The sequence below is a fragment of the Aquabacter spiritensis genome, from assembly GCF_004346185.1.
In the GTDB taxonomy this organism is placed as follows: Bacteria; Pseudomonadota; Alphaproteobacteria; order Rhizobiales; family Xanthobacteraceae; genus Aquabacter; species Aquabacter spiritensis.
This window is the reverse complement of record NZ_SMAI01000002.1, coordinates 285,263-399,797: the sequence shown is the minus strand read 5'-3', so window position 1 is coordinate 399,797 and position 114,535 is coordinate 285,263. Positions and strand designations below refer to the sequence as shown.

Genomic DNA, 114,535 nt, shown 5'->3' with positions numbered 1-114,535 from the left:
ATCGCGCGCCCGTCGGATTTCACGACCCGCCGCGCCTCCGCCAGCCCGCGCGGCAGGTCGCGCCAGTGATGCGCGCTGTAGCGCGACGCGACACGGTCGAATTCGGCGGCGCCGAACGGCAGCGCCTCGGCGGTGCCCTGGCGGGGCACGATGTTGGCGAGGCCGCGCTGCGCGGCGGTCGCCGCCACCGCCGCGAGCATTTCGGGCGCGAGATCATAGGCCACGACCTCGGCCACCAGGGGGGCCGCGGCGAAGCTGACATGGCCCCCGCCGCAGCCGAGATCGAGCAGCCGGTCGCCGGCGCGGCCCTCCAGGCGGCGGCGCAAATCCTCGAGATCCTCGCCCGCGGCATGCACCGTGCTCGCGACATAAGCGGCGGCCTGCGGGCCGAACTGGCGCGCCACGAGGTCCTGGATGGTGGTGGCGCGGACCGCGTTTTCGGTCATGGACGTCTCCGGGGTTCGAAGGCAGGAGGGCGGCCTTGCGGCGCGCGCGTCAGGCCGCTTCCTTGTCGGCGTCGGGATGGTGGAAGGCGAGGACCAGCGCCACCGAGGAAAAGGCCAGGGCCGCCATCAGCAGGAAGCCGTCGGCGAACGAGCCCCGCAGCCCCAGCACCCAGCCGGTGAGGACCGGGGCGAGGAAGCCGGCGATGGCGAAGGCGAAATCCATGATGCCGAGGGCGGTCGCGGCCCGGGCCGGCGCGATGTCGACATTCACCGCATAATAGGCCGCATTCGCGCCCATCGAGGCCGCCACGGCGACCGTGATTCCGCTGAACGCGATCCAGAGCTGATCGCTGAAGGCGAGCGGAATGACCGCGAGCGCGGCGATCAACTGGGTGCCGGCGATGAGATAGGACCGCGAGACGCGCAGCCGCCCGGTGGTCCGCGTGAGATGGTCCGACCAGCGCCCGAGAGCCCACAGCGTCACGGCGGCCGCGAGCCAGGGCACCATCGTGAAGGCGCCGACGGTCGCGAGGTCGAGCTTGTAGACCTGCTCCAGATAGCTCGGCAGCCAGGTCATGAAGAAAAACAGGAAATAGCCGAACACGAAGAAGGCCCAGTAATTCACCAGGAGCGTCCGGTTGGTCAGCAGCCGCCGCACCACCGCCCCCTCCGGGAGCTTCAGCAGCGCGTGGCTTTCGGGGGTCGCGCCGGCGCGGCGGATCTGCGCGAGTTCCGCGGCGTTGACATGGCGCGACTCCGCCGGGTCGTCGCGGAACAGAAAATACCAGAGCGGCACCCAGGCGACGGAGAGGAGGAACAGGATCAGGAAGGTGATGCGCCAGTCGAACACGCCGAGCAATTGGGTGACGACCGGCCCGCCGATGGCGAGCGCGACCGGCACGGCGACCAGGGCATTGGCGAGGGCGGTGGCGCGCTCCTCCGGCGCCAGCCACCGGCTGACCGCGCCGGTCAAGGCGGGAAAGTTCGGTCCTTCCGACACGCCGAGCAGGACCCGCGCCGCATACAGCGCGAAAAACCCGGTCGCCGCGGCGGTCAGGCCGATCGAGAGGCTCCACAGCATGGCCGCCAAAGTGAGAACCAGCCGGGCGCCGTAGCGGTCGACCGCGAAGCCGCCCAGAAGCGTGGTGACCGCATAGCCGAGACCGAACGCCCCGAGCACGCTTCCCGCATCGAGCTTCGACAGGCCGAGATCGCGCTCCATCATCGGGATGGCATAGGAGATCGCGGCGCGGTCGACATAATTGACGACCGTGACGGCGAACAGGAGAAAGATCACAACCCAGCGGAATCGCGTCGCGCGCATCGGCCCCTCCACGGTGCGGCCAGCCTAGAGCCTGATCCGGGCATGGGGAACCGGCGGATCCGGAAATCCGCCTCTAAATCCTTGACGGCATGTGTTTTCCCGATCGGCGGCCGCGGCGGCGGGACCGCGGCGAGCCAAAAGGTCCGCCCCCGTCGGGCGAACCCGGATGCCGGCGGGGCAAATGTTCGCAATATGTTCTTGCCGCACCGGCGGCACTTGGGTACGCTTCCTGATCGAAGCCGGGAGGCTCGCGTGATCCAGAGGGTGGCGACGGTCGCATTCGAGGGCGTGGACGCCCGGCCGGTGGACGTCCAGGTGCATGTCGCGCCCGGGCTTCCCGCCTTCACCATCGTCGGTTTGCCCGACAAGGCGGTGACCGAGGCGAAGGAGCGCGTGCGGGCGGCGCTGATCGCCTCGGGCCTCGCTTTGCCGGCGCGCCGCATCACCGTCAATCTCGCCCCCGCCGATCTGCCGAAGGAAGGTTCGCACTATGATCTGCCCATCGCGCTCGGCCTGATGGCGGCGATCGGAGCAATCCCCTCCGACTGCCTCGCAGGCTATACCGTGGTCGGCGAACTCGGGCTCGACGGCGCGACCGCAGCGGTCGCCGGCGTTCTGCCGGCCGCGATCGGCGCCAATGCGCGCGGCCACGGGCTGATCTGCCCGGCCGCCTGCGGCGCCGAGGCGGCCTGGGCCAGCCCCGACATGGAGATCCTCGCCCCGGCCTCGCTGATCCAGCTCGCGAACCATGTCACCGGCCGCCAGGTGCTCGCGCGCCCCGACCCGCGCATGCGCAAAGGCCCCGACCTGCTGCCCGATCTGCGCGACGTGAAGGGCCAGGAGACCGCGAAGCGCGCGCTCGAAGTGGCGGCGGCGGGCGGGCACAATCTGCTCTATGTCGGCCCGCCCGGCGCCGGCAAATCGATGCTGGCCCAGCGTCTGCCCTCCATTCTCCCGCCGCTCTCGCCGGCCGAGATGCTGGACGTCTCGATGGTCGCCTCGGTCGCCGGCGCAATCCAGGACGGGGCGCTGGTCGACCGGCGCCCGTTCCGCGCGCCCCACCATTCCGCCTCCATGGCGGCCATGGTCGGCGGCGGGATGAAGGCGCGGCCGGGCGAGGTTTCGCTCGCCCATCACGGCGTGCTGTTTCTCGACGAACTGCCGGAATTTTCGCCGCAGGTGCTCGATTCGCTGCGCCAGCCGCTGGAGAGCGGCGAGGTGCTGATCGCCCGCGCCAACCACCGCGTGACCTATCCCGCCCGGTTCCAGCTGGTCGCGGCGATGAATCCGTGCCGCTGCGGCAAAGCCGGCGATCCCGGCTTCACCTGCAAGCGCGGCCCGCGCTGCGCCGAGGATTATCAGGGCCGGCTGTCCGGCCCGTTTTTGGACCGGATCGACATCCATCTCGAAGTGCCGGCCGTCACCGCCGCCGACCTCGTTTTGCCCGCGCCGGCCGAAGGCTCGCGGGACGTCGCCGCGCGGGTGGCGGCGGCGCGGCAGGTTCAGGCCGAGCGCTTCGCCGCTTTGGACCGGCCGGACCTGCGCACCAATGCCGAGGCGACGGGGCCTCTGCTCGACATCATTGCGAGCCCCGACGCCGCCGGCCTCGCGCTGCTGCGCGACGCGTCGGACGCGATGCGTCTGTCGGCCCGCGGCTATCACCGCATCCTGCGGGTCGCCCGCACGCTCGCCGATCTCGACGGGGCGGAGGGCATCGGCCGCCGCCACCTCGCCGAGGCCCTGGCCTATCGCGCCCTGACCGACCGACCCCGCCTCGCGGCGTGACGACCGACCCGCGGCCACCGATAGGAACCGCACAGACCCGCGGCGGCGCGGGTGCGCCGCCGGAATGCCCCCTGCCCTCGGGGCGCGTGATGCTCCGCCCTGAGCGGCGCCTCAGATGGCCTCAGCGGACCGTGGTGATGGCGATACCTTCATAATAACGGATCTCGCACAGGTCCCCGAGCGCCACATGCTGGAGATCGGCGAGCACCTTCGGATCGGTCGCCCGCACCGTCCGCACCAGCCCGTCTATGCCCTCGAAGCTGATCGTCCCGCCGGCCTTGTTGATATCCACCAGGATGCTGGTGATGGTGATCTCGCGAAAGCCGAAATCCTGCGGCCAGCCGGGCAGGCCGGCATTGAGCGCGACTTCGGTCGAGACCTGGCCCGGCGTCCCCTGATGCGCCTTGCCGAGATAGGTCACCAGCCCGGGCAGGACCCGGATCACCAGACTGCGGCTGTTGGCGAGGCGCATCACGTCGCCCATCATGGGCGGCACGAGGACCGACCAGCGCTTGCCCCAGCTGCCCTGGAGCACGACCCGCCGCGTCGCGGGGTCGGCGGAGACGAACTGCGCGTCGAAGGTCAGCACCGTCATGGGGCCGACGCCCGGCACGTCGATCGTGCTCACCGCGTTCGGCACCGGCCGGGGCTGCGCCCAGGCAGAATCGAAGCCGGCAAATGACGCGGCCGCCGCCAGCGCCAATCCGGCGCCGCCCACCAAAATCGTTCGTCGCGAAATCATCGTCCGATATCCCCCATTGTCCCGCCAAGACCGCGCCTCGGGCCTTGCACATTGAGCCGGCTGACCGGCGGCGCCGGCCTCCAACCCCTTGAACTTGCTCGCCCGTGCCTCCCGGTCGCGCTCCGATTTTCGAGACGGAACCGCGACGGCACGATGAACGCTACCCTTCCACACTTCCAGTTACGGCATTCTTTCATTGTCACAAGAGCGTCCGAAACTTATGGTGATGCTGTCCTTCACGCAGAAGGACGGCGCAGCAAGCGTCGTCGGCGCGGCACAGTTCGTCATGGCAGCGCGCGGCCTCACTGGCACCACGCGCCCGCCGGCGACGGCCCGAGGGAGGGGGTCGTTGCAATGAAACGCCACAACTTGCCCGACCCCGATCCGATCCGTCCCGGGTTCAACCTTCCGGCGCTGGTGGGTCGCAGCATCGATGTCGCCAAGGAAAGCTTCGCCAGATTTCCCGGGCCGTTCGCGCCGCGCTTCCCGGCGCCTTCGAGCGGGCTCGATCTCCCCTTCGCCGTGAGCGGGATCCAGGCGCTTCAAGGGCCGCAGAAACTGGTCTCGGACCTGCGCGCCTATTCCGGGATCCGCCATCGCGAAGCCGTTCCGTTCGGCGAGCCGACGCTGCTCGGCCGGCTCGGACCGCTGGAAGTCCGGCTCGCCCAAACCGCGCGCGACGTGCGCCGCGCCCAGCGCCTGCGCTTCAATGTCTTCTACGAAGAGATGTCGGCCATTCCCGAAGGCCCGGCGCGGCTCGCGCGGCGCGACGTCGACGCCTTCGATACGATCTGCGACCACCTGCTCGTGCTGGATCACGATGCCGGCAAAATGGTTCTCGGGCGCCGCAAGCCGAAGGTCGTCGGCACCTACCGGCTGCTGCGCCAGGACGTGGCGCAGCGGCACGGTGGCTTCTACACCCAGAGCGAGTTCGACATCGCGCCGATCATCGCCGCCCATCCGGACCTGCGGTTCCTGGAACTGGGCCGCTCCTGCGTGCTGAAGCCCTACCGCAACAAGCGCACGGTCGAGCTGCTGTGGCACGGCATCTGGACCTATATCCTGCGCAATCGCATCGATGCGATGTTCGGCTGCGCGAGCCTCGAGGGCACCGACCCTGCCGCGCTCGATCTGCCGCTGTCCTTCCTGCACCACCATGCCCGCGCGCCGGAAGAATGGCGCGCCCGGGCGCTGCCGAAGCGCTATGTGCCGATGGACCGCATGCCGGCGGACAAGATCAATGTGAAGGCCGCCATGCATGCGCTGCCGCCGCTGATCAAAGGCTATCTCCGGCTCGGCGGCTATGTCGGCGACGGCGCGGTCGTCGATCACCAGTTCGGCACCACGGACGTCATGATCATCCTGCCGCGCGCCGCCATCTCGCCGCGTTATGTCGAGCATTTCGGCCCGAGCGCGAACCGCCACGCCATCTGACGGCGGCGCGCGCCGGCCGCGGCATTGCCAGCGCGGGTCGGCTGCGCCATTGAAGAGCATGCGCGCGCTCGCCTCCGGCCCCGCCGGACCCCGGTCATGATCGAGATCACGCCCCGCCTCGCCATCGCGGAGGACGAGATCGCCGTCACGTTCGTGCGCGCCTCCGGACCGGGCGGACAGAATGTCAACAAGGTCTCGACCGCGGTTCAATTGCGCTTCGACGCCCGCAATTCCCCGAACCTGCCGGATGGCGTCAAGGCCCGTTTGGTGCGCGTCGCCGGCAGCCGGATGACGCAGGACGGGGTGATCGTCATCCATGCCCAGCGCCATCGCAGCCAGGATCGCAATCGCGAGGATGCCGTCGAGCGGCTGGTCGCGCTGATTCGCGAGGCCGCCTATGTCGCGCCGCCGCGTCGCAAGACCCGTCCGACGCTCGCCTCCAAGGAACGCCGTCTCGCGTCGAAGGAAAAGCGCGGCGCGGTCAAGCGCCTGCGCCAGGGCCGGCCGCCGGGCGATTGAGAACGCGGCGGGTCAGGCGGAGGCCGCGCCTTCGATCAGCCGGTCGGCGGCCGCGCGCGCCTCGGCCGTGATGCTCGCCCCGGCCAGCATGCGGGCGATCTCCTCGCGCCGGTCGGCAGCCCCGAGCCGCGCGACATGGGTCGCGACCGATGGGGTGGCCGCCGCGGCCTCCGAGCGGGCCTTCGCGATCAGCAGATGGCTCGCCGCGCGCGCCGCGACCTGCGGCGCATGGGTCACCGCGAGAACCTGCACGCGGGCGGACAGGCGGGCGAGGCGCTGGCCGATCGCATCGGCGACCGCGCCGCCGACCCCGGTGTCGATCTCGTCGAAGATCAGCGTGGGGGCCGAGCCGCGGTCGGCGAGCACGACCTTCAAGGCGAGCAGGAAGCGCGCCAGTTCGCCGCCGGAGGCGACCTTCAGGAGCGGGCCGGCCCGTGTTCCGGGATTGGTGCGCGCCCAGAAGGCGGCACGGTCGAACCCGTCCGGTCCGGCCGCGCCGGGGTCGCGGTCGATCGCGACCTGAAACTGCGCCTGTTCGAGCTTGAGCGGCGGCAATTCAGCATTCACGGCGGCCTCGAGCCGGCGGGCGGCCGCCGCGCGCGCCTGGGACAGGGTTTCGGCCGCGCGGCGATAGGCGGCTTCGGCGGCGCCCGCCTGGACCTCGAGTTCGGCAAGCCGGGTCGCGCCGCGCTCGAGGCTGGCGAGGCTGGCGGCGAACTGGGTCACGAGCTGCGGCAGATCGTCGATCGTGGCGCCGTATTTGCGCGCGGCGGCGCGCAGCGCGAACAGCCGCTCCTCGATGCGCTCCAGCTCGTGCGGGTCGAAATCCGCGGCGGCGCGGGCGGCTTCCAGATGGGCGCGCGCGACTTCGAGCTGGTCCAAGGCGAGATCGATGGCTTCCACCGCGGGGCGCACGAGCCCCTGCGCCTCCCCGGCCCGCCGCTCCAGCCGGCGCACCGCGGCGGCGAGCGTGGGAACCGGCGATCCGCTCCCCCCCACCGCGTCCAGCGCCTCGGCGAGGTCCCCGGCGATCTTCTCCGAGCGCATCATCACGGTCCGCCGCTCGGCGAGAGCGGCTTCTTCGCCGACTTCCGGGGCAAGCGCCTCGAGTTCAGCGACCGCGTGGCGGATATAATCGGCGTCCTTCGCCGCGGCCTCCAGCCGCGCCGCCTCGGCAGCCGCCTCGGCACGCGCCGCACGCAATGTCCGCCACAGCTCGCCTACGGTCTGGGCGGATGCCGCCAGCCCGCCGAACGCATCCAGCAGAGCACGATGGGTCGCGGGGTTCACAAGCGCGCGGTCGTCATGCTGGCCATGCAGCTCGACCAGGCAGGCCGCCAGCGCGCGCAGCATCTGCACACTGACCGGCTGATCGTTGACCGAGGCGCGGGTCCGCCCGTCGGCCATCTGCACGCGGCGGATGATCAGTTCGCCCTCGTCGGCGATGTCCGCTTCCGCGAGAAGGGTGCGCGCGGGATGGCCGGGCGACAGGTCGAAGGCCGCCGTCACCTGCCCCTTCTCAGCCCCGTGCCGCACCAGCGCGCCGTCGCCGCGCCCGCCGAGGGCCAGCGAGAGCGCGTCGAGCAGGATCGATTTGCCGGCTCCGGTCTCGCCGGTGAGGACGGTCAGCCCCTCGCCGAGCACGAGGTCGAGCTTCTCGATCAGAACGATGTCCCGGATCGAGAGGGAGGACAGCATGGCGCGTCAGCCGATCCCCAGCTTCTTGAACGCCTGGCTGATCCAGGACCCCTTGTTTTCCTTCGGCTCCCCGCCACCCTGCTGGACCAGCCGGTAAGCGTCCTTGTACCAGGAACTGTCGGGGAAATTGTAGCCGAGCACGGCGGCTGCGGTCTGGGCTTCCGAAATGATGCCGAGCGCCATATAGGCCTCGGTGAGGCGGAACAGCGCCTCCTCGACCTGGCGGGTGGTCTGGTATTGCGTGACCACCACCTTGAAGCGGTTGATCGCGCCCGTATAGTTCCGGTTCTCCAGATAATAGCGCCCGATCATCATCTCCTTGCCGGCGAGCTGGTCGCGGGCGACCTCGACCTTCTTACGCGCTGCAGCGGCATATTCGGTGCCGGGATATTTGCGGATCACCTCGTCGAGCGCGTCGAGCGCCTGGCGGGTGGCGCGCTGATCGCGGGTCACGTCGGGGATGTTGTCATAATAAGCGGAGGCCACGAGATAGCTCGCATAGGGCGCATCCTGCGAGCCCGGATGGAGCGCCATATAGCGTTTTCCGGCCGCGATCGCCTCGTCGTAGCGACCCGCCTGATAATAGACATAGGTGTCCATCAGCAGCGCCTTGCGCGCCCATTCCGAATAGGGATGGGTGCGGTCGAGATCCTCGAAGCGCTTGGCGGCGGCGGTAAGGTCGCCCCGGTTCATGAGGGTGAGGCCCTCATTATAGATCTTCTCCGCCGGCTCGTCGGGCGGGAGGATCTCGTCCTTGGTGGCGCATCCGGCGAGGCTCACCGCGAGAAGAAGGGCGCCGAAGGCCCCGAACAGACGGACGCGGCCGAAAGCGGCGTCAGAGAAAAGGCGCATCACGTGAAGATCCATCCCAAGCCGCCGTCACCCGCCACCCAAACCCACCCGGACTTCTCCCGACCCGTCTTGCAGGCCGGACACCCGCCGGACCGGCCAAAGGCGTCTGCTTTTCGACGAAATCGCGCCGCGTTTCCATCGAAAAGCGAAGTCGCCTCCCGCCGCGACGGGCGAGAGCGAGCCACCAAACGCCTTTGACCTCGGAGCCCATCTCGATCCGATCGTCGCGGGATCAGCAAAACAGTCTCTCTTCCAGGATTTGAAGACCGAAGTGCCGATCGGATCGGACGACCCCATCGGATCCGGCTCTAGCGGCGCTTTCCGTCCGCATTGTGGCGTGCACAAATGAAGAGAAGGCAAACGGCCCGCAAGCGTCGGCGGGCGGTGCCGCCTCTGGCGCCGACGGGCAAAAATGGTGCATCTGGAGGCGTCCGCTGCCGCGGCGACGCGACCGGCCCGGTTCCCCCCGCCTGGAGAAACCCGTCTTGCCTCACCTCGAACTCGGCCTCGACACCTTTGGCGACGTCACCCGCGGAGCGGACGGCGCGCTCCTGCCTCTGGCGCAGGTGATCCGCGACGTCGTCGCCCAAGCGGTGCTCGCCGACACCTGCGGCGTGGACTTCATCGGGCTCGGGGAGCATCACCGGCCCGATTTCGCGATTTCCGCGCCGGACGTCGTGCTGGCGGCGATCGCCGCCGGGACGCAGCGGATTCGCCTGGGATCGGCGGTCACCGTCCTGTCCTCGGACGATCCGATCCGCGTGTTCCAGCGCTTCTCCACCCTCGACGCCCTCTCTCACGGCCGCGCCGAAGTGATTCTCGGCCGCGGCTCGTTCACCGAAAGCTTTCCCCTGTTCGGCCTGCCGCTGTCGCAATACGAAACGCTGTTCTCCGAGAAGCTCGATCTGTTCGCGGCTCTTCTCGCCCCCGGGCCGGTGCGCTGGACCGGGACCATCCGCCCGCCGCTCGACGCCCAAGGCGTCTATCCCGAGATCGAGCGCGGCACCTTGAAGACCTGGATCGGCGTCGGCGGGACGCCGGACTCGGTGGTCCGCGCGGCGCGCTACGGCCTGCCGCTGATGCTCGCCATTATCGGCGGCGACCCCCGGCGGTTCCGGCCGCATGCCGACCTCTACCGCCGCGCGCTGGCGCAGTTCGGCAAGCCGGCGCTGCCGATCGGCGTCCATTCGCCAGGCTATGTGGCCGAGACGGATGACGCGGCGCGCGAGGAGATGTTCGGGGATTACAAGGCGATGCGGGATCGGATCGGGGCCGAGCGCGGCTGGCCGCCGATGGCGCGCGACGAATTCGACCGCGAGGTCGAGCACGGCTCGCTGTATGTCGGCGGTCCGGAAACCGTGGCCCGCAAGATCGCCGCGACCGCCACGGCGCTCGGCATCGACCGCTTCGACCTCAAATACAGCGCGGGCCCGCTCCCGCACGACCGCCTGATGCGCTGCATCGAGCTTTACGGCACCAAGGTCATTCCCATGGTCCGCGACCTGATCGGGTGAAGGTCAGCCGCGCGGACGCTTCGGGCGCACACGCACCGGCACCGGCTTCGGCTGGGGCGCGAGGAGGCGGGTGATCGCCACGAGCGCGAGCGCCGCGGGCACGATCAGGACGGCAGACATCAGCAAAGCGGACATGGTCTCTCTCCTCCTTGGAAGATAGGAAGCAGACGAAGATTTTGCCAGCCCCGCCCGCGCCGGCACCCGAATCGGACCGGCGGTCCACTGCACCAGCGGAACCTCGCCTGAGCCTTGCAGGCGCGGCGCCATAGCCGGCCGCCGCGCGCCGAGGCACTCGGCCCCGCGCCGTCATCCTCTGTGAACACGTCCCTTTGATCGCCTCTTTCGCCCGGTGATAGGCGCGTATCAACCCTCTTCGGAGCGATGTCGCGCCGGGCCGCCGGCGATTGCCTGCCGGACCGGCCGGGCGGATGCCCGGCCGACCCCACCGGTCAAGCCTGGCTCGCCGCCTTGCGGCCCAGAGCGGCCTGCGCCGCCGCGAGGCGGGCGATGGGAACCCGGAACGGCGAACAGGACACGTAGTCGAGCCCGATCTCGTCGCAGAACGCGACCGAGGCGGGATCGCCGCCATGCTCGCCGCAAATGCCGAGCTTGATGTCCGGCCGCGACTTGCGGCCCCGCTCCACGCCGATCTTCACCAGTTCGCCCACCCCGTCCACATCGATCGAGACGAAGGGATCCACCTCGATGATGCCCTTCTGAACATAGGGGCCGAGGAAGGTCCCGGCATCGTCGCGCGAGACGCCGTAGCAGGTCTGAGTCAGGTCATTGGTGCCGAAGGAGAAGAATTCCGCGGTCTCGGCGATCTCCTCGGCGCGCAAAGCGGCGCGCGGCAGTTCGATCATCGTGCCGACCTGGAAGGTGAGCTTGGCGCCGGTCTCCGCCTCTACCGCCTTCGCGGTCTTCTGGATCACCGCATTGACGATGTCGAACTCCGCCTTTGTGGCGATGAGGGGCACCATTACTTCCGGAACCACCGGCTCACCCGTCGACTTGGCCGCGATCACCGCGGCCTCGAAGATGGCGCGTGCCTGCATCTCGGCGATCTCGGGGAAGGCGATCGCGATGCGGCAGCCGCGGAAGCCGAGCATCGGATTGACCTCGTGCAAGTCCTTGCGGCGCCGCTCGATTCGCTCGATGTCGACGCCGAGGCTCTTGGCCACTTCCGCCATCTCGGCATCGGTGTGCGGCAGGAATTCATGCAGCGGCGGATCGAGCAGGCGGATCGTGCAGGGCAGCCCCTTCATGATCTCGAACAGTTCGACGAAGTCCGCCCGTTGCATCGGCAGGAGCTTGGCGAGCGCCGCGCGTCGTCCGGCTTCGTCGTCGGCGAGGATCATCTCGCGCACGGCGAGGATGCGTCCGGCATCGAAGAACATATGCTCGGTGCGCGACAAGCCGATCCCTTCGGCGCCGAACGAGCGGGCCATGCGGGCATCGAGCGGGGTCTCGGCATTCGCGCGGATCTTGAGCCGGCGCACCTTATCCGCCCAGCCCATGAGCGTGGCGAATTCGCCGGACAGTTCCGGCTGCTGCATCGGCACTTCGCCGGCCAGAACCTGACCGGTCGAGCCGTCGATGGTGAGCACGTCGCCCTTCTGGAAGGTGACGCCGGAGACGGTAAGTGTCTGCGCCGCATAATCGATCCGCAGCGAACCCGCGCCGGAGACGCAGGGCTTGCCCATCCCGCGCGCCACCACGGCGGCATGCGAGGTCATGCCGCCCCGCGAGGTCAGGATGCCCTCCGCCGCATGCATGCCGTGAATGTCTTCCGGCGAGGTCTCGATCCGCACCAGGATCACCTTGCGGCCCTGCTGCTTCATCGCCTCCGCCTCGTCGGCGGAGAATACGATTGCCCCCGCGGCGGCTCCCGGGGAGGCCGGCAGGCCGCTCGCGACCACCTTTCGCTCCGCCTTGGGATCGATCGCGGGATGCAGCAACTGGTCGAGCGCGGCGGGATCGACCCGGACGACCGCCTCTTCCTGCGTGATACGCCCCTCGTTTGCGAGCTCGACCGCAATCCGCAGCGCCGCTTTCGCGGTGCGCTTGCCGGAGCGGGTCTGAAGCATCCAGAGCTTGCCCTTCTCGACGGTGAATTCGAGATCCTGCATGTCCCGATAATGGTCCTCGAGAACCTTCGAGATCCGCTCGAACTCCTTGAAGGCCTCCGGAAGCGCGCGCTCCATCGACGGCTTGTCGGACCCCGCCGCGATGCGTGCCGCCTCGGTCAGGTCCTGGGGCGTGCGGATGCCCGCGACGACATCCTCGCCCTGAGCATTGACCAGGAATTCACCATAGAGCGCGTGTTCGCCGGTCGAGGGGTTGCGGGTGAACGCCACGCCGGTCGCCGACGTATCGCCCATATTGCCGAACACCATGGACTGCACATTGACCGCCGTGCCCCAGCTCTCCGGAATGGTGTGCAGCCGGCGGTAGGTGATGGCGCGCTGGTTCATCCAGGAGCCGAACACCGCACCGATCGCGCCCCAAAGCTGTTCGTGCGGATCCTGCGGGAAGGGTTTGCCAAGCTTCTCGGCGACCATGGCCTTGTATTGAACCACCAGCTCCGCCCAGTCGTCCGCCGAGAGGTCGGTATCGAGGTTGAGGCCGCCGCGCAGTTTGAAGCCTTCGAGCAGTTCCTCGAAATGGTGATGATCGACGCCCAGAACGACGCCGGAATACATGGTGATGAAGCGGCGGTAGCTGTCGAACGCGAAGCGGCGGTCGGCGAGCGCGGCCACGGCTTCGACGGTCGCATCATTCAGGCCGAGATTGAGGACGGTGTCCATCATTCCCGGCATGGAGGCGCGGGCGCCGGAGCGGACCGAAACCAGAAGCGGGTTTCCGGGATCGCCGAACGTTTTGCCGGTCAAGGCGCCGATCTTCGCGAGCGCAATCTCGACCTCGCCCTTCAGTTCGGCCGGATAGGTCTCTCCATGGGCATAATAATAGGTGCAGACCTCGGTCGTGATCGTGAAGCCGGGAGGAACCGGAAGGCCGAGATTGGCCATCTCGGCAAGGTTCGCTCCCTTGCCGCCCAACAGGTTCCGCATATCGGCTTTCCCTTCGGCCGTGCCGTCGCCGAAGGAGTAGACCCATTTCGTCATCTTTGGAGATCCCTTGGGGTGTTCACGCGCGCGTCAGGTCGCGGTTGCTTTAGACCCAGCAGGCCGCGTCTTCAACTGCACCGTTCGGCGCAGCGCTCAATGCGGGATGAGGCCGAGAATGCCGATCAGGATCAGATAGACCGCAACCAGAATGTTGAGCAGGCGCGGAAAGATCAGGATCAGGATGCCCGCCACCAATGCGAGGATGGGGGACAAGAGGACGATATCGACATTCATGGGTCTCTCCCGGCAACGGGCACGGCAACGGCTACGCCTAAAAGGATCGGGAGCAAAGCGAAGTTCCCGACTCCGCCGGGACATTCGCACGTCCGCCCGGCGAAACGGTCATTTCTCGTCTATTCACGCCGCTGTGACCATCTCCGCGTTGCCGGAGCGGGGTCTTCGCGGTCATGCTGCCTTTGCGAAAGCCGAGGGATGACCGCAATGGGCTGGAAAGGTCTCGTCGCCACCGTTTGGAGCCTGTTCGCGCTGGCGGCCGGAACCTTCCCCGCGCACGCCGAACCCGAGAAATGTCCCCGCATGGTGGCGCAGTCGCCGATGCCGAAGCTGTGGCGCGCGGCCTTTCGTCCCGTAGCGGCCGAAGCGGCGGAAGTGCGGCTGACCTTTATCGGCCACAGCACGTTTTTGATCGAGAGCCCGAAGGGCGTCACCATCGCCACCGACTATAACGATTACGTCCGCCCCCGGACCGTGCCAATGGTCGCCACCATGAACCGCGCGCACGACACGCACTACACCAACAATCCAGACCCCGGCATCGCTCACGTGTTGCGCGGATGGAACCCGGACGGTGGGCAGGCGCAGCACGAGGTGACGCTCGATGATGTCTGGATCCGCAACGTGCCGACCAATATCCGCTACGGCTCGACGACGTTGTACGACGGAAACTCGATGTTCGTCTTCGAGGTGGCCGGCCTGTGCATCGCCCATCTCGGTCATCTGCACCACCTCCTGACGGCGGATCATCTCGAGGCGCTCGGCCGGATCGACGTCGTTCTCGCGCCGGTCGACGGCTCGTACACGCTCGACATCGAGGGCATGGTGGAGACCCTGAAGGCGATCAATGCGCCGCTGATCATCCCCATGCACTATTTCAGCGAATGGGGCCTCGATCGGTTTCTGTCGCGGCTCGGGCGGGACTACGAGATCACCCGTTCGGCGAGCGCGACCGTCCTTCTGTCGCGCGAGAAGCTGCCCGGCAAGCCCACCGTTCTGGTCCTGCCGGGCCGCTGAACCTCCTACCGCGCCGGCTCCAAGGCGAGCTGCGCGTAGGCGTCGAATGCGCCTTGCGCATCCGCGTCGTCGCGCGCCGCGATGAATTGGTCGGGCCGGACCAGGACCCAGCCTGCGCCATGCAGGCCGTATCGGGCCGCAGCCGCGGGTTCCGCACCGAGATCCACCACGTCGAGGGCGTCGGCAAAGCGCGCGGCCGCCATGCGCATCCGGTCATGCGCGCCAGGCGGCCCGAAAAGCAGAAGCGTGTGCCGCGCGGCGGAAAAATGCCCCCAAAGGGACCGGCCGTCCAGCGTGAGGTCGAGGGCCCGCGCCCCCGCGCGCGGCGTCGCCGAACCTGAGATCCGACGCACCGCCTCCACGAGTGGGCCTTCGGAATAGCGGATCTCGGTTTCGGACAATTCCACCTGGAGCTTCTGCCGGATCGCCGGAAGCCGCGAGGCGACCGAGATCAGAGCATCACGAACGAGCCGGGTCGCCGTGCCGCGCGTCACCATGCCGAATTTCAGCTTCTGCGCCGCTCCCGCCACGACTTCGCGTGCCACAGGGCGCCGCTCGGCCTCATAGCTGTCGAGCAGCATTTCGGCATCGCCGCGGCCGGCGAGCACGGCGCCGATCTTCCAGCCGAGATTTGCGGCATCCTGGATTCCGGTGTTCATCCCCTGCCCGCCGGCGGGGCTATGAATGTGAGCCGCGTCGCCGGCGAGAAACACCCGACCCTTGCGATAGCCGGCGGCGAGCCGCTCGTTGACCCGGAATGTCGACAGCCATGTCGCGTCGCTCACTTTGATGCCCGGAGGCCCAGACGCCTCGAGATGGGCCTGGATTTCCTCGATCGTGGGTGGTTCCTCGCCCGCCGGCTCGTCCCGCATCGCGAAGGTGCGCCAAATGCCGGGCACGACGGGAAACAGCGCGACGCTGCCCGCGCTGCTCCACCAGATATAGATCGAGGTGGAATCGAGCGGGCCGTCGATCCGGGTGTCGGAGAGAATGAAGGTCTGCGGCTCCGTATAGCCCTCGAAAGCGATGCCGGTCTTGTGGCGGACGATGCTGCGCGCGCCGTCGCAGCCGACCAGGAAGAGCGTGTCGATCGTCTCCTCTCGCCCGTCCGGATGGCGCAGGGTGGATCGGACGGTGTCGCCGATTTCGACATAATCGACCAATTCCACCCCCCGCTCGACCGCATGCCCGCCTTGGGCGAGATGGGCGGCGAGGATCTCCTCGGTCTTGGACTGGGGGACGATCAGGGTGAAGGCAAACGCGCTGTCGACGCCCTCCGCGATCGACATCGCCGCGAGTTCATGGCTCCCGTCCCCCACCCGGATATTGGTCAGCCGGATGCCGCCGGCGATGAAATCGTCCGCCACGCCGAGGGCGGAGAAGGCTTCCAGCGAGCCGCTCCAGACTGCCAGCGCCTTCGAGACGCGGGCGGGCTCCTGCAATTTGTCGATGATCCGAAAGGACACGCCCTGCTTCTGCAGGGAATTGGCAAGCGTAAGGCCGGTGGGGCCAGCCCCCACGACCAGAACCGACGGCGCCGACTGGTTCATTCGTTTCCCCCTCATCGACCCCAGACGCAGGACATCGGACCGGCATCTGCGGCCATTGCCCTCCCGCGAAGGCATTATGCGCCAAGCTCAAGTGCGACGCAGCCGGAAAGCAGCGCGCTGGCCGGGCCGTCAGGGTGAGGTGGGCAACTCGGCGCGGCGCGGCAAATCAGGGAAGGTTCGCGCCATGAGTGCCGGCAGCCGCGCGGCCTGGAGCGCGCCGCGCGCAGTCAGAAACGCCAGCAGCGCCAACCAGAGCCCCGCATTGCCGAGCGGCCGCAGCCCCCACCAGGCGAGGAAATAGACCGCGAGCGCCGCCAGCATCAGATTGCGCATGTCGCGCGACCAGAGCGCACCGATATAGATGCCGTCGAAGGCATAGGCGAACACACCGACCACCGGGAGCAGGGCCGCGAGCGCGAGGAAGGCGCGGGCGGCGGTGCGGACCTCCGAACTCGTCGTCATCAGGTCGATCGCGAGGGGACCGAGGGTGAGGTAGGCGAGGCTGGCGACGAGGGCGAAGCCGAACCCCCAGAGCAAGGAAAGCCGCAGGCCGCGGAGGAAGGCGCCCCGATTGCGGGCGCCCACCGCCTGCCCGCAAATCTGCTCGGCCGCGGTTGCGAACCCGTCGAGGAAGAAGGCCGCGAGCATCACCATATTGTTCAGCAGCGCATTCGCGGCGAGGGTCACGTCACCGGCCCGCGCGCCCTGCGCGGCGAAGAAGCTGAAGGCGAGCATGAGCGCCGCCGTGCGGATCATGATGTCGCGGTTGAGCACGAAGCTCGCACCCAACGCTTGGCGATCGAGCAAGACCGCCCGCGAGACGCGCGGGGAGAAACCGCTCATTCTGGCGCAGACCAGCAGACCGGCCACGGCCCCGGCAATCTCCGCCACCAGTGTCCCTGCAGCCGAACCGGCGACGCCCCAGTCGAGGCCGAGCACCAACGCAACGGTCAAGCCCATGTTCAGCAGGCTGATGACGATCTGAAGGGCAAGAGCATGGCCGGTGCGGCCGATGCCCGTCAGCCAGCCCGCGACGACGTAATTGGCGAGCGTGAACGGCGCAGCCCAGATCCGCACATCGAAATAATCCTGCACGGCGGCGTCCACGGCGGGGCTCGCACCGGCAAGCGCCAAAGCCGCGGCTCTGATTGGAAGCTGGCAAACGACCAAGGCGGCGCCGCAGGCCGCCGCCACCAGGAGCGCACGGGAGAGAACCGCCCGCTGCTCAACACCGTCGCCACGCCCGAGTGCCTGGGCCGAAAGGCCGACCGTCGCCATGCGCAGGAAGCCGAAGCCCCAGAACAGAAAATCGAAAACCACGGCGCCGAGCGCGACCCCGCCGAGCAAGGCCGCGTCGCCGAGCCGGCCGATGACCGCCGTGTCGACAATCCCGAGCAGCGGCGTCGTGAGGTGCGCCACCGTCATCGGCAGCGCGATCGCCAATACCCGGCGGTGGCTTACCGCCACTGGCCGGACCGGCCCCCCCGGCCGCATCTCAGCGCAGGCCGCGCGCGAGGCGGAGGATGAGCCAGAGCGGGATCACGACAATCGCCCCGAGCAGGAAATAGCGCCACACGCTCTCGACCGCGCCAAAGCCGAGGGCATAAAGGCTGCGCACCATCTCGGTCACGCTCTGCAGCAAGTTGCGGGGATCAAGCCCCAAGGCGGCGAGAATGACGCCGACGATGACCGAGAGCACGACGAGGCGCACCAAGACCATGGCGGGCGATCCGCCGAGGAAGCGGGCGAACTGGTTGTCGCGGTCGGTCATCGAAATTCTCGCATCTGCGTGCCGCCTGTAGCACGGGGCGCCGCACAGGGGGAGAGCGCTGCCGCGCGCTGCCCCCTCGGGTGCCGATCGGCCGCGTCAGCTACCCATCAGCCGCCCGGCTGGCGAACCACGCGCAGATACGGCTTGATCGTGGTCCAGCCCTCGGGAAACTTCTCCTTCGCCGCCTCGTCGGAAACCGACGGGACGATGATGACATCCTCGCCCTGCTTCCAGTCGGCCGGCGTCGCAACCGCATGGGTAGACGTCAGCTGGAGCGAATCGATCACCCGCAGGATTTCCTGAAAATTGCGTCCGGTGGAGGCGGGATAGGTCAAAGTGAGCTTCAGCTTCTTGTCCGGCCCGATGACGAACACCGAGCGCACTGTGGCAGTGTCGCTCGCATTGGGATGGATCAGGTCGTAAAGGTCCGAAACCGTCCGCCGGTCGTCCGCGATCAGCGGGAAGTTCAGCTCCGCGCCGGTGGCGAGCCGGATGTCGTCGACCCAGGCCGGATGATTGTCGAGCGTGTCCACCGACAGGCCGATGACCTTCACATTGCGCTTGTCGAATTCGCCCTTCAGATGGGCGACCTGCCCGAGCTCCGTGGTGCAGACCGGCGTGAAGTTCTTCGGATGCGAGAACAGGACGCCCCATGATTCTCCAAGCCATTCGTGAAACCGAACCGGCCCCTGGGTGGTCTCGGCGGTGAAATCGGGCACCTGATCCCCGAGCCTAAGCGTCATGACACCCTCCTATACACACTTCACGAATGTTATATTCAACATATACATTTTATTTGCGGTAAATCAAGCCAATCGGGTGACGCAGCCGCAGTTCGAGGCGCTATAACCTGCTTGGCGCGGCTGCGATATGCGTTCCTTCCCGGGAGGTCACAGGGCAGGCCCGCATCCAGGTTCAGGCGTCCGCTTCAAAGGCCGCCGGCAGATGCCGGACCATGCCGCGACCCGAGACCAGGACCACGTCGAAACGCGCATTGAGCGCTGCGAGATCGGGGCGCGCCGCGAGCCAAGCCGAGGCGGCCGCGGCGATCCGGCGCTGCTGGCGGGGAAGCAGCGCATAAGCGGCGCCGTCCAGATCGGCCCGTGCCTTGACCTCGCAGAACACCAGAAGATCACCTTGCCGGACCACGAGATCGATTTCCCCCGCTTCGGTGCGGGCACGACGCGAGAGAATGGAGAAACCCAGCGCCTCGAGATGCGCGCCTGCCCGCGCCTCGGCGGCCAGTCCGCGGGAGAAGGCCGCCCGGCGCCCTTGCGGGCCGGTCCTGTCAGGCATCACCGTCCGCCCGCGTCAGAGCGAGGGCCCGCGCATAGACGTCCCGCTTCTGGCGCCCGGTGAGCGCGCTTACCGCCGCCACCGCATCTTTCAGAGAATGGTCCGCCAGCGCCCGCAGGAGCGCCCCGTCGACATCCTCGTCCTGCGCCTCGGGCTCGGCAGGAGGGCCGATCACCAGCACGATCTCGCCCTTCGGCGGGCCGGCAGCCTCATAGTGGGCCGCCAGCGCATCGAGACTGCCGCGTCGCACCTCCTCGAATGCCTTTGTCAGTTCCCTGCACACCGCGGCCGGCCGGGGGCCGAGACCCTTGGCGAGATCGGCGAGGCTCTCGGCGAGACGGGGCCCGGTCTCATACAGCACCAGGGTCGCGGGAAACGGCCGCAATTCGGCGATGCGACCCTGGCGCTGCCCACTTTTGGGCGGCAGGAACCCGTCGAACAGGAAGCGGTCGGTCGGCAGCCCCGCCGCCACGAGCGCGGCGAGAAGCGCGGAGGCACCCGGCAGGGGATGAATGCGATGCCCGGCTTCGGCTGCGGCGACGACCAGCTTGAAGCCGGGATCCGAGACCAGCGGCGTCCCGGCATCCGACACCAAGGCCACCGCTTCGCCCGCCGCGAGCCGCGCGAGCAGGCGCGGGCGCATCCCGGCTCCGTTATGGTCGTGATAGGCGAGCATCGGGGTCTCGATGCCGTAGCGGCCGGTCAGCCGCCCGGTGATCCGGGTATCCTCGCAGGCGATGACGTCGGCCCCCGCCAGGGTCTCGAGCGCCCGCACCGTAATGTCCGACAGATTGCCGATCGGCGTCGCGACCACGTGAAGGCCCGCCGCCGCCTTGGGCGCGGCGAGCCGGGTGCCCGCGAGGAGATAGCAGCGCTGGCGCGCGTCCTTGGAATCCATGACGGCAGCTTACTCCTTGCCGTGCCGGGGAGAAACCGGCGCGCACCCTCGCCAAACGCGGTGCGAGCCGCTATGCCTGGAAACCAGCGAGGAAGATAGGCGAGGAGAAGCGGTTGGACGACGGCGCGCCCGCTCCGGCAGCGAAACCACCACGTTTTTCGAATCCGACGCGTCGCGACCTCCTGGTCGGCGCCGCCCGGCTTGCCGCGATTGGCAGCGGTGCGGTCCTGGCCGCCTGCGCGGGCGATATCGGTGGACGCGAGCCGCCGCCTCAATCGGCCGGCGCGCCGGTTGCGCAGCCTTTGACCACCGGACCGGTGGTCGCCCTCATCCTCCCGCTCGGCGCGCAGGGAAATGCCGGCGCGGTCGGACAATCGCTGCGCAACGCCGCCGAACTCGCCCTTGCGGAGACCGGCCAGGCGCCGGTGACTTTGGTGGTGAAGGATGACGGCGGGACCTCGCAGGGCGCGCGGGCCGCCGCCGAGGCCGCGATCAATGAAGGCGCCCAGATCATACTCGGACCGCTCTTTTCCCATTCCGTCGGCTCGGTCGCCCAAGTGGCGAAGCCGCGGGGCATCCCGGTCATCGCGTTTTCGACCGACACCAATGTCGCGTCTTCGGGTGTCTATCTGCTGAGCTTCCTGCCGCAGAGCGACGTGTCGCGCATCGTCAGCTACTCGGTCGCGCAGGGGCGGCGCTCCTATATCGCCCTGATCCCGGAAAACGCCTACGGTTCGGTTGCCGAAGCGGCGCTGCAACAGGCCGCCGGAGCCTCCGGCGCGCGCATCATGGGGATCGAACGCTTCACCCAGGACCGCGCGCGGCTGCAGACAGCGATCCAGCGCGTAGCGGCCTTTGCCGGCCAGGCCGACGGCGTTTTCATTCCCGATTCCGCCGACCATGTTCCGACCGTCGTGCAACAGCTCGCGGCGGCCGGCGTCGACCTCAAGCGGGTGCGCCCCCTTGGGACAGGCCTGTGGGACGATGCCCGCCTGTTCGGAGACCCACAGATGGAGGGCGCCCAGTTCGCGGGCCCCGATGCCGCGGGGTGGCGGAGCTTCTCCCAGCGTTATCGCGCACGCTACAATGTCGATCCGGTCCGCACCGCGACCCTCGCCTACGATGCCGTCTCGCTGGTCGCGACCATCGTCCGTACCCAAGGCGCCCAGGGCCTGACCGACGCGGCGCTGACCAACCCATCCGGCTTCAACGGGATCGACGGGGTGTTCCGGTTCCGCCCGGACGGAACGAATGAACGCGGCCTCGCAGTGATGGAAATCCGCGGCGGAGCGGCCCAAGTGGTCAGTCCGGCACCGCGCAGTTTCTCCAGCGGGCAATATTGACGGGTGCCGCGACGGTACGGGTGGCTTGACGGGAAGATCGGGGATAGGGTCCGGCCCGCAGCCACGTTTCAAGGAGGGACGAAGGGTCCATGCGACTGATTGCTTCTTTGGCGGGCCTTGTCCTCGCCGCGTCCGGTGTCGCGGCTTTCGCGCAGACACCCCCTGCAGCTCCCACCGGCGCTCAGCCGGCCATGACGCAGGCCGGCACGCCGCAGCGGCCCGAAATCCACATTTCTCGACCGATCGAGATGGTGCTGATCGAACAGGCCGCCGGCATGAGCTTCGACGGCAAGACTTTGACCCTTACGGGCGTTCCGCCTGTGGCGTCCTTCCGGGTCGATCGCCCGGAGCGGATCGGTGGCACCATGACGACCGAGCAGTTCGTCAAGATTTGGAACGCCACGGTCCGGATGTTCAAGAACGACCCGCCGAACGCCGCACTGACCATTCTCGGGCCGCAGCCGACGCAGGTGATCGTGGAATTGGGCAGCGTCACCCAGAACGGCACCACCCTGGTCTTCAATGCCGGGCTGCTGGACGGCGACATCCCCTCGAGCGGCGGACCGGTCAATCTCGTGACCGCGCCCACCGTCTATCGCCCGCTGGAAGGCGCCGGCACGTTCCTGAAGTGCTGGTGGAGCCCCTATTGGGTGGAGCGGGTCTGCCGCGCCGGTTGGTGATTCCGGCCCCGCGAACCTTCCCCCTCGCAATCCCGCCCCGCCGGTGCCATTTTGTTCTCGCATGAGAATCACCGGCGAGGCGAGACACACGATTGGCTAGATCCCTGGAACAGCGCCCACATGGCGGCCATGACGCGCCCGGTGCGCCGGCCCCGAGGCCGGGCGGCATTGCCGCGCGCGCAATGGCGGGCGGTGCGCCGGCTCGGCCTTATCTCTCCGGCCTCAACCCCGAGCAGCGCGACGCGGTCGAGAGCCTGGAAGGCCCGCTGCTCGTCCTGGCCGGCGCCGGAACCGGAAAAACCCGCGTCCTGACCACCCGGATCGCCCATATCCTGTCGACCGGCCGCGCCTATCCCTCCCAGATCCTCGCCGTCACCTTCACGAACAAGGCGGCGCGCGAGATGAAGGAGCGGATCCATTCCATGGTGGGCGACGCCGTGGAGGGGATGCCGTGGCTCGGCACCTTCCATTCGATCGGCGTGCGCATTCTCCGTCGGCACTGTGAGTTGGTGGGCTTGAAGAGCGGCTTCACCATTCTCGATACCGACGATCAGATCCGCCTGCTCAAACAATTGCTGGCGGCGGAAAATATCGACGAGAAGCGGTGGCCGGCGCGGCTTCTCGCCGCCACCATCGACGGCTGGAAGAATCGCGGCCTGTCACCCGATTTGGTCCAGCCGGGAGAGGGCGCCACCTTCGCCAATGGGCGCGGGCAAATGCTCTATGCCGCCTATCAGGCCCGCCTGAAGGCGCTCAATGCGGTGGATTTCGGCGACCTTCTGCTCGAAGGCATCCGCCTGTTCCGCGAAGCGCCCGACGTGCTCGCGGACTATCATCGTCGGTTCAAGTACCTGTTGGTGGACGAATATCAGGACACCAACGTCGCCCAGTATCTCTGGCTGCGCCTCCTTGCCCAGGGGTCCCGCAATGTCTGCTGCGTCGGCGACGACGATCAGTCCATCTATGGCTGGCGCGGTGCGGAAGTGGACAACATCCTGCGCTTCGAGAGCGATTTTCCCGGCGCAAAGGTGATCCGCCTGGAGCGCAACTACCGTTCCACGGGGCATATTTTGGCTGCGGCCTCCCATCTCATCGCCCACAATGCGGGCCGCCTCGGCAAGACTCTGTTCTCAGAGGGGGTGGAGGGCGAGAAGGTCCGCGTCACCGGCGCCTGGGATTCCGGCGAGGAGGCCCGGGCGGTCGGCGAGGAGATCGAGACGCTCCAGCGCGCGGGTCACGCCTTGTCCCAGATCGCAATTCTGGTGCGGGCCTCGTTCCAGATGCGCGAATTCGAGGATCGTTTCGTCACATTGGGCATGCCCTACCGGGTCATTGGCGGGCCGCGCTTCTACGAGCGGGCGGAAATCCGCGATGCACTGGCCTATCTGCGGTGCGTCCAGTCGGCGTCCGACGATCTCGCCTTCGAGCGGATCGTCAATGTCCCGAAGCGCGGCATCGGCGATGCCACGCTGAAGCAGATCCACGATCTCGCACGGGCGGCCGCCCTGCCGCTGCAGGAGGCGGCCCGGACCCTCACGGAGAGCGAAGAGCTGAAGCCGAAGGTCCGTGCCACTTTGCGCGGCCTCGTCCAGTCGTTCGATCGGTGGCGCGTTCAGGCGCGGCAGGTGCCGCACACCGAGCTGGCCGAGGTCGTGCTGGACGAAAGCGGCTACACCGAGATGTGGCAGAAGGACCGCTCTGCGGAGGCGACCGGACGGCTCGAGAACCTCAAGGAACTGGTGCGCTCCATGGAGCCGTTCGAGAACCTCCAGGGATTTCTCGAACATATCTCGCTCGTCATGGATGCCGACAAGGGCGCGGGTGAGGATGCGGTGCAGGTGATGACGCTGCATTCCGCCAAGGGCCTGGAATTCGATACGGTCTATCTCCCGGGGTGGGAGGAAGGCCTGTTCCCGCATCAGCGCGCGCTCGACGAGCAAGGCAAAGCGGGCCTCGAAGAAGAGCGTCGGCTCGCTTATGTCGGCTTGACCCGCGCCCGGCTGAGCGCACGGGTCTATTTCGCCTCCAACCGGCGCATCCACGGCCTGTGGAATTCGACCCTGCCCAGCCGCTTTCTCGACGAACTCCCCGATCCCCACGTCCAAGTGGAGGAATCGAAGGGCGGCTTCGGCTGGGGCGGCTCCTCCTACGGCGCCCGGACTTCCGGTGAAAGCCGGTTCGACCGAACCACGCCGTTTGCCTCGACCTATGACACGCCCGGATGGCAGCGCGCCCAGGCGGCGCGGACAGGATCGGGCAATTCTTCGTCGGGCGGTTTTTCCGAGCGTGGTCGGCCCTTCGGGCGGGGCGCCGGCGGAGCGCCCGTCATCGAAGGCACGTTGCTTGCCGCGTCCACGGGACCAAAGAGCGCTTTCGCGATGGGCGAACGGGTGTTCCATCTGAAGTTCGGCTACGGCCAAGTCACCGACATCGACGGCAACAAACTGACCGTGCTGTTCGACAAGGCCGGCGAGAAGCGGGTTCTGGAAAGCTTCCTCGAAAAGGTGTGAACAGGTTCGGACCCGGCGGCCGGTCGCTTTCGAAGCGGGCGGCCCGCATTTGAGCGGAGCGCTCCGAGGGAGAGGGGTCGCCTCTTGGCGGATGGCCGCCGTTCCATTTTCCGCTTTCGCTTTCCTTCGCGGCAGGACCGGTTTATCAAGGAGTCGGAAGGTGGGTAGCAGAGTGCGCCCGGCTTGCGCTGAACACCTTTTCCTCTTGGCTCTTGTACTTCCTGATGCCGGTAGAGAATCTTGCACTTCTAATTGCTGAGATGGCCGTTTATTTCGGCCTGATGCTCGCCTTGTTCCGGGCGCGGTCCCTGATCGGCATCGGTGGTCTGTTCTGTGCGCTCGGGGTGCTGCATTTCGCCACCGTCTATTTGGCGACGTCTTTCTTCTTTCTGCTCCCCTTCAACCTGGGTGCGTCCCCGGGATCGCTGGTGCTCTATGCCGGCTTCATGAGCATGCTGCTGCTGATCTATATCCGCGACGGCCTGTTCTCGGCCCGCCAGCCGGTCTACGGCCTCCTCCTCGGCAGCTTCCTTCTGACCATCGTTGCGGCGCTGCTCGGTTTCGAGCATGTCCGCATGCCGTTCAACCGGCCTGCGGACATCTCCTTTCTCAACCAGATGACGGCGCTCATGCTGTGGGGCACGCTGCTGCTCTTCGTCGAGTGCGCCTTCGTATTCCGCCTGTTCGAGTGGCTGATGGAGCGAACCGGCCGCAGGCTGTGGCTTTCCCTGTGGATCACGCTCGCTGCAGCGTGCACCTTCGATCAGGTCTTCTTTTTTCCGGCGCTTTATTTCGGCTTCGGTGTTCCGTTCGCGGCAGGCATCGGCAGCTTGGCGGGCAAGATCGTCGCGACGGCCTTCTATGCCGGGCTGATCGTGCTTTATCTGCGCTATGTGGAAGGCATTCCGACCCGGCGCGGGCGCGGCGCGATGCGGATCGCCGACACCCGCCGGCGCCACGATCCGGAAACCGGCGTGTTCCACCGGGCACGCTTCGATCTGTTGGCGCAGGACCTCGTGAGCATCAGCACCGTCACCGGCCGCCCTCTCTCCTTGATGCTGGTGGATGTCGATCTGTCTTCAGCCGTGGCGCATGCCGGTCAAAGCGCTGCAAGAGCCGTCCTTCGACTGGTGGCGCAAGCGACGAGCGAAGGGCTGCGGGTGGGCGATTATGTCGTGCGTTATGATGGCGATTGCTTCGCCGTGCTGGCACCGGGCCTGCCGCACCATGCGGCCATTCAGGTCGCGGCTGCCGTACATCAGCGCATCGACTCCATCATCGGCCTGCCGAACGGGGTCGGCCCGCCGGATATCGCGATCGGGGTTGCAACGACGTCGCTTGACGGGGAAACCCTATCCGCGCTTCTGTCTGCCGCCGACCGCAGGGTTGCTGCGGCAAAGACCCTCGGCAGCGGCCGGACCGTCGGCGCCTTCGCGGCCTGACGCCCTCTGGTCGACGGGTCAGTCACCGCCCACACCGGAATCCCCATGCTCGAAGGCCTGCTGCCCACCGACGCCACGCATTTCATGCGCGTTCACGCCCCGGAAAGAGATGCACGGCGCATCGCCGATCTGATCGCGGAGAGCTTCGATCCAGCGGAAGTCGCCGTCGCCAATTTCGAGCAGCCCGATGGCGACTGGGCGGTCGAGGCCTATGCAGGGAGTGCCTTCGATCCAGAACTCCTGCGCGACCTCGTGGTCGCCGCCGCCGGCGAGGCCTATGCGGCGCATGTGGAATTCGGCGCGCTTCAAGAAAAGGACTGGATCGCGGCCTCCTTGGAGGGGCTCGCACCGGTGCGGGTCGGGCCGTTCCACGTGCACGGATCGCACGATCGGGCCCGCGTCCCGGTCAATGGCATCGGCATCGAGATCGAGGCGGCCCTTGCCTTCGGCACCGGGCACCACGGGACGACGCAGGGATGCCTCGCCGCCATCGTCGACGAGGCCCGGCGCCGACGCCCCCGGCGCGTCCTGGACGTCGGGACCGGAACCGGCGTGCTGGCGATCGCCGCAGCCCGATTGTTCCGCATTCCGGTCATGGCCGGCGACATCGATGCGGTCGCGGTGCGAACGGCACGCGACAATTCTCGGGCCAATGCCAGCGGCGCCTTCGTACACACGGTGCTCGCGCCCGGCGTGGATGCCGGCCCGCTTCGGGCGGCGGCGCCCTACGATCTGATCCTGGCCAATATTCTCTTGCCGCCGCTGAAGCGGCTGGCACGGTCGCTTCGGCCCCTGCTTGCGCCGGGCGGACGCTTGGTCCTGTCCGGCCTGCTGACGTCGCATGCCAGCGCCGCCTTGGCGGCCTATCGCACACAAGGCCTCGTTCTGGTCCGCCGCCGGGACATCGAGGGTTGGACAACCCTTACGCTCGCGGTTGCGGAAAAGGAGAGAAAAGCAGCCTTACCGCCGACATAGGAGCGGGCGAAGTCCCCACGCCGACCGTCACTTGCGCGGATCGTCACCCGTCCGTTGGATGTAGAAGGCGAGCTCGCGCTCGGCACGCGCCATCTGCGCGGCGACGATCGACGCGTAAAGGCGGGCCCAAAGCCCCTTGCGCGATGCGCCGTCGCGGGTGGCAGCGGCGGTATATCCCTTGGTCGGGGAAAGGGTTACGGCGCTCATGAGGAGACCTCCAATGCATCCGAAACGGCACGGCCGCCAGATGATGCATTGCAATATATTATTGAATGCGCCGCAGCAGAACTGATTGGTCAGCATGGCTGACCTGCATGGAGCGCAGATGCCGGCTCAGTTTCCGTCTGGGAAAACCCGTATCGCGAAGAGATACGGAGATCAGCAGCGCGGGCTCATGGCGACGCTTCGGCCCAACCCGTCCGGGATGGGAAGCGCGCCGTGCACCGCCTTCATTCCGGCGATTCGCTCGAGAATTTCGTCGGGGAATGGCACAACCCGTCGGGTGGCGAGATCGACATGAAGGGCGACTAGCTCGCAGCACGCCGAAATCCAGCCGTCGGACCCGTGATGCAGCTGCAGAAAGAGATGGAGCCTTTTCTCATCATAATCGACCAGTTGGACCGTGGCGCGAACGGTCCCGACATTGGGCAATTCCCGCAAATAGCGCACATGGGTCTCGGCGGTGAAGAATGAGGCCCGGCGCGCTTCGGCATAATGCGGACCCAAACCAATCAGGGCCATGGCCTCGTCGGTCGCCCGATCGAACAACACGTTATAATAGGCCATGTTGACGTGGCCATTATAGTCCATCCACTCCGTCTCGATCTTCAACGGCGAAGACACGAAAGGGGCAAAGAAGACGGGCTCGAAAGCGCTTCGATCCCACATGGCGACCCTGCCGTTTCCTGGAGTGATGCATCGCAATCCCGCGGTGCCCGGTGAAAGCGCAGTGTGACGCGAACCAAGCCATTGTCATCGTTCGATTTGACGTAAAAATGTCGCTGCTGCGGAAGGTTCGGACAGAAACCGCGGCCCCGGTCGGGGGCAAATCGCCGTTTTGCCGCCGACGCGCCCCGGTTTAAGGTGGCGCACGCGTTCCGCGCGACACGCTGCTTTTTAAGGATTCTTAAATGGTTGTCGCAGATGCGAAGGTTGAGCCCGAGCTCGGGGGCGATTTTTCGGCAGCGTCGGAAGCTCTGCTGAACGCGCTCGGTAACAAAGTCGTGATGTCGGCCGCGATATGCGCCCAGCATGCCAATATCACCACCTATCTGCCGAACGAACCGCCCGACGCCGTCGTCTATGCCAACGATACGCGCGACGTGCAGACGGTCGTCGGCATCTGCCGGGAATTCGGCGTCCCCCTGATCCCGTTCGGAACGGGCACGTCGCTCGAAGGCCACGTCAACGCGCCGTATGGCGGCATCAGCCTGGACCTGTCGCGCATGGACCGGATCCTCGCCGTCCATGCCGACGATCTCGACTGCGTCATCGAGCCGGGCGTGACCCGCAAGCGGCTGAACGAGAATTTGCGCGACCAAGGCTTGTTCTTCCCGATCGATCCCGGGGCCGACGCCTCGCTCGGCGGCATGGTCTCGACCCGCGCCTCCGGGACCAATGCGGTGCGCTACGGCACCATGAAGGACAATGTCCTCGCCTTGAAGGTCGTCCTGCCCAATGGCGATGTCATCACAACGGCGCGCCGCGCCCGCAAGACATCCGCCGGCTATGATCTCACACGGCTTTTCGTCGGCGCGGAGGGCACGCTCGGCGTGATCACCGAGATCACCCTGCGGCTCTACGGGATTCCGGAAACGATCGTCGCCGGCGTCTGCCCCTTCCCGACCATCCGGGACGCCTGCGACACGGTGATCGAGACCATCCAATCGGGCGTGCCGGTGGCGCGGATCGAGCTGCTGGACGAGGTGCAGGTGCGTGCCTCGAACGGCTATGCCAAGCTCGGCCTGCCGGAGACGCCGCATCTTTTCCTGGAATTCCACGGTACCCCGGCCGGCGCCCGGGAGCAGGCCGAGCGCTTTGCGGAGATCGCTGCGGCTCATTCGGCCGGCGCTTTCGTCTCGGCCGACCGGCCGGAGGATCGCAACCGTCTCTGGCAGGCGCGGCACGATGCCTATTGGTCCGTCCTGCCGCTTCGCCCCGGCGCGAAGGCGGTCGCCACCGATGTCTGCGTGCCGCTCTCCCGCCTCGCCGATTGCGTCATGGAGACCAAGCGCGACATCGAGGAGATGGGACTGATCGCACCCATTGTCGGTCATGTCGGCGACGGCAATTTCCACACCACTCTGATGGTCGACGTGGCGGATCCTGCCGATACGGCAAAAGCCAAGCTCTTCATGGCGCGCATGGTCGAGCGGGCGATCGCCATGGACGGCACCTGTACCGGCGAACACGGGGTGGGCCAGGGCAAGATGAAATATCTCGCCGCGGAGCACGGCGCGGCGACGCTCGATGCCATGCGCACTCTGAAGCGTGCGTTCGACCCTCAAAACATCATGAATCCCGGCAAGATTGTCGCTGTCTGAACTCAGCACGGCGCGCACCCTCGGGGCGCGCCGTGCACAAGCGTGAAGGTCCGAGGTGCAAGGCATCCTCATCACCATCGCGACGGCGGTGATCGCCGTCATCGTTGCGGCGTTCGCCACTCCTTATGTCGTGGATTGGAACGCCTGGCGCGCGACGTTCGAAAGCGAGGCGAGCCGCACGCTCGGGGTGCCGGTGCTGATTCGCGGCCCCATCCAGGCCGAACTCCTGCCCGTCCCCCGGCTGACGCTTCGCGCGGTCACGATCGGCGCCGATGGCGTCTCGACCGGGGGCAGCGTCGAGCGGCTCGACGCCGAATTCTCGCTCGGCGCCATGATGCGCGGCAATCTGGAAGCGCGCGGTGTAACCTTGGTGCGGCCGCGGCTCCGGGCGGTGCTGGACAGTGCCGGGCGGATCGCCGCGCCCACCGGCGCCGGCGTTCCCATTGGGCTCGCCATCGACCGGCTTACGATCCGCGATGGGGCGATCGACCTCCTCGACCGCGGCGCGGACCGCACCCTGCGCCTGACCCGGCTCGATCTCGAGGGTGAGGCGCGCTCGCTCTCCGGCCCGTTCCGGCTCGACGGCAGCGGCGAAGCCGGGGGCAGGTCTTACGGGCTGCGCGTCTCTCTCGGCAGAATCGGTGAGGAACCGAGCCGCCTGCGTCTCATTGCGGAGGCACACGACCGCCCGGTCATGCTCGATTTCGACGGTACGTTCCGCATGGAGCGCGGCACGCCGCGCTTTTCCGGCCACGCAAGTCTGGTGCGTCGGGGCGATGCGACGACCGGCGGCGCATGGCGGATCGGAGCCAATCTGCGCGCCGACCCGGAAGCCCTGGTAGCTGAAAACCTCGAACTCTCGCTCGGCGACGAGGCGCGGCCCGCGCAACTGGCCGGTTCGGCGCGACTCTCCCTCGGGCGGGCGATCGCCCTCGATGCCGTCCTCAATGCCCGCGCCCTCGATGCCGATGCGCTGTTCCCCACGGCCGCCACCGCCGCACGCACACCGAGCGATGCGCTGGCGGGTCTTGCAGCGGCCTTCGCGGCTCTTCCCACGCCCGAATTCCGCGCCCGGATCGGGGCCGCGGTGGAACAGCTCACGGTGGGGGGAACGGTGGTGCGCGATGCGCGGCTCGATTTGACAGGCGGCACCGATGGCTGGCACGTCGACAATGCCGAGGCGCGGTTGCCCGGCCAGACGACGCTGCGCCTCTCCGGAACGCCTGCCCGCGCCGATGGCGGCGGCACATTCGAGGGCGATCTCACCTTCGCATCGGATGAACCGACCGTGTTCCTGCGGTGGGCCGCCCCCCGCGCCAAGCCGGAACTCGCCGCCGCGCTGAGCGGGCCGGTGCGGCTCTCGGGCCGTGTCGTCGCGCGGGATGATCTGATTTCGGCGGATGCTGTAAAGCTGAGCATAGGCGACGCCCGCGCCTCCGGATCGGGAGCCCTGCGCTATGGCCCCCCGCCCCGGCTCGATGTCGCGCTGACCCTCGATGGCTTCGATCTCGACCCGGTCATCGCCGCCGCGCGGCCTCTGATCCAGGGCACCGATGGTGCGATCGAAGGCGGCATCAAACTCGAGGGGCGGCGGTTGCGCTTGTCTGGCCTTCCTCTCGGCGCACTGTCCCTCGCCGCTGTCGGACGCGACAACGCCTGGATTCTGACGCGACTGTCGATCGCCGACCTCGCCGGACTCGCGCTCGACGGATCAGGCCGATTTGAGCGCCTCGCCGATCCGCTGCGCGGCACTCTCGACCTGACGGTCGCCGGTGCCCGCGCCGACGGTTTGGTTCCGATCGTGCGGCTGATCGCCGGCGCCGCGGCGGCCGATACGCTGGCCGGACTGCTGCCGATCGCCGCCCCCGTCAAGCTCGCCAGCACCGCCGCCTGGACGGAGGCGGGGGGCGCGAGCCTTTCCGCCGAGGGGACTTTGGGCCTCGTCTCCGGCCGCGCCGCCTTCGCCCGTGCCAAGGCCGGGGCGCTCGACCGGGTCGACCTCGCACTCGCCGCCAGCGATGCCGCGCGGGTGCTGGAAGCCGCGGGCCTGCCGGGCCTGAAGCCGGGCCAAGGTCCGGGTCGGCTCGACCTCACGCTTCGGCCGGAGCCCGGCGGGGGCGCCGCCTTCGACGGCCGTCTCATTCTCGCCGATGCCAGCGCCTCCGGCGCCGGTAAGGTCGCGCTCTCCCAGGACGGACAGGTCCTTCCACGCCTGAAGGGCGAGATCCGAAGCACCGATCTTTCCCGCGTCATCGCGAGCCTCGCCGCGATGGAAACGGGTCCGGTACCGGCCAGCCTCGCCTTCGACCTCTCGCGCGTCGATGGGCGGTGGCACTTCGCCGGGCTCGCCGGGTCCCTTGCCGGCGGCACACTGACCGGAGCCGTGACGCTCGATCCCGCACCCCAGCCCCGGCTCAGCGGAACCCTCGCCGTCGAAGCGATCTCGCTGCCGCGTCTGATCGGCCTCTGGGGCGCGCGCAGCACCGGTGCGGACGCCGGCACCGGAATCTGGCCAGCGGCGCGCTTCTCCGGCGGGGCGCCACTTCCACTCGCCCTCGCCCTCGACCTGTCCGCCCGGCGCATCGACCTGTCGGGCGCCTATGCCCTCTCCGACGGACGCGTGCGCCTCGCGGCGGACGCCCAGAGCCTGGAAATGCGCGATATCGCGGGAGGGTTCGGTGGCGGACAATTTTCCGGCGCGATGACCTTAAGGCGGCGGCCGGATGGGCTCGCGGCGGATGGGCGGATCGCGCTGGCCGACGTCGCCGCCGCGGCGCTTCTCGCCCCGCTCGCGCCCCGTACACCGCCCGCCGGCCGGATCACCCTCTCCCTCGACCTGCTCGGCAGCGGCCGCAGCCCCCAGACTCTGGTTCAGAGCCTCTCCGGGCAGGGCACACTCGGCGTCGCCGGCTTGGAGATCCAAAATGCCGACCCCCGCGCGCTGGACGTCGTCCTCGCCGAGACCACGACGGGGCAACCGCCGGACGAACGCCGCACCGCGCAAATGTTCGATCGTGCACTTCACCGAGGCCCCTTGCGCCTCGAATTGGTCGAAACCGCCTTCGGTGTGGTCAATGGCGCCATTCGTCTCTCCCCCGGCCGCGCCCAAGTCGGCCCGGTTCGCGCCACCTTCAACGGAACGCTCGATCCGGTCCGCCTGCTGATGGAGGCGAGCCTGGAATTGGAGGCGTCCGAGGCCGGCGGTGCGACACCGGGCGGATCGATCCTCTGGCAAGGCCCGCTCGCGGCGCCCGAGCGACGCGTGACAGCCGCGCCGCTGGCGACCGCCATCGCCATGCGCGCGATCGACCGCGAAACCCGGCTGCTGGAGGAGCGGCGTACCCTGGGCGTCGATACCGGCGCCGGCGGCACACCCCCAGCCGGAAATCCGACCGCCCCCTCCACCCAACAGCGCCCCGCCGGCGGAACGCCCGCGGCTGCACTCCCTCCCACGCCGCCGGCTCGGGCGCCCGAGCCGGCGCGCGTCCCGGACCCGCCACGGGCGAGCGAACCTGCGGCCCGTCCGACGCAGCCCCAGCGCAGCCCCGAGACCCGCGCGCCGGAGCCTCGCCAGCCCGCTCCGGCCTCGGCACAGGCGCCGCCTCTGGCGCCTCCGGTGGACATCGGTCCCGGCGTGCGGCCGCGGGCGGTGCGTCCCGATCCCGACTCGGCGCCCTATCGCCCGCCGGCGGGCTTCGGCACCATCCCGCGGCCGCCCGGCCTCGTCCCGGGCGAATGAGCGCAGCCAAGGAACATGGGACGATCCGCCGTCAGTCCCCGCGTGCGCCTGCGCTTTCGGCGCGCGCCGCGGCGCGTTCGAGCGTCAGATAAGTGAAGGGGGCCTCGTCGCCGGCTCCCTGGAGCGGTCCCTCCCGACCCGTTTCCCGCCACGCGCTGGGATCGTACGGGGTGAGAAAGACGTCGCCCTCGGGCGCGGCGTGCACCTGCGTCAGGTGAACGATGCGCGTCAAAGGAAGCGTCTCGGCGAACACGCGCCGCCCACCGATCACCATGATCTCCGGCGCGCCGAGATCCCGGCCCGCGGCATCGGCGAGAGCCAAAGCGGCGTCCAGCGTCCGGCCCACGTACACGCCCTCCGGCGCCACGAAGCCTGGATCCGCCGAGACGACGACCGAGATCCGGCCGGGCAGAACCCTGCCGATCGATTGGAACGTCCGACGTCCCATCAGAATCGGCTTTCCCCAGGTGAGGGCGCGGAACCTCTTGAGGTCCGACGGCAGGCGAAACGGCAAGGCGTCGCCGCGGCCGATCACGCCGTTCTCCGCCATGGCGACGATATGAGCGAGCGGCAGCATCAAGCGGCTCGTGACATGGCGGCGAGGCAGGCTCGCGCGGCCGCGATCCCCGACAGATGGGCGCCGTGGCAGGTGGAAAAATCGCTGCGCGCGACGGCCTCGCCGGCAAAGAACACGCGGTCTCCCAGCGGTGCGAGCAGCCGCTCGCGCAGATGCGCCCGGCCCGGCAGCGCCGAGGAATAGCCGCCGCCGATCCACGGATCGCGCGCCCAGGAGGTGGCGCGGACGCGACCGACATGGCGGGAGATTTCGGACCCGAACGCGTCGGAAAGCGCGGCCAGGACGAAATCGCTCATCGCGGCCTCTCCGCTGCGGACCAGGGCGGCCGCGGTGTCGCCCGCTATATGGCCGATGGCCACGGGCTGCGGACCGGCGAGGATCTGGAAATTGACCGGCGCGCGCCCGCCCGAACAGACCGTGACGGCGGTGCGTTCGGAAAAGCCGAAGACGTCGCGATCAAAGCCGATCGCAACCTTCTCGGCCACGCCCAAAGTCAGGCCTGCGAACGCTTCGGCGAGTGGCGGAGGCAGCGCGGGGGCGAAAGCGAGCCGCCCCTGGGCGATCACCGGCACAGGAACGCATACGATCGCAGCCCGCGCGGTAACCGTGCCGCGGGGGGTGGAAAGCCGGACCTGCGGACGAGACCAGTCGAGATCCGTGACCGGGCAGGCCAAAGTGACCGGCACCGCGGCGCCGTTGGCCCGGACCAGCGCGCCATAGCCGTCGAGGACGGGCCAGTTCGCTTCGGTGCCGGAATAGGCCGCGAAATCCGCCGTCGAAACGTCCTCGGGCGGACTCGCAGTCATCAGCGCAAGCCAATGGCGAACCAGCGGATTCCAGCATCCGGCGTCGGCGACGACGGCGCTTGCGGCGACGTCGCGCCCGGCGAGCCCGGCGGCCCGGACGGCGGCGAAGGCGGAATCGACGGCGTGGGCGGCGGAGCCGGCCGTGGGCGCGGAGGCCCAGGCGCCGTCGAAAAACAGGTTGCGGACCAGGCGCGTGGGGGTGCTGCCATAGGCGAAGCCCAGCCGGTCGGCGATGGCGGTGAACGGGTTGTGGTCGGCGGAATGCAGCCAGTGGCAGCCGAGATCCCAAGGCCGATCAAAGGTTTCCGTGTCGGTAAAAGCGCGGCCGCCGGTGCGGTCGGCGGCCTCCAGGACCACGAACCGCACTCCGGAGGCGGCGAGTGCGGCGCCGGCCGCAAGGCCCGCAGCGCCGGCGCCGATCACCGCGACATCGTAATCATCCGACATAACAGGACCGGTTCGTCGGGGTTAACAGCCTTATTTCTTCCGGAACACGTCCAGACGAACGACTTCTGCACCACTTGTTCGGGTCTCTTCCGCCGCCGGTGGCGCATCGCCCCCATCCGCCGCGCTCCCGCTCTTTCCCGCCGCGCCCTCGAGCGGACCTGCGGGCAGGCGGGCGGAGCTGGACACCGCGGGCTCCGAGGCCGCGCCGCGGACCGAGGGCCGGATCGCGGTGGGCGCCGCGGTTTGGGCCCCGGTCGGGGACGCAGGAGTCTCGGCGGGAACCGGTGCGGCCGCGTCGCCCTCGGCGAGCTCGAACTGCAGGCCGAACTTCACGGAGGGGTCGAAGAAGCCCTTCAGGGCGGAAAACGGCACGACCAGCCGCTCGGGAATGCCGCCGAAGGAGAGACCGACCTCGAAGCCGGCATCGCTCACCTGCAGGTCCCAATATTGGTGCTGCAGGACGATGGTCATTTCCTCGGGATATTTTTCGCGCATGCGGTGCGAGAGACGCACGCCGGGGGCGCGGGTGTCGAAGGCGACGAAGAAATGGTGGTCTCCCGGCAGGCCGTCGCGCGCGGCATCGGCCAGCACGCGCCGCACCACGCCACGCAAGGCGTCCTGCGCCAGGAGGTCGTATCTGATGTGATCCGTCGACGCCATAATCGCCCGCAGCCGGCCTGGACTTCCGCCCCGACACAGTGCGCCGGGGGCGCTCCGCACGGACGGGAGACTCGTTCTCCTTCCCGCGAGGTCCGGCAGGCCCGAAGGAAGTGGAGGCTTCTGTTGCCAGGTGCCTCCGAACCCCGCCTATCCAGTGCTACCCGGTAGGACTTTGATTTCGATCGTCAAACCGCTCACGCGGCCTGAGCAACCGGAGCATAGTTGTCATTCGCAACTATAGGTCGGCCCGATGACGGCGGAACCATGCCGAGCGAAAGAAAGCCCTTTACACCCTCGTCGATCCTATTTCGCCCCCGCCGAAGCCCGCCGGCCCGGTAACAACCGGGAACGGGCTCTGGTGGAGGCGCCGGGTACTGCCCCCGGGTCCGAAAGGCTTATTCCGACAACCGTTTATCGCCATATCCAGCTTGCGCCGGCTCACCGAATATAGGCCGACTGGTCCCCCGATGAAAGGGGCGCGGTCCGATTTCCCCGACCCTTCGCGCGCTGCCCGCGCGCCCGGCGCGGCACATCCGGCGCAAGACCGCCGCGCGTCAGCGGCGGGTCATAGGATGGAGATCGCGCACCAGCCCGGCGAGGCGCTCGTCCAGGATATGGGTGTAGATCTGGGTGGTCGCGATATCGGCGTGGCCGAGCAGGGTCTGGACGATCCGCAGATCCGCCCCATGCGCCAGAAGATGGCTGGCGAAGGCATGCCGCAAAACGTGCGGGGACAACGCATCCGGATCGATTTCGGCGGCGAGCGCAAGGTCCTTCAGGTCCCGACCCGCCTGCTGGCGGGTGACGTGGCCGCTCGCGCCGGAGGACGGGAACAGCCAGCGCGACGCCTCCAGCCCGGCGGCCCGGCGCGCGTCGAGATAGGCGGCCATGGCTGCGCGCGCCGCACCGCCGAGCGGCACGAGCCGCTCCTTGCCGCCCTTCCCCACAACCATGATCGCCTCGGCCCGGTTGCGGGCCGCACTCGCGGGAAGGGCGCACAATTCGGAGACCCGCAGGCCGGTGGCGTAGAGCAGTTCGATCGTCGCCGCCACGCGGAGCCGGCGCAGCCGCTCGGGCGGATGCTCGGCCGCCGCGGCGCGGGCATGCGCGGTATCGATGAGCCGGGTGACCTCCTCCAGGCCGAGCACCTTCGGCAGCGGGCGGCCGCGCTTGGGACCATCGAGCACGGCCGCCGGATCGTCGCCGCGATGGCCCTCGGCATAGAGAAAGCGGTAGAGCTGGCGCAGGGCCGACAGGCGGCGCGCGAGCGTGGCCGGCTTGAAGCCGCGGTCGGACAGGTCCGCGAGATAGGCCCGCAGAACGGGGGTCGCGGCACCGAGCACGGTGTCGCCGCGGGCGGACAGGAAGACCGAGAGATCGTCGAGATCGCGCCGATAGGCATCGAGCGTGTTGCGGCTCGCGCCCCGTTCCACCGCCTGCATGTCCAGAAATAGCGCCACCGGCCCGGCGGCGGTCATTTGCTGAACTTGTCGTTCGGAACGGTGAAGGTGACCTCGCGCGAGGCGGGTTGCACCTTGTTTGCGAGCCACCAGGCGCCGCCATAGACACAGCCGGCGAGGATGGCGATCACGACAAGAAGGCGGATGAGGCTGGCCAAATCTGTCTGCCCGAATCATCGAGGAGCGCGACCTGCCACACGTCGCACGCTCCCGCCGCGCTTTCAACCGGATTGCCGGAGGGAAAGCCCGGTGCTACTGCCGTTTTCCTTGGTGGCGCGCTGCCCGGGAGGCTGGCGACCGCGCGCCGGACCGGCAAGACGAGAAGGGAATGCGGTGACGGGAGACGGCATGAGCGAGGCGACGGATGTCGGGGCCGATGCGCTCCTGGCCCGCCTCGGCCAGAAATCCCTCGTCCTCGTCGGCATGCCGGGCGCGGGCAAGTCATCGGTCGGCCGCCGGCTCGCAAAGCGGCTGGGCCTGCCCTTCTTCGATGCCGACGACGAGATCGAAAAAGCCGCCGGCATGACGATTCCGGAAATCTTCGCCTCGCGGGGCGAGGCGGAATTCCGGCTCGGCGAGAAGCGCGTCGTTGCGCGCCTCCTGCAGAGCGGGCCCAACGTGGTCGCAACCGGCGGCGGCGCCTTCATGACCGAGGAAACCCGCGCTGCGATCCGAGCGGGCGGCATATCGGTCTGGCTGCGCGCCGATTTGCCGACCCTGCTGCGCCGGGTGAAGAAGCGCAACGACCGGCCGCTCCTCGCGCAGGGCGACGCCGCCGAGCGGCTCGCCGCGCTTCTCGCCGCCCGCGAGCATCTCTACGCCCTCGCCGACCTCACGGTGGATTCGCGTGAGGTGCTCCACGACACCGTGGTGGACGATGTGATCGCGCGGGCCGCGCGCCATCTCGCCGCGCCGCCCCACCCCGTTTGAGAAGAGACGGCGTTCCATGCCCGATGCCGCGTTTCAGCCCGCTTCCGCGTCCGAGGCGACATGCATCCGCGTCGACCTTTCCGGCCGGCCTTACGATATCGTCATCGGCCCGGACTTGCTGGACGAGATCGGGCGAAGGATCGCCGCGCTTCGCCCCGGCGCGCGGGTCGCCATCGTGACCGATCGCACGGTCGCCCGCCATCATTTGCCGCGGGTCGAGGCGGCGCTCGCTGCCGCCGGCATCGATTTCACCGCGATCGTGGTCGAGCCCGGGGAGAAGTCGAAATCCTATGCCGGGCTGGCTCAGGTCGCGGAAGGCCTGATCGCGGCGCGGATCGAGCGGCGCGATCTGGTCCTCGCGCTCGGCGGCGGAGTCGTCGGCGATCTCGCGGGGTTCGCCGCAGCGGTGGTTCGGCGCGGCGTCGACATCGTGCAGGCCCCGACGACGCTGCTGTCCCAGGTCGATTCCTCCGTCGGCGGCAAGACCGGCATCAATTCCCCGCAGGGCAAGAACCTGATCGGTGCCTTTCACCAGCCCGTCCTGGTGGTCGCAGACACCGCCGCGCTCGATACTTTGCCGGCACGCGAGCTTCGGGCCGGCTATGCCGAGGTGGCGAAATACGGACTACTCGGGGATGCCGCCTTGTTCGACTGGCTGGAAGCCAACGGGCGTGACGTCATTTCCGGCGGTCCGGCCCGCGGGGCGGCGGTTGCCGCGAGCTGTGCCGCCAAGGCCGCGATCGTCGCACGGGACGAGAAGGAGACCGGCGACCGGGCGCTCCTCAATCTCGGCCACACGTTCGGCCATGCGCTGGAGGCCGGCGCCGGATTTTCCGACCGCCTGCTGCACGGTGAAGCCGTGGCGATCGGCATGAGCCTCGCCTTCGCCTTCTCGGCGCGGATGGGATTGTGCGCGGGTCAGGATGCGGTGCGCGCGACGCGGCATCTCGCATCGCTGGGCCTGCCGACCCGAATTTCGGACGTGCCCGGCGATCTGCCCGACACGGACGGCCTGATGCGCCTCATTTCCCAGGACAAAAAAGTGAGCCGGGGCGCTCTCACCTTCATTCTCGTCCGCGCCATCGGCGCGGCCTTCATCGCGCGCGACGTCGATCCCGACGCCGTGCGCCGCTTTCTCGACGAGCAGCGGTCCGTTTAGCGCCCACTGCGGATCCCCAACATCAATGCAATTTGGGCGCTCGGTGTGGATTGGACCGGCGCGTGCCGGAGACGGACATCTGGCGTCTGTCACCCAATTGAGGGATGCGCGCCACGGCTCAATTGATAAACAAATTTCCGACTCGGAACGCCGGAGATTTGTATGAGAAAAATATACGTACTCGGGATTTTTGCTGCTTCGTTCCTGAGCCCACAGTCTCTGCTCGCACAGTCTTGCTCAAGCGGAGTGTCTTGCAATGCAAGATATGAGGCGTGCTCTCAATATAAAAAAATTGATGCTGTTTTGAGACAATGCAGCTACAAGAATCTCGTATGTTCCACATCGTCATACGACGTCAGAATTCAATTTTGCTTTGAGAATGGCGACTGCAGATCCAGAACCCTTCGCCCCAGAGACGGAGAGGTTGTAATTTCTCAGCTGGATCGGGAAAACGTGAAATCACGCGGTGATTTTTCGGGCATAAAAGTCAACTGCAACTGACGAGAATTGCAATTGTTGAGCGCTGTAGTGCACTTTTGGTTAGATTATTCCTTACCTGGAAGGATCACCACAGCGCTGAAGTCACGCACGTAAGCGATGGTCGGCACGTGCGCCGCGCCGAAACCACTTGCTCTATCGCTGAGACAGCTTTGGCCGCGTTCCACCTGAAGACTCAGCCGCCACCCCTCTCAGAGGGCGGCGCGCATCATTTCCAGGCGATTGCGGAAGGCGACGAGGGCGCCGGGCGCGGCGGCATCCATGTCGGAGAGAATGAAGTCGGCGAGCGCGCCGGCCTTGTGCTGCTTGAGGAAGCTCTTGGCTTCCTTCAACGAGCTGATTTCGCGCTCGTCATTGCCGATGACCATGCGGATCGAACGTTCAGCCTGAGTCCTGGAAATCGAGCCCATTGCAGATCTTCCCGTCGGTTCCTGCCGCCTGCGCGGCGTCGTAGGAGAAACCTTCCGGTGCGGCGAAGGTTCCCGCGCTCCGCACCGAACCTGCGCGTGTTTGTGCGGACGGGACGGCCCGGTCAGAGCGGCGCTTCCACTGCCGTAAGGGCAGGTCGGGCATGCCCAGAGAGATCGGTGATGGTGGGGGCGTTGCCGGTGAGCGGATTGTCCGGATCCCAGCCATAGCCGACGGTCTCGAAGCGCATGGACAGGGCATCGATCATCAAAAGCTTGCCGATCAGGGGATCGCCGAAGCCGACAATGGCGCGGATCGCCTCCAGAGCCGCCAGCGCGCCCGCAAGGCCCGCCAGCGCACCGAGCACCCCGGCTTCGGCACAGGCCGGCACGGTGCCGGGCGGAGGCGGTTCGGGAAACAGACAGCGATAGGTCGGATTCGGTACGCCGTCCGAGCCGATTTCGTGCGGGCGCAGCGTGGTCAGCGTGGCGTCGAACGTGCCGAGCGCCGCGGTGACCAGCGGGCGGCCGGCGAGCGCGCAGGCGTCGGAAACCAGATAGCGGGTGGCGAAATTGTCCGAGCCGTCGATCACCACGTCGGCGGCGCGCACGAGGTCGAGCGCATTGTCGGCGCCGAGCCGCACCGGGTGAAGATCCAGGGCGACGTGCGGATTGAGCGCGGCCACGGCGTCGCGCGCGCTCTCCACCTTGGGGCGGCCGAGATCGGCGGTGCGGTGGATCACCTGCCGCTGGAGGTTGGACAGCGACACCACATCGTCGTCGACGAGGATCAGCCGCCCCACCCCGGCCGCGGCGAGATAGAGCAGGACCGGCGCACCGAGGCCGCCGGCGCCGATCACCAGGACGGAGGCCGCCTTCAGCTTCTGCTGCCCGGGGCCGCCCACCTCGCGCAGCACGATGTGGCGGGCATAGCGCTCGATTTCGTCGGCGGAGAAGGCCATGGCGCCTCGCTGGGCCCGGGCTGCGGGGCAACCGGGCGGGTTGATGTCATCGGGCGAACCCGAGTCTTCATTTATGGTGCCGCCGCCCCGCCTTGAAGAGCTGGGCGCGCGGCGGGCCATTATTCCGTCTTGGGCCGCGCGACCAGGCGCGCCGCCTTCGCCACGACCTCCGCAAGGCCGCGCGTGGTGGCGAGGCCCGCCACCTCCTCCGGCGCGAACCAGCCGATCTCGGTCGCCTCCGGCCCCGGGACCGGCTCGTTGGCGCGCCACGACGCGGCATGGGCGATCACCACGAAATGGCTGGCCAGCGCCCCGCCATCATCATGTGAAATGAAATCGAGCACCGCGGCGACATCGCCGACCGCGGCCACCACCCCGACCTCCTCCAGGACCTCGCGTGCCGCCGCGGCGGCCACCGTCTCGCCCGCCTCGACGCGCCCGCCCGGCAGGCTCCACAGGCCGAGGCCGGGGGCGAAGCCGCGCCGCGCCAGGAGAACACGCCCATCGCGGAACACCGCGGCGCTCGCGGCGAGCGTCGGGCGGACGCGAGGCGGATGCGCCTGCGACAGGGCCGGATCGGCGGCGGCGCGCGTCATGTTCGAGGGGACTCGCTCTTGGTCCGAGACGGCGCCACTTTACCCGCGCCACGGAAAAAGACGATCCGCGATTCGCGATGCCCGATACCGACACCAAGCCCCCCTTCCCCCCCGCCCCGCGCGTCGGCCCGCCGCGGGCCTGGCAGCGCATGCTGTCCGGCCGCCGGCTCGATTTGCTCGATCCCTCGCCGCTCGACGTCGAGATCGAGGACATCGCCCACGGCCTCGCCCGGGTGGCGCGGTGGAACGGCCAGACCCACGGGCCGCACGTCTTCTCGGTGGCGCAGCATGCGGTCCTGGTCGAGCGCCTCGCGCGCCGGGCGGCCGGCGACATCGACCGGCGCTGGCGCCTCGCGGTGCTGCTGCACGACGCCCCGGAATATGTCATCGGCGACATGATCTCGCCGTTCAAGGCGGTCATCGGCGGCGATTACCGGGCGGTGGAGGCGCGCCTGCTCGCCGCCATCAGCCTGCGCTTCGGCCTCCCGCCGGTCTGGCCGCGCGACCTCGTGCGGATCGTCAAAGCGGCGGACCATTCGGCCGCCTATCTCGAGGCGACGCGGCTCGCCGGTTTCGCCGATGCGGAGGCGCGGCGCCTGTTCGGCCGCCCGACCCGCCTCGATCCCGCCGTGGAGGCGGACTATCTCACCCCCTGGACGGCGGAAGCGGCCAAAATCCGCTTTCTCCAGCGCTTCGAGGAGCTTGCCCCATGATCCACGTCTGCTCCCTGGCGCGGCTGCACGACACCGTCGCCGCCACCGGCGCCCGCCATGTCATCACCCTCATCAATGGCGGCACGGTGCTGACGCGGCCGAGCAATGTCGACCCGACCAACCATCTGTTCCTCGGCATCAACGACATCGTCGACGAGATCGAAGGGCTGGTGGCGCCGGGCGCGGCGCACATGCACGAACTGCTCGAATTCGTGCATGCCTGGCCGCGCGCCGCGCCCTTGGTGATCCATTGCTATGCCGGCATCTCGCGCTCCACCGCGGCGGCCTATGCGACGCTGTGCGCGCTGATGCCGGACCACAGCGAGGCCGACCTCGCCCTGCGCCTGCGCGAGGCGTCGCCGACCGCGACGCCCAATGCCCGCATCGTCGCCCTCGCCGACGCCGCGCTCAAGCGGGAGGGGCGCATGATCGCGGCGATCGCGGCGATCGGCCGTGGCCGCGACGCGTTCGAGGGCGAGCCGTTCGTGCTGCGCCTCGCCTGAGCCTCAGGCCGGGAAGACGTGGCCGCCGTCGGGGCCGAGCGGCAGCGGCATGACGGTGCGCACCGCATCGAGCGGCAGCGGGCCGTAGAGATGGGGAAACAGCGCGCCGCCGCGCGACGGCTCCCACTTCAGCGCGTCGCCGAGCGCCGGCGCGTCCACCGCGATCAGCAGCAGATCGGCCTGGCCGGCGAAATGACGCTGCGCGGTCTCGTGCATTTGGGCCGCGGTCGAGAAATGGATGAAGCCGTCCTCAAGGTCGACCGGCGCGCCGACGAACCGGCCGGCGCGGACCGCGTCCTGCCAGAGGGCGGCCGGCGCGATCTTGTAGATGGTGTCGACAGGCGGGCGCATGCCGCCTCCCTAGCGCAGGCGCGCGGCCTTGGGAAGCCGCGCCCGCGGGGACGGCGCATTTCCGCATTGAAGACTTTTTTTCCTAACGATAGGCTAAGTCCGCGAGTCGCGGGGATCGCCGGACGCCCGCGCCCTCGGGAGGCGGATCCGAAGCCCGTTTGTTTCGTCGCCACCAGGTTCGTCGCTGCCGCGACGCGCGCCGGTCCCACCGGTCCGCCGGTCGCGGGCTCCGATCCGAACGGTAAACAGAGCCGGATGCGCATGCTCACCCATGGCCAAGTCTGGGGCGCTCTCGACCGCCTCGCCGCCCAATACGGCCTCTCGGCCTCCGGGCTCGCGAAGCGGGCCGGGCTCGACGCCACCTCGTTCAACCGCTCCAAGCGGATCACGCCCGACGGGCGGCCGCGCTGGCCCTCGACCGAGAGCGTCGCCAAGGTCCTGGCGGCGACCGGGGCCAGCGTCGAGGATTTCACCGCCTTGCTGGACGGTCCCGCCGGCAGCCGCACCCTGCCCCGCACGCTGGGATTTTCGGAGGAACCCGCACCGCCGCCGGCGCGCGCCATCCCCCATATCGGCCTCGCCCAGGCCGGCAAAGGCGGCTTCTTCGACGATGCCGGCTTCCCCGCCGGCTCGGGATGGGACGAAATCCTGTTCCCCGCGGTCGAGGACGAACACGCGTATGCGCTGGAGATTTCCGGCGACAGCATGCAGCCGCTCTATCGCGACGGCGACATCGTGATCGTGTCGCCGGCCGCCAGTGTCCGGCGCGGCGACCGGGTGATCGTGAAGACGCGGGACGGCCAGGTGCTCGCCAAGGAGCTGGTGCGCCGCACCGCCCGGACGGTGGAGCTGCGCTCGCTCAATCCCGAGCATGAGGACGTGCAGTTTCCGCTCTCGGACGTGGTGTTCATCGCCCGGATCGTCTGGGCGACCCAATAGCGGCCCGCTTGCGCGCCCCCGGCGTCAGATCTCGCGGCCCTCGACCGTGATGGTGAGGCTCTCCTCGATGTCCTTGGCGGCGTCGAGATTGGGATTGACCGCAAGCGCCCGCCGCGCGGCTTCGAGGGCACGCTTGTCGTCGCCGACCTCCCGCATGATCAAAGCGAGGCCGAGCAGAGCCGTATAATGGCGCGGCTCACGCGTCAGCACCTCGCCGAGATCGGCAAGCGAGCCGGCATAATCGTCCTGGGCATATTTGATCGCGGCGCGACGGCTGAGAATGGCCAGATTGTCGGGCACCACGACCAGGGCCGAATCCAGCAGTTCCAGGGCGAGATCGTATTCCTTTGCCTGTGCGGCGAGGTCCGCGCGCCCCATCAGGATGTCGGCGCTCATGCTGCCGGTCTGTGCGAACACGCTGTCGAGCCGGGTCCCGAGCGCCTTGGAGCTCGCCTCGTCCGGCGCGAGGCGCAGCGCCTCGAACAACGCGTCGAGCTGGGTGCGGCGGTCGCGCGGCAGAGCCGGACGGGAGGGCGGCGGCGCGGCGCCGGCCCTCGGATCCGCGGATCTCGCATCTGCCGATCTGGGCTCGGCGAAGGGCCCACTCTGCGCCCGGGCCGCGTCGCCCGGCGCAAACAAAGCACCGCCGAGAAGCGGCGCGCAGAGAAGCACCGCGCACAGGCTGCGCAGGACGGAGGGTCGCGGGGGCATGCTCATGGCACGAGTGTCGGACCGCGCGTGCGGTCCGTCAACCGGCGCCCGCCGTGATCTGGCACGGGCCGAGATCACGAGGTCTCGATCCGGGCGGCCTCGTCCTGCGGACAGGCCCGAGGACCCGCCCGCGCGGATCAGCCCTGGCGGGCCTTGTAGCGCTTCTGGGTCTTGTTGATGATGTAGACGCGGCCCTTGCGGCGCACCAGGCGGTTGTCGCGGTGACGGCTCAGCAGCGTCTTCAACGAATTACGGATCTTCATGACACATCAACCTTCGGCCGACCGCGGCGCGCTGACCGCGCGGCTCGTCGACACGTCTTGTGGGATCGAGCCGGGGTGATACGGGCGCGCGGCGCCGATGTCAACGCCGCGGCAGCCTCATTTGCCCTGCAGAAGCGGCGCGATTTCCTTGTCGAGATCCTCCGGGGTGAGCGCTCCCGACAGCTTCTTGCCGTTGATGAAGAAAGTCGGCGTCGAGTTCACGCCAAGCTCCTTGTTGCCGTATTGGGCGCTCGCCTGAACCTTCTCTGCAAGCTCCTTGTCGGAGAGGCACTTCTCGAAATCGGCTTCGCTCATGCCGGCCTGCTTGGCAACGGTGAGCAGGCCCTGGGCCGGGTTGGAGGAGAAGGCCCAGGATTTCTGGGTGCCGAACAGGCTCGACACCATCGCGAAATATTTGTCCTCTGGCATGCAGCGCGCCAGCATGAAGGCCGCGGTCGAGACCGGATCGAAGGGGAACTCGCGGAAGATGAAGCGGACCTTCCCGGTGTCGATATATTTCGCCTTCAGCGCCGGGAAGCTCGCGGAATGGAACGTCGCGCAATGCGAGCAGGTGAGGGAGGCGTATTCGACGATGGTGACCGGCGCGGTCGGAGAGCCCAGCTCCTTCGCGGGCAGCGGGCTCGCCGCCGGCGCCATCAGCTTCGCCTCGTCCGTGGACTGAGCCGCCGCCGGCCCGATCAGGCCGTCAAGCCCGGCGAACCGCGCCATCGGACCCGCCACGGCCAAAAACAGAGCAACCTGGCCAGTGCCTTCGAGGAAGCGGCGACGGGAAAGCGACATGACGGTCTCCGATAATGCGTTCGGCGCAGACACAAGCGGGCTAGCATGGCGAGGATGCGGCGACCAGAGCGGAGCGATCAAGATTTCCGGCGCGCGGCGCGCACCCGCGCCCCGAGTTTCGCAAGGGAAGCCGCAAGGGCTTCGTCCTCGAACGCGCCGATCTCCTCCCGCACCGCGGCGACGGTTTCGGGCGCGGGATCCGGAATGCGAGGTGGCACCTGGCGCGTGGGAACCGGTCCCTGCCGCAGGGTGATGCGCCCGATGCAGCGCCAGCCGAAATAGGCGTTGATCCGCTCGATCAGCACCGGAGCGGCATATTGCAGTTCGATCGCATAGGCGCCCTCGACCCGGACCACGAGGGTCGCCGCCTCAGGCTCGCCGCGTCGCGGCCACTGGATCTTCACCGGCGTCGAGCGCGGCGCGAGGTCCGGCCCGGCGATCTCGTCCCAATGGGTCACGACTTCGACCGCGGAAAACCCGGCTTTGCCGCAGAGTTCGGCGATCGAGGGGCCGACGAGGTCGGCCAGCGGCCGGGCGAAGAACGGTTTTCTCATATCGGTCGGGATCCGCAAGGCGCCGTCATGGCGCGGGCAGCGAGGTGCGCTTGCCGAGTGGGCCGCAGGATAGCACGGTGCGGCGATGACCGAGACGCTCTCTCCCCGCCCCCAGACAGATCCGATCGCGACGCCCGCCGAGACCCTGCTGGCCTGGTACGACCGCAACCGCCGCCGCCTGCCCTGGCGGGCCGAGCCGGGGCGGCGCGCCGATCCCTATCACGTCTTCCTGTCGGAGATCATGCTGCAGCAGACCACCGTGAAAGCGGTCGGTCCATATTTCTCGGCCTTTCTCACCCGCTGGCCGACGGTCGCGGACCTCGCCGCGGCGCCGCTGGACCAGGTCCTCTCGGCGTGGGCCGGGCTCGGCTATTATGCCCGGGCGCGCAATCTGCACGCCTGCGCCAAGGCGGTCGTGGCGCGCCATGGCGGACGATTTCCCGCCGACGAAGCGGCGCTGCGTGATCTGCCGGGCATCGGCCCCTATACGTCGGCGGCGATTGCCGCGATCGCCTTCGACATCCCCGCAAGCCCGGTGGACGGCAATATCGAACGGGTGGTGAGCCGGCTTCATGCCATCGCTACGCCGCTGCCCAAGGCGAAGACGGAGATCCGCCAGCGGGCCGCAGCCCTGACGCCACGGCTGCGGGCCGGCGATTTTGCGCAGGCCATGATGGATCTCGGCGCGACCATCTGCACCCCGCGCTCGCCGGTCTGCGGGCTCTGCCCGCTCGATGCCGGATGTACCGCCCGCGCCCTCGGCACACCGTCACTCTATCCGGTAAAGACCCCCAAGACCGCGAAGCCGGCCCGGACCGGGATCGCCTTTCTCGCGGTGCGCGCCGACGGGGCCGTGCTGCTGCGGACACGGCCGGACACCGGCCTGCTGGCGGGAATGACGGAGGTGCCCTCGACGCCCTGGAGTCGGGCCGAAGAGGTGCCGGCCTCCCCCGCCGCCCATGCCCCGCTCCCCGCAACGTGGCGCGCGCTTCCGGGACAGGTGCTGCACGTCTTCACGCATTTCGCCCTGGACCTGGCGGTGTGGCGCGCCGAGCTGCCGGCCCAGACCGCCGCGCCGACGGGCCATTTCTGGGTGCGGCCGGCGGACTTCGGAACGCAGGCGCTGCCGAGCGTCATGCGAAAGGTCCTGGTACATGGCGGCATCCAGGCTGCGATCACCACTTCGCGAGCCCGCTAACCTAGCGGAACAAATTCCGCAAACTCGCGTTTATCTCGCCCTCTCAAGTCATATTTTGAATGAACACTCATTTGTGAGGCGTCATTGCTTGTTGGCGCGTTGCGAACCAGCGTTTTTGATGGATGATGCCTTCGCATCTGCGAGATACGCGTTTCTATTGCAGCATATCTACTGCCGATCCCCGCAACGGGGAGAGGACAGCTCGCTCCTTCTTCTGGCTCGATTAAGAGGATGGCAGGATGTCTCCGCACCATCAGTGCACGCACGCACGCGCCTCGGCGCTTTTTCTCGTGGCGAGCGTTTTCGTCGCCGCCCCCGCCTTCGCCCAGAGCCCCGCACCGGCTCCCGCCGCCCCCGCGGCGACACAGGCTCCGCTCCGCCTCGACGTTCCCTATGTGCCGACGCCCGAATCGGTCGTCGACCGCATGTTGAAGATGGGCGAGGTGGGGAAAGACGATTTCGTCATCGATCTCGGCTCCGGTGATGGCCGCATTGCCATCGCGGCGGTGAAGGAGCGCGGCGCGCGCGGCGCCATGGGCGTGGACATCAACCCCGAGCGCATCAAGGAGGCGAAGGCGAATGCCGAGGCCGCGGGCGTGACCGACAAGGTGACCTTCGTCCAGCAGAACCTGTTCGAGACAGATCTCAGCAAGGCGACCGTGATCACCATGTATCTGCTCGAGACCGTCAATGCCAAGCTGCGCCCGACCCTGCTGGAGCTGAAGCCCGGCACGCGCCTGGTCTCCCACGCCTTCTCGATGGGCGATTGGGCCCCCGACCAGCGGACGACCGAGGAGGGCCGAACGGTCTATATGTGGGTGGTTCCCGCCCATGTCGGCGGCCGCTGGGCCTTCACCGATGGCGAGAACCGCTTCACGGTCGATCTGAACCAGACGTTCCAGAATATCGGCGGGGGCGCGACCGTGAACGGGCGCACCGTCCAGCTCCGCGACGCGCGGCTCACGGGCGATGAGATCGTGCTCACCCTGCCACTGGGCGACGGCGCCAAGACCTATCGCGGCAAGGTGTCGGACGGCACCATCAAGCCGGTCGAAGGCGACGGCTGGAGCGCCACGCGCTCCTGACCCCCCCGGCTGAGTCGACCCGCGGGCGCCGCTCCCCGGCGCCCGCTTCTCTGCCGGCGCACGCGCGGCCGGCCTCCCGGAGACCTTCATGCCCAAACCCGCCGCCCGCCGCGAAGCGCAGGGCCTGTCCGTGATCGACGGCGTCGCCGTGATGGTGGGCATCATCTTCGGCATCGGCATTTTCAAGACGCCGCCGCTCATCGCCGCAAATGTCGGCAGCGAGGCGGCATTCGTCGCGGCCTGGCTGCTCGGCGGCCTCGTCACCCTTGCGGGCGCCCTGTGCTATGCCGAACTGGCCGCCGCCCATCCCGACCGGGGCGGCGAATATCATTTCCTCTCCCGCGCCTACGGCCCGCGCCTCGCCGTGCTGTTCGCCTGGGCACGCGGCACCGTGATCCAGACCGGCGCGATCGCCGCCGTCGCCTTCGTCTATGGCGACTACGCCAATGCCCTGCTGCCGCTCGGCACCCATGGGCCGGATCTGCACGCTGCGATCGCGGTGATCGCCCTGACCGCACTCAACGTCTCCGGGACCCGGCGTTCCAGCCTCGGGCAACGGGTGTTCACCCTCCTGACGCTGGTCGCCATCGTCACCGTCGCGGTGGCTGGATTCCTGGTCTCGGCACCGGTTCCCACCGTGAGCGCCGGCGGCAGCGATCCCTCGGCCGCCTTCGGCATGGCGATGGTTCTGGTCCTGCTCACCTATGGCGGGTGGAGCGAGGCGGTCTATCTGTCCGGCGAGATGCGCGACGTGCAGCGCTCCATGACCCGCACGCTGGTGATCGGCACCATCGTCGTCGTCGCCGCTTACGGCCTGTTCAACATCGCCCTGCTCAACGCCTTCGGGCTCGAAGGCCTGCGCGCCACCACGGCGCCGGCGGCGGACCTCATGAGCGCTCTCGCCGGCGGTGCAGGCGAGACCGTGATCGCGATCGTCGTCTGCGTCATGGCGGTCAGCACGCTGAACGGCACGGTCCTCACCGGCGCACGTGCATTCCACGCCCTCGGTTCGGACGTGCCGATGCTCGGCTTCTTGTGCCGCGCCGATCTCGGCAAGGGCGCGCCGGTGGCCGCGCTCCTGGTCCAGGGGGGGCTGGCGCTGGTCCTGATCGTGTTCGGCGCCTTCACCCGCGACGGCTTCTCCGCGATGGTCGACTTCACCGCGCCGGTGTTCTGGGGCTTCCTCTTTCTCGTCAGCCTGTCGTTGTTCCTGTTCCGCTGGCGCGAGCCGGACCGGGCGCGCCCGTTCCGGGTGCCGCTCTACCCTGTCACGCCGCTTTTGTTCTCGCTCGCTTGCGCCGGCCTGCTCTATGCAAGCCTCGCTTATACCGGGGTGGGAGCGCTGGTGGGCGTGGCGGTGGTCGCGGCCGGTCTGCCGCTGCTGTTCTTCATGCGGCGCGACCCGGACACCGGCTATGCGCCACGCCAGCCGGCGGAATGATCACTCGCCGCCGAGGCCGAGTTCGGCCCGCAGCCGGGCCCGCAGCTGATCGATCGGATGGCGCCGGCCCTCCTGCTCGACGTGCCAGAAGGTCCAGCCATTGCAGGCCTCCGACCCCTGTGCGAGGGCGCCCATGCGGTGGATCGAGCCGACCGCCGGGGTGTTGTTGGCGACGATGGCGATGGTGCCGTCGGCCCGCACCACGGCGCGGGCGCGGCCCTTGGCATCGGTCAGTTCCGCGCCGGGCGTGACCAGCCCGCGTTCGACCAGAGCGGCGAACGCGACGCGCGGCGCTTCCCGGGCGCTCGGCGGGGCGGCGAGCGCGGCCTCCGGCAAAGGCTCAATCGCGGCGATCCGGCGGGTCGCGGCGGCGGCATAAAAGGGATCGCGCTCGATGCCGACGAAGCGGCGGCGCAGGCGCTTCGCCACCGCCGCCGACGTGCCCGAGCCGAGGAAGGGGTCGAGCACGACGTCGCCGGGCCGCGAGGCGGAGAGCAGGATCCGGGCGAGCAGCGCCTCCGGCTTCTGCGTCGGATGTGCCTTGCGCCCATCCGCGTCCTTCAGGCGCTCATTGCCGGTGCACAGCGGGATCAGCCAGTCGGAGCGCACCTGCACGTCCTCGTTGCCGCCCTTCAGCGCCTCGTAATTGAACACATAGCCCTTTGCGCCGGGATCGCGCGCGGCCCAGATCAGGGTTTCATGCGCGTTGGTGAAGCGGCGGCCCCGGAAATTCGGCATCGGGTTCGCCTTGCGCCAGATCACGTCGTTGAGGATCCAGAAGCCTTGATCCTGCATCGCCGCGCCGACGCGGAAAATATTGTGGTACGAGCCGATGACCCAGAGCGTGGCGTTCGGCTTCATCACCCGCCGCACCGCCGCCAGCCAGGAGCGGGTGAAGGCGTCGTAGGCGGCGAAGCTCTCGAACTGGTCCCAGGCATCGTCGACCGCATCGACCCGGCTCTCGTCGGGCCGCTTCAGCTCGCCCTGGAGCTGGAGATTGTAAGGCGGGTCGGCGAATACGATGTCGACGCTGGCCGGCGGCATCGCCTCGAGCGCGGCGATGCAATCGCCGACATGAATGACGTCCAGGGCCATGCCCCGGGGCTGCTCGTCCCTTTGCCCGGAGAGGCGGGGCGCCCGCAAGGGCGCCCCTTTACGCACCACACCCATGAGACGCAACCCATACGCAACGCTTACTATGGGCCTGAGTGTGGAGTCCTCGGGTAAAGGCGAAGTTAGCGCCAGAAAGAAAGTGCCGAAAGATCTTGAGAAAGCGAAGGCGTGTCGAACCGCGACGTATTTTACTTTTGTTTACACTTTGCCGGCCGAGCCATGCGCGGCGACATCTCCCGCCCGCCGGAACGCGACGCGCGGGACCATGCGCCGGGTCCGACCGCTCAGGTGCGGTCGTCGCGGGGGCTGTCGATATCGAGGCTGACCGTGCCTTCGCCCAGCGCGGTGATCCCCATCACCATCGCCTTGTTGCGCTGCAGTTCGGTCGGGGCGGTGCCGAGGGGCATGGCGCCGCACTCCTTCACCAGTTCGTTGACCAGCCGCAGCAGAGCGGCAGTCGCCGGCTCGGCCGGGGTATGGCGCAGCACCTGCCCGGCGGCGACGTCGATCTGGTCGCCGGGCCGGGCGAAGGACAGCTTCACACCGCGCGCGACGAAACTGTCGCTCTGGAGTTCCAGATTGTGCGGATCGAGTTCCACCAGCACCACGCCGTGGCGGCCGAAGACGTCGATGAGGCTGCCATCGCCGCGGGCATTCATCATCGTCTCCTCGCAGATGCCGAAGCCGTAGCGCACCCCCTCTTCGGCGCAGGCGACGATCAGCCGGCCGAGCCGGCGCGAAGAGAAGAGGTTCTGGTCGACGATGCCGCCGCCGAAAAATCCGACGCCCTCCTGGATGACCAGGCCGTGATGGCCGGCATCGGTGGACACGCCGAACCGGAACGCCTCGTGGGACGAGCCCCCCGCGATCATGAAGCGCGACAGCGCGGAGGCCGAGCCGGAGGCACCGATCAATGTCGCGCCATTGGCATGGGCGCGGGCGATCGCGAGCAGGATCGGCGTCTCCTCGCCGCGGAACAGCAGGGTCTCCACCAGCCGGACCTGATTGCCGCCCGGCAGGAACAGCGTCTTCATGCCGGCGATCCGCTCGACCAGCGCCTTGTCGCGTCCGCAATTCTCGACATTGTCGATGGTGATGCCGAGATCGATGCCGGTGCGGCCGTGCGCACGCAGCGCGTCGATATGGGCGGCGGCGGTCTCACGCGGCTCGGAGGAGGCGGCGGCGATGATGCCGACATCGCCTTCGCAATGGCGCAGCATCTCGGCCATGATCCCGGAGCCGCCCTGGAGCGGAGACGAACCGAGCAGCAGCAGGCGGGAGGCAGGGCCGGGTTTCATCCCGTAATCGCGCTGCAGCATGGTCGCGCGATTGGCGAGCCGGGCGGCGCTCAGCTTCTCGCTCATGACGGTGCAGCGGAAGTTCAGCGCCGTCATGCGGAAACCGTTCTCGGTCAGCGCTACGAGGCTGCGGGTCTCGCCGCGGACCCGCTCCAGTTCGACGGTGACCGCCATCGCGGTCTTCATCTCCACCGCGCTCGCCCGGTCGACGGAATAGACGATCGGGTCGCCGAGCACGAGGCGGCCGAGCAGGTCGTAGAGCGTATAGGCGGCGAACACGTTGCGCTGCGACCGCGCCGGCGCCCGATAGGCGATCTCGGCGAGCCGCACCCGGCGCTTGCCGGGGCCGGCCGTCACCCGCATGCGGCCGAAATCGATCTCGTCGCCGGTGTCGAGATACGACAGGCGGATGTCCTCGAAGGTGCGGCCGCGCGCGTCGAATACGGCTTGCGACATATCGAGGACGAAGGCGCCGTATTCGCCGATCACCCGGCCGCGCCGCCCATCGACGAACAGCGCGGTGTTCTCGTCGATGCCGAAGCCGCGCTGCACGCCGCTCCGCGCCATGGCGACGATCAGCCGGCCGAGCCGGCCGCGCTTGATGAAATGCTGGTCCACGATGCCGTAGGGGAAGAAGTCGAGCCCCTCCCCCAGCAGCATGCCGGGCCGCTCCGGATCGTCGGTGACGCCGTTGACCATGGCATCGAGCGAGGTGCCGCCGACGATCATGACTTTCGACATGATGGCCGCGCCGGCGCTCGATCCGGCGATCAGGCCGCCGGCCGCATTGGCGGCGCGGATCGCGGCGAGGACCGGGCTCTCGATGCCGCCCGGTGCCAGGCTCTCGATGATCGTGGCCTGGTTGCCGCCGGTGAAATAGACGCTGCCGAGCCGCTCGACCTGCGCCGCATTCGCCGGGTCCCGGGCGGCGGCCGCCGCCCCCGGGCCGAAGACGGGCGAGAGCTCCGCCTCGAACCCATAGGCACGGAACACCTGAACGGTCTCGACGCCGACCTCCTCCGGCTCGCCGGAGGCGGTCGGAAACACCAGGATCCTGCCCTGGGCGAGGCGATGCATCTCGCCGAAGATCGCCGCGTTCCCGTCTTCCAGGCGACCGCCGATGACGGCGAGCCGCCGCATCGGCTCGTCGCTCGTCCGGAGCGAGAACCAGTCATAGAAGGACATGAATCGCCCGCTTATTCGATCGGCGCAATCAGAACGCCGCGCGCGTCGGTCACGATCTTGAACCCATCCGGAACGTCGAAGGCAATCTGAAGGGGCTTGGCGGCCGCCGCGGCCTCCTGCTCCTCCTTACCTTCGGGCTTGAAATAGATGATTTTCTTCCAGCAGGCGGTGATCGCGTCGCAGAAGATCAGAACGAGGTCGTTATGGCGCGCCATGGCGAGCGCCGCGTCGACCGCCGCCATCTCGTCGGGGATGATCTCGATCTGCTCGTCCGGGACACCGAACGAAATCAGCGCGTCGCGCATCAGATCAGGGATTTCCGTGGGGCCGCGGCCCCGCAGATTGTCGTCGCGGTGGCAGATATAGGTGTCGAATTTGCCCGCCACCTTCTCGGCGATGTCGCGCACATCCTCGTTGCGCCGGTCGCCCGGACAGGTGACGCAGACGATCTTCCGGCCGCGCGGCTTCAGCCGCTCCACCAGGTCCGCCATGGCGCCGACCGCCGCCTCGTTGTGCCCGTAATCGAGGATCACCCGGAAGCCGTGCTCGTCGAACACGTTCATGCGGCCGGGCGACTGAAAGAAGGTGTTGTCGAAGGTCCGCAGGCCGTTGCGGATCTGGTCGAGGGTCTTGCCCAGCGCATAAGCCATCGCAGCGGCGAACATCGCATTCTCCACATTGTGGAGCGCCTTGCCCTCGATCGTCGCGGGGATGAGGTGGGTCCAGATGAGCGGAATCTGCGTGCCGTTGTCGTAGATCACGATCTGATCGCCGTTCAGCCCCTCCTCCAGCACGATCGCGCGCTTGCCGAGGCGGATATGCTCGCGCACCAGTTCGTGGTGCGGATTGCGGGTGACGTAGAACAGGTGCTTGGCGGTGGTGTAGGACGCCATCTTGAGCGTCTGCTCGTTGTCGGCATTGAGCACCGCGGTGTCGCGCGCGACCTCCACCACCACGCGCTTCACCCGCGCCAGTTCGTCCACCGTGTCGACGCCGCCCAGGCCGAGATGATCGGAGGTGACGTTGAGCACCGCGCCGACGTCGCAGAACATGTAGCCGAGACCGGAGCGGACGATGCCACCGCGCGCCGTCTCCAGCACCGCGATGTCCACCGTCGGGTCGCGCAGCACCATCTTGGCCGAGACCGGCCCGGTCATGTCACCCTTCACGGTGACATTGCCGTCGATATAGACCGCATCGGTGGAGGTCTGGCCCACCACGTGGCCCGCCATCTTCAGGATGTGCGACAGCATGCGCGAGCAGGTGGTCTTGCCGTTGGTGCCGGTCAGGGCAGCCACCGGAATGCGGCTCTGGGTTCCCGGCGGGAACAGCATCTCCATCACCTTGCCGCCGACATCGCGCGGCTTGCCTTCGGAGGGCGCGATGTGCATGCGCAGGCCCGGGCCGGCATTGATCTCGCAGATGGCGCCGCCGGTGTCGCGATAGGATTGGGTGATGTCGGAGGTGAGGAAGTCCACCGCGCCGAGATCGAGCCCCACCGCCATGATGGCGCGCTCGGCCATCAGCTTGTTGTCGGGGTGGATGATGTCGGTCACGTCGACGGCGGTGCCGCCGGTGGAGATGTTGGCGGTCTTGCGCAGATAGACCGCCTCGCCCTCGGGCGGCACGGACTCGGGCGTGTAATTCTTCTCGCCCAGCAGGCGGAAGGCCTGCTCGTCCAGTTCCAGCTTGGTGAGGACATTGTCGTGGCCGACGCCGCGGCGCGGATCCTGGTTCACGATCTCGACCAGTTCGGCGATGGTGTGCGTGCCGTCGCCGACGACATGGCCGGGCACGCGCTTGGCGGCCGCTTCCAGCTTGCCGTTGATCACCAGGAGACGATGGTCGTCGCCGGTGATCATGCTCTCGACGATGACCGCGCTGCCTTCCTCGTCGGCGACGGCGAATGCGGCTTCCGCTTCCTCGTCGCTCATGATGTTGACGGTGACGCCGCGCCCGTGATTGCCGTCGAGCGGCTTGATGACGACGGGATAGCCGATGCGGCGCGCCGCGGAGACCGCCTCGTCGGCATCGTAGACCTGGCGTTGCTGGGGAACCGGCAGGCCGAGATCGGCGAGGATCTTGTTGCACACGCCCTTATCGGAGGCGATCTCGACCGCGATGTGCGACGTCATCGAGGTGAGGGCCGCCTCGATGCGCTTCTGATACTTGCCCTGACCGACCTGGATCAGGCTCTGATCGTTGAGCCGGACCCAGGGAATATCCCGGGCTTCCGCGGCCTTCACCAGCGCCAGGGCCGAAGGCCCGAGCGAGCGCTTCTGCGCAAAACTCAGGAAGCGGTCGAGTTCATCCTCGAGGTCATAGGGCTCGTCATCCGCGCGGCGCGGCGCGATCAGTTCGATGATGATGTCGCAGGCGAGATCGCCGGCCTCCAGGCCGACCTCGTCGGATTCGTAGCCGTAGAGCACCTCGACCTCGTCCGTGCCCGGCAAAGCAACGGCTTGGGCGAAATTGGTCGGCTCACCAGCGAGCTTCTGCAAATTGAGGGCGACATGGGCGATGAGTTCGCCGAGCCCGCAATCGTCCGCGCTGCGCGCCCGCTCGACCCAAGGCGTCCCGTCCGGAAGGGCGTCGTTGGCGAGGCTGGGCAGATGCTTCAGCAGCGTGTCGATCACAGCGTCGCCATAGCTGGCTACAGAAGACGTCGAGCGGTTCCGAAGATCCACGGTGAGGCGGATGAGGGGAACCTTGGCGTAGCTGTTCGGGCCAACATAAGCGGCGGTCGAAATGATATCCATGTGCTGTTCCCCAAGCGACCCGGATCGGCCGGTCCCCGCCCATCCTGGAATAATTTTGTTCGGCTGGACGTCGTTGCAGGGAAGCAATGGCTGCGGACGGCCTACGGCGATGCTGCACCGCAAAACCGACCTTCGGCGTGCTCCGGAGCCGCTTCCCGCCGGCCGAAGCCAGTACGTGAAGCCGGTCGGTGCGCGCACGGGCCACATTCCCCCCCGCGAAAACTCCCCAGCGAAGAAGAGCCTAGACCCATTCAAGAGGCGCAAGCAATATGCCGTCTCACCGTGGCGGGGCGGCGAGGGTGCAATGTATTGCGCCGGCTTTTTCTGCTGCACTGCAAAGGTCGAAGCGGGCGAGCAGATGACGCAATTTGAGGCAAGTTCCGTAAACCGCGCCGAACACCCTCTGGGACCCGCCGACGCCGCAGCCGATCAGCGTCGCGTGACGGTTCTCCGTTTCGGCGCCCCGGGGGCACGGCCGAAGGCCTATCTTCAGGCCGGTCTGCACGCCGATGAATTTCCGGGCATGCTGGCGCTGCGCCACCTTGCCGCACGGCTGGAGGAAGCGGCCACGCGTGGCGCGATTTGCGGCGAGGTCATTCTGGTGCCGCAAGCCAACCCGATCGGCCTGTCGCAGCATCGCTTCGGCATGTTGCAGGGCCGGTTCGACGAGGCGGGAGGCGGCAATTTCAATCGCGACTATCCCGATCTCGCAGCCGAAATCGAGGCCGAGATCGCCGGACGGCTCGGCCCCGATGCGGCCGCCAACGTCGCCGAAATCCGCGCCGCGATGGGTGCGGCGCTCGCCCGGATCCTCCCGATGGGCGAACTCGCGACGCTGCGCCACACCTTGATGGGCCTCGCTTTCGACGCCGACATCGTGCTCGACCTGCACGCCGACAACGAAGCCCTGATGCATCTCTATCTCGGCACGCCGCTCTGGCCCGACGCGGCCGATCTCGCCGCCGAAATCGATGCCCGTGCTGTCCTCCTCGCCGAGGCCTCGGGCGGACGTCCGTTCGACGAAGCCTGCGGCGGCCCCTGGTGGACGCTGGCGAAGCGGTTTCCCGAACACCCGATCCCCCCGGCCTGCCTTTCCGCTACGGTCGAGCTGCGCTCCAACGACCAGGTGGACGACACGCTCGCGCGCGACGATGCGGCGGCGCTCTACCGCTTCCTGCAACGCCGCGGCGTCATTGCGGGAGAACCGGGCGCATTGCCGCGCCTGACCTGTACGGCGACGCCGCTCGAAGCGATGCAACAGGTGCGGGCGCCGGCCGAGGGCCTGGTCTGCTACCGCGCGCGGCTCGGCGACCGCCTGCGGACGGGCGACCTGATCGCCGAGATCGTCGACCCCCTGGGAGCCTCGACGCCGGTTGCGGCAGTCACCGACGGCCTGCTGTTCGCCCGCCACAGCCAGACTTATGCCTGGCCCGGGCGAGTGATCGGCAAGGTCGCCGGCACTGCACCGCTCCCGGACCGGACGGGAAATCTGCTGACGGAATAACGCGCATCCGACTCTGCGACATTTTTGTGGCACGGTGATTGCTGCGTATCGGAACCGGGTGACGCCTGATCGCCCGGAGTGGGGCAATAAAGACAACCACAGAGAATGGGGCTTTCCATGGGTTCATCGTCATTTGGGCGCGCGTTGTTGCGCTGCAAACCGGTTTCGGCTCTGGTCGACGAGCATGGTGGGGGGAAGGGACATCTGCAGCGCTCGATCGGGCTGTTCCAGCTCACCATGCTGGGCGTCGGCGCCACGATCGGAACCGGTATTTTCGTCGCCCTGACGGCGGCGGTCCCGGAGGCCGGACCGGCCGTCGTGATTTCATTCATCATCGCCGGCATCACGGCCGCCTTGACGGCGCTCTGCTATGCCGAGATCGCCTCGACCATTCCGGTCTCGGGCTCCTCTTATTCCTATGCCTATGCAACCATGGGCGAATTGGTCGCCTATATCGTCGGCGCCTGCTTGCTGCTGGAATACGCTGTTTCCGCCTCGGCGATCGCGGTGGGCTGGGGGCAATATCTCAACGAAATGTTCAACGACCTGTTTGGCTGGCAGATGCCCGACGCGATCAGCCAGCCCCCCGGCGCCGGGGGCTACTTCAACCTGCCCGCGATCGTCCTCGTCGCGATGTGTGCCTCGCTGCTGATCAAGGGCGCGCGCGAATCCACCACGGTGAACGCCATCCTGGTGGTGGTGAAGCTCGGTGTGCTGGCGCTGTTCGTGGTGATCGCCTTCACCGCATTCAACACCGAAAATCTCGAGCCCTTCACCCCCAAAGGCTGGCTCGGCGTCGGCGCCGCCGCGGGCACGATCTTCTTCTCTTATATCGGCATCGACGCAATCTCGACTGCGGGCGAGGAGGTCAAGAACCCGCGCAAGACGTTGCCCGCGGGCATCATCCTGTCGCTGCTTCTTGTGACGGCTGCCTATGTTCTGGTCGCTTTCGCGGCGGTGGGGGCGCAGCAATGGACCGAATTCGCCGGCCAGGACGCCGGCCTCGCCGTGATCCTGCGCAACATCACCGGCTCGAACTGGCCCTCGCTGCTGCTCTCGGTCGGTGCGATCGTCTCGATCTTCAGCGTGACCCTGGTGGTGATGTATGGCCAGACCCGCATCCTGTTCGCCATGAGCCGCGACGGCCTGTTGCCGAAGCTGTTCCAGAAGGTCGACCCGCAGACCATGACGCCGGTGACCAACACCTATATCGTCGCCGTCTTCATCGCTCTGCTCGCCGCCTTGGTCCCGCTCGACGTCTTGGCGAACCTCACCTCGATGGGGACGCTGATCGCGTTCGCCGTGGTGTCCGCCGGTGTGATCATTCTGCGCCGCACCCGGCCGGATCTGCCCCGCGGCTATATGGTGCCGCTGTTCCCGTACGTGCCGATCGCCAGCGTGCTGTTCTGCGTCTATCTCATCACGCAATTGCCGTGGAACACCTATCTTCTGTTCATCGTTTGGATCGCAATCGCGCTGGTGATCTATTTCGGCTTCTCGTTCCGGAACTCCGCTCTGGCGAAGACGGGAGCGTGAGATGAGCTATCTGATCGGCTACGCGCCGGACCGGGGTGGTATGGATGCCCTGGCCGTCGGGCGCATGATGGCGCTGGCGGGCGACGTGCCCGTCACCGTCTGCGTGGTGACGCCGGAGACCTGGGGCTATCCCTCGCCGGCGGCGGTGGATGCGGAATACAAGCAGTTCCTCGACCAATACGCCCAGAAGGCGCTGGCACGCGCCCGCGCTTATATCGGCGACAAGGTCAAGGCGGACTATATGGTGGTCGCCGCGGACAGCGCCTCGAAGGGCCTGTCGCGCGTCGCCAACGAGATGAACGCCTATCTCACCATCGTCGGCTCCGCCCGCGACGGAAAGAAGATGCGGGCGGGGCTCGGCTCCACCGCCTCGGGCGTTCTCGCCGGCACCAAATGTCCCACCGTAATGGCCCCGCTCGGCTATGCCAGCCATGCGCCGCGCCGGCTGGAACGGGTCACCTGCGCCTTTTCCGACGACCGCGAGGGCGCCAGTACGGTGGCGGTGGCGGTCGACCTCGCCCGCCAGCACAAGGTGCCGCTGCGCCTCGTCACCTTCGTGGTGCGCGATCGCCAGATGTACCCTTCGGACGTCGGCTATCACGCCGAGAACATGGTCGCCAACACCTGGCGCAAGCAGGCGACCGATGCCCAGAAGGCGGCGCTCGCGGAGCTTCCCGAAGGCATCGAGGCCAGTTGCGCGATCGGCGACGGCCCCGATTGGAGGCGCGCGATCGATTCGGTAGGGTGGGCTTGGGGCGACGTCCTGGTGGCCGGCGCGCACCACGAATCCGGCATCACGGCGTTCCTGTTTGGCTCCACCTTCACCCGGCTGCTGCGCTATGTCAGCGTGCCGATCGTGGCGGTGGACTGAGCGACCTGCCTCCCCGGACGCCGATCTCTGGGTCGGCGTCAGCCCGCGTCGAGGAGGTCCGCGGCGCGGCGCGCGAAGACGCCGGACAGATGGGCGAGACCGCCGGCATCGGCCGAAGCCGCATTGCCGGCGCGTCCGCGCGCGGCGATCCCCTCGAAGATCACCGCGAAGCGGAACAGGGCCAGCACCATGTGGAAGGTGTCGAGCCGGGCGTCGTGGGTGGCGGCGGCATAATAGGCCGCCTCGAACTCCGCCTGCTCCGGCAGGCCGCATGCCGGCCGGTCGAGCCCGTCGAGCCCGCCATAATCCTGCGGTCGGGAATGCCATGCGATGCAGGCATGCGCGAGGTCGAGCAGGGGATGACCGAGGGTCGACAATTCCCAGTCGAGAATGGCGAGCACGCGCGGTTCCTGCGGATGGAACATCACATTGCCCATCCGATAATCGCCGTGTGCCACGGCGACCCGCTCGTCCGCGGGAATGTGCCCCGCGAGCCAGGCCCGCAGCCGGTCGATGTCCGGATTTGGGGCGGCGTGCGACATGTCCCATTGCCGACCCCAGCGGGCGATCTGCCGGGCGAAATAATCGGTCGGACGACCGAAATCGGCGAGGCCCACGCGCCCGGGATCCACGGCGTGAAGCGCGGCGAGGCTTTCGGCGAGCGCCCGGTACAGCGCGCGCCGCTCCTCCGGCGCCGCACCCGCCAATGCCGCATCATGGAACACCCGGCCCTTGAGCCGCTCCATCAGATAGAAGGGCGTGCCGACGACTTCCCGATCGGCACAGAACAGGACCGGCTCCGGCACCGGCACGCCGGTCGGGGCGAGCGCGGATATGACGCGAAATTCCCGGTCGACCGCATGGGCGGAGGGCAGGAGATCGCCGGGCGGCTGTTTGCGCAGCACCAGGCGCCGCGTGTCGTAGGTGACGAAGAAGGTCGGGTTGGACTGGCCCCCGGCGATCCGCTCCAGACGCATCGCGCCGGCGGTGCCAGCGAGGCTACGCTTGAGGTAGGCGTCGAGCCGCGCCGGATCGAATTCGGGACCGGCGCCGCTCATGACGCTGAAGGGAAGCGCCAGAAGTCGCGCCCCTCCTCCGCCAGAAAACGATGCAGGACCATGCGGTGGACCTCGTCCGCACCGTCCACCAGGCGGGCCTGCCGGGCGTAGCGGTAGATCCATTCCAGCACCGTGTCCTTGGAATAGCCCCGCGCGCCGTTGATCTGGATCGCGGTATCGGCGGCGCGGTGCAGCGTGTTCGCCACCTGGATCTTCGCCATCGAGATTTCCTTTCGGGCGAACCGGCCCTGGTCCAGCTCGAACGCCGCGCGCATCACCAGGAGGCGGCCGATCTCGATCTCCATGGCGAGGCCGCCCAGCATCATCTGCACGCTTTCGCGCTCCGAGAGGCGGACGCCGAATCCCTCGCGGCTGTCGGCATACTCCCGCGCGATCTCGATGCAGCGCATGGCGAGGCCGAGCCAGCGCATGCAATGGGTGAGGCGCGCCGGTCCGAGCCGCACCTGCGTGACCTTCAGCCCGCGCCCCTCGCCCGCGAGGACGTTGTCCGGCGTGATTTCGAGCCCGTCGAATTCCAGCTCGCAATGCCCGCCATGTTCCTCCGGCCCCATGATCGGGATGCGCCGCACGATCCGCCAGCCCGGCTGGTCCTTGTGGAACAGGAACGCCGTCAGGCCGCGCCGCGCATCGTCCGAGGTGCGCGCAATGAGGATGAAATGCGCCGCGTCGGCCGCCCCGGTGATGAACCATTTGCGGCCGGTGACGACATAGGACCCATCCGCGCGGCGCGTGGCCTGCGTGCGGATCATAGCCGGATCGGAGCCCCCGCCGGGGGCCGGTTCGGTCATGGCGATCGACGAGCGCACCGCGCCCGAGACGATCGGCGCCAGCCAGCGCGCCTTCTGCTCGGGCGTGCCGAGCGCTTCCAGCACCATCATGTTGCCGTCGTCGGGCGCCGCCGAATTGAACACGACCGGCCCGAAAATGGAGCGGTTCATCTCGGTGTAGCAGGCCGCCATCCCGACCTTGCCGAGCCCGCCGCCGCCGGTCTCCCGCTTGAGCTGGAGGCACCACAGCCCCTCCGCCTTGGCCTTGGCCCGGAGATCGGCGAGCAGATCGAGGCGAATGTTCTCATGCGCGTCATAGGCTGCGGGGTCCGCCTCGTGCGGCAGGATTTCGCGCGCGACGAAATCCGCCACGCGGCGGCGGGTGTCCTCGATCTCGTGCGGCAGAGTGAAATCCATGGATCGTGCCTTCAGAGAGAGGAAACGAGATGGCCGCCATCGACCGGCAAAGCGATGCCGGTGATCGCCTTGCCGGCATCGCTCACCAGCAGCAACAGCGCGCCGTCGAGATCGCCCGGTTGACCGAGCCGGCGGGCGGGCACGCGGCGCACCAGCGCCTGCCCCGCCTCCCCGGCGAAGAAATCGCGGTTCAGCTCGGTTTCGGTATAGCCGGGACAGAGTGCGTTGACGCGGATTTCATGGCGCGCGAGTTCGAGCGCCATCGCCTGCGTGAGCTGGATCAGCCCGGCCTTGGAGACCGCATACGGCGCGACCTGGCCGGCCACGCGCAGGCCGAGGATCGAGGCGACATTGACGATCGCGCCGCCCGCGCCCCGGTCCCGCATGCCGCGCGCCACCGCCTGCGCGACCAGGAAGGCGCCTTTCAGATTGGTGTCGAGCACGGCGTCCCAATCGGCCTCGGTGAGGTCGAGCACGGCTTTGGTCCGGGCGATGCCGGCATTGTTGACCAGGATGTCGAGGCCGCCACGCCAGCCCTGCGCGCGGCCGACCGCATCCTGTACGGACGCCGCATCGGTCACGTCGAGCACGAGCGCGGTCGCCTGCCCACCGGCCGCGCGGATGGCTTCGGCCTCCGCCTCGATCGCCGCGACCCGGCGTGCGCATAAGACGATCGCGGCGCCGGCCGCGGCGAGCCTATGGGCAAAATGGCGGCCGAGCCCGCTCGAGGCGCCGGTCACCAGTGCCGTCCGCCCGCTCAGCGACATTTCAAACGCCATGCCCATCCCCACGCCGCCGCGCGCGATCGGAGCGCCCGACCGCCCCTCGGCGGGAATGGCATCTTAACCGGCCCGGCTCAACCCTGGAAATCGAGCCCGAGATCGAGGATCGGCGCGCTGTGGGTGAGCCAGCCGCAGGAAATCAGATCGACCCCCGCGGCGGCGATGCCGGGAACCGTCTCGGCAGTGACCCGGCCCGAGGCCTCCGTGACGGCACGGCCGGCGACCAGGGCGACCGCCTCGCGGAGCATGTCCGGGCCCATATTGTCGAGCAGCACCGCATCGACGCCGATCTCCATCGCCGCGCGGAGCTGGGCGAGGGTGTCGACTTCGAGCTCGATCTTCACGAGATGCCCGACATAAGCCCGCGCGGCGCGCACCGCCGCGGCGACGCCGCCGGCGGCCGCGACATGGTTGTCCTTGATCAGCACGGCATCGTCGAGGCCGAAGCGGTGGTTCGCCCCGCCGCCCGCACGCACGGCATATTTCTCCAACGCGCGCAGGCCCGGCGTGGTCTTGCGGGTGCAGGCGATGCGGGCATGCCCGTGCGCCCGCGCCGCCGCCGCGAGGATCGCGGTCGCACTGGCGATGCCGGACAGGCGGCAGGCGAAATTGAGCGCCACCCGCTCGGCGGAGAGGATCGGCCGCGCCCGACCGCCAATGCGCAGCACGGCATCGCCCGCGCGCACCGCATCGCCGTCCGCGGCCAGCGGTTCGAGGGACAGGCCCGGATCCATCAGGGCAAAGGCCTGCATGGCGATGCCGAGGCCCGCGAGGGTGCCGGGCTGGCGCGCCACCATCGCCACCTCCATCACGGCATCGGCCGGAATCACCGCCTCCGTCGTGATGTCGCCGGCGCGGCCGAGATCCTCCAGCAGCGCGGCGCGCACCACCGGCTCGGTCATCAGCGCGGGAAGCGGGGAAAGGGTCATGGGTCGTCCTCCACCATCGGCGCTCCAGCCGGGCGGCTCCTCGCCAAGAAAGTAAAACCGTTATTTGCCAATATCTTTTAGAGTTCCCGCGCTCGCTCCCTAGCGGATCGCCAACATGCGCTCGACGCTGGCGCGGGCGCCGGCCAGCAGGGCCGGATCGACCGTCACTTCGGGCGACATGGTCTCGAGCGCGCGGCGGATATTGCCGAGCGTGATCCGCTTCATGTGCGGGCAGAGATTGCAGGGCTTGACGAAATCGATCTCGGGATAATGCACCGCCACATTGTCGCCCATCGAGCATTCGGTGACGAGCGCCACCCGGCGCGGGCGGCGCGCGGCGACGAAGCCGACCATTTCGGCGGTCGAACCGGCGAAATCCGAGGCCGCGACCACGTCCGGCGGGCATTCGGGATGGGCGATCACGGTCACGTCGGGATAGATGTCGCGGATGTCGGCGATGTCGAGCGGGGTGAAACGCTCGTGGACCTCGCAGCGGCCGTTCCAGGTGACGATCTCGACATGGGTCTGGGCGGCGATGTTTCGTGCGAGATATTCGTCCGGGATCATGATGACCTTCGGCACGCCGAGCGCCTCGACCACCTTCTTGGCATTGCCCGAGGTGCAGCACACGTCGGACACCGCCTTCACCGCCGCCGAGGTGTTGACATAGGTCACGACCGGCACGCCGGGATGGCGCGCTTTGAGCGCCAGCACGTCCTCCGGCCGGATCGACTCCGCCAGCGAGCATCCGGCCTTCTCGTCCGGGATCAGCACCACCTTGTCGGGATTCAGCACCTTGGCTGTCTCCGCCATGAAGTGCACGCCCGCCAGGACGATCACGTCGGCCTCGGTCGCCGCCGCCTCGCGGGCCAAAGCGAGGCTGTCCCCGACGATGTCCGCGACCGTGTGGAAGATTTCCGGCGCCTGATAATTGTGGGCGAGCAGGATGGCGTTGCGGCGCGCCTTCAGGTCGAGGATCGCGGCGATGTCCGCGGCAAGGGCCGGCCATTCGATCGCCGGGACATGGCGCGCGACGCGGTCGTAGAGATGCGGCAAAGGCAGCGCGGCGCGCGCGACGGCCGGAGCGTAGAGCATGGGGCACCCTCCCGATTATGCTCTTAATGAGCATAAGTAAGGCCGAAAAAGCGCCGGTCGAAAGCCGGCTTCATTCCCTTATGCTTAGAATGAGCATAAGCCGCCGTCAACACCGGCCGGACATTTTCCTCGGATCAGACCGGCCGTGCCACGCAAACGAGACCCGCGACCGCAGCGCCCTTCTCGGTCCGGGTGGTGGCGGGGGCGAGCCTGTCCACCGCAAAGCCGGCCGCGTGCAGCGTCCCCGCGACCAGCGGCGCACCGTGCGCGAAACGCAATGTGTCGCGCAGCAGGAGACCCTCGCCCGCATGGGTCTCCACCGTGAAAGCGAGGCGCCCGTCGGGGCGCAGGGCGCGGCGCGCCGCGCCGACGACCGGAGCGAGGTCGGCGAGATAGCAGAAGGCGTCGGCGGCCAGGATGAGATCCGCGCCCGCCTCCGGCGCGGCGGCGAGGTAGGCGCCCATTTCGGCGACCGCCAGTTCGGCATAAAGCCCGGTCTTGCGGGCGCGCGCCACCATCTCGGGCGAGAGGTCGACGCCGATCAGCATGTCGCAGACCGGCGCGACGTGCGGCGCGGCGAGGCCGGTGCCGCAGCCGAGATCGATGGCGCGGCCGAACCGCCGGCCGGCGGGAACGCTGGCCATCAGCGCCGCGGCCAGGATTTCGGGCCCGCGATAGCCGAGCCCCTCGCGCAAGGCGGCGTCGAAGCGCGGCGCATATTGATCGAACAGGGTCCGCACGAAGGCTTCCGACATGGCGCCGTCGGCCGCCCGCCGCCCGAGCCGGGCCAGCCGCAGCGCGGCGCCCAGCGCATCGGTGGCATCGAGGCGGAGCACCGCCTCGTACGCGTCCGCCGCTCCAGCCACGTCGCCCAGTGTCTCGCGGGCCTCGCCGAGCAGGAACCAGGCGGCGGAGAAATGGGGCGCGGCGGCGACCAGATCGGCGAGCATGCCCTCCGCCGCCGCGGCATCGTCGGCGAGATAGGCCCGCGCCCAGTCGAGCCGGCGGTCGAGCGCGGGATCGCCGGAGGATCGGAGAAGGGGCGAAGCGGCCACGGGTCCTCGCGAATCGGGAGTTCTCCACCCATATAGGGGCGGTCATGCGCCCGGAAGACCTGCTGCGGCCCTCGCCTCGGGGCCTCTATTGTCCCGTCGGAGATTTCTACATCGATCCGACCCGTGCGGTGCCCCGCGCGCTGATCACGCACGCCCATTCCGACCATGCCCGGCCGGGCCACGGCGAGGTGCTGGCGACCCGCGAGACATTGGATCTGATGGCGCTGCGCATGGGTCCGAGCCATGCCGGCGCGACCCAGGCGATCGGCTATGGCGAGAGCCTCGACATCGGTGGCGTGCGCGTCACCGCGCATCCCGCCGGCCATGTGCTCGGTTCGGCGCAGTTCGCCCTGACCTGGCACGGCTGCAGCATCGTCGCGTCTGGCGATTACAAGGATGCGTACGATCCGACCTGCACGCCCTTCGTCCCGGTCCGCTGCGACGTCTTCATCTCCGAGGCGACTTTCGGCCTGCCGGTGTTCCGTCATCCCCTGGCCGCCGACGAAACGGCAAAACTGCTCAATTCGCTTCAGGTCTTCCCGGAGCGGGCGCATCTGGTGGGGGCCTATTCGCTCGGCAAGGCGCAGCGCGTGATGGCGCTGCTGCGCGCCGCCGGCTACGACGCGCCGATCTATGTCCACGGCGCCCTCGCCGCGATCAGCGCCTATTATGCCGAACGCGGCATCGCGCTCGGCGAGATCCGCCCCGCCGCCGACGCGCCCAAGGCCGCCTTTGCCGGCGCCGTGGTGATCGCGCCACCGGCGGCGATCACCGACCTCTGGTCGCGCCGCTTCCCCGATCCGGTCACCGCCTTCGCCTCGGGCTGGATGCGGGTGCGCGCACGGGCACGCCAGCGCGGTGTCGAACTGCCGCTGGTGATTTCCGACCATGCCGACTGGGACGGGCTGATCGCGGCGACGCGCGCCACCGGCTGCACGGAGCTCTGGGTGACGCACGGCGCGGAAGACGCCCTGGTCCATTGGGCGGGCGCCGCCGGTCTCGGCGCGCGGCCGCTGCACATGGTCGGCTATGGCGACGAGGATGCCGAAGCGCCGCCCGAGCCGGCGTCCGAAGCCCCGGCCGTACCGCCGGAGGATGCGGCATGAACCGGTTCGCCGCGCTCCTCGACCGGCTCGCCTACGAACCGGGGCGCAACGCCAAGATCCGGCTGATGGCGGATTATTTCCGCGCCACGCCGGATCCGGAGCGGGGCCTGGCTTTGGCGGCGCTCACCGGCGCCCTCAGCTTCGCCAATGCCAAGCCCGGGCTGATCCGCGCCCTGATCATGGAGCGCACCGATCCGGTCCTGTTCGCCATGTCCTACGATTATGTCGGCGACCTCTCCGAGACCGTCGCCCTGATGTGGCCCGCGCCGCCTGCCGCGGGGCGCCCGGACCGTGCGCCGCTTCTGTCGGAGATCGTCGGCGCACTCGCCGACCTGCCGAAGCGCGACCTGCCCACACAGCTCGCGGCCTGGCTGGACGGGCTCGACGATACCGGCCGCTGGGCGCTTTTGAAGCTGATCACCGGATCGCTGCGGGTCGGCGCCTCGGCCCGGCTGGCGAAAACTGCCGTTGCCGCGCTCGGCGATCTGCCGCCGGACGCGGTGGAGTTGGTCTGGCCCGGCCTCGCGCCGCCTTATCTCGACCTGTTCGCCTGGGTGGAGGGCCGCGCCGGCCGTCCGGAGACCGACGATCCCGCGCCGTTCCGCCCGGTCATGCTCGCGCACGCTGTCGAGCCGGGGGATTTCGGCACGCTCGACCCCGCGGACTTCGCAGCGGAATGGAAATGGGACGGCATCCGCATCCAGGCCGTCGCCGGGCGGGCGGCGGACGGCGACCGCGTTGTGCGGCTCTACAGCCGGACCGGCGAGGACATGTCCGCGGCCTTTCCCGATCTGTGCGAAGCGCTCGATTTCGACGGCGCGCTCGACGGAGAATTGCTGGTGCGGCGCGAGGGGCGCGTGCAATCCTTCAATCTGCTTCAGCAGCGGCTCAACCGCAAAGCGGTGACGCCACGCCTGCTGAAGGAGTTTCCCGCCCATATGCGGGCCTACGACCTCCTGGTCGAAGACGGCGAGGACCTGCGCGAGCTGCCCTATGCCGCCCGCCGCGACCGGCTCGCGACGCTGGTGATGCGCCTCGCTTCGCCCCGGCTCGACCTCTCGCCCGAGGTGCCGTTCGCCAATTGGACCACGCTCGCCGCCGCCCGCGCGGATCCCGCCGCAGCGGGGGCGGGAGTGGATTCGGAGGCGGTCGAGGGCCTGATGCTGAAGCGCCGCGACAGCCTCTATCTGCCGGGCCGTCCAAAGGGACCGTGGTGGAAATGGAAGCGCGACCCGCATACCGTCGATGCCGTGCTGATGTATGCCCAACGCGGCCACGGCAAGCGCTCCTCCTTCTATTCCGACTATACGTTCGGGGTCTGGACCGCCGGCGCGGAGGGCGAGGTCCTGGTGCCGGTCGGCAAGGCCTATTTCGGCTTCACCGACGCGGAACTGAAGGAGATCGACCGGTTCGTCCGGGCAAACACCGTCAACCGCTTCGGGCCGGTGCGCGAGGTGCTGCACACGCCCGACCAGGGTCTGGTGCTGGAGGTCGCCTTCGAGGGGCTGGCCCGTTCGACCCGCCACCGCTCCGGCGTGGCGATGCGGTTTCCCCGCATCGCCCGGCTGCGCTGGGACAAACCGCCCCGCGAAGCCGATCGGCTCGAACAATTGGAAGCGCTGCTGCGGGAGGGTTGAGCCCCGCTCAGGTCCCCTGGACGATGGCGATCCGCAGCAGATTGGTTGCACCCGGCGTGCCGAACGGCACCCCTGCGACGACGATGATGCGCTGTCCCGCCTTCGCGAAACTGTCGAGAAAGGCGTGGCGGCCGGCGCGGTCCACCATGTCCCCGACATCGTGAGCATCCTCGGTGACGATGCAATGGACGCCCCAGACCAGGCACAGGCGGCGCGCGGTCGCGGGGTTTGGGGTCAGCGCGATGGTCAGCGGCCGGGGCCGTTCGCGGGCGACCCGCAGCGCGGTCGCGCCCGAGGCGGTCCAGCAGACAATGGCGCCGAGATCGAGCGTCTCGGCGATCTGCCGGGCAGCCGCGGCGATCGCGTCGGCGGTCGTGGCCTCCGGCTCGGCGCGCTGGGCGTTCAGCACCTGCCGGTAGGTCGGATCGCGCTCCACCTCTTCGGCAATGCGGTTCATGGTGGCGACCGCCTCGACGGGATACTGCCCGGCCGCGCTCTCGGCCGAGAGCATGATGGCGTCGGCCCCTTCATAGACCGCGGTCGCGACGTCCGAGACCTCGGCCCGGGTCGGGACCGGCGAGGAGATCATGGATTCCAGCATCTGGGTCGCAACCACGACCGGCGTTCCGGAGCGGCGTGCGGCGCGGGTCATCTGCTTCTGCACGCCCGGCACGCGCTCCAACGGCATCTCCACGCCGAGATCGCCGCGCGCCACCATCAGCGAATCGGACAATTCCATGATTTCGGCGAGCCGCGCCACCGCCTGCGGCTTCTCGACCTTCACCATGATTCCGGCCCGGCCGCGCGCGATTTTGCGGGCCTCTGCGACATCTTCCGGGCGCTGCACGAAGGACAAAGCGATCCAGTCCGCGCCGGCTTCGAGGCCGGCATCGAGATCCTTGCGGTCCTTTTCGGTCAGGGCGGAGGCCGGAATCGTGGTGTCGGGGAGGCTGACGCCCTTGCGGTCGGAGATCCGCCCGCCGACCACGACGCGGGTCACGGCCAAGGTCGGCGCAGCCTCCTCGACCAGCAGGCGCACTTTGCCGTCGTCGAGCAGGAGCGTGTGGCCGGGCTCGAGCGCCGCGAGGATTTCCGGATGCGGCAGGTGCACACGCGCGGCGTCGCCGGGCGCCGGGTCGGCGTCGAGCGTGAACACCGCGCCGCGTTCCAGCACGGCGGAGCCGCCCGCGAAGGTGGCGAGGCGCAGTTTCGGCCCCTGGAGATCCACCAGGATGCCGATCGGCCGGGCGTGCTTCTCTTCGATTGCCCGGATGGCCGCCACGAAGCTGCGCAGCTTGTCGTGCGGCGTGTGGCTCATATTGATTCGGAACACGTCGGCGCCGGCGACGAACAGCCGCTCGATCACCTCCGGGTCGGAGGAGGCCGGTCCGAGGGTTGCGACAATCTTGGTGCGGCGCTGGCGTCTCATAAGCGTCTCCCTTGGCGTCCGGATGGCGCGCTCGCCGCCCCTCCCCTGCGAGGGGCGGCCCTCAGGGAGTCTTGGACCGCTGCGCGGGGTTGGGGGTCGGCATCGGAGCACCGCCGGGAATCGGCGACACGGCGGAGGGCCGTACCGAATCGACCTGGGTCTTCTCCGTCAGCTGGACGGTCCAGCCGCGCTGTTCCTTGGTATCCACCTCCATGAACCCGGTGCGGTCGAAGCCGCGTGCCAGGCAATCCTCAATGCCGCGGATGGTAAACTCCTTGTCGCGCGTGCACATGAAGGCGCGCCCGGACCACTCCCCGCCCTGATCATAGTCGACGGCATAGAGATAATAGAAGCGCGCGACGAGGTCGCCGCGCAGCAGCGTCTCGCAGGTATTGGCGGCGACGTTCCACCAGCCCTCGGTGATCCAGATCTCGTTGTCCTTGTAGCCGACGGCGACGCCGACCCGGCTCTGGGTGCGGTTGCACAGCCGGAAATCCGCCGCGGCCGGTACCGCGGAGACGGCGAGAGACCCGAGCGAAAGCGCGAGACCGAGGAGCGGAGCCCAGGCGGCGTGGCGACGTTTCTTCATGGGAACGGGCGGCGGCAGGGCATGGATGGCGGTGTCTGCCTTTGCGGGCGCAGGGCGTCAATACCTCGGCTCAAGATGGCGAGCGAACCGCCTTGTGATGAGCGATCGGGGCGATAACGAGGCAGGCCGCCTCTTGTGCCCGGGAACCCGCCCGGCCACATGGAGAGGCAGGAGACACATGCCATGACGTCCTCGCCCGATCCCACCCTCCCCGATCCCATGCGCGAGCGCCTGGAAGCCGCGGCCTTCCGCCGTCTGCGCGACCATCTGCGCGCCCGTCCCGACGTCCAGAATATCGATCTCATGACCCTCGCCGGCTTCTGCCGGAACTGCCTGTCCAACTGGTATCTCGAAGCCGCGCAGCAGGAAGGCCTGCCCCTTACGAAGGACGAGAGCCGGCAGGCAATCTACGGCATGAGCTACGAGGAGTGGAAGGCGCAGCACCAGCGCGACGCGACCCCGGCCCAGACGGCGGCTTTCGCCGCCGCGAAGCTCGAACATTGACCCTTGACGCTGCGGCGGGTTCCGAAGGACGCACGTCGGCAGGTGGATTGCGGGGACACGTCCTTGACGTGGAGCCCGCATTTCGGCCCTATCCCGCCCTTGTCTGGCTTCAGGAGTAGGCCCTCGTGTCGGAAGACGTTACGGATGCCCCCGCGGGCTTCGCCAAGGAACAGCTGAAATCCTTCATCGAGCGCATCGAGCGCCTGGAGGAGGAGAAGAAGGCCATCGCCGACGACATCAAGGACGTGTTCGCCGAAGCCAAGGCCAACGGATTCGACGTCAAGGCCCTGCGCACCATCCTGAAGATCCGCCGGGAGGACGCCGACGAGCGCAAGGAGCACGAGGCGATCGTCGACCTCTATCTCCAGGCGCTCGGCATCTTCGTCTAGAGCCTGATCCGATCAGGGCGAAACAAGCTGATCGGCGCGCCCTCTAGGCGATAACGCCTTCCGATCGAGATGCAGCGCGTTTCGATCGGTTCCGGTCTTCATCACGCATGAAGAGCCTGCAGGCTCCGGCGGCGGCCCGTCGCGCGTGTCACGGCGCGGACGCGGGCGCGGACAAAGGCGCCGGCGAGCGGGTGTGGAGCAGGCCGGGCGTGTGCCGGCCGACCGAATCCCAGAACATCAAGCCGAGGGCGGCGATGGTGACCGCCAGCGTCGCATACCGCACCCAGCGCGGTGCGGCCCCGCCGGTCTTGACCGTCCCGGCCTCGACGTCGCGCTTGTGGTTCAACGCGATGGCGTAAAACACCATGGTCGAGATGACGAAGATCAGCGACCAGCGGGTCTGGTTGCCGTCCGATCCGACCAGAGCCCACAGCGAATAGACGGCCGCCACCAGCGCGATCATGGTGTAGACGCCGTATTCGCCGTGCGGCATCGCCTTGTAGCCCAGCACCTTCAGCGCGATCGCGGAATAGATGTAGGGCAGCAGGGTCATAATCACCGCGATCGAGGCGATCTTACCGAATTGTTCGCTCGCTGTCGGCGACATGGTGGCCAGCACCTGTACGCTCATGATGATCGCAACGACGGCGAGACCCAGCGACGGCACGCCCTTGGAATTGACCTTCGAGAACAGATTCGGAAACAGGCCGTCATCCGCGGCCGCCTTGGCGGTCTGGCCCACCAGCAGGGTCCAGCCGGCAAGCGATCCGAGGCACCCGATGGCGGCGCAGGCGGCCACGACGCCCGCCGCGGTATCGCCGAGCGCCAGCCGCGCTGCGTCGGCGAACGGCGCGGAGGAGGCCACCAATTCCTTGTTCGGGATCATGCCCATGATGACCGAGGACGAGAGCACGTAGCACACCGCCGCGATGACCACGCCCAGAACGGTCGCGATCGGCACGTTGCGGCGCGGATTCTCCACGACGCCCGCCGACACCGACGCGGTCTCGACGCCGATGAAGGCCCAGAGCGTGAAATTCAGCGTGGCGCCGATGGCCGAGAAGGAGTCCTGCCCCGAGACGTTCCAGCCTGCGGCATAGGTCTCTCCCGAGAACCAGAACCAGCCGAGCAGCGCCATGCCGACGATCGGCACCAGAGCGAAAGAGGTGGTGAAGGATTGGAGCCGACCCACGAAATTGGGGCCGAGTATGTTGGCATAGGTGAAGAACCAGACCAGAGCGATCTGCGCCAAAGCCGAAACCAGGGGATCCTTGAGGGCGGGAAAGAAGCTCGAGAGATAGCCGAGCCCCGCCACCGCCAGCCCGACATTGCCGACCACATTGGCGAGCCAGTAGATGAGATTGGTCTGGTAGCCCATATAGTCGCCGAATGCCTTGCGGGCATAGGCGTAGGGGCCGCCGGCCGCCGGGTCCATGGCGGCCAGTTTGGCGAAGACGAGCGCCAGCGAGACCGCGCCGACGATGGTGACGAGCCAGCCGAAGATCGCGATGCCGCCGGTTGCGGCGAGATTGGCCGGCAGCATGAAGACGCCGGAGCCCATCATGTTGCCGGCCACCATGAGGGTGGCGGCGATCAGGCCGATCTTCTTCGGCGCGGCGGCGACGGACGCATCCTGAGCCATGGATCCCTCCCGTCCGGTCAGCGGACGATGCAGAGGACGTGGTAGATCCCGTCCTCGACCTCGACGCCGTGGGTGTCATGGGCGAAGCCGGGAAACTGCGCGTCGAACGCTTCGAGCGCCCTGAGATAGGCGAGTGCCGGCCCATCGGCGGGACCGACATTCTCGCCCGGCATCAGAAGCGGGATCCCGGGCGGATAGGGCACGATGCCGGTCGCCACGGTACGGCCCGCCATCGCCGCCAAAGGCAGGCGTTCCACCTCGCCCTTGACCAGCCGCTCATAAGCTTCGACCGGCGACAGGTCCGGGACGGGGAGGCCGGAGAAGGCGGCCGACATGGCGGCCGTGGTCTTCAGCGCCTTCATCGCGGCGAACATTTCGTCCGCGAGATCTCTCAGCCCGAGGGCGCCGTAGCGCTTCGGCGCCAATGCCACCAGGTCCGGCAACACCTGCGCGAGCGGCACGTTCGCGTCATAGTCGCGCTTGAAGTCGGCAAGCTCGCTGACCAGCGTCCCCCATTTGCCCTTGGTGATGCCGAGGGAGAAGAGGAACAGGATGGTGAAGTCGGTGGTCTTCTCGACCACGATACCCTGCCGGTCGAGATAGAGGCTGACGAGCGCGGCCGGGATGCCGGTCTCCGCCAGGTCCCCGGCCGCCGACATGCCCGGGGTGACCACCGAGACCTTGATGGGATCGAGCATGCACCAGCCGGCATCGAGGCCGGCGAAACCGTGCCAGGAAGCGCCGGGTTCGAGCACCCAGCAGGACGGATCGGTGACGAGATGGTCCGGGTCCGCGAGATGGAAGGCGACAGGCCCGCCAGCCGCGGGGTCATCGACCGTGTCCGGCTGCCAGGTGGTGAAGAACCAGGTGCCGAGCGCGGCATAGTCGGCATTCAGCCGCGCCATGATCTGCCGGAAAGCCACCGCCTCGCGGATCGATTCGGTGGTCAGCGCCCGGCCGGACGGCCCGTCCATCATCGCGGCGCTGACATCGTTGGAGGCGATGATGGCGTAGTTCGGCGAGGTCGAGGCGTGCATCATGAACGCTTCGTTGAACCTGGCGTGCGGGATCGGCCGGCGGCCGTCTCGCACATGGATGAAGGAGGCCTGCGAGAGGGCCGCCAGAAGCTTGTGCGTGGACTGGGTGGCGAACACGGTCGGCCGGGTCGCGTCGTGGTCGGCGGGTTCGCCGTGCATCGCGAACCGGCCGCGATACAGCGGGTTGAACCGCGCATAGCCGTACCAGGCTTCGTCGAAATGCAGCCGGTCGACGCTGCGGCCGAGCAGGTCCTCGGCCCGGGCGACGTTGTAGCAGAGCCCGTCATAGGTCGAATTGGTGACGATGGCGTGGACCGGCGTGCGGTCGATCCCCGGGCGCATCAGCGGATTGGCCGCGATGGCCTCGGCGATCGCCGTCGGCGCGAGGCTGGCGGGCGGGATCGGGCCGATAATGCCGAGCCCATTGCGGGACGGCATCAGATAAGTCGGGATCGCGCCGGACAGCGTCATCGCGTGCTCGGCGCTCTTGTGGCAGTTGCGATCGCACAGGCACACTTGGTCGCGCGTCACGCTCGCCATGAGGATGACCCGGTTCGAGGTCGATGAGCCGTTGGTGACGCTGTAGGAGCGGTGCGCGCCGAACACCCGGGCGGCATAGGCCTCGCCCGCGCCGATGGGCCCGGAATGGTCGAGCAGCGAGCCGAGTTCGCCGACCGAGATCGAGAGATCCGCGCGGAACATGTTCTCGCCGAAGAATTCAAAGAAGGCGCGCCCTGCCGGATGCTTCAGGAAGGCGGTTCCGCCGGTATGGCCGGGGGTGTGCCAGGAATATTCGTGAACCTGGGAGAACCGCACCAGCGCGCCGAACATCGGCGGCAGGACTTTTTCGCGATAGCGGCCGATCGCGGCAACCACGCGCCCGGCGATGAAACGCGGCGTGTCCTCGAGCAGCCAGACGAAATCGTCCACCTGGCCCATGGCTTCAAGGGGAATGGTGGAGGCAAGCGAGCGGTCGGCGCACAGGAAGACCGGCACTGCGGCATTGCGGGCACGGATCGCGGCGAGCACCGCGAGGGCGGCGGCATGGTCGTCGTCGCCCGAGACGTCCCAGTCCAGAAGGACCGCCTGGAACGCCGCATCGGCGGCGAACAGCAGCGTCGCATCGGCGCAGGCGGTCGCGGTAACCACCTCGACGTCCTGGCTCTCGAGTTCCTGGAGCAGCGCCCGGGCGGCCCGCCCCGCCGCCGTCTCCTGGTGGACCATCGCATGGACCATCAGGATCCGCTTGCCGAGATCCTCCTGCCTCATCCGCGCCATCCTCGACCTCCCGTGTCGGCTTCCGCGCGGCATGGTCGGCCCTAATCGGCGGCGGAACTTTGCGCGGCGTCAGTTCCGGCTCTTTTGTGATGGAGCAAGATGTAGATCGGCAAGCCGGACAGGAGCAGCAGGAGCCCCCACATCCCCGCCGTGGGGCCGGAGCCGTAGATTGTCCACATCGCGAAGAGGAAGGCGACGAAGGCGATCGGCAGATAGGTGCGCGGGCTGAAATAGCCGATTCTGCGGCCGAGGGTCAGATAGAGCGCACCCTCCACCAGGCAGCAGAAAACGTACGGGATCATCTCGGCGACGGTCGAAAGCTCGACGACGAAGTCGTAGACCGCGATCAGCGCACCCGCCCCGCTGGTCTGCAGCGTCAAGAGCAGCGAAGACAGGCCGACCGAGATCGCAATGCCCCGCGCCGGAACGCCGTTGGCGTTCAAGTCGGCGAACACCTGCGGCAGCACACCGTTGCGCGCCGCCGCCATCGGCACCTGCGACATCATTAGGGTCCAGCCGTTGAGCGCGCCGAGCGAGGACAGCATCGCGGCGGCGGCGATCACATAGCCGGCCCAGGGTCCCCACATGATCGAAGCGGCGTCTGCGAACGGCGCGGAGGACTGGGCGAGCGCGGTGCGCCCCATCACCCCCATCACCACCAGCGTCCCGAGGGTGAAGATCAAAGCCGCGGTGGCGGTGCCGATGACGGTCGAGAGAAAGATGGTGCGCTTGGGATCCCGAACGTCGCCCGCCGGGACGGTCGCCGATTCGATGCCGAGAAAGGCGAACATGGTCAAAGGCGCGGTGGCCGAGAGGGCGACGAAGAACGGGTCCGGGGTCGGATTGATCGGTGTGAAGTGGCTCCAGTCGACCCAGACCAGCCCGATCAGCGCGACGCCGAGGAAGGGCACCAGCTTGACGCTGACCATGAGGATCTGAAGCTGCCCTGCCTCCTTCACGCCGCGCATGTTCACCAGCGCGACGGCCCACATCGCAGCCAGCGCCAGCAGAAGATTGAGGATGGGATGATCGGACAAGCCGGGGAAGAACACCCGGAGATAGCCGACAAAGGCGAGCGCGATCGCGGGCTGGGAGGCCCACATCGAAATCCAGTAGCCCCAGGCGATCAGAAACCCGGCGAATTCGCCAAACCCCATCCGCGTATAGGCATAAGGACCGCCGGCGGCGGGGGCGATCCGCCCGAGCCGCGCGAACACCAGGCCGAGGCACATGGCACCGACCGACATGACGAGCCAGCCGATCAGCGCGACCGTGCCGTACGGCGCCAGGGCCGCCGGTGCCAGGAAGAAGCCCGACCCGACCACGTTGCCGATCACCAAACAGGTGCAGGCCCATACGCCGAGCGAGCCCTGAGCCGCATCTTTCCCCGCCAAAATCGCGTCCCCCCGTTCGCGGCTCGTCGCGGGAGCTTCACATTACCTCCGCAACGCGTCAACACGGCGCGCCCGCGGCTCGGATCAGACCATCCCGGATTTTGCGCGCGCCTGATCGAGATCGGCCGGCGTGTTGATATTGAAGAAGATTTCGGCCTCCTCGGCATAAGGCGCAATATCTGCCGGGGGCAGGATGCGGGCGTCGAGGGACGCCACGAACCGCTCCATCCGGAGCTCGCCGCGCATCAGAAAAGGTGGGATCAGGGGCGCAATCCGCGCCGCGTAGACGGCATGGAGCGGCTGGAGCCCGTAACCGTCGCGCGGCACCACCGCATCGGCCGGGCCGAGCATGTGTGCGAGATGCCGAATCAAGGCGGTCGAGATGAAGGGCATGTCGCAGCCGCAGACGAACACCGCCGGCGTCGGGGCATTCAGCAGCGCCGCATGGAGCCCGCCGAGTGCGCCATGCCCCGGCACGGCGTCCGGCACCACAGCGATGCCGCGCTCCCTATAGGGCTCCGGGTCGTTGGCGACCACCATGACATGGCCGCAGGTCTCCGCGAGGCGATCGAGGATGCGGTCGATAACCGGCGCGCCGCCGACCGTGACCAGCGCCTTGTTGACGTGCCCCATGCGGCGGGCCTTGCCGCCCGCCAGCACCGCGCCGGTCAGACCGGCCATGCGATGGTCTCTCATGCGTCCGTCCCGCTCCCGGTCGCGCGCCCCAGCCACGCGCTGTCCGATGATAGACCGGACCGTCGGCTGAGGCGACGCGGGCGCCACCGTCAGGCGCCCGACACACCCGCCGGGGGGCTTCCGGCGGCTGCGAGGGCGACACCCTTCACCTGCGCGTGCACCGCGAGCCCGACGCGCAGATCGAGCTGGACGAAGGAGCGGCGCGTGACCCGGGCGAGCAGCCGGTCGCCTGCACCGTCCGCGCCGAGCCCGAGAACCAGCGTCATCTCATGGCTGCGAAGCGCGGTGACGGAGAGAATTCTGGCATCGACCACATTGAGGATGGTGCTGGCGCGCGGCATTTCGAGCGCCAGACTGACATCGCCCGCAGCGATGCTGAGCCGCCGGCGCGCACCGATCTCGCCCGGCGGGGCGGGCACCAGAAAGCGCGCGCCGCGCACCGCGAGCGCGATCAGGCCGTCGGCGCCGTCATAGCTCTCGACGATGCCGTCGAGGCTGACCGCCGCGTCGCGGGTGGTGGCGAGCGGCAGATCCGGGTTGCTCTGGAGCGCAGCGAGCGGCCCGCAGGCGAGGACCCGGCCCCGCTCCAGCAGGACAAGGCGGTCGGCGAGCCGCTCGACCTCCGCCATGTCGTGGCTGACATAGAGGACCGGCAGATCGAGCGCCCCGTGGAGCCGCTCGAGGAAGGGCAGGATCTCGTCCTTGGTGGCCCGGTCGAGCGCGGACAAGGGCTCGTCCATCAGCAGCAGCCGCGGCTGGGAGAGCAAGGCGCGGCCGACCGCGACGCGCTGGCGTTCGCCGCCGGAGAGATGATGCGGCCCGCGGTCGAGCAGATGCGCGAGCCCGAGAAGCCGGACCACCTCGTCGAAGGCGATGGACCGCGGCGGCGGCACAAGCGGCGCGCCATAAAGCAGGTTGCGCCGCACCGAGAGATGCGGGAACAGGCTCGCCTCCTGGAACACGTAGCCGACGGGGCGGCGGTGCGCCGGGCGGAATTGGCGCGCGTCCTGCCAGACGTCGCCATCGACGAGGCACCGGCCGTCGAGACGGGTCAGCCCGGCCATGCAGCGCAGCACGGTCGTCTTGCCGCAGCCGGACGGCCCGAACAGCGCCGTGACGCCCCGCGCCGGCACGCTGAAGGCGGCGTCCAGCGCAAACGCGCCGATCCGTCCGGAAAAGGCGGCCTCGATGGTTCCGGGCGCCCCCGTCGCCTGGGTCATGCGCCCGCCTTCAAGGTACGCTTCTCGATCAATGCCATCGCGAGAATGACGCAGAAGGCGAACACCACCAGTCCGGCGGCGAGGATATGCGCTTCGCGCCATTGCGCGGTCTCGACGAAGTCGTAAAGCGCGATCGAAAGCACCTTCGTCTCCCCGGGAATATTGCCGCCGATCATGAGGACGACGCCGAACTCGCCGACGGTATGGGCGAAGCCGAGGACGCAGGCGGAGAGGAAGCCCGGACGGGCGAGCGGCACCGCAACGCTCCAGAAGGCGCGCCAGGGCGAGGCGCGCAGCGTCGCGGCGACCTCCAGCGGGCGGTCTCCCACCGCCGCGAATGCATTGCGCAGCGGCTGGACGACGAACGGCAGAGAATAGATCACCGATCCGATCACCAACCCCTCGAAGGTGAAGGCGAGGGTGCGAAGCCCGAAAGCCGGCCCAATCAGGCCGCCCAGCGCGTCCGGACCGAGCGCGATGAGAAGGTAGAAGCCGAGCACGGTCGGCGGCAGGACCAGCGGCAACGACACGATCGCCGCCACTGGCTCTTTCCACCAGACGCGCGCGCGGACGAGCCACCATGCGAGCGGCGTGCCGACGATCAACAGAAGCAGGGTGGTCAGGGCGGCCAGTTCCAGCGTGAGACGGACCGACGGCCACATCGCATCGAAAAGCGGGTCCATCGCGGCTCAGCTCGATGCGCCGAAGGCGTAGCCGTAGCGCTCGATGATGGCACGTGCCTCGGGGCTTCTGAGGAAGACGAGGAAGGCCTCGGCTGCGGCACTGTCGACGCCCTTGGCGAGGAGCACCGCATCCTGCCGGATCGGCGTGTAAAGATCTTGGGGGACCACCCAGCGCGAGCCCGCAGCATCGATCACCTGAGAGAGGGCGACGAAGCCGAGTTCGGCGTTCCCGGTATCGGCGAACTGGAAGGTCTGGGCGATGGAATTGCCCTGCACGATCTTGGGCTGAAGCATCTCGTAGAGCTTCACGGCCTTCATCGTCTCGATAGCGGCGGCCCCATAGGGCGCGGCGGCGGGATTGGCGATGGCGATCTTGGCGAAGCTGCCGGAACGAAGCGTCGCCTCGCCGGTCACCAGCCCGGCGGTGCGGCTCCAGAGGACGAGCTTGCCGATTGCATAGGTGAAGCGGCTCTCGGCCGGGGCGAGGCCGTCGGCGACCAGCTTGCGCGGCCGCTCCTCGTCCGCCGACAGGAAGACCTGGAACGGCGCGCCTTGGGTGATCTGGGCGTAGAATTGGCCCGACGCCCCGAAGCTCAGCACCGCCTCATGGCCGGTCTTCTGCGCGAAGGCGGCGGCGATCTCCTTTGCGGCGCCAGTGAAATTGGCCGCGACCGCGACATGCGTCTGGTCGGCGGCGGCCGGCCGGCCGGCAAGGAGAAGGGCAAGGGCGAGGCCCGCGGCGAAAACGTTGAAAGCTTTGGGCAGTCGCATGTTTAGGCCCTCAGTCGATGGCGAGAATGACGTGCGCCGCCTCGATCAGCGCGAAAGCCGGCTTGCCCGGTGCGAGGTTCAGGGCCTGGGCGCTGTGGGCGGTGATGGTGGCCGCGAGCGTCTTGCCGCCGCCGATATCGAGCACCACCTCGGCACCGACCGCCCCCGCCTCCACCCGCTGGACGATCCCGTGCAGGCAATTGCGGAACGAGGTGCGCGGCGGCACGTCGCCCGGGGCGACCACGACGAACGGGGCCTTGACCAGGACCACCGCATCGCGCCCGACGCACAGGCCGAGCGTGCGGACGCTTTCCGACGTCACCAGAGCGTGGATCACCGTCGCATCGGCGACCTCGACCGCCACCTCGGCGGCGAGCGCATCGGCGACGATGTCGATGATCGTGCCGCGCAGGGCGTTGCGGGCGCTGGTCTTCATGAGGAACCCCGACATCAGGTTGAGGGGGGAAATGCCGGTGCCCGCGAGATCCGGCGATATCGCCCGCACCACCCGGGCCATCTCGGCCTCGAGCCGGTTGAACGCGACGATGACGCGCTGTCCGGTCGGGGTCAGGGATGCGCCGCCGCCGGCGCGGCCGCCGGCGCGGGTTTCCAGGAGCGGCTGGCCGAACAGATTCGCCATCGCGTCGAGCGCGTCCCAGGCCGCCTTATAGGTGAGACCGACGGCCTTCGCCCCCGCCGAGATCGAGCCTTCCCGCGCCACCGCCTCGAGCAGCCGGATGCGCTCGCGGCCGACCGGCGACAGGCTCTCGCTCTTCAAAGTGACGAGGGCTTCGATCGGCACGCTTCGGCTCTCCCAGCGCTATGTATGACGACTACATAACGCGGGACGAAACACAGAGCAAAGCGGCATTTTCGCCGCTCCGCACCGACGCTGCGGCTCCGCTGCGCGCAACCAGGCCAGGGATTCTCAAGGGGGGGTCGGGATGGCGTGCGGCCCGCGGCATGCGCCGACCGTCCGCGGAACACGGGCGGGGCCGGGTGCGCTTCCTGCCCCCTGTGCGCCCGGAGGGGAAATCCCGACCGGGCGCGGCGCGTCGTTCAGAGACCGGCCTGAGAGACGAACTTCGGGTTGAGATAGGCCTCGATCGCTTCGGTGCCGCCCTCCGAGCCGAAGCCCGAATCCTTCACGCCGCCGAACGGCACTTCCGGCAGAGCAAGGCCGAGATGATTGATCGTCATCATGCCCGCCTCGACCGAGGCGGCGATGGCGTTCGCGGTCTTCGCCGAACGGGTATAGGCATAGGAGGCGAGGCCGTAGGGCAGCCGGTTGGCCTCCGCCACCGCCTCGTCGAAATCCGCGAACGGGAAGATCATGGCGAGCGGGCCGAACGGCTCCTCGTTCATCATCCGCATCTCGCGCGACACGCCGGTCACGACCGTCGGCTCGAAGAAATAACCCTTGTTGCCGATGCGGTTGCCGCCGGTGCGCACCTCCGCGCCCTTTTGCTGGGCATCGGCGAGCAGCGCCTCGATGGCGGGAACGCGGCGCTCGTTGGCCAGCGGACCCATCTGGGTCCCCTCCTCCAGCCCGTTGCCGACCCGGACGGTCTTGGCATAAGCGACGAAGCGGTCGACGAACTGGTCGTAAGCCTTTTCCTGCACCATGAAGCGGGTCGGCGAGACACAGACCTGCCCGGCATTGCGGAACTTCGCGCCCGCGATCTGCTTGGCCGCGGCGTCGATATCGGCATCCTCGAACACGATCACCGGCGAATGGCCGCCGAGTTCCATCGTCACGCGCTTCATATGCGCGCCGGCGAGCGCCGCCAGCTTCTTGCCGACCGGGGTGGAGCCGGTGAAGGTCACCTTGCGGATGGTCGGGTGGGGAATGAGATATTCGCTGATCTCGGCCGGCACGCCATAGACGAGGCCGATCACGCCCGCCGGCACGCCGGCATCGACGAAGCAGCGGATCAGTTCGGCCGGCGAGGCCGGGGTCTCTTCCGGCGCCTTGACGATGATCGAGCAGCCAGCGGCGAGCGCGCCGGAGAGCTTGCGCACCACCTGGTTGATCGGGAAGTTCCAGGGCGTGAACGCCGCGACCGGGCCGACCGGCTCCTTGATGACGAGCTGATAGACGCCCGCGGCGCGCGCCGGGATCACCCGCCCGTAGGCGCGGCGCGCCTCCTCGGCGAACCAGTCGATGATGTCGGCGGCGGCGAGCGTTTCCATCCGCGCCTCGGGCAGCGGCTTGCCCTGTTCCAGCGTCATCAGCCGGGCGATGTCGGCGACGCGCTCGCGCAGCAGGTCGGCCGCCTTGCGCATCACCTTTGCGCGGTCATAGGCCGACACCTTGGACCAGGTCTTGAAACCGCCGGCGGCCGCCTCGAGCGCGGCATCGAGATCGCTGCGCGCCGCATGGGCGACCGTGCCGATCTCTTCCTCGGTGGCGGGGTTGAGCACGGGAAGGGTGCGCCCGCCCTCGGCAGCGCGCCACTGGCCGGCAATATGAAGCTGGACGTCGCGATACATGAAAGCCTCCCTCGCTCGAAACATGCGCTGTCTTATCGCGGGGCGCGCCCCCTACTGGCAAGGACCAATCGGTCATGGCTGACGGGCGTCCGGCGCGCGCGGCGCAGGCCTCGCTTGTGGGCGCGGCGCGCGGCGGCTAAGTCTGGCCCGCTCCCCGATCATGGTGTCCCTTGCCCCAGAATCTCACCGTCTGCACCTGGAACATCAATTCCGTCCGCATCCGCCTCGACATCCTGCGAGACGCCGTGGCGCGGCTCCAGCCGGACATTCTGTGCCTGCAGGAGACCAAGTGCCAGGATGACCGCTTCCCCCTCGCGGCGATCCGCGATCTCGGCTTTCCCCACATCGCGCTGAACGGCCAGAAGGGCTGGCACGGCGTCGCCACTTTCTCGCGCCTGCCGTTCGCAGCGATCGAGAAGCGCGAATTCTGCGGCAAGGGCGACGCGCGGCACATCGCGGTCACTCTCGGGGCCGAAGCGGGGCTCGCCACACCCTTCACGGTTCACAATTTCTATGTGCCGGCCGGCGGCGACATTCCCGATCCCGACCTCAATCCGAAATTCGCCCACAAGCTCGCTTTCCTGGACGAGCTGATCGCCTGGGAGCGCCTGCCGGAACAGGCGCGGGCCCAGGCACACACCGTCCTGGTCGGCGATCTCAACATCGCGCCGCTGGAAACCGACGTGTGGAGCCACAAGCAATTGCTGACCGTGGTCAGCCACACTCCGGTCGAGGTCGAGCGGATGCGGCGCTTTCAGGCGACCGGCCCTTGGGTGGACGTCATGCGCCATTTCGTGCCGCCGGAGGAGAAGCTGTTCACCTGGTGGAGCTACCGCTCCCCGGACTGGACGGCGAACGATCGCGGCCGCCGCCTCGACCATGTCTGGACCAGCCCGTCGCTGGCGCCGCACGCGCGAGCCATGACCGTGCTGCGGGAGGCGCGGAGCTGGGAGCGGCCGTCCGACCATGTGCCGGTGGCGGTGACGTTCGAGGTTTAGCCGCCGGAGGGCACGCGCCAGAACTCGGCGGCAGCGGGGCCGACGCGATCCAGAACGGCATCGAGGGCGGCGCCATCGGTCGCGCGGCGCAGGGCGGCGGACACGTCGGCGATGCACGTCTCGGGCGCGAAATTGTGGTGCCGGCGCAGCCCCTTTACCTCACGCGTGAGTCCGGCGCGGTCACAGAACGGCACGGGCGCCGAGGTAATGTCCCAGTCGGCGACGAAGATCGCCCGCAGCACCGGCGGGAGGACCTGCGCAAAGTCGATCGCCTCGGCGGGGGTGAGACGGCGCCGGAAGGTGTGGAGGACACCTTCGACCATGGTGTAGGTCTGGTTTCGGGTGGCGAGGCCGGAGGTGTCACGCGCATCGGCGAGGAAGCGCTCGAAATCCTCGGAGGCGTGCTGGAGCTCCAGGGGAATGGGCACCGGCGGTCCTGCCCGTCACCGCCGACGAGCCGCGGGGCGGGACGGCGAATCGAACTTTTCCCGCCGCAAGGCGTCGAGCGCGCCGAGCGTGGCTTCAAGGCGTTCGGCAAATTGCGCGCGCAAGAGGGTGGCGGCTTCGGGAAAGCCTTCCAGCACCCGCACGAAGACCGGGCGGGAAATGCGCAACACCGTGGCGGCTTCGAGCGCCCGCGCGGTGGCGGGGCGCGGCGAAGCGACGAACAAGGCGGTCTCGCCCACCAAGGCGCCGGACAGAAGCTCACACAAGCGGCGGCGGCGGCCGGCTTGTTCCGTCACCAGTTCGATGCGGCCGGACAGAACGACATAGCCTGCGTCAGAGATTTCCCCGGCGCGGAACAGCACGTCCCCAGCCTTCAGCTCGTGAATCTCGGCGCTGATGGCGAGGCTGCGCAATGCCTCGGGTGGGAGCACCTCGAAGGTGGGGACGCCTTGCAACGCGGCGACGTCCTGCTCGAGGCTCACGGTCTCCCTCCCCCTAAGGCTGGAGCTTTCGTCACGGCACGAGCTTGTAGCCGCCAGCCTGGGTGGCCAGCAGGGTCGGCGTGGAAGGATCCGGTTCGATCTTCTGCCGCAGCCGGTAGATGTGGGTCTCGAGCGTGTGGGTCGTCACGCCGGAATTGTAGCCCCAGACCTCCTGAAGCAGCGTCTCGCGCGCCACCGGCGTCTTTCCGGCACGATAGAGATAGCGCAGGATCGCGGTTTCCTTCTCGGTCAACCGGATCTTGGAGCCGCGCTCGGTGACCAGCATCTTGGCCCCGGGACGGAAGCTGTAGGGGCCGATCGCGAACACCGCGTCCTCGCTCGCCTCGTGACTGCGCATCTGGGCGCGCAGCCGGGCCAGCAGGACGGCGAAACGGAACGGCTTCACGACATAGTCGTTCGCACCCGCCTCGAGCCCGAGGATGGTGTCGTTGTCGGTGTCGTGCGCGGTCAGCATGATGACCGGCGCCTTGAAGCCGTTGGCGCGCATCTGGCGCACGCCGTCGCGCCCGTCCATGTCGGGCAGGCCGACATCCATGATGACGAGATCGATCGCCCCGTTCTTCGCGGCCTCGATCGCCGCCCCGGCGGTGCCCACGGGCACGGGCTCGAACTCATCCTGAAGCGCGAGCTGCTCGACCAAAGCTTCGCGCAGCTCCGGGTCGTCCTCGACTACCAGGATCTTCCACGCATTGGCCATCAAACTCCTCCGTGCCCTTGCGGGAACGCGAATCGGGCAAGTACAGCATGTGCATGCAATGGTGCAAATTTCCTCTCGGATTTCACGTCCGGACGGTAATATTGTGGGGATTGATGGCACAATCTTCTGTGGGGATCCCTCCGATTCGCGTTCGCGCCCTCCCCGGACCCGGCCGGCGCGGCGTGATGAAGGTGGGAAACCGCGCCTTTCCGGTCGCGCTCGGACGCGGCGGAATCGCTCGCGACAAGCGCGAGGGCGACGGCCGGACCCCGGCCGGCACCTGGCGCATCCTGCGCCTCCTCTACCGCGCCGACCGTCTGCCGCGTCCCCGCACCCGCCTCCCCACGCGCCCGATCGCGCCCGACGACGGCTGGTGCGATGATCCGGGCGACCGGCGCTACAACCGTCCCGTTCGGCGCCCGCTCGCGGCTTCGCACGAACATATGCGCCGCGAAGACAGACTCTATGACCTGGTGCTGGTGCTCGACCACAATATGCGGCCGCGGGTTGCGGGACGCGGCTCCGCCGTTTTCATCCATGTCGCACGGCCCGGTTTGACCCCGACCGAGGGCTGCGTCGCGATGCCTTTGGCCGAATTGCGACGTCTCGCGGCGGCGTTGAAGCCCGGCACGCGGCTGATCATCGCCTGACGGCGACGGGGCGGAACCGGGCTCGGCCCGGACGGCGGCACCGCGTTTCATTCGAACCGCTCCAATGTTATAGAGGCGATCTCCATACGCAGCGTCGGCCGGCCTGGATTTCGGCCCGGCGCCGGTTCACGATCGACCATGCGCGCGACGCGCCCGGCATCGCCGCCGGCAGCCGGAAGAGACGCCCCGCCGATGTCCTCCCCCAGCGAAAAGCGGCCGCCTTCGGTCGGGCTCTTCGTCACCTGCCTCGTCGACACGATCCGGCCCGGCATCGGCTTCGCCGCCGCGCAGCTCCTCGCGCAAGCCGGATGCGAGGTCGACGTGCCGCGCCAGACCTGCTGCGGTCAGCCCGCCTTCAATTCCGGCGACCGCATCACGACCCGCGCCCTCGCCGAGCAGACCATCGCGGCGTTCGAGACCTTCGATTATGTGGTCGTGCCGTCCGGCTCCTGCGCCGGCATGATCAAGACGCATTATCCCGAACTGTTCGTCGGCGAACCCGATTGGATGCCGCGCGTCGCCCGGTTCTGCGCCAAGGTCCACGAACTGATGGCCTTCCTCGTCGACGTGCGGGGCCTACGCGCGGTCGCGGCGCGCTATGACGGCACCGTCACCTACCACGACAGTTGTTCGGGGCTGCGCGAACTCGGCGTCCACGACCAGCCGCGCCTGCTGCTTCAATCGGTTGAAGGCCTGGAATTGCGCGAAATGGCGGACGCGGACGTCTGCTGCGGGTTCGGGGGGACCTTCTGCGTCAAATATCCCGACATTTCCGGCGCCATCGTCGAAAAGAAAGCCGCGAACGTGATCGCCAGCGGCGCGGACACATTGCTCGCCGGCGATCTCGGCTGCCTGATGAACATGGCCGGGAAGCTTCAACGCATGGGCCGCGAGGTCGCGGTGCGCCATGTCGCCGAGGTATTGGCCGGGACTGGAACGGCGCCGGCGATCGGCATGGCGCGGCGGGAGGGCGGAACGTGAGCGTCCACATCACATCTCCGGCGTTCAAGGAAAATGCCAAGAAGGCCCTGGCCGACGCGCCGCTGCAATCCGCGCTCTCCAAGGTCGGTCCGGGCTTCATCGGCCGACGCACCGCCGCCGCGGGCCTGCTGCCGGAATTCGACGCGCTGCGCGACAGCGCGCGGGATATCAAGAACCACACGCTGGCCCACCTCGACCTCTATCTCGAGCGCTACGAGACGAAAGTGCGGGCCGCCGGCGGGCACGTGCATTTCGCCGTCGACGCGGCGGAGGCGCGGGACATCGTCACCGACATCTGCCGGCGGCTGGGCGCGAAGACCGTCACCAAGGGCAAGAGCATGGTCTCCGAGGAGATCGGCCTCAACGACCACCTGGCGGCCTGCGGGATCGAGCCGGTCGAGACCGATCTCGGCGAGTATCTGATCCAGATCCGCGGCGAGGCACCCTCGCACATCATCGCGCCGGCCATTCATCTCAACAAGGATCAGGTCGAGGCGGATTTCCGCCGCGTCCATGCCCACCTGCCGCCGGAGCGCAATCTGTCGGAACCGACGGCCCTGCTGGCCGAGGCGCGCGGCGAGCTGCGCCAGCGTTTTCTGCAGGCCGATGTCGGCATCACCGGCGCCAATTTTCTCGTCGCGGAGACCGGCACCTCGATCATCGTCACCAATGAGGGCAATGGCGACCTGACCCAGACCCTGCCGAAGGCGCATATCGTGCTCGCCTCGCTGGAGAAGCTGGTGCCGACGCTGGAAGACGTCAGCCAGCTCCTGCGCGTGCTCGCGCGCTCGGCCACCGGCCAGGAAATGAGCGTCTACACCACCTTTTCGACCGGGCCGCGCCGCCCGGAGGACGTCGACGGGCCGGGCGAATACCATGTCGTGATCCTCGACAATGGCCGCTCCGGCATGCTCGCCGGCCAGTTGCGCGAGATGCTCCGCTGCATCCGCTGCGGCGCCTGCATGAACCATTGTCCGGTCTATCACGCGGTCGGCGGGCACGCGTATGGCTGGGTCTATCCCGGCCCGATGGGCGCAGTGCTCACCCCCTCGATCATCGGCATCGAGAAGGGCGCGAACCTGCCCAACGCCTCCACGTTCTGCGGCCGGTGCGAGGAGGTGTGCCCGGTGCGCATCCCGCTGCCCAAACTGATGCGGCACTGGCGCGAAAAGGAATTCGAGCGCCATCTCACCCCGGCACCGCAGCGCTTCGGCCTCGGCGTCTGGAGCTTCTTCGCGCGGCGCGGCTGGCTCTATCGTCCGGCAACCCGCCTCGCCATGTGGGGCCTGTCGCGGCTCGGCTGGCGGGCCGGGCGCTTCTCGACCTTGCCGCTCGCCGGCGGCTGGACGCGGCACCGCGACTTCCCGGCGCCCGAGGGCGACACGTTCCAGGCGCAGTGGCACGCACGCAAGGCAAAGCGGGGGCAGGAATGAGTTCACGCGACATCGTCTTCGCTTCGGTCCGGCGTGCGCTCGGCGTAACGGGCGCGGAAGCGCCGCGGCGCCAGGAGGTCGACGGCCGGATCGCGGGACATCCGCGCGGCGTGATCCCGCAACGCGCCCAACTTCCCCCGGCCGAGCGGCTCGATCTGTTCAAGCGGATGGTGCTCGCCGCTGCCGGAACGCTCGACCATTTGCAGGACGCGGCGGTGGTGCCGGAAGCGGTCGCGGCCTATCTGCGCGCGCGCAACCTGCCGCCGGCCCTCCTGCGGGGCGCCGATCCGCGCCTCGCCGACCTGCCCTGGCACCTCCAGCCGACGCTCGACGTCTGGATCGGTGCCTCGGACGGCCGCCAGCTCGTCGGCCTATCCCATGCCTTTGCGGGGATCGCCGAATCCGGGACGGTGGTGATGCTGTCGGGGCCGGACAATCCCTCGACCCTGAACCTGTTGCCCGATTATCACCTCGTCGTGGTGCAAGCGGCCGACGTTGCGGGCGATTACGAGACGGTGTGGGACCGGGTGCGCGCAGCCTATGGCCCCGGGGAAATGCCGCGCACCGTCAATTGGATCACCGGCCCGTCGCGCTCCGCCGATATCGAGCAGACCCTGCTGCTCGGCGCCCATGGCCCGCGCAGCCTCCATGTGCTGCTGGTGGGCGAGCCGGGCTGAGCCGTGCCGCTCCAGAACCGGGTCGATCCGTTCGGGCGGATCCTCGCGGTCCCGGAGCGGGGCCTGCTGATGGGCAATCGCGGGGGCCGGCTGCACGATCCCGCGACCCGGACGCTTCTTGGCCGCACCTTCGCTTCGCGCCGCTGGATCTGCTGCACGCTTGCCGAACGGGGGCGGCCGCGCCGCGTCATGGGCGCGGGCTATACGGAACTGTTCTTCCTCGACGAAGTGGTGGCGCTCGCCGCCGGCCATCGGCCCTGCTTCGCCTGTCGCGGCGATGCGGCGCGGGCTTTTGCCCACGCATTTGGGGGCGCCTCCGCCATGTCGGCCCCGACCGCAGAGGCGATCGACCACCGGCTGCACGCCGAACGGAGATCTGCTGAACGGCCGGATCCCGCGCGGCGGCGTCACGCAGCGGGCGCGCTTCCGGACGGTGCGATCTATGCGGCGGAGGGAACCGCCTTCGCGCTCCGCGGCAGCCGGCGCCTGAAATTCGGCTTCGGCGGCTGGAGCGACGCCGGCCCCCGCCCCGACGGCCCGCTCGCCCTCCTCACGCCGCTCTCGACCCTCGCCGCTCTCGCGCACGGATACCGACCGCTCTGGCATCCGAGCGCCGATGTCTGAGGCATCGCACGGCTGAGCCGAAGGCCGGAGCGGCCGCAGGACCGGCGGAAACCCTTTCTTTACTATGCCCCGCATCGCCTCCCCCGCGCGGCGGGATGCGGTATAGGGTTAAGCTTAGCCGGAGCGGAATCCGGGCAGCGGCACCTCTGTGCCCCCACGTGGCGGCGGTCCGCCGCTCTGTCGCGATTCGGAGCCGCTGGGATCGGAGGCCGACGGGGACCTGACGATGAGACGAGGCGTGTTCGCCCTCGCGGTTTGGATTGGTACAACGCTTCCGACTGCAGACGCACGCGGCGAAGTGGTCGGCCGCGTCTATCTGATGCGCGGGATTGCCAACGTCTTCTCCTATGGGCTCGACGACCTCGCCGACCGGCTCGGCGGCGCCGGCATCGCGGCCGAGGTCCATCCCTTCGGCACCTGGCCCGAACTGGCGCGCGCCGCCGTCGCCTGGTCGCGCGGCCATGACGGCGCCCCCGTCGCCGTCATCGGCCATTCCCTCGGTGCCGACGCGGCGCTGCGGATGGCCGCGCGTATGACCGAGCTGGGCGTGCCGCCGTCCCTCGTCATCACGTTCGATCCCGTGGGGACCGGCATGGTGGAGGAGGCGCAAGGGCGCTTCGTCAATTATTTCCAATCCGACAACGGCTATGGCCGGCCGCTGGTCGACGGTCCCGGCTTCCGGGGCAAGATCGAGAATCACGACTTGTCGGGCGCACCCGGGCTCGATCATTTCAACCTGGAAAAATCGCCCGATCTTCACGCCGCCGTCCTCGACACGCTTCTGGCGACGCTGCCTGCGCGCCCCGTCGCAGCCGTGCCCCTGCCGCCAGTGAAACCCCGCAACCCGCACTTTTCGCGTCGCTCCCTTCGAGACACGGCGCGGGGGCGGAACCCGCCCGCCAGCGCCGGACCCTCCGCATCCGCACAGGCCGGGCCGATGGTGTGGGGGCAGATCCGCCAGACGCGCGGCTTCGAATAGCAACTGATGCAAACCGGCAACGCCCGCTCGAAAACCGGCGCATTTTGACCGGGACGGAGCAACCAAGCTGCGACCCGGCCGTTGCTGCCGCATGCAATGATTGGCAGAACACGACAGGCAAGGAACGGTGTGGTCATGAAGGCTGGTTTGCGCTTGGTGGGTGCGCTGGTTGCGGCGCTCGCGTTTTTGTTGCCCGCCAGTTTTTCGGTCGCCAGCGCGCAGAGCATCGGCAAGGTCTATTTGATGCGCGGCCTCGCCAACGTGTTCTCCCAGGGCATGGACGATCTCGGCGCGAAGCTGCGGGCGCGCGGCATCGACGCGGAAGTCTACGAGCACGGCCGATGGCCGGCGCTCGCGGATCAGGCCGTATCCTTCGCGAAAACCCGGGGCCGTCCGCCGGTCATCATCATCGGCCATTCGCTCGGCGCCGACGCGGCGATCAAAATGGCGGAGCGCATGACGGACCTCGGCGTATCGCCCCGTCTCGTCGTCACCTTCGATCCGGTGGGCGTGACCGAAATTGGCCGGACCTCCGGACGCTTCATCAATTATTATCAGTCGAACAACGGCTTCGGTAAGCGGCTGGAGACCGGGCCGGGGTTTCGCGGCCAATTGGTGAACCGCAATCTCGACGATCTCGGTGCGATCGACCATTTCAACATCGAAAAGTCGCCGAAGCTCCATGCCGAAGTGATCGCGGCCATCGTCTCCGTTACCCGCCCGCGCCGCCCCAAGCCAGCTCCCGCCCCGGACATCGCCACCCAAGCGGCGCCCGCCGCCATGCCGGCATCGGCCGACACGACGAGCGCGAGTGCGGTGCACGCGGTGTCGAAGCCCGCTCTGCAGTGACGTGGGGGCGCGCCCCTTCACCCGAGCCTGTGCTCCGCCATCTCCATCAGGCGGACGCAGCCGGGAAGCACCGTCTCCCGCATCCGCCCGCCATGAAACAGCGAGAAATGCCCGGCGGCTGGCACGAGTAGCCGACGGCGCAGATCGTGCGGCACCGCGCGGCAGAGATCGTGCGCCGCCACGGTCTGGCCCGGCGCGGCGATGTCGTCCTTCTCGGCCTCGGCGGTGAGCAGCGCGGTGCGCACGAGCGCGTCGAACCGCACCCGCCGCCCGGCGACCTCCAGGGTGCCGGACGGCAGCGCCCGCGCCTTGAAGACCCGCTCGACGGTCTCCAGGAAGAATTCCGCCGGGATGTCCATCATGTCCCAGCACAGCCGCGCGAGCGGATAGGAAAACGGGTCCTCACCGTCGTCCGCAATGAGCTTGATCGGCAGTTCGCCGCCCGACAGCGCCTGCCGCCAGAGATAAAAGCCGAAGGTCTGCATCTGACGCCGCCGCGGGAGCACCCGCCGGCCCGCGCCGGGAAAGCCGGCGGGAACCGTATCCGTCAGGCCCGCCGCGAGATCGGAGAGCGGCCGCTCCGCCAGGATCCGGTCGACGCGGGTCGGCGCGCGCAAGGGATCGACCGGCCCGCCGAGCAAAGCGAGGCTGAGCGGCGCTACCCCCTCCTCCGCCAGGAGCGCGCTCGCCGCGAGCGCGGGAATGACGCCCTGACAGACGCCGACGACGTGCGCCCCCGGACCGAGCGCCCGGGTCATCTGCGCGACCTCGAGGCAATTCTCGTCGAAACCGAAGCGCCCCAGAGCTGCGGGCACATGGCGCGCGTCCGGCCATTCGGTCACGGCGACGCAGGCGGCGTGGCGGAGCAGGCCGACCACGAGGTCGCGCATCAGCACCGGGAAGCTCCCCGCCAAAGGGGCGACGACGAGAACGCTGCGGTCCGGCCCGGCGCCGCGGAAACGACGCAGACGGGCGAAGGACAGGTGCGCCGGCACGTCCTCCACCACCGGAACGCGGCGTCCGCCCATCGCGACCGAACGGATGCCGAACGGACGGAATGCCGAAGCCGCGGCGCCGGCGGGTCCGTCATGCAGGGGAGCGAAGGCGTCGAGCCACATGGTCCGGATCCGCGCGCCCGCTGGGAACCCGCGCCGCAGCAGGCATCCCATCGTCCACCGTGCGAGGCGAACGACCGATCGGGTGCGCCGGCCCCGGTCGGATCCTCAACGCAGCATAGCCTCTTCCTACCGGGCGGTCATGCCGCCCGACGAGGCGCCGCCGGTGCCGCTTCGGATCGGCGCGCGGCGGGGCGGCCCGATCAGGCGGTCGGTTCCGTGCCGGACGGGCTCGCGGGACGCTGCGCGGCGATTGCATCGATCTCGACGAGATAGCCGTAATGCAGTTCCGGAACCGGGACCACGGACCGCGCGGGCCGGGTCTCGCCGAGATGCTCGGCATAGAGGCGGTTGAAGGCCGGCCAATTGGCGCCGCCGACGATATAGGCGGTGACCTTCAGCAACCGGTCCGGACCCGAGCCCGACGCGGCGAGGATGGCGTCCAGATTGGCGAGGACGCGGCGCAGTTGGGTCTCGAACGGCGCCCCGGGATCGTGCGGGGCGCCGACGACCGTTGGAAGCTGGCCGGAGACATAGACCAGGCCGCCATGGACGATGGCCTGCGTGTAATGACCGCCGGGGGCCGGGGCGCCCGCTGTCAGGACCGGGAGAATGTCGGGGTCGGACATGGTGCTCACCATCCTCCGAAGCGCGGCCAATAGCCATGGATGCGGTCGGAGCCGGCGCGCACCACGACATATCCGTCATGCTGCGCGGCGGTCGCGCAGGCGTGGTTCGGAAGAATGCGGAGCCGCGCACCGACCGGGAGGTCCGGGAGCGCGGTCGGGCGGCCGGGCCGGCAGGCAAGGATGCCGTGCTCCTGATTGGCGGCGACCATGACGAGGTCGGGGATCGGCACGCCGTCGGGACCGCAGACGAGGCCGTAGAACTGATTCACCGGCTGGTCGGCGGTGCCGAGATCGCGCGACATCGCCATCCAGCCGGCATCGACGATGATCCAGCCTTTGTCCCTGCGGTGGCCGATCACGCTGGTCAACACCGACAGCGCGATGTCGTCGGTGGTGCAGACCCCGATTCCGGCCTGGACCAGATCGAAGAACATGAAGACACCGGCGCGCACCTCGGTGATGCCGGCGAAATCCGCGCCGGATGCGGCGGTGGGGGTCGAGCCGACGCTCACCACCGGGCAGGGAAGGCCAGCTCCCCGCAGGTGCTCGGCCGCCGCCACCGCCCCCGCACGCTCGCGCGCGGCGCTCGCGGCGCATGCGTCCGGCGTGCGATCGCCATAGCTGCCGCCGGCATGGGTCAGGACGCCGCGCAGCGCCCCCGCCGCATCAAGGATCCGCCCGACGGCGACGATCTCCGCAGCATCCTCCGGCACGAGGCCCGAGCGATGGCCGTCGCAATCGATCTCGATCAAGGTCGGGAGTGGGGGGCCGTCCGCCGATGCCGCCGCGATGGCTTCGGCCTGAACGCGGCAATCTGCGAGGATGGCGAGGTCGATGCCGGCCCGCCGCAGGGCAAGCACACGGGGCAGCTTGGCAGGGGCGATGCCGACGGCATAGATCATGTCCTTCACCCCCGCCTTGGCGAATATCTCGGCCTCCTTGAGGGTCGAGACGGTCGCGGGGCCGGACGGATGCGGCAGAACGCGCTGTGTCACGTCGAGGGATTTTGCGGTCTTCAGATGCGGCCGGAAAGCGACGTTGCAGGCGTCGAGGTGCGCGCGCATGCGCGCGACATTGGCATCGAGGCGCCCCTCGTCGAGAAGCAGGCACGGCGTCTGGAGGCCGTCGATGCAATCCGGCAGGTCGCTATGACGATCGGTGAAATCCTGCAACATGCGCTGTCCCGTTCAAACCAGTGGCTCGCCCGCCATATGTCCACCAACCGGCTGATTTCGCCATCCGCTGCGGCGAACGAGGCCCGGATCGGACCGCCGACCGCACCGAAAGCCGCCGCCTCACGCCCCGACCTCATCCGTATAGTCGTCGATCATGAGCCCGCTGATCCGCAGGGTCTGCCAATAGGATTTGTCGGCATAGTGCACGATCGTGCATTCTGGGCTGCGGGCCAGAACTTCGCCTTCGTAGGAATGGCCGAGTGCGATCTGTGCGACCTCGTCGGGAAGACCGACGGTGAGGCAGACATGCATGCCGTAGGGCGGATGGCGGAAGAGCGGCCAGCCGGCTCTGCTGGGCTGCGCCTTGCGCTGCGCCCGCTTCTCCGGATCGTATTCGTAGGGCTTGCCGACATCGTGGCACAGCGCCCCCGCCACCAGGATGTCCCGATCCACGGGAAGCTCGGGGAATTGCCGTTTCAGCACGGCCGCAATCTGAAGCGCGATGGCCGCCACGCCGCGCAAGTGATCGGCCTGCGTGCCGCGGATCAGCCGGTCGCTGTGCCACATGCCGGAAGCGCGCAGATCGCCGATGCAGGTGAAAGAGGTGTGGGCAATGGCGACGGCCCAGGCTTCGACCACCTGATCGCGCAAGGTTTCGCTGCCGATTTCGTCGAGCTCGGGCTGAAGCTCGCGTCGCACCGTCGCGCGCAGAGCATCGGACACGGACTTCTGGGCGAGGTCGCTCGTGCCGGCGGATGCCATGGGTTTCCGTCCTCGTGCCCGTATCTTGGCGCGTCACCGGCGGTTGAAAGGATGCCTTGGCGCCAGCGACGGAATCCTAGACGAAAGAATTTTCAAATCTAATTTGAATATTTGAAGGGTTGAGATAGGAAAATACAATCGATGCGGTTTACGCTCGCGCAGCTGGAAGCATTTTATTGGGTCGCCAAACAAGGCACCGTGCGCGATGCCGCACTGCATCTGAACCTCTCCCAGCCCTCCGTCTCGCTGCGCATCCGCGAACTGGAAACCGCGCTCGCAACGACGTTGTTCGTCCGCTCCCGCAGCGGGATGAGCCTGACGGACGACGGCACCGAACTGATGGAGCGCGCCTTCCTGATGCTCGGGGAAGCCGAGCGCATCCAAAATCTCGCGAGGTCGGAGGCTCCGGTGCGCGGCACCCTCCGGATCGGCATGCCGGAAGTGTTCGCCGTGCGCTGTCTCCCGGCTTTGCTCGCCGGTCTGGGCGCCGCCCACCCCTATCTTCGGATCGAATTGCACATTTCCACCAGCGCGGACCTTGTGGAGGATACCAAGGAGCGGCGCATCGATCTCGGCTTCGTCATCGATCCGGTGACCGCTCAGCATCTCCAGATGGTGCCGCTCGGCTATCTCGAACGCCGTTGGGTGGGCGGACTCGGGGTCAATCTGAAACTGCCTCTGACGGCACACGACATCCGCGACACGCCGATCCTCACCATCCCGCCGCACGCCTCGCCGGAGACCAGCGTGACGCGCTGGTTCCGAAGCGGGGGCGCCGAGCCGACCCGCCTCATTCCCTGCAACAGCGTCTATGCGATCGCCCAACTGATCAAGCGCGGCATCGGCATCGGCATCCTGCCTCTCCCGCTGATCGAGGCCGAGAACGCCGACGGAAAGCTGCGTATCCTCGACGCCCATCCGCCGGTTGGATCGGAGATAATGTATGCGGCCTACCGGCTGGAGGCGACGGGCGCGAACATCGCCGCCGTGATCCGGCAGACCAAGCGGGCAATCGGGGAAACCGGATTTCTCGCAGAGCTTTGACGCGCCGGCATCCGGCCCCGCCGAATAATTCCACCCGATATTGACATCCTGGATCCTGGATACTTAACATCGAGACCCCTGCTTCCGACCGCGCTGCCCTCATGTTTTCTGCCTTGAACAGGCCACCCGACGCGACACCGGACGCCCACTATGTCGCGACGGACAGCACGACGTTTCCAGTCGACCGCCCCCTCTGGCGTGCTCCGGATGGAGGGCCGCTCGGTTTGTCTGCCGGACATGGCCTCGCGCGCGGCGAGATCGTCGGCGAAGAGAACTCGCTCTGGCGCTATGCCGCCGCGATCCGGGTCGACGCCGCATATCGCGTCACCCTCGGCGAGGGCTTCACGCCTTTGGTGACGACGCGGTTCGCCGGCCGCGAAGTGGCGATGAAGCTCGAATTCCTCGCCCCGACCGGCTCCTTCAAGGATCGCGGCATGACGGTGCTGATGAGCTATCTGCGCAGCGTCGGCGTCGCGCGCATCCTGGAGGATTCCTCGGGAAATGCGGGGGCCTCGATGGCGGCTTACGCGGCCGCCTGCGGCATGGCCTGCCGCATCCTCGTCCCGGCTTCGGCCCCACCGGGAAAGCTGGTGCAGATGCGGGCCATGGGCGCCGAGGTCGTGCCTGTCGCCGGCACCCGCCAGGATGTCGCCGACCAGGCGCTCCGCGAAGCGGAGGGAACCTTCTACTCCAGCCACAATTGGCAACCCTTCTTCCTCGAGGGCACCAAAACGCTGGCTTTCGAGTTGTGGGAGCAGAGCGGCTTTACGGTGCCCGATGCGGTGGTCGTACCGCTCGGCTATGGCAGCAACGTGCTCGGCCTGCGCATCGGCTTCGCCGAACTGATGCGCAGGGGCGAAATCGCTCACATGCCGCGGATCTACGGCGTGCAGGCCGCCAATTGCTCGGCCTTCGGCGCCGCGCTGGATGCCGGCGCCGACCATCCCGTCGCCTTTGCGCCACGGCCGACGATCGCCGGGGGAATCGCCTCCCAGAAGCCGGTCCGCACGGCGGAGGTCCTGGCCGCGCTGCGCGACAGCGGCGGCGGGTTGGTGCGCGTGTCCGAGGCGGAGATCGCGGACGGCCTGCGCAGGCTCTTGGCGGCCGGCCTATTCGTCGAGCCGACCTCGGCGGCAGGCGCGGCCGGTCTCGAGATGCTTCTGGCGGACGGACGCATCGGGCCCAGCGAGACCGTCGTTCTGGTGCTCACCGGCAGCGGCCTCAAGGCGGCCCAGGATATAGCGGACATGATCGCGGCTCCCCCGCGCTAACCTTTGGAGATCGTCATGGCGATGAAGCTGGCCCTGGCCCCCGACCCGATCGACGACAGCGAAGGGCTCAGCGCCCGCCTCTGCGCCGAGATCGCGACCTGGCGCTACGAAGACCTCCCGCCGGACGTCGTGCGCACGGTCAAACTGTTCCTGGTCGATACGTTCGGGGTGATCGCCGGCGCGGCGCGTGCGCCGGGAATCGCGGAGGTGCGCGGCCGGTTCGCCCGCTGGGAGACGGACGGCAGCGCGACCGCCTTGATCGGCAAGAACCGGCTGTCGCCGCCGCATGCCGCTCTGGTCAACGGGGCCTGTGCCCATGCGCTCGATTTCGACGACATCCACGATCCCGCGCGTGTTCACACCTTCTGCGTGATGCTGCCGACCATGCTCGCCACGGCAGAGGATATCGGCGGCGTGGACGGCAAGCGCCTGATCCTCGCCCTCGCGATCGGCGCGGAACTGCATGCCAGGCTCGGCCTTGCCGCCTACAATTGCCTCGGCAAGGGCTGGCATCCCACCATGGTGCTCGGCGTCCTGGCCGGGGCGCTCGGGGCCGGCAGCCTGCTCGGGCTCGACGGCACGGGCCTGCTCAACGCGCTCGGCCTCGCGCTGCACCAGGCGAGCGGCACGGCGCAGCCGATGCATGACGGCGTGCTCGCCAAGCGCCTCGGCGCCGGCTTCGCCGCGCGCGGCGCGGTGACGGCCGCTTTCCTGGCCAAAGACGGCGTCACCGGCCCATTCCGTCCGCTGGAGGGCGAGGCGGGCCTCTTCCCGTTCCTGGAGCGCGGCGAAGTGCGGATCGGCGACCTGATGGACGGGCTCGGCGAGGAATGGCGGCTGCGGGACTATTCCTTCAAGCCGTTTCCCTGCTGCCGCTGCACCCACACGGCGATCGGCCTCGGCTTCGAGCTGCGGCGCCTCGGCGTACGCCCGGAGGAGATCGCGGCGGTGGAGATCGCCCTCGGCAAAGTGAACCACCAGACGGTCGGGCAGCCCTACGAAGCGAAACGGGATTCCGTCGTCCACGCCCAGTTCAACGTCGCCTACACGTTCGCCCGCGCCTTGACCGACGGCAAGGTCGATCTCGCGACCTTCACCCGTCCCGCCATCACCGATCCCGCGATCGCCACGCTCGCGGAGAAGGTGGTCGCGATCGTCGATCCCGGCGAGGCGGCGACCGACATGGCACCGGCCCGCATCACCGTCACCCGCACCGACGGCAGCGTGCAGACGGTGGCGAGCCGGATCATTCCCGGCAGCCCGGACGCTCCCCTCAGCGAGGCGGACATCGTCGGCAAGTTCGAGGGGTGCGCCGCCTTCGGCCTCGGCCTCGGCGCCGCAGCGGCGCGCCCGTTCGCGGAGCGCCTGCTGGCGCTCGAAGATCTGCCCGACAGTGCGGTGCTGGCGCGCGATTTCCCGAACTGACCTGGCACATCGCATCTACGGAGGACGGCATGTACGGCTGGCGCGGACGGATCGGGCTTCTGGTGCCCTCCATCAACAACACCATGGAACCGGAATTTTGGCGCATCGCGCCCGAAGGCGTCTCGATCAGCACGGCCCGGATCGCCGGCGGCCGGCACGGCACGCCGGAGGAATTGCGCGGCATGGAGAAGGAATCGCGCGCCGCCGCCGCCCGCGTCGCCAATACGGAGCCCGGCGTGGTGGTCTATGGCTGCACCTCCGGCAGCTTCTTCGAGGGGCCGGGCTGGAACCGCATGATCTGCGAGGAACTCACCAAGATCACCGGCGCGCCCACCGTCACGACCGCGGGCGCGATGGCCGAGTGCCTGATGCAGAACGGCCATACCAAGGTGGACGTCGTCACGCCTTATGTCGAACTCACGAACGAACGGCTGAAGCAGTTTCTGCGCGGCTTCGGCATCGAAGTCACGAATCTCGCGACCTTCGACATGATCGACATGTTCGACCATGCCAAGATCCGCCCGGACGAGATCTATCGCCGCGTGAAGGAGACGGTCACCACGGACTCCACCGCCGTCTTCGTCGCCTGCACGCAATTGCGCGCGCTGGAAGTGGTGGACATGCTGGAACGCGACCTCGGCAAGCCGGTCTATTCCGCCAACCAGGCCAGCGCCTGGCTCGCTTATGACGCCCTCGGCATCGATCCCGGAATCACCGATTGCGGCAGCTTGCTGCGCAGCCTATCGCACGACCGGCGCGCGGCGCCGCGGCCCTTGCGCCAGATTGCGTGACGGGCCGGAGTGACGCATACGGTGTGGAGGCCTTCGGCGGCCGGACGCGCGGTTAAGACCCGCCGGCGATCCGCCGGGGGCGCGCCGCAGGGCCGGCGGACGAAAGAGGATAAAGGCGGCCGAAGCGGCCGGGATGGCGAGGCGGCGCGGCCGGCTGCTCCTTGCCCTATGAGGGAACGAGCGCCACATGCCGAGTCTGGTCCGCACCGAGCCTTTGTACGATCAGATCTACGAGATCCTGTGGGAGAAAATTCTCGCTCTGGAGATCGTCGCCGGCACGCGGCTGCGAGACGTCGAGTGGGCCGAGAAGCTGGAGGTCAGCCGGACTCCGGTGCGCGAAGCGCTGCGCAAGCTCCAGAAGGACGGCGTCCTGGAGCCCGTGGGGCACGGCCGCTACGTGCTGAAGCGCATCAGCCCGACCGAATTGCGGGCGCTCTACCGCTGCCGCGCCGTGCTGGAGGCGCTCGCGGTCAGGGATCTCGCCGGGCATCTGAAGCCCCGCGAACTCGCCGCCCTCGCAGCCTTGGTCGAGAAGACCCAGACGGCGCTCGACGCGCAGGATTTCCGCAGCGCCTTCCAGTTCAACACCGAGTTTCACCAGCGCCTCACCACGGCGAGCGGCAACACCTATCTCCTGCTGCTGCTGGAGAACATCCGCCGCCTGATCCTGTTCGCGCGCTCCACGCTGCGCACCCTGATCGAGCAGAGCGACAGCCTGAGCGGGATGTATGCGGAGCATCTCGGCCGCAGCCAGTCCTACCATCTCGCCATCGTCGCCGCGCTCGAAGCCGGCGACTATGACGGCGCGGCCCGCGCCATGGAGCAGCATCTGTTCAACACCGCGGAAGACATGAGCACGATCTTCGAGCGGGCCACCCAGCCCGTCCCCGCGGCGGCGGGCGCCTGACGGCCGCCCACCACACTCAGCGCTGCATGCCCCATTTCTGAACCGTCTTCGCTTCGATGACGCGGAAGATGACGGATTCGACCAGAAGTCCGATCAGGATGACGGTGAACAGTCCGGCGAAGACCTTCGGGGTGTCGAGTTCGGCGCGGGCCTCGAAGATGTACCAGCCGAGGCCGCCGGACCGGGACGAAACGCCGAACACCAGTTCGGCCGCGACCAAAGTGCGCCATGCGAAGGCCCAGCCGATCTTCAGCCCGGCGAGGATCGCCGGGAAGGCGGCCGGGATCAGGATGAGCGCGACGTAGCGCACCCCCTTCAGCCCGCAATTGCGCCCCGACAGGCGCAGCGTCTCGGGCACCGAGCGGAACCCGGTCAGGGTCGAGAGCGAGACCGCCCACAAGACCGAATGGATGATCACGAACACCAGGGACGGGACGCCGAGGCCGAACCAGATCAAGGCCAAGGGCAGCACCGCGATGGCGGGAAGCGGATTGAACATCGCGGTCAGGGTCGTGAGAATGTCGGCGCCGATGCGCGAGGAGACCGCGAGCGAGGTGAACAGCGCAGCCAGCGCGATACCCCCGGCATAGCCGAGTGCGAGCGGATAGAGCGAGGTGCGGGTCCGGTCGATCAAGGTGCCATCGAGAAGATCGTGCAGGAAAGTCTCGAGGGTCAGGCTGAAGGTGGGAAAGAGCAGCGGATTGTCGGCCCAACGGGCATAGACCTCCCAGATCACCAGCAGCAGGACCAGCACGGCGGCGCGGCGCACAGCATCGTTATTGGCGAGCCGCTCCGGCAGCGAGAGGCGGCGCTGGACCTCCCCGATTCCGCTGGCGTCGGCGAGGGCGCATTCGAAATCCGCGCGCGGGCGCGGCGCCTTGGGCTTTGCCGGAGCGGGGGTGGAGGCGGGGGACAGGGTGTGGGTGACGGACATGGCGGACCCTCAGCTGGCGGCGGCGAGCGGGCGGGCGCCCTCGGAAGAGGTGCCGGGCGCCGGCGCCTCGAACAGAAGCGTGTGGATGCGCTTGGCGAGCGCCCCGAAGGCCGGGCTGTCGAGATCGGCATAGGACAGATCGCCCGCCTCCAGCTCGGCCCGCACGCGGCCGGGATGGGGCGAGAGGATGAGGATCCGCGAACCGACGACGATCGCCTCCTCGATGGAATGGGTGACGAACAGGACCGTGAAGCGCAGTTGATCCCACAGCGCGAGCAGTTCCTCCTGCATCTTGCGGCGAGTCAGGGCGTCGAGCGCGGCGAAGGGCTCGTCCATCAGCAGGACGTCGGGCTCGAGCGCCATGGCGCGCGCGATCGCGACCCGCATCTTCATGCCGCCGGACAGCATGTGGGGATAGACGTCCTTGAATTTGGTGAGGTTGACCTTGTCGATCGCCGCCAAAGCGCGCTCGCGGGTCTCGGACTTCCAGTACTTTCCCGTTGCCTGCATCGGAAACATGACGTTCTGCAGCACGGTCTTCCAGGGCATGAGCTGCTCGAATTCCTGGAACACCATCATCCGGTCCGGCCCCGGCTCGCGCACTTCGCGGCCATTGACCACGATCGTGCCGCCCACGGGCTTGATGAAGCCCCCCACCGCCTTCAGCAGGGTGGACTTGCCGCAGCCCGACGGGCCGAGAATGACATAGCGATCGCCCTGCTCCACGGTGCAGGACACCTTGTAGGTCGCTGTCACGAGATGGTCCGGCGTCTTGTATTGCAGCGTCACGTCGCGGACCTGCACAAGCTCGAGGGACGACGAAGCGGTCATCGCGCGATCCTTCCATGCTTGGGGACGGGAGAGGCCGACGCCTCTCCCGGAGCTTTTCGCGCAGGGCGCAGCAGATCGACCTCCGCCGGCGCCGGAGGACGCCGTCAGTCGCCGGGAAGGGTCTGGACGTATTCGAAGAACGGCTCGTTCCACGTCGCGGGGATCACCTTCAGCGATCCGACGGTCTTCAGGAACTCGGCGTATTTCATGATCTTCTGCGGCGTCATCGTATAATTGGTGCCGGGATCGCTGAGCAGCGCCACGATATCCTCCTTCTTCGCCCCGCCTTCCTTGGCGAAGGAGAGATAGATGTCGGCGGCCTTGGACTTGTCGGCATTGATGAGGGCCTGCGCATCGGCCAGCCCCTCGACGAAGGCCTGCATGGTCTTCGGGTTTTCTTCCTTGAACTTCACGGTGCTGAACAGGATCGACCAGGTCGACGGTCCGCCCATCACTTCCTCCGATGTGAGGACGGTGTGCACCCCCGGCGTCTTGACCTCGATGTTCTGGAACGGCGGCGAGGTGAAATGCGCAGTGATCTCGGTCTTTCCGGACAAAAGCGCGCTCATGCCGTCGGGATGCGGCAAGGACACGGTCAGCGGGTCGAGCTTCTTATATTCGCTCTGGCCCCATTCCTTGGCCGCCGCCATCTGAAGAATGATCGCCGGGATCGAGATCTTCACCGCCGACAAGGCGATCCGGTCCTTCTCGGTGAAGTCCTTGATCGTCTTGACGTCGGGATTGCGGGTATTGAGCCAGCTCGACTGACTGAGCAGCGAGGCGATGCCTTTCACCTCGGAGGGCGTGCCCTTGGTGCGCGACCAGACGGTGAGAAAGCCGGGCGGTCCGTTGGTGATGACGTTCACGCTGCCCGAGATCAAAGCCTCGTTGGCCGCCGTATTGTTGCCGAGGGTCATGTAGACCGGCTTGGTGTCGATGCCGAGCGCAGCCGCCCGCTTTTCGAACAGCTTCTCCCGCTCCATGACCATGAGCGGAAGGAAGGCGAGGCCATATTGCTTGACGATGCGGATTTCGCTCGTCTCCGCAAATGCCGGCGACGCCATGGGTGCGAAACACGCGGCTGAGACGAGCAGCGCGCCGCCGAGACGTTGTGCGATCCTGAACATCCTGTCTTCCCCTGGTTTTTGTGAGACTGGAGTCGGCTGTGTTGGAAGGCGTGTGATCTCTCTGGGCGGGCCGGCAAGGCGCGGCCTCCCCGGTCAATCCTCCTCTCTTTCCTCGGGCCGAACGGATGCCTCGGCCGTCGGGTGTCAGGTGCCGACCTTCGCGGGTCGGCGGCTCTTGCTGGCCATGAAGCTGCGGGCGACCTCGATCACCCGGTCGACATCGTCCTCATTGTTGTAGAGATGGAGTGAGAGGCGGAGCATGCCGCGGCGGATTGTGTGGCGCACATGCGCCGCTTCGAGCCGCGCGTTCAGCGCCAGCAGGAAGGCGTCGCCGACGGCGTCGTGCTCCTCGCTCAGATGTTCACCGATCGCGACGATGTGGGCCTGATCAGGACAGTCAGGACCGCCGAACACCGGCAGGCCGGTCTCGTGCAGGCCCTCGGCGAGCCGCCGGGCCAGCCCGCACACCCGCGCCTCGATCGCGCGGGTGCCGATCGCCCCGATCTCCCCGATCGACTGGCGCACTGCGACCGCGCCAACGAAATTGAAATTTCCGACATCGAAACGACGGGCGCCGAAGGCATAAGCGAAGGCGTCGGGCGTTCCGGCCGCGGCCTCGTGCTCGGCGGCGATGCGCACGCCGGGGCGCGACAGGTAAATGGGGGCGAGATCCTCGGCGACGTCCCGGCGCACATAGAGAAAGCCGGATCCGTACAGCCCCAGCAAGCCCTTCTGGGTCGACGCGGCGAGCGCGTCCACGTCCAGCGCCCGCACGTCGGTCTCGAGAATGCCGACCGACTGGGCGGCATCCACCAGGACCCGCACGCCGCGCGGCCGGCACTGGCGCGTGAGCTCAGCCAACGGGAAACGGAAGCCGGGGGCGAAGGAGACGCTGGAGACCGTGACCAGCCGAGTCCGCGCATCGATCGCCGCGATCACCCGGTCGAGCGGCACCCGGCCGCCGACCGGGGGCACCACCTTGACCGCGATGCCACGCTGAAGCGCGAGATTCTGCCATGGGAAGATGTTGGCGGGATGCTCCAGGGCCTGGCAGACCACGACATTGTCGCCGGCCTGCCAGGGCAGCGCGGTGCCGAAGGCATTGATGCCCTCCGAGACGTTCTTGGTGAGGCTCACCTCGTCGGCATCGGCGCCGATCAGGCCGGCAAAGCGCTGGCGGCTCTCCTCTGCGAGCGAGAACATCCACGCTTTATCGCCACCCTCCATCATGCGGTGGTCGAGATAGCTGTCGATCGCGCCGCGCACCCCCACGGAGATGAGACCACGCGCGGCCACGTCGAGATAGATGTGGCGCTCGGTCCCGGGGAAGGCGGCGCGCCGCGCGGCGAACGGATCGGCGGAGGCGGACGAGTTCATGCGGCAGTCTCCGTGCGCGGCAGATCGCCAGGGGAGAATTCGGCCGCAGGCGGGGCCCGATCCTCGCGCCTGTCTTTGTCCAGCGCCGCCTGCGGGCGCCGCTCCGGCGGCCCATAGCCGCCGCCGCCCGGGGTGCGGATCGAGAGAACGGAATCCGGCGGCAGCGCAACATCGGCCTCCGCGGCGCCCAGAACCCGCTCGCGGGGCGTGCCCGGATCCAGCACGAAGACGCCGGCCGCGCCAGGCATGCCGCCAGCGAGACCGGGCGCGAGAACGGTCTGGCGCTCGGCAGAAAGGCTCACGGTGATGCCCTCGGCGAGGGCGCGATATTCGCGGATCACGCCCGCGCCGCCGCGCCGTTCGCCCGCTCCTCCCGACCCGTCACGGATGGCGTAGCGCTCGATCCGGAGGGGATAAGCGTGTTCCAACGCCTCCACCGGGAGATTCGAAGCGCCCGAAGCATGAACCCGGACCGCGTCGATGCCGTCGCGGTTTGGCCGCGCCCCCATGCCGCCGGCAATCGTCTCGTAATTGACGAAATAGCCGTCGTCGCGCGGATCGGGTCCGGCGAAGACCGCCAGATGATGCGGGCCGCTGCCGGCGATCGCGCGCTCGGGCATCGCCTTCGACAGCGCAAGGGCGATTACGTCACCCAGGACGCCGGCACTGATGGAGCGGCAGCCCACCGGCGCGGGGGCAACCGGCTGCACGACGCAGCCTTGCGGCGCGTGAATCGAGATCGTGTCGAAATAGCCGGCATTAGCCGGTACATCGGGATCGAGGAGGCTCTTCGCGACGGTATAGACGGTGGCGATCAGCGCCTGGTGCGGGATGTTGCGCGCCCAGCTCAATTGCGCCGCGGACCCGGAAAAGTCGAGCGCCATGCGCCCGCCTTCGATCGTGAGGGTCAGAGCGATGCGCGCGGTCTCGCCCGGGGCGTCGCCGTCGAGGAAATCCTCCATCGTGTAGATGCCGGGCTTGATCCGGCCGATGGCGGCGGTGAAGCGGCGGCGGGTGAAGTCGACATAGGCTTCGATGGCCGGTTCGGTGTCTTCGCCGTAGCGCGCGAACAAGCCCTCGACCGCGCGGATTCCGGTCACGTTCGAGGCGAACTGGGCGCGCAGGTCGCCGTTGCGCTCGTCGGCCGTGCGGGAATTCAGCAGGATGATGTCGAACACGTCGCGATTGATTTCGCCACCGCGCATGATGCGCACCGGCGGGATGCGCAGCCCTTCCTGAAAGATCGAGCGGCACACCGCCGCCTCGCTGCCGGGGACCATGCCGCCGACGTCCGCGTGATGGGCGATATTGGCGACGTAAGCGACGATGCGCCCCTGCCAGAAGACCGGCGCGATGATGTTGATGTCCGGCAGGTGCGACCCGCCGCCGGAATAAGGATCGTTGGCCACGAACATGTCGCCGGGGGCGATCTCGTCCGCGCCGAACCGGGCGGTGACGGCATGGACGGCACCGATCATCGAGCCGAGATGGATCGGCACGCGCTGGGCCTGGGCGATCACCCGCCCCGCGGCGTCGAACACCGCGGTCGAGCAGTCCGCACGCTCCTTGATGTTCGGCGAGAAGGAGGTGCGGATCAGGGTCGCGGCCATCTCCTCGGCGATCGAGAGGAGGTGGCGCGAGACGACCTCGGCAGTGATGGAATCGACGCGCGACGCGGTCATTGCACCCGTCCTTCGGCAACGGTGGGGATCGCGATCATGAGATTGCCGGCCGGATCGACGTCCACCGTCGCACCGGGCGGGATGACTGTGGTGGTGTCCATCTGCTCGACGATGGCGGGGCCGTGGAAGCGGACGTCAGCCGGCATGCGGTCGCGGTCATAGACCGGGGCCGGCTGGAAGCCGGCGCCGAAGAACCAGACGTCACGCTCGTCGATCAGTGCATCGCGCAGCTTGACGCCGCGCGGCACGGCGGCATTGAGCGGCGGCACCGGCCGCTGCACGGTGACGGAGAGCCGCAGATTGACGATCTCCACCGGCCGGTCGGGCATGGCGTAGCCGTAGGCGGCGGCATGCGCCGCATGGAAGCGTGCGACCATGGCGGCGAGCGCCGCGCCGTCGAGATGTCCAGAGGGAAAGCCCGAGGCGAGCTCGAAATTCTGGCCGAAATAGCGCAGGTCGCCCTGCCACTCGAACACGGCCGGGGCGCCGGCCGCTTCCTGCTCCAGCCAGGCGGCGCCGCGCGCCGCGAGATCGGCGAGGCCGATATTGAGCGCATCGAGCGATGCCGGATCGGCGCGCACCAGCCGGGTGAGGCTGAAGTCGCCGCGCGCGTCGGCATGGAGCAGGCCCATGGCCGAGAGCAAGCCCGGTCGCTGCGGCACGAATACCCGCGGCATGCCCATCATCGCGGCGACATCGGCGGCATGGAGGGGCCCTGCGCCGCCGAACGGCATCAGGGCGAAGTCGCGCGGGTCTTCGCCACGCTCGACCGAAATGACGCGCACGGCGCCCATCATGTTGACATTCACGATTTCGATGATGCCCGAAGCCGCCCGGACGAGATCCATGTCGAGCGGGGCGCACAGATGGGCCTCGATCGCCTTGCGGGCGAGATCGGGGAACACCGCCATGCGGCCTTGGAGCAACGCCCTCTGATTGAGGCGGCCGAGGACGATGTTCGCATCCGTCACCGTCGGGCGATCGCCCCCTCGGCCATAGGCCGCAGGACCGGGCATGGCGCCGGCGCTCTGCGGCCCGACCTTGAGCAAGCCGCCGGGATCGACCCAGGCGATCGACCCGCCCCCGGCCCCGATCGTGTGGATGTCGAGGGTGCGGGTGCGCACCGGAAATCCGCCCATCTCGCGCACATTGTGCTTGGCCGGCACGCCATTGCGGATCAGCGCCACGTCGGTCGAGGTCCCGCCCATGTCGAAGGTGATGATGTCCTTCACCCCGACCGCGGCACCGAGGCCAACCGCGCCGATCACCCCGCCGGCCGGGCCGGAAAAGAACGTGTTGATCGGCGTGCGCCGCACCGAAGCCGGCGACACCGCCCCGCCGTTCGACTGCATGATGGTCGGCTGTGCCGCGATGCCGAGCCCCGCAACGCCGCGTTCGAAGCGGTCGAGATAGCGGTCGATGACCGGCAGCAGGCTGGCATTCACCGAGGCGGTCGAAAACCGCTCGTACTCGCGAAATTCCGCCAGGATGTCCGACGAGGCGCAGACGAAGGCGTCCGGCCACATCTCCCGCACGATCGCGACGGCCCGCCGTTCATGGGCCGGGTTGGCATAAGCATGGAGGAAGCAGACCGAGATCGCCTGCGCGCCACGCGCCTTGAGCGTCGCCACGGCGTCGCGCACCGCGTCCTCGTCGAGCGCGGTGACGACCGTTCCATCGGGCGCGATGCGTTCGGCCACCTCCAGGCGGAGATCGCGGCTTGCGGGCGGGGCCGGCTTTTCGAGGTCGAGATTGAAAAAGGACGGCCGGCGCTGGCGGGCGAGTTCGATCACATCGCGAAAGCCCGCAGTCGTGATCATCCCGGTCCGCACCCATTTGCGCTCCAGGACGGCGTTCGTCGCAAGCGTCGTGCCGTGACATACGAGTGCGACCTCGGAGGCATCGAGATCGGCGATGCGCAGAATCTCCGCCATGCCGTCGAGGATGCCGCGCGACGCATCGGCGGGCGTGGTCGGCGTCTTGTGGAGCCATTGGGTGCCGCGTGCCGCGTCGACCAGGACGAGATCCGTGAAGGTGCCGCCAGTGTCGATGCCGAGCCAGGCTTTTTGCTGCACGTCCGGTCTCCGTTACTGGATACTGGACCCTGTATAATGCAAACGCGGAGAGATGGTCAATCGCTAGCCAGCGACTGCTGGCGCCTGAAACTTGTGCAGAGCTGAAAAAACGCGAAGTGGCGCCTGTCTGCGCGGGCGCGGCGCGGAGGCTGCGCCAGCGCCGGATGGGGTTTTGGCGCGTCAGTCCGCCGAGGAGAGGCGCCGCACAGCGGCGGACAAGGCATCGGCGGTCGGCGCGATGTCGGCGGCGCCGATGTCGAGATGAGTCACCGCCCGCAGCAGATGCGGCCCCTCCACCGACAGGCGGATCCCTTCCGCCCGCAGGGCGTGCAGCACAGCCGGGGCGGCACAGCCGGTGTCCGCGAGATCGATGAAGACGATATTGGTCTCGACTTTCGGGAAGCGGAGCGTCACGCCCGGAATCTGCACGACGAGATCGGCGAGGCGCCGGGCCTGCGCATGGTCGTGCGCGAGCCGTTCGATATTGTGGTCGAGCGCATAGAGACCCGCGGCGGCGAGGATTCCGGACTGGCGCATAGCGCCCCCGAGGCGGTGCTTCCAGGTCCAGGCGGCGGTGATGAAATCGCGCGGCCCTGCCAGAACCGCCCCCACTGGACAGCCCAGTCCCTTGGTCAGATCCAGCCATACGCTGTCGCACAGACGGCCGAAGCTCTGCGCCGCGATCCCCGACGCGACCACCGCATTGAGCAGCCGCGCGCCGTCCATGTGCACAGCGAGCCCGTGTTCGTGCGCCCGGTCGGCCACGTCCGCCACCGCAGCCAGCGGCCAGACGGCGCCGCCGCCCCGGTTCGCGGTCTGCTCGACGACCACCACGCGGCTGCGCGGCGCGCGGGCACGCAGGGGGCGGAGGGCGCTGCGCACGGCCGCCCCGTCGAAGATCCCTTCGGGCGCCTCGATCGGCCGCACGAAGGCGCCGGCCAGAGCCGCGGCGCCGGCACCTTCCGATCCGTAAATATGCGCCTGGTGCGCGGCGATAATCTCGTCGCCCGGCCGGCAATGGACCAACAAAGCGATCTGATTGCACATGGTGCCGGAGGGCAGGAACATGGCCTGCTCCTGGCCGAGCAAGGCCGCGACGCGCGCCTCCAAGGCGCAGGTGGTGGGATCTTCCCCCATTTGTTCGTCGCCGACCGGCGCGCTCGCCATCGCCGCCCGCATTCCCGGGGAGGGACGGGTCGACGTGTCGCTCCCGAGGTCGATCCTGATGGGCGGGAGGGCGGCCGCGTCGGGCATGGCGCATCCAATCTCGATGTACGGGAGGAACTGGATCCTGGATCCCGCAGTCTGACCCCGCGCCGCCGCGCCGCGCAAGGGGGTACGCGCGGACGGCCGCGCGTCGGCACCGACGATAAGATTGGCAGGGGCGTCGACTGCCGAAGCGGCAGCAAGGAGCGGCCGGCGCGGCGAAGCGCCCGCGTTCGGGAGAGCCGGCCGCTTTGGCGGAGAAGCCGATCCGGTCGGACGCTCCCGCCGTTCGCACGCCTGAATGGGGTCGGGAGGGTCATGCCGCGCGGACGGCGATGCCGTCCGCGCGGATCGGGCTTTTCGCGGCTCAGAACTTGAGGGAGAACTGGGCCGTGAAGGCGCTCTGCGCCGCGTTGGTGGCGATCTGGCCGGTATAGTTCACACCCAGAACCGCCACGTTCGAGAGCGCGTAGGAGAGACCGGCCTCGAACGCGAGCGCGTCTTCGGCGATCGGCGCCCCCGCGACGGTAAAGGGCACCGCACCGCTGGCGAACCGCATGGTCGAGGACGGCGTCGTGTCGCCGAACGCATGCTGCCAGCCGAGCATCAGGCTCGGCGTCAGCGTACGGCCATAGAACTGCACCGACGTCGCCGCCCGCAGGCCGAGCGTCGTATAGAGCGTGTCCATCGACGCCGTGTTGACGGCGAGCGCCGCACCGCCGCCGCTCTCCAGGAAGGCCGACGAGCCGATATTCAGATAAGCGAGCCCCACGAACGGTTCGAAGGCATAGGCCCCGACCGTCATGTCATAGCCCACTTCACCGAACAGCTGGGTGGTTCCGGTGGTGTAGCCGGCGCTCTGCATCGCGGCATAGCCGGGGAAGGCGACGGAGCGCTCCGCCGACACGTCGTGCCACGTATAAGCAAGGCCGCCCCGCAGCGCGACCGCGCCGAACTGTGCGCCGGCATAGAGGCCGACATCGTAATTATCCATCGAGCCCGACGACGCGCGGTCGGTGACGTCGAACTGCGACTGGCTGAAGCCGCCGAAAAGGCCGGCCCGCACATTCGACCCGAACGCCACGTCGGCGCCGATCAGGAAGCCGCCAATGCTGTTGGAGACGGTGGCGGCGTTGCCGTCGCTGAAGCTGTTGCCCCAGCCGCCATAGCCCTGCGCCCAGAGCGTGGGCGTGAGCCCGGCGCCGAGCGTGGCGGTCTGCGGACCGTTCGCGGCATAAGCGAGCGGCTGGGCGGCCGGTGCCGACACCGACTGGCGCAGGCGCGACCCGACGGCTTCGCGCACATAGACCGACTGCTGCTGGATCACGGTGTCCACCGAAGCATAGGCCTCGCCGGACAACGCGTTCAGGGCGCCGGGCACCGAGGCCGCCGAGAGATCGAGCATGGCGTCGTAGATCGGGTTTCCGAAGCCCAGCGCCTGCGTGCCCACCGCCGTGGTGAACTGGTTCGGCGACTGCGCGTAGGTCGCGAAGTCCACATTGTTGTAGACCAGCGTCAGGAAGACGTTCTGGGCGTCGTAGCTCAGCGACGGCGTGAGGAAGGCGTAGTTGCTGGTCACCGCGCCGAACGTCCCCGACACGGTCCCGGAGCTGGTCAGGATGGCATAGGTGCTCTGGGTGTAGCGGCCGGTCTCCGCGAGCACCTGGACCGAGGCGCCGTTGGAAATCGTGACGCTTCCCGTGGCGGTGATGAGATCGTGCGCGCCGGTCGGCGTCACATCCACCTGGTAGACCGAGCCGGAATTGAACGCGATGGTCCCCGCGACCGCGATGGTGCCGGGCGAATTGCCCGGCGCGACCACGCCGCCGCTATTGGCGACGATGCCGCCGACCGTGCCGTTGCCGTTCAATACGCCGCCTGTGCCGAGGGTGAAGACCGAGCCGCTGGTCGATCCCGTCTCCAGCGTCACGGTTGCATCCGAAACGCTGATCGGCCCGCTATAGGCGCCCGGCGTCGCGAACAGCACCGTGCCGCCGCCCGTGAACGACACCGTGCCCGAACCCGAAATGGTGCCGGGGAAGGTATAGGTGTCGGACCGGTTGAACACCAAAGCGGAATTGTTGACGACATCGCCCACGATCGAGCCGGAAGCCCCGCCAATACCGAGTTGCAGCGTTCCGGCACTGATGGTGGTGCCGCCGGTATAGGTGTTCTCGCCCGTTAGGATGAGCGTCCCCGCTCCGGCCTTGGTCAGCGCGCCCGACCCGGAAATCACCCCGGACAAGGTCAGCGCGGTTTCGCCCGCCACCTGGAAGGTGCCGCCGCTCCCCTTAGGCGCAGCTGCGAGTTTGGAAGACAGGGCCTGGGTCAGGACCACCGACCGCGCGCTGGTGAAGCTCGCCGTCGTGGACAGCGTCCCGCCGGACAGGGTCAGGCCGCCGGATGCCGCACCGAGATTGGCGTCGCTCGACACCTGGACCGTCCCGCCGGCGATCGTCGTGCCGCCCGCATAGCTGTTGGTCCCCGTAAGAACCACCGTCCCGGAGCCGATTTTCGTGAATCCCCCGGCGCCCGAGACGGTGCCCGCGAGCGTGAGGGTCGTCGTATCGACCGAGACGACGTTCTCGGAGCCGACGAGAGTCATGTTGCGGGCGATCGTGAAGGGGTCGAACGCTTCGTAGACCACCAGCGCGCCGGTGGACAAAGTGAGCGTGCCCGACACGGCGCCGAGGCTGCTGTCGTCGCCGACCGCGAGCACGCTCTCGCCGGTCACCACGGTTCCGCCGGTATAGGTGTTTGCGTTGGCGAGCGAAAACAGACCGCCGCCGGTCAAGGTGAGCGCGCCCTCGCCGGAAATGACGCCCGACATCATGAGCGTGTCGGACTGATCCCAGCTCAGGGTGCCGCCGTCGGACAGGAGCGTGACGTCGCGCGTCATCGTCATGTAGGTGGCGAAACTCAGCGTGCCGCCATCGAAGGTGAGGCCGCCCGACGCGGCGCCCAGGACGCCGTCGGAGGCGATTCTCAGGGTTCCGCCCGTGATCGACGTTCCGCCCGCATAGGTGTTCTCTGCCGTCAGCGTCAGGGTGCCGGGACCCTTCTGGACCACGGATCCCACGCCGGTGATGATGCTGTCGAAGGTCACGTCGTCGGACCGGTTGAACGCCAGCGTCCCACCATTCATCACCATCGGGCTCGCGATCGCGCCGCTGGTGCCGCCATTGCCCAATTGCACGGTTCCGGACGCGATGAAAGTCAGGCCGGTAAAGGTACTGTCGCCGGTGAGGATCAGCGTGCCGCCGCCCTTCTGCGTCACCGAGCCGGAACCGGAGATGACGCCGCCATAGGTCAGAGTGTCGGTGCGCGCGAAGTCGAGGCTCCCGGTGACCGCCACATCGGCGACGATGCTGCCGGTGGTGCCCATGTCGCCCACCTGCAAGGTGCCGAGAGTGACGCCAATCGCTCCGGTGTTGCGGCTGTCGCCGGTCAGGACCACCGCGCCCTGCTGGGTCACTGAGACGAACCCGCCGGCTCCCGACATGTCACCGGACAGGGTGAGGTTCCCTGCGGACGCCACCAACTGGTTCCCCTCGCCGATCAGGACGATATCCCTTTCCACAGTGACA

104 protein-coding genes and 1 other RNA gene (2 of these 105 cut by a window edge) are annotated in these 114,535 nt (G+C 68.3%); 40 read left to right on the top strand and 65 right to left on the bottom strand.

The genetic code is table 11. From position 1 onward, the window contains the following. Positions 1-446: the 5' portion of a class I SAM-dependent methyltransferase gene (locus EDC64_RS05990; RefSeq protein ID WP_132030338.1), read on the bottom strand. 337 nt of this gene lie to the left of the window's left edge; 446 of the gene's 783 nt are visible here — the first part of the coding sequence; its start codon is at positions 444-446; its stop codon lies beyond the left edge, outside the window. 49 nt (positions 447-495) lie between these two features. Further along, positions 496-1,770, bottom strand: a complete 1,275-nt coding sequence (locus EDC64_RS05985; RefSeq protein ID WP_132030337.1) for an MFS transporter — start codon at positions 1,768-1,770, stop codon at positions 496-498. A gap of 252 nt (positions 1,771-2,022) precedes the next feature. Between EDC64_RS05985 and EDC64_RS05980 the strand changes: the two genes are divergently transcribed. Then, positions 2,023-3,555 (top strand): YifB family Mg chelatase-like AAA ATPase, encoded by a 1,533-nt coding sequence (locus EDC64_RS05980; RefSeq protein WP_132030336.1) that lies wholly within the window; start codon positions 2,023-2,025, stop codon positions 3,553-3,555. A 121-nt stretch (positions 3,556-3,676) separates the two neighbouring features. On the opposite strand, the gene EDC64_RS05975 is transcribed toward EDC64_RS05980, so the two are convergent. Continuing rightward, positions 3,677-4,297 (bottom strand): hypothetical protein, encoded by a 621-nt coding sequence (locus EDC64_RS05975; protein WP_132030335.1) that lies wholly within the window; start codon positions 4,295-4,297, stop codon positions 3,677-3,679. Positions 4,298-4,651: 354 nt separating this feature from the next. On the opposite strand from EDC64_RS05975, the gene olsB reads away from it, so the two are divergent. After that, entirely contained in the window at positions 4,652-5,731 is a 1,080-nt protein-coding gene (gene olsB, locus EDC64_RS05970; protein ID WP_132030334.1) for a l-ornithine N(alpha)-acyltransferase, read from the top strand. Between the two features lie 96 nt (positions 5,732-5,827). Next, complete coding sequence (gene arfB, locus EDC64_RS05965; RefSeq protein WP_132030333.1) at positions 5,828-6,250, top strand: alternative ribosome rescue aminoacyl-tRNA hydrolase ArfB; 423 nt, start codon at positions 5,828-5,830, stop codon at positions 6,248-6,250. A gap of 12 nt (positions 6,251-6,262) precedes the next feature. Here the strand turns inward: arfB and recN are convergent, their stop codons facing one another. Beyond that, positions 6,263-7,948 carry a DNA repair protein RecN gene (gene recN, locus EDC64_RS05960; RefSeq protein ID WP_132030332.1) on the bottom strand — a complete coding sequence of 562 codons (1,686 nt, stop codon included), beginning with the start codon at positions 7,946-7,948 and terminating at the stop codon, positions 6,263-6,265. 6 nt (positions 7,949-7,954) lie between these two features. Beyond that, the gene (locus tag EDC64_RS05955) at positions 7,955-8,800 is read right to left on the bottom strand and encodes an outer membrane protein assembly factor BamD (RefSeq protein WP_245504556.1); all 846 of its coding nucleotides are present in this window, start codon (positions 8,798-8,800) and stop codon (positions 7,955-7,957) included. A 485-nt stretch (positions 8,801-9,285) separates the two neighbouring features. Between EDC64_RS05955 and EDC64_RS05950 the strand changes: the two genes are divergently transcribed. Then, complete coding sequence (locus EDC64_RS05950) at positions 9,286-10,314, top strand: LLM class flavin-dependent oxidoreductase (RefSeq protein ID WP_245504555.1); 1,029 nt, start codon at positions 9,286-9,288, stop codon at positions 10,312-10,314. A gap of 3 nt (positions 10,315-10,317) precedes the next feature. On the opposite strand, the gene EDC64_RS24020 is transcribed toward EDC64_RS05950, so the two are convergent. The 3 genes from EDC64_RS24020 to EDC64_RS05940 all read right to left on the bottom strand — a co-directional run bounded on the left by EDC64_RS24020 (position 10,318) and on the right by EDC64_RS05940 (position 13,676). Beyond that, a complete protein-coding gene (locus tag EDC64_RS24020; RefSeq protein ID WP_274594935.1) occupies positions 10,318-10,449 on the bottom strand; it encodes a hypothetical protein in 132 nt (43 codons plus the stop codon). A 314-nt stretch (positions 10,450-10,763) separates the two neighbouring features. Beyond that, positions 10,764-13,439, bottom strand: a complete 2,676-nt coding sequence (ppdK, locus tag EDC64_RS05945; protein WP_132030330.1) for a pyruvate, phosphate dikinase — start codon at positions 13,437-13,439, stop codon at positions 10,764-10,766. A gap of 96 nt (positions 13,440-13,535) precedes the next feature. After that, positions 13,536-13,676 (bottom strand): DUF3096 domain-containing protein, encoded by a 141-nt coding sequence (locus EDC64_RS05940; protein WP_132030329.1) that lies wholly within the window; start codon positions 13,674-13,676, stop codon positions 13,536-13,538. Between the two features lie 207 nt (positions 13,677-13,883). On the opposite strand from EDC64_RS05940, the gene EDC64_RS05935 reads away from it, so the two are divergent. Continuing rightward, on the top strand, positions 13,884-14,693 hold the full coding sequence (locus EDC64_RS05935) for an MBL fold metallo-hydrolase (protein WP_207915914.1): 810 nt from the start codon (positions 13,884-13,886) through the stop codon (positions 14,691-14,693). 5 nt (positions 14,694-14,698) lie between these two features. Here the strand turns inward: EDC64_RS05935 and EDC64_RS05930 are convergent, their stop codons facing one another. The 6 genes from EDC64_RS05930 to rsmI form a co-directional block, all read right to left on the bottom strand. Continuing rightward, complete coding sequence (locus EDC64_RS05930; protein ID WP_132030327.1) at positions 14,699-16,243, bottom strand: FAD-dependent monooxygenase; 1,545 nt, start codon at positions 16,241-16,243, stop codon at positions 14,699-14,701. A 129-nt stretch (positions 16,244-16,372) separates the two neighbouring features. Next, complete coding sequence (locus tag EDC64_RS05925; RefSeq protein WP_338023385.1) at positions 16,373-17,710, bottom strand: MATE family efflux transporter; 1,338 nt, start codon at positions 17,708-17,710, stop codon at positions 16,373-16,375. 28 nt (positions 17,711-17,738) lie between these two features. Further along, entirely contained in the window at positions 17,739-18,014 is a 276-nt protein-coding gene (locus EDC64_RS05920; protein WP_132030325.1) for a DUF6460 domain-containing protein, read from the bottom strand. Between the two features lie 107 nt (positions 18,015-18,121). Further along, complete coding sequence (locus EDC64_RS05915; RefSeq protein WP_132030324.1) at positions 18,122-18,757, bottom strand: peroxiredoxin; 636 nt, start codon at positions 18,755-18,757, stop codon at positions 18,122-18,124. Between the two features lie 172 nt (positions 18,758-18,929). After that, the gene (locus tag EDC64_RS05910) at positions 18,930-19,310 is read right to left on the bottom strand and encodes a YraN family protein (protein WP_132030323.1); all 381 of its coding nucleotides are present in this window, start codon (positions 19,308-19,310) and stop codon (positions 18,930-18,932) included. Next, the gene (gene rsmI / locus EDC64_RS05905; RefSeq protein ID WP_132030322.1) at positions 19,303-20,208 is read right to left on the bottom strand and encodes a 16S rRNA (cytidine(1402)-2'-O)-methyltransferase; all 906 of its coding nucleotides are present in this window, start codon (positions 20,206-20,208) and stop codon (positions 19,303-19,305) included. The genes EDC64_RS05910 and rsmI overlap by 8 nt, the downstream gene beginning before the upstream one ends. 113 nt (positions 20,209-20,321) lie before the next feature. Here rsmI and EDC64_RS05900 point away from each other — a divergent pair, with 113 nt between their 5' ends. The 5 genes from EDC64_RS05900 to EDC64_RS05880 all read left to right on the top strand — a co-directional run bounded on the left by EDC64_RS05900 (position 20,322) and on the right by EDC64_RS05880 (position 27,158). After that, positions 20,322-21,551, top strand: a complete 1,230-nt coding sequence (locus EDC64_RS05900) for a penicillin-binding protein activator (protein ID WP_132030321.1) — start codon at positions 20,322-20,324, stop codon at positions 21,549-21,551. A gap of 89 nt (positions 21,552-21,640) precedes the next feature. Continuing rightward, positions 21,641-22,231 carry a hypothetical protein gene (locus tag EDC64_RS05895; RefSeq protein ID WP_132030320.1) on the top strand — a complete coding sequence of 197 codons (591 nt, stop codon included), beginning with the start codon at positions 21,641-21,643 and terminating at the stop codon, positions 22,229-22,231. Between the two features lie 92 nt (positions 22,232-22,323). After that, a complete protein-coding gene (locus tag EDC64_RS05890; protein WP_420808947.1) occupies positions 22,324-24,741 on the top strand; it encodes an ATP-dependent helicase in 2,418 nt (805 codons plus the stop codon). A gap of 260 nt (positions 24,742-25,001) precedes the next feature. Then, positions 25,002-26,183: a GGDEF domain-containing protein gene (locus EDC64_RS05885; RefSeq protein ID WP_165933653.1), complete on the top strand. Its 1,182-nt coding sequence runs from the start codon at positions 25,002-25,004 to the stop codon at positions 26,181-26,183. Between the two features lie 45 nt (positions 26,184-26,228). After that, positions 26,229-27,158 (top strand): 50S ribosomal protein L11 methyltransferase, encoded by a 930-nt coding sequence (locus tag EDC64_RS05880; RefSeq protein ID WP_132030318.1) that lies wholly within the window; start codon positions 26,229-26,231, stop codon positions 27,156-27,158. Between the two features lie 27 nt (positions 27,159-27,185). Here the strand turns inward: EDC64_RS05880 and EDC64_RS05875 are convergent, their stop codons facing one another. Together EDC64_RS05875 and EDC64_RS05870 are read right to left on the bottom strand one after the other, a co-directional pair. Continuing rightward, positions 27,186-27,365 (bottom strand): hypothetical protein, encoded by a 180-nt coding sequence (locus tag EDC64_RS05875; protein WP_132030317.1) that lies wholly within the window; start codon positions 27,363-27,365, stop codon positions 27,186-27,188. 171 nt (positions 27,366-27,536) lie between these two features. Beyond that, the gene (locus EDC64_RS05870) at positions 27,537-28,046 is read right to left on the bottom strand and encodes a thioesterase family protein (protein ID WP_132030316.1); all 510 of its coding nucleotides are present in this window, start codon (positions 28,044-28,046) and stop codon (positions 27,537-27,539) included. Positions 28,047-28,288: 242 nt separating this feature from the next. Here EDC64_RS05870 and EDC64_RS05865 point away from each other — a divergent pair, with 242 nt between their 5' ends. Together EDC64_RS05865 and EDC64_RS05860 are read left to right on the top strand one after the other, a co-directional pair. Next, a complete protein-coding gene (locus EDC64_RS05865; RefSeq protein WP_132030315.1) occupies positions 28,289-29,701 on the top strand; it encodes an FAD-linked oxidase C-terminal domain-containing protein in 1,413 nt (470 codons plus the stop codon). Positions 29,702-29,756: 55 nt separating this feature from the next. After that, positions 29,757-33,440 carry an AsmA family protein gene (locus tag EDC64_RS05860; protein WP_132030314.1) on the top strand — a complete coding sequence of 1,228 codons (3,684 nt, stop codon included), beginning with the start codon at positions 29,757-29,759 and terminating at the stop codon, positions 33,438-33,440. Between the two features lie 31 nt (positions 33,441-33,471). Here EDC64_RS05860 and EDC64_RS05855 read toward each other — a convergent pair whose 3' ends face one another. The 6 genes from EDC64_RS05855 to EDC64_RS23450 all read right to left on the bottom strand — a co-directional run bounded on the left by EDC64_RS05855 (position 33,472) and on the right by EDC64_RS23450 (position 37,548). Further along, a complete protein-coding gene (locus EDC64_RS05855) occupies positions 33,472-34,017 on the bottom strand; it encodes a dihydrofolate reductase (protein WP_132030313.1) in 546 nt (181 codons plus the stop codon). Continuing rightward, positions 34,017-35,270, bottom strand: a complete 1,254-nt coding sequence (locus EDC64_RS05850) for a flavin monoamine oxidase family protein (RefSeq protein ID WP_132030312.1) — start codon at positions 35,268-35,270, stop codon at positions 34,017-34,019. Before EDC64_RS05850 ends, EDC64_RS05855 begins: the two co-directional genes overlap by 1 nt. Positions 35,271-35,300: 30 nt before the next feature. Then, on the bottom strand, positions 35,301-35,930 hold the full coding sequence (locus EDC64_RS05845) for an SspB family protein (RefSeq protein WP_132030311.1): 630 nt from the start codon (positions 35,928-35,930) through the stop codon (positions 35,301-35,303). 109 nt (positions 35,931-36,039) lie between these two features. Next, positions 36,040-36,407: a transfer-messenger RNA gene (gene ssrA, locus EDC64_RS05840) on the bottom strand. 77 nt (positions 36,408-36,484) lie between these two features. Continuing rightward, positions 36,485-37,408 (bottom strand): site-specific tyrosine recombinase XerD, encoded by a 924-nt coding sequence (locus tag EDC64_RS05835; protein WP_132030310.1) that lies wholly within the window; start codon positions 37,406-37,408, stop codon positions 36,485-36,487. Further along, positions 37,405-37,548, bottom strand: a complete 144-nt coding sequence (locus tag EDC64_RS23450) for a hypothetical protein (RefSeq protein WP_165933652.1) — start codon at positions 37,546-37,548, stop codon at positions 37,405-37,407. Before EDC64_RS23450 ends, EDC64_RS05835 begins: the two co-directional genes overlap by 4 nt. Before the next feature lie 190 nt (positions 37,549-37,738). On the opposite strand from EDC64_RS23450, the gene EDC64_RS05830 reads away from it, so the two are divergent. Continuing rightward, positions 37,739-38,320: a shikimate kinase gene (locus tag EDC64_RS05830; protein ID WP_132030309.1), complete on the top strand. Its 582-nt coding sequence runs from the start codon at positions 37,739-37,741 to the stop codon at positions 38,318-38,320. Positions 38,321-38,336: 16 nt separating this feature from the next. Continuing rightward, a complete protein-coding gene (gene aroB, locus EDC64_RS05825; protein ID WP_132030308.1) occupies positions 38,337-39,479 on the top strand; it encodes a 3-dehydroquinate synthase in 1,143 nt (380 codons plus the stop codon). Between the two features lie 689 nt (positions 39,480-40,168). Here aroB and EDC64_RS05820 read toward each other — a convergent pair. From EDC64_RS05820 to EDC64_RS05810, 3 genes are all read right to left on the bottom strand, one after another. Beyond that, positions 40,169-40,387 (bottom strand): hypothetical protein, encoded by a 219-nt coding sequence (locus tag EDC64_RS05820; RefSeq protein WP_132030307.1) that lies wholly within the window; start codon positions 40,385-40,387, stop codon positions 40,169-40,171. A gap of 122 nt (positions 40,388-40,509) precedes the next feature. Further along, positions 40,510-41,346 carry a HesA/MoeB/ThiF family protein gene (locus EDC64_RS05815; protein WP_132030306.1) on the bottom strand — a complete coding sequence of 279 codons (837 nt, stop codon included), beginning with the start codon at positions 41,344-41,346 and terminating at the stop codon, positions 40,510-40,512. Between the two features lie 119 nt (positions 41,347-41,465). Next, positions 41,466-41,942: an NUDIX hydrolase gene (locus tag EDC64_RS05810; RefSeq protein WP_132030305.1), complete on the bottom strand. Its 477-nt coding sequence runs from the start codon at positions 41,940-41,942 to the stop codon at positions 41,466-41,468. Positions 41,943-42,019: 77 nt separating this feature from the next. Between EDC64_RS05810 and EDC64_RS05805 the strand changes: the two genes are divergently transcribed. Both EDC64_RS05805 and EDC64_RS05800 read left to right on the top strand, forming a co-directional pair. After that, positions 42,020-42,655: an HD domain-containing protein gene (locus EDC64_RS05805; protein ID WP_132030304.1), complete on the top strand. Its 636-nt coding sequence runs from the start codon at positions 42,020-42,022 to the stop codon at positions 42,653-42,655. Beyond that, on the top strand, positions 42,652-43,158 hold the full coding sequence (locus tag EDC64_RS05800; protein ID WP_132030303.1) for a tyrosine phosphatase family protein: 507 nt from the start codon (positions 42,652-42,654) through the stop codon (positions 43,156-43,158). The genes EDC64_RS05805 and EDC64_RS05800 overlap by 4 nt, the downstream gene beginning before the upstream one ends. A 3-nt stretch (positions 43,159-43,161) precedes the next feature. Here EDC64_RS05800 and EDC64_RS05795 read toward each other — a convergent pair whose 3' ends face one another. Further along, the gene (locus tag EDC64_RS05795; RefSeq protein ID WP_132030302.1) at positions 43,162-43,509 is read right to left on the bottom strand and encodes a DUF952 domain-containing protein; all 348 of its coding nucleotides are present in this window, start codon (positions 43,507-43,509) and stop codon (positions 43,162-43,164) included. A gap of 261 nt (positions 43,510-43,770) precedes the next feature. On the opposite strand from EDC64_RS05795, the gene EDC64_RS05790 reads away from it, so the two are divergent. After that, positions 43,771-44,448: a S24 family peptidase gene (locus tag EDC64_RS05790; RefSeq protein ID WP_132030432.1), complete on the top strand. Its 678-nt coding sequence runs from the start codon at positions 43,771-43,773 to the stop codon at positions 44,446-44,448. Between the two features lie 24 nt (positions 44,449-44,472). Here the strand turns inward: EDC64_RS05790 and EDC64_RS05785 are convergent, their stop codons facing one another. The 4 genes from EDC64_RS05785 to EDC64_RS05770 form a co-directional block, all read right to left on the bottom strand. Then, entirely contained in the window at positions 44,473-45,165 is a 693-nt protein-coding gene (locus tag EDC64_RS05785) for a tetratricopeptide repeat protein (RefSeq protein WP_245504554.1), read from the bottom strand. 131 nt (positions 45,166-45,296) lie between these two features. Further along, the gene (ykgO, locus tag EDC64_RS05780) at positions 45,297-45,422 is read right to left on the bottom strand and encodes a type B 50S ribosomal protein L36 (protein ID WP_132030301.1); all 126 of its coding nucleotides are present in this window, start codon (positions 45,420-45,422) and stop codon (positions 45,297-45,299) included. A 117-nt stretch (positions 45,423-45,539) separates the two neighbouring features. Next, on the bottom strand, positions 45,540-46,223 hold the full coding sequence (locus EDC64_RS05775) for a DsbA family protein (RefSeq protein WP_132030300.1): 684 nt from the start codon (positions 46,221-46,223) through the stop codon (positions 45,540-45,542). Between the two features lie 77 nt (positions 46,224-46,300). Beyond that, positions 46,301-46,777, bottom strand: coding sequence for a DUF721 domain-containing protein (locus EDC64_RS05770; RefSeq protein ID WP_132030299.1), 477 nt, complete (start codon positions 46,775-46,777; stop codon positions 46,301-46,303). An 85-nt stretch (positions 46,778-46,862) separates the two neighbouring features. On the opposite strand from EDC64_RS05770, the gene mutY reads away from it, so the two are divergent. The 3 genes from mutY to EDC64_RS05755 all read left to right on the top strand — a co-directional run bounded on the left by mutY (position 46,863) and on the right by EDC64_RS05755 (position 50,501). Then, a complete protein-coding gene (mutY, locus tag EDC64_RS05765) occupies positions 46,863-47,975 on the top strand; it encodes an A/G-specific adenine glycosylase (protein ID WP_132030298.1) in 1,113 nt (370 codons plus the stop codon). 239 nt (positions 47,976-48,214) lie between these two features. Then, positions 48,215-49,060 (top strand): SAM-dependent methyltransferase, encoded by an 846-nt coding sequence (locus EDC64_RS05760; RefSeq protein WP_165933651.1) that lies wholly within the window; start codon positions 48,215-48,217, stop codon positions 49,058-49,060. An 88-nt stretch (positions 49,061-49,148) separates the two neighbouring features. After that, positions 49,149-50,501 (top strand): APC family permease, encoded by a 1,353-nt coding sequence (locus EDC64_RS05755; RefSeq protein WP_132030297.1) that lies wholly within the window; start codon positions 49,149-49,151, stop codon positions 50,499-50,501. On the opposite strand, the gene EDC64_RS05750 is transcribed toward EDC64_RS05755, so the two are convergent. The 3 genes from EDC64_RS05750 to cphA form a co-directional block, all read right to left on the bottom strand. After that, the gene (locus EDC64_RS05750) at positions 50,502-51,671 is read right to left on the bottom strand and encodes a site-specific DNA-methyltransferase (RefSeq protein ID WP_132030296.1); all 1,170 of its coding nucleotides are present in this window, start codon (positions 51,669-51,671) and stop codon (positions 50,502-50,504) included. A 227-nt stretch (positions 51,672-51,898) separates the two neighbouring features. Next, entirely contained in the window at positions 51,899-54,097 is a 2,199-nt protein-coding gene (locus EDC64_RS05745; RefSeq protein WP_132030295.1) for a cyanophycinase, read from the bottom strand. Positions 54,098-54,108: 11 nt separating this feature from the next. Next, positions 54,109-56,856 (bottom strand): cyanophycin synthetase, encoded by a 2,748-nt coding sequence (cphA, locus tag EDC64_RS05740; protein WP_132030294.1) that lies wholly within the window; start codon positions 56,854-56,856, stop codon positions 54,109-54,111. A 439-nt stretch (positions 56,857-57,295) separates the two neighbouring features. On the opposite strand from cphA, the gene EDC64_RS05735 reads away from it, so the two are divergent. The 3 genes from EDC64_RS05735 to EDC64_RS05725 all read left to right on the top strand — a co-directional run bounded on the left by EDC64_RS05735 (position 57,296) and on the right by EDC64_RS05725 (position 60,767). Beyond that, a complete protein-coding gene (locus tag EDC64_RS05735) occupies positions 57,296-58,360 on the top strand; it encodes a succinylglutamate desuccinylase/aspartoacylase family protein (protein ID WP_207915912.1) in 1,065 nt (354 codons plus the stop codon). A gap of 147 nt (positions 58,361-58,507) precedes the next feature. Beyond that, complete coding sequence (locus tag EDC64_RS05730; protein WP_245504552.1) at positions 58,508-59,896, top strand: amino acid permease; 1,389 nt, start codon at positions 58,508-58,510, stop codon at positions 59,894-59,896. Position 59,897: 1 nt separating this feature from the next. Further along, the gene (locus EDC64_RS05725; protein ID WP_132030291.1) at positions 59,898-60,767 is read left to right on the top strand and encodes a universal stress protein; all 870 of its coding nucleotides are present in this window, start codon (positions 59,898-59,900) and stop codon (positions 60,765-60,767) included. Positions 60,768-60,805: 38 nt separating this feature from the next. On the opposite strand, the gene EDC64_RS05720 is transcribed toward EDC64_RS05725, so the two are convergent. From EDC64_RS05720 to EDC64_RS05695, 6 genes are all read right to left on the bottom strand, one after another. After that, positions 60,806-61,825 carry a phosphotransferase family protein gene (locus EDC64_RS05720; protein ID WP_132030290.1) on the bottom strand — a complete coding sequence of 340 codons (1,020 nt, stop codon included), beginning with the start codon at positions 61,823-61,825 and terminating at the stop codon, positions 60,806-60,808. Then, entirely contained in the window at positions 61,822-63,030 is a 1,209-nt protein-coding gene (locus EDC64_RS05715; RefSeq protein ID WP_132030289.1) for an acyl-CoA dehydrogenase family protein, read from the bottom strand. The genes EDC64_RS05720 and EDC64_RS05715 overlap by 4 nt, the downstream gene beginning before the upstream one ends. A gap of 11 nt (positions 63,031-63,041) precedes the next feature. Beyond that, positions 63,042-63,809 (bottom strand): SDR family NAD(P)-dependent oxidoreductase, encoded by a 768-nt coding sequence (locus tag EDC64_RS05710; RefSeq protein WP_132030288.1) that lies wholly within the window; start codon positions 63,807-63,809, stop codon positions 63,042-63,044. Positions 63,810-63,886: 77 nt separating this feature from the next. Next, complete coding sequence (gene nadC, locus EDC64_RS05705; protein WP_132030287.1) at positions 63,887-64,741, bottom strand: carboxylating nicotinate-nucleotide diphosphorylase; 855 nt, start codon at positions 64,739-64,741, stop codon at positions 63,887-63,889. Between the two features lie 99 nt (positions 64,742-64,840). Then, complete coding sequence (gene nadA / locus EDC64_RS05700; RefSeq protein ID WP_132030286.1) at positions 64,841-65,836, bottom strand: quinolinate synthase NadA; 996 nt, start codon at positions 65,834-65,836, stop codon at positions 64,841-64,843. A 134-nt stretch (positions 65,837-65,970) separates the two neighbouring features. Continuing rightward, positions 65,971-66,891, bottom strand: coding sequence for a class I SAM-dependent DNA methyltransferase (locus tag EDC64_RS05695; protein ID WP_245504551.1), 921 nt, complete (start codon positions 66,889-66,891; stop codon positions 65,971-65,973). A gap of 44 nt (positions 66,892-66,935) precedes the next feature. On the opposite strand from EDC64_RS05695, the gene EDC64_RS05690 reads away from it, so the two are divergent. Further along, positions 66,936-67,997, top strand: a complete 1,062-nt coding sequence (locus EDC64_RS05690; RefSeq protein WP_132030285.1) for a ligase-associated DNA damage response exonuclease — start codon at positions 66,936-66,938, stop codon at positions 67,995-67,997. After that, positions 67,994-69,634: a cisplatin damage response ATP-dependent DNA ligase gene (locus EDC64_RS05685; protein WP_132030284.1), complete on the top strand. Its 1,641-nt coding sequence runs from the start codon at positions 67,994-67,996 to the stop codon at positions 69,632-69,634. The genes EDC64_RS05690 and EDC64_RS05685 overlap by 4 nt, the downstream gene beginning before the upstream one ends. Before the next feature lie 7 nt (positions 69,635-69,641). Here EDC64_RS05685 and pyk read toward each other — a convergent pair whose 3' ends face one another. Continuing rightward, positions 69,642-71,063 (bottom strand): pyruvate kinase, encoded by a 1,422-nt coding sequence (gene pyk / locus EDC64_RS05680; RefSeq protein WP_132030283.1) that lies wholly within the window; start codon positions 71,061-71,063, stop codon positions 69,642-69,644. Positions 71,064-71,124: 61 nt separating this feature from the next. Beyond that, on the bottom strand, positions 71,125-71,652 hold the full coding sequence (locus EDC64_RS05675; RefSeq protein WP_132030282.1) for a DUF1036 domain-containing protein: 528 nt from the start codon (positions 71,650-71,652) through the stop codon (positions 71,125-71,127). Between the two features lie 183 nt (positions 71,653-71,835). Here EDC64_RS05675 and EDC64_RS05670 point away from each other — a divergent pair, with 183 nt between their 5' ends. After that, a complete protein-coding gene (locus EDC64_RS05670; RefSeq protein WP_245504550.1) occupies positions 71,836-72,156 on the top strand; it encodes a DUF1244 domain-containing protein in 321 nt (106 codons plus the stop codon). Positions 72,157-72,281: 125 nt separating this feature from the next. Next, positions 72,282-72,545 (top strand): DUF2312 domain-containing protein, encoded by a 264-nt coding sequence (locus EDC64_RS05665; RefSeq protein ID WP_132030281.1) that lies wholly within the window; start codon positions 72,282-72,284, stop codon positions 72,543-72,545. A gap of 148 nt (positions 72,546-72,693) precedes the next feature. Here the strand turns inward: EDC64_RS05665 and adiC are convergent, their stop codons facing one another. The 9 genes from adiC to EDC64_RS05620 all read right to left on the bottom strand — a co-directional run bounded on the left by adiC (position 72,694) and on the right by EDC64_RS05620 (position 83,759). Next, on the bottom strand, positions 72,694-74,187 hold the full coding sequence (gene adiC, locus EDC64_RS05660) for an arginine/agmatine antiporter (protein WP_132030280.1): 1,494 nt from the start codon (positions 74,185-74,187) through the stop codon (positions 72,694-72,696). Between the two features lie 17 nt (positions 74,188-74,204). Beyond that, positions 74,205-76,502: an Orn/Lys/Arg family decarboxylase gene (locus EDC64_RS05655; RefSeq protein ID WP_132030279.1), complete on the bottom strand. Its 2,298-nt coding sequence runs from the start codon at positions 76,500-76,502 to the stop codon at positions 74,205-74,207. Positions 76,503-76,543: 41 nt separating this feature from the next. Continuing rightward, on the bottom strand, positions 76,544-77,896 hold the full coding sequence (locus tag EDC64_RS05650; protein WP_207915910.1) for an amino acid permease: 1,353 nt from the start codon (positions 77,894-77,896) through the stop codon (positions 76,544-76,546). 84 nt (positions 77,897-77,980) lie between these two features. Then, complete coding sequence (gene mobA, locus EDC64_RS05645; protein ID WP_165933650.1) at positions 77,981-78,577, bottom strand: molybdenum cofactor guanylyltransferase; 597 nt, start codon at positions 78,575-78,577, stop codon at positions 77,981-77,983. 104 nt (positions 78,578-78,681) lie between these two features. Further along, entirely contained in the window at positions 78,682-79,812 is a 1,131-nt protein-coding gene (gene modC / locus EDC64_RS05640) for a molybdenum ABC transporter ATP-binding protein (protein WP_132030276.1), read from the bottom strand. Continuing rightward, positions 79,809-80,495 (bottom strand): molybdate ABC transporter permease subunit, encoded by a 687-nt coding sequence (gene modB, locus EDC64_RS05635; protein WP_132030275.1) that lies wholly within the window; start codon positions 80,493-80,495, stop codon positions 79,809-79,811. Before modB ends, modC begins: the two co-directional genes overlap by 4 nt. A 6-nt stretch (positions 80,496-80,501) precedes the next feature. Beyond that, positions 80,502-81,266 (bottom strand): molybdate ABC transporter substrate-binding protein, encoded by a 765-nt coding sequence (gene modA / locus EDC64_RS05630; RefSeq protein WP_132030274.1) that lies wholly within the window; start codon positions 81,264-81,266, stop codon positions 80,502-80,504. Between the two features lie 10 nt (positions 81,267-81,276). Further along, the gene (locus tag EDC64_RS05625) at positions 81,277-82,068 is read right to left on the bottom strand and encodes a TOBE domain-containing protein (protein WP_132030273.1); all 792 of its coding nucleotides are present in this window, start codon (positions 82,066-82,068) and stop codon (positions 81,277-81,279) included. Positions 82,069-82,325: 257 nt separating this feature from the next. Beyond that, the gene (locus tag EDC64_RS05620; RefSeq protein WP_132030272.1) at positions 82,326-83,759 is read right to left on the bottom strand and encodes an NAD-dependent succinate-semialdehyde dehydrogenase; all 1,434 of its coding nucleotides are present in this window, start codon (positions 83,757-83,759) and stop codon (positions 82,326-82,328) included. Positions 83,760-83,929: 170 nt separating this feature from the next. On the opposite strand from EDC64_RS05620, the gene EDC64_RS05615 reads away from it, so the two are divergent. Next, complete coding sequence (locus EDC64_RS05615) at positions 83,930-84,757, top strand: exodeoxyribonuclease III (protein ID WP_132030271.1); 828 nt, start codon at positions 83,930-83,932, stop codon at positions 84,755-84,757. Here EDC64_RS05615 and EDC64_RS05610 read toward each other — a convergent pair. From EDC64_RS05610 to EDC64_RS05600, 3 genes are read right to left on the bottom strand one after another with little or no spacing between them, the layout of a single operon-like run. Next, positions 84,754-85,185 (bottom strand): DUF2267 domain-containing protein, encoded by a 432-nt coding sequence (locus EDC64_RS05610; protein ID WP_132030270.1) that lies wholly within the window; start codon positions 85,183-85,185, stop codon positions 84,754-84,756. The genes EDC64_RS05615 and EDC64_RS05610 overlap by 4 nt on opposite strands. 15 nt (positions 85,186-85,200) lie before the next feature. Then, a complete protein-coding gene (locus EDC64_RS05605; RefSeq protein ID WP_165933649.1) occupies positions 85,201-85,686 on the bottom strand; it encodes a Crp/Fnr family transcriptional regulator in 486 nt (161 codons plus the stop codon). 31 nt (positions 85,687-85,717) lie between these two features. After that, complete coding sequence (locus tag EDC64_RS05600) at positions 85,718-86,404, bottom strand: response regulator transcription factor (RefSeq protein WP_132030268.1); 687 nt, start codon at positions 86,402-86,404, stop codon at positions 85,718-85,720. A 185-nt stretch (positions 86,405-86,589) separates the two neighbouring features. On the opposite strand from EDC64_RS05600, the gene EDC64_RS05595 reads away from it, so the two are divergent. From EDC64_RS05595 to EDC64_RS05565, 7 genes are all read left to right on the top strand, one after another. Then, on the top strand, positions 86,590-87,054 hold the full coding sequence (locus tag EDC64_RS05595; RefSeq protein ID WP_245504549.1) for a L,D-transpeptidase family protein: 465 nt from the start codon (positions 86,590-86,592) through the stop codon (positions 87,052-87,054). Between the two features lie 192 nt (positions 87,055-87,246). Next, positions 87,247-88,035: a (Fe-S)-binding protein gene (locus tag EDC64_RS05590; protein WP_132030266.1), complete on the top strand. Its 789-nt coding sequence runs from the start codon at positions 87,247-87,249 to the stop codon at positions 88,033-88,035. Then, the gene (locus tag EDC64_RS05585; RefSeq protein WP_132030265.1) at positions 88,032-89,468 is read left to right on the top strand and encodes a lactate utilization protein B; all 1,437 of its coding nucleotides are present in this window, start codon (positions 88,032-88,034) and stop codon (positions 89,466-89,468) included. Before EDC64_RS05590 ends, EDC64_RS05585 begins: the two co-directional genes overlap by 4 nt. Then, entirely contained in the window at positions 89,465-90,145 is a 681-nt protein-coding gene (locus tag EDC64_RS05580; protein WP_132030264.1) for a LutC/YkgG family protein, read from the top strand. The genes EDC64_RS05585 and EDC64_RS05580 overlap by 4 nt, the downstream gene beginning before the upstream one ends. A 3-nt stretch (positions 90,146-90,148) precedes the next feature. Continuing rightward, entirely contained in the window at positions 90,149-90,769 is a 621-nt protein-coding gene (locus EDC64_RS05575) for a hypothetical protein (RefSeq protein WP_132030263.1), read from the top strand. 226 nt (positions 90,770-90,995) lie between these two features. Further along, a complete protein-coding gene (locus EDC64_RS05570) occupies positions 90,996-91,748 on the top strand; it encodes a thioesterase domain-containing protein (RefSeq protein ID WP_132030262.1) in 753 nt (250 codons plus the stop codon). A 135-nt stretch (positions 91,749-91,883) separates the two neighbouring features. Next, on the top strand, positions 91,884-92,597 hold the full coding sequence (locus tag EDC64_RS05565) for an alpha/beta fold hydrolase (protein WP_132030261.1): 714 nt from the start codon (positions 91,884-91,886) through the stop codon (positions 92,595-92,597). A gap of 17 nt (positions 92,598-92,614) precedes the next feature. Here the strand turns inward: EDC64_RS05565 and EDC64_RS05560 are convergent, their stop codons facing one another. The 4 genes from EDC64_RS05560 to EDC64_RS05545 all read right to left on the bottom strand — a co-directional run bounded on the left by EDC64_RS05560 (position 92,615) and on the right by EDC64_RS05545 (position 96,278). After that, complete coding sequence (locus EDC64_RS05560) at positions 92,615-93,715, bottom strand: alpha/beta hydrolase family protein (protein ID WP_165933648.1); 1,101 nt, start codon at positions 93,713-93,715, stop codon at positions 92,615-92,617. A gap of 200 nt (positions 93,716-93,915) precedes the next feature. Continuing rightward, on the bottom strand, positions 93,916-94,341 hold the full coding sequence (locus tag EDC64_RS05555; RefSeq protein ID WP_132030259.1) for a RidA family protein: 426 nt from the start codon (positions 94,339-94,341) through the stop codon (positions 93,916-93,918). Between the two features lie 5 nt (positions 94,342-94,346). Beyond that, positions 94,347-95,516, bottom strand: a complete 1,170-nt coding sequence (locus EDC64_RS05550) for an alanine racemase (protein ID WP_132030258.1) — start codon at positions 95,514-95,516, stop codon at positions 94,347-94,349. A gap of 120 nt (positions 95,517-95,636) precedes the next feature. After that, on the bottom strand, positions 95,637-96,278 hold the full coding sequence (locus EDC64_RS05545; protein WP_132030257.1) for an HD domain-containing protein: 642 nt from the start codon (positions 96,276-96,278) through the stop codon (positions 95,637-95,639). A gap of 141 nt (positions 96,279-96,419) precedes the next feature. Here EDC64_RS05545 and EDC64_RS05540 point away from each other — a divergent pair, with 141 nt between their 5' ends. From EDC64_RS05540 to EDC64_RS05520, 5 genes are all read left to right on the top strand, one after another. Continuing rightward, the gene (locus EDC64_RS05540) at positions 96,420-97,322 is read left to right on the top strand and encodes a LysR family transcriptional regulator (RefSeq protein WP_132030256.1); all 903 of its coding nucleotides are present in this window, start codon (positions 96,420-96,422) and stop codon (positions 97,320-97,322) included. Between the two features lie 224 nt (positions 97,323-97,546). Further along, the gene (locus EDC64_RS05535) at positions 97,547-98,593 is read left to right on the top strand and encodes a threonine synthase (RefSeq protein ID WP_245504548.1); all 1,047 of its coding nucleotides are present in this window, start codon (positions 97,547-97,549) and stop codon (positions 98,591-98,593) included. A gap of 15 nt (positions 98,594-98,608) precedes the next feature. Continuing rightward, positions 98,609-100,018 (top strand): MmgE/PrpD family protein, encoded by a 1,410-nt coding sequence (locus EDC64_RS05530; RefSeq protein WP_132030254.1) that lies wholly within the window; start codon positions 98,609-98,611, stop codon positions 100,016-100,018. Positions 100,019-100,047: 29 nt separating this feature from the next. Then, positions 100,048-100,809 (top strand): maleate cis-trans isomerase family protein, encoded by a 762-nt coding sequence (locus EDC64_RS05525; RefSeq protein WP_132030253.1) that lies wholly within the window; start codon positions 100,048-100,050, stop codon positions 100,807-100,809. Positions 100,810-100,996: 187 nt separating this feature from the next. Continuing rightward, the gene (locus EDC64_RS05520; protein ID WP_132030252.1) at positions 100,997-101,716 is read left to right on the top strand and encodes a GntR family transcriptional regulator; all 720 of its coding nucleotides are present in this window, start codon (positions 100,997-100,999) and stop codon (positions 101,714-101,716) included. Positions 101,717-101,732: 16 nt separating this feature from the next. Here the strand turns inward: EDC64_RS05520 and EDC64_RS05515 are convergent, their stop codons facing one another. The 8 genes from EDC64_RS05515 to EDC64_RS05480 all read right to left on the bottom strand — a co-directional run. After that, positions 101,733-102,650, bottom strand: coding sequence for an ABC transporter permease (locus tag EDC64_RS05515; RefSeq protein ID WP_132030251.1), 918 nt, complete (start codon positions 102,648-102,650; stop codon positions 101,733-101,735). 9 nt (positions 102,651-102,659) lie between these two features. Further along, a complete protein-coding gene (locus EDC64_RS05510) occupies positions 102,660-103,481 on the bottom strand; it encodes an ABC transporter ATP-binding protein (protein WP_132030250.1) in 822 nt (273 codons plus the stop codon). 104 nt (positions 103,482-103,585) lie between these two features. Then, complete coding sequence (locus EDC64_RS05505) at positions 103,586-104,608, bottom strand: ABC transporter substrate-binding protein (RefSeq protein ID WP_132030249.1); 1,023 nt, start codon at positions 104,606-104,608, stop codon at positions 103,586-103,588. A gap of 144 nt (positions 104,609-104,752) precedes the next feature. Beyond that, the gene (locus EDC64_RS05500) at positions 104,753-105,985 is read right to left on the bottom strand and encodes an aminotransferase class V-fold PLP-dependent enzyme (RefSeq protein ID WP_132030248.1); all 1,233 of its coding nucleotides are present in this window, start codon (positions 105,983-105,985) and stop codon (positions 104,753-104,755) included. Continuing rightward, positions 105,982-107,667: a hydantoinase B/oxoprolinase family protein gene (locus EDC64_RS05495; protein ID WP_132030247.1), complete on the bottom strand. Its 1,686-nt coding sequence runs from the start codon at positions 107,665-107,667 to the stop codon at positions 105,982-105,984. Before EDC64_RS05495 ends, EDC64_RS05500 begins: the two co-directional genes overlap by 4 nt. Then, positions 107,664-109,742: a hydantoinase/oxoprolinase family protein gene (locus EDC64_RS05490; protein ID WP_132030246.1), complete on the bottom strand. Its 2,079-nt coding sequence runs from the start codon at positions 109,740-109,742 to the stop codon at positions 107,664-107,666. Before EDC64_RS05490 ends, EDC64_RS05495 begins: the two co-directional genes overlap by 4 nt. Positions 109,743-109,922: 180 nt before the next feature. Further along, a complete protein-coding gene (locus tag EDC64_RS05485; RefSeq protein WP_132030245.1) occupies positions 109,923-110,996 on the bottom strand; it encodes a threonine aldolase family protein in 1,074 nt (357 codons plus the stop codon). 319 nt (positions 110,997-111,315) lie between these two features. Continuing rightward, positions 111,316-114,535: the 3' end of an autotransporter domain-containing protein gene (locus EDC64_RS05480; RefSeq protein ID WP_165933647.1), read on the bottom strand. It continues 3,629 nt past the right edge of the window; only the last 3,220 of its 6,849 coding nucleotides appear in the window; its start codon lies beyond the right edge, outside the window; the stop codon is at positions 111,316-111,318.

Coding starts and splice junctions, on each gene's coding strand:
- EDC64_RS05985 (WP_132030337.1), bottom strand. CDS start 1,770: ATGCGCGCGACGCGATTCCGCTGGGTTGTGATCTTTCTCCTGTTCGCC.
- EDC64_RS05975 (WP_132030335.1), bottom strand. CDS start 4,297: ATGATTTCGCGACGAACGATTTTGGTGGGCGGCGCCGGATTGGCGCTG.
- olsB (WP_132030334.1), top strand. CDS start 4,652: ATGAAACGCCACAACTTGCCCGACCCCGATCCGATCCGTCCCGGGTTC.
- arfB (WP_132030333.1), top strand. CDS start 5,828: ATGATCGAGATCACGCCCCGCCTCGCCATCGCGGAGGACGAGATCGCC.
- recN (WP_132030332.1), bottom strand. CDS start 7,948: ATGCTGTCCTCCCTCTCGATCCGGGACATCGTTCTGATCGAGAAGCTC.
- EDC64_RS05955 (WP_245504556.1), bottom strand. CDS start 8,800: ATGCGCCTTTTCTCTGACGCCGCTTTCGGCCGCGTCCGTCTGTTCGGG.
- EDC64_RS24020 (WP_274594935.1), bottom strand. CDS start 10,449: ATGTCCGCTTTGCTGATGTCTGCCGTCCTGATCGTGCCCGCGGCGCTC.
- ppdK (WP_132030330.1), bottom strand. CDS start 13,439: ATGACGAAATGGGTCTACTCCTTCGGCGACGGCACGGCCGAAGGGAAA.
- EDC64_RS05940 (WP_132030329.1), bottom strand. CDS start 13,676: ATGAATGTCGATATCGTCCTCTTGTCCCCCATCCTCGCATTGGTGGCG.
- EDC64_RS05935 (WP_207915914.1), top strand. CDS start 13,884: ATGGGCTGGAAAGGTCTCGTCGCCACCGTTTGGAGCCTGTTCGCGCTG.
- EDC64_RS05930 (WP_132030327.1), bottom strand. CDS start 16,243: ATGAACCAGTCGGCGCCGTCGGTTCTGGTCGTGGGGGCTGGCCCCACC.
- EDC64_RS05920 (WP_132030325.1), bottom strand. CDS start 18,014: ATGACCGACCGCGACAACCAGTTCGCCCGCTTCCTCGGCGGATCGCCC.
- EDC64_RS05915 (WP_132030324.1), bottom strand. CDS start 18,757: ATGACGCTTAGGCTCGGGGATCAGGTGCCCGATTTCACCGCCGAGACC.
- EDC64_RS05910 (WP_132030323.1), bottom strand. CDS start 19,310: ATGCCTGACAGGACCGGCCCGCAAGGGCGCCGGGCGGCCTTCTCCCGC.
- rsmI (WP_132030322.1), bottom strand. CDS start 20,208: ATGGATTCCAAGGACGCGCGCCAGCGCTGCTATCTCCTCGCGGGCACC.
- EDC64_RS05895 (WP_132030320.1), top strand. CDS start 21,641: ATGCGACTGATTGCTTCTTTGGCGGGCCTTGTCCTCGCCGCGTCCGGT.
- EDC64_RS05885 (WP_165933653.1), top strand. CDS start 25,002: ATGGCCGTTTATTTCGGCCTGATGCTCGCCTTGTTCCGGGCGCGGTCC.
- EDC64_RS05880 (WP_132030318.1), top strand. CDS start 26,229: ATGCTCGAAGGCCTGCTGCCCACCGACGCCACGCATTTCATGCGCGTT.
- EDC64_RS05875 (WP_132030317.1), bottom strand. CDS start 27,365: ATGAGCGCCGTAACCCTTTCCCCGACCAAGGGATATACCGCCGCTGCC.
- EDC64_RS05870 (WP_132030316.1), bottom strand. CDS start 28,046: ATGTGGGATCGAAGCGCTTTCGAGCCCGTCTTCTTTGCCCCTTTCGTG.
- EDC64_RS05865 (WP_132030315.1), top strand. CDS start 28,289: ATGGTTGTCGCAGATGCGAAGGTTGAGCCCGAGCTCGGGGGCGATTTT.
- EDC64_RS05855 (WP_132030313.1), bottom strand. CDS start 34,017: ATGCTGCCGCTCGCTCATATCGTCGCCATGGCGGAGAACGGCGTGATC.
- EDC64_RS05850 (WP_132030312.1), bottom strand. CDS start 35,270: ATGTCGGATGATTACGATGTCGCGGTGATCGGCGCCGGCGCTGCGGGC.
- EDC64_RS05845 (WP_132030311.1), bottom strand. CDS start 35,930: ATGGCGTCGACGGATCACATCAGATACGACCTCCTGGCGCAGGACGCC.
- EDC64_RS05835 (WP_132030310.1), bottom strand. CDS start 37,408: ATGACCGCCGCCGGGCCGGTGGCGCTATTTCTGGACATGCAGGCGGTG.
- EDC64_RS05830 (WP_132030309.1), top strand. CDS start 37,739: ATGAGCGAGGCGACGGATGTCGGGGCCGATGCGCTCCTGGCCCGCCTC.
- aroB (WP_132030308.1), top strand. CDS start 38,337: ATGCCCGATGCCGCGTTTCAGCCCGCTTCCGCGTCCGAGGCGACATGC.
- EDC64_RS05820 (WP_132030307.1), bottom strand. CDS start 40,387: ATGGGCTCGATTTCCAGGACTCAGGCTGAACGTTCGATCCGCATGGTC.
- EDC64_RS05815 (WP_132030306.1), bottom strand. CDS start 41,346: ATGGCCTTCTCCGCCGACGAAATCGAGCGCTATGCCCGCCACATCGTG.
- EDC64_RS05810 (WP_132030305.1), bottom strand. CDS start 41,942: ATGACGCGCGCCGCCGCCGATCCGGCCCTGTCGCAGGCGCATCCGCCT.
- EDC64_RS05805 (WP_132030304.1), top strand. CDS start 42,020: ATGCCCGATACCGACACCAAGCCCCCCTTCCCCCCCGCCCCGCGCGTC.
- EDC64_RS05800 (WP_132030303.1), top strand. CDS start 42,652: ATGATCCACGTCTGCTCCCTGGCGCGGCTGCACGACACCGTCGCCGCC.
- EDC64_RS05795 (WP_132030302.1), bottom strand. CDS start 43,509: ATGCGCCCGCCTGTCGACACCATCTACAAGATCGCGCCGGCCGCCCTC.
- EDC64_RS05790 (WP_132030432.1), top strand. CDS start 43,771: ATGCTCACCCATGGCCAAGTCTGGGGCGCTCTCGACCGCCTCGCCGCC.
- EDC64_RS05785 (WP_245504554.1), bottom strand. CDS start 45,165: ATGAGCATGCCCCCGCGACCCTCCGTCCTGCGCAGCCTGTGCGCGGTG.
- ykgO (WP_132030301.1), bottom strand. CDS start 45,422: ATGAAGATCCGTAATTCGTTGAAGACGCTGCTGAGCCGTCACCGCGAC.
- EDC64_RS05775 (WP_132030300.1), bottom strand. CDS start 46,223: ATGTCGCTTTCCCGTCGCCGCTTCCTCGAAGGCACTGGCCAGGTTGCT.
- EDC64_RS05770 (WP_132030299.1), bottom strand. CDS start 46,777: ATGAGAAAACCGTTCTTCGCCCGGCCGCTGGCCGACCTCGTCGGCCCC.
- mutY (WP_132030298.1), top strand. CDS start 46,863: ATGACCGAGACGCTCTCTCCCCGCCCCCAGACAGATCCGATCGCGACG.
- EDC64_RS05760 (WP_165933651.1), top strand. CDS start 48,215: ATGTCTCCGCACCATCAGTGCACGCACGCACGCGCCTCGGCGCTTTTT.
- EDC64_RS05755 (WP_132030297.1), top strand. CDS start 49,149: ATGCCCAAACCCGCCGCCCGCCGCGAAGCGCAGGGCCTGTCCGTGATC.
- EDC64_RS05750 (WP_132030296.1), bottom strand. CDS start 51,671: ATGGGTGTGGTGCGTAAAGGGGCGCCCTTGCGGGCGCCCCGCCTCTCC.
- EDC64_RS05745 (WP_132030295.1), bottom strand. CDS start 54,097: ATGTCCTTCTATGACTGGTTCTCGCTCCGGACGAGCGACGAGCCGATG.
- cphA (WP_132030294.1), bottom strand. CDS start 56,856: ATGGATATCATTTCGACCGCCGCTTATGTTGGCCCGAACAGCTACGCC.
- EDC64_RS05725 (WP_132030291.1), top strand. CDS start 59,898: ATGAGCTATCTGATCGGCTACGCGCCGGACCGGGGTGGTATGGATGCC.
- EDC64_RS05720 (WP_132030290.1), bottom strand. CDS start 61,825: ATGAGCGGCGCCGGTCCCGAATTCGATCCGGCGCGGCTCGACGCCTAC.
- EDC64_RS05715 (WP_132030289.1), bottom strand. CDS start 63,030: ATGGATTTCACTCTGCCGCACGAGATCGAGGACACCCGCCGCCGCGTG.
- EDC64_RS05710 (WP_132030288.1), bottom strand. CDS start 63,809: ATGGCGTTTGAAATGTCGCTGAGCGGGCGGACGGCACTGGTGACCGGC.
- nadC (WP_132030287.1), bottom strand. CDS start 64,741: ATGACCCTTTCCCCGCTTCCCGCGCTGATGACCGAGCCGGTGGTGCGC.
- nadA (WP_132030286.1), bottom strand. CDS start 65,836: ATGCTCTACGCTCCGGCCGTCGCGCGCGCCGCGCTGCCTTTGCCGCAT.
- EDC64_RS05690 (WP_132030285.1), top strand. CDS start 66,936: ATGCGCCCGGAAGACCTGCTGCGGCCCTCGCCTCGGGGCCTCTATTGT.
- EDC64_RS05685 (WP_132030284.1), top strand. CDS start 67,994: ATGAACCGGTTCGCCGCGCTCCTCGACCGGCTCGCCTACGAACCGGGG.
- pyk (WP_132030283.1), bottom strand. CDS start 71,063: ATGAGACGCCAGCGCCGCACCAAGATTGTCGCAACCCTCGGACCGGCC.
- EDC64_RS05675 (WP_132030282.1), bottom strand. CDS start 71,652: ATGAAGAAACGTCGCCACGCCGCCTGGGCTCCGCTCCTCGGTCTCGCG.
- EDC64_RS05670 (WP_245504550.1), top strand. CDS start 71,836: ATGACGTCCTCGCCCGATCCCACCCTCCCCGATCCCATGCGCGAGCGC.
- adiC (WP_132030280.1), bottom strand. CDS start 74,187: ATGGCTCAGGATGCGTCCGTCGCCGCCGCGCCGAAGAAGATCGGCCTG.
- EDC64_RS05655 (WP_132030279.1), bottom strand. CDS start 76,502: ATGGCGCGGATGAGGCAGGAGGATCTCGGCAAGCGGATCCTGATGGTC.
- mobA (WP_165933650.1), bottom strand. CDS start 78,577: ATGGCCGGTCTGACCGGCGCGGTGCTGGCGGGCGGCAAGGCCCGCCGC.
- modC (WP_132030276.1), bottom strand. CDS start 79,812: ATGACCCAGGCGACGGGGGCGCCCGGAACCATCGAGGCCGCCTTTTCC.
- modB (WP_132030275.1), bottom strand. CDS start 80,495: ATGGACCCGCTTTTCGATGCGATGTGGCCGTCGGTCCGTCTCACGCTG.
- modA (WP_132030274.1), bottom strand. CDS start 81,266: ATGCGACTGCCCAAAGCTTTCAACGTTTTCGCCGCGGGCCTCGCCCTT.
- EDC64_RS05620 (WP_132030272.1), bottom strand. CDS start 83,759: ATGTATCGCGACGTCCAGCTTCATATTGCCGGCCAGTGGCGCGCTGCC.
- EDC64_RS05600 (WP_132030268.1), bottom strand. CDS start 86,404: ATGGCCAATGCGTGGAAGATCCTGGTAGTCGAGGACGACCCGGAGCTG.
- EDC64_RS05595 (WP_245504549.1), top strand. CDS start 86,590: ATGAAGGTGGGAAACCGCGCCTTTCCGGTCGCGCTCGGACGCGGCGGA.
- EDC64_RS05590 (WP_132030266.1), top strand. CDS start 87,247: ATGTCCTCCCCCAGCGAAAAGCGGCCGCCTTCGGTCGGGCTCTTCGTC.
- EDC64_RS05580 (WP_132030264.1), top strand. CDS start 89,465: ATGAGTTCACGCGACATCGTCTTCGCTTCGGTCCGGCGTGCGCTCGGC.
- EDC64_RS05570 (WP_132030262.1), top strand. CDS start 90,996: ATGAGACGAGGCGTGTTCGCCCTCGCGGTTTGGATTGGTACAACGCTT.
- EDC64_RS05565 (WP_132030261.1), top strand. CDS start 91,884: ATGAAGGCTGGTTTGCGCTTGGTGGGTGCGCTGGTTGCGGCGCTCGCG.
- EDC64_RS05560 (WP_165933648.1), bottom strand. CDS start 93,715: ATGTGGCTCGACGCCTTCGCTCCCCTGCATGACGGACCCGCCGGCGCC.
- EDC64_RS05555 (WP_132030259.1), bottom strand. CDS start 94,341: ATGTCCGACCCCGACATTCTCCCGGTCCTGACAGCGGGCGCCCCGGCC.
- EDC64_RS05550 (WP_132030258.1), bottom strand. CDS start 95,516: ATGTTGCAGGATTTCACCGATCGTCATAGCGACCTGCCGGATTGCATC.
- EDC64_RS05545 (WP_132030257.1), bottom strand. CDS start 96,278: ATGGCATCCGCCGGCACGAGCGACCTCGCCCAGAAGTCCGTGTCCGAT.
- EDC64_RS05540 (WP_132030256.1), top strand. CDS start 96,420: ATGCGGTTTACGCTCGCGCAGCTGGAAGCATTTTATTGGGTCGCCAAA.
- EDC64_RS05530 (WP_132030254.1), top strand. CDS start 98,609: ATGGCGATGAAGCTGGCCCTGGCCCCCGACCCGATCGACGACAGCGAA.
- EDC64_RS05525 (WP_132030253.1), top strand. CDS start 100,048: ATGTACGGCTGGCGCGGACGGATCGGGCTTCTGGTGCCCTCCATCAAC.
- EDC64_RS05520 (WP_132030252.1), top strand. CDS start 100,997: ATGCCGAGTCTGGTCCGCACCGAGCCTTTGTACGATCAGATCTACGAG.
- EDC64_RS05515 (WP_132030251.1), bottom strand. CDS start 102,650: ATGTCCGTCACCCACACCCTGTCCCCCGCCTCCACCCCCGCTCCGGCA.
- EDC64_RS05510 (WP_132030250.1), bottom strand. CDS start 103,481: ATGACCGCTTCGTCGTCCCTCGAGCTTGTGCAGGTCCGCGACGTGACG.
- EDC64_RS05505 (WP_132030249.1), bottom strand. CDS start 104,608: ATGTTCAGGATCGCACAACGTCTCGGCGGCGCGCTGCTCGTCTCAGCC.
- EDC64_RS05500 (WP_132030248.1), bottom strand. CDS start 105,985: ATGAACTCGTCCGCCTCCGCCGATCCGTTCGCCGCGCGGCGCGCCGCC.
- EDC64_RS05495 (WP_132030247.1), bottom strand. CDS start 107,667: ATGACCGCGTCGCGCGTCGATTCCATCACTGCCGAGGTCGTCTCGCGC.
- EDC64_RS05485 (WP_132030245.1), bottom strand. CDS start 110,996: ATGCCCGACGCGGCCGCCCTCCCGCCCATCAGGATCGACCTCGGGAGC.